We start from the raw sequence: 115,343 nt of genomic DNA, 5'->3' as shown, positions 1-115,343 counted from the left end.
TTTAGGTTTTACATCAGTTAAACGAGCTACAACATAAGCATCGCCCATGGTGTAGATTTCTGGTAATACATCACCTTTATCTGCGGCATAAGCATCCTGAATTAATTTACGAGGATTATCTAAGCCTGGTGCGAAACCTTGAGTAGCAGTAATTCTATCAGCTACAGCAATTTTCAATTTATCCTTTTCTGCGAGTTTTGCGAAATCATTACCTTTTACATTAGCTAAGAAGTTACTAGCCGCTTTATAAGCTGCAGCTTGAGTTTTGCTACTAGCTGCTAATGATTTCTCTACATAAGCTAATTTTGCAACTTTAGAAGAACCGATTTGTTTTTCGATTTTGATTAAGTGAACACCAAACTGAGATTTAACTACTTTTAAATCGCCTGTGCTACCATCAAAAGCTGCATTTTCAAATTCAGGAACCATTGTGCCACGAGCAAATGTACCTAAATCGCCACCTTTATCTTTAGAACCATCTACACTGTAGATTTTTGCTAAGTCAGACATACTCTTGCCACCAGCAATTAAACTTTTTAATGAATCTGCAAGTTTAACCGCTTTATCTTCACCTCCAACTTTAGCCGGGTCGATTAAAATATGACTTGCTTTAACTGAATCTGGAGAGAAACGAGTTGCAACAACTTTAATCACTTTGTAAGAATTACCTGATAATGCTGGTCCGTAATAACTTCCGGCAGGTAAAGAGAATACAGCCGAATCTACAGCCGGGTCTAATTTGCCTTTAGTTAAATAAGTAAACGGAACTTTAACGTCAGAATTAATCGCTGCGTAAAGTGAATCGTTTTTAGCTGTTCTAAAATCAGCAGCGATTTTATCAATCTGTGCTTTTACAGCAGCAGAATCTGCTTTTGTAGGTTTAATGCTAAAAGTAACGTAATCAAAAGAACGCAACTCTTGAGCATTATTGAAACGAGCTTTATTGGCATCGTAATATTCTGAATAATCTGCGTCAGTTAATTTTACAGAAGCATCTGGAATAGAAGCATAATCAAGGCTTACGTATTTAAAGTTAGCCAGTTTATTGCGATTAGTATACTCATCTGTTGCCTCTAAAGATGTAACATAAACCGAATTACGAACTAAGTTTGAATACTTTTGTTGTAAAGCCTGGTTTTTGATTTCAGTTTGCAATAAAAGAGATTGGCTTTGTGCTTGTGGCTCTTTAGATTTTAAAAAGCTGTTTAAAGACATTCTATCTAATTGCCCAGTTTGAGGATTAGTAAAATATTGTTTGATTAAAGGGCTTGGATTTTGACCAACCAATAAATCAAGCAACTCGTCTTCAGATACAGTTAAACCCAAACGATCGTATTCTTTTGTTAATAATACGCTCGCTAATTCTGCATTCCAAACCTGGTCAACAGCCATTGATTGCATTTGAGCATTTGAACCGCCACCATATTGTTGTTTAAACTGATTTACACTCTGCTCTACTTTTGGACCGAATTCATCAATACTGATGTCTTTCCCGTCAACCGAACCAACAGTTTTTTGGTTGGCTGCCCAAAAAGGCTTACCCACGTTAATTGCATCACCTACTAAAAATGCAACAATTGCAAAACCAATCATGAATACAAGAATGTATCCGGCACGGTTACGCAAAAATGTCATTAATCCCATATTGTACTTTAAATTATTTAGTTTTTTTTAAGAGGGCGCAAGATACAAATTTGCCTCAAAAAAGAAAACACTAAATTTTATTTATCAAGTGTTTAATTTTTAAGCAAATAAGAACCTCAAAAAAGGCTGTTTAAGGCGCAATTGCATCTTTCATAACCGCCTGCCCGGTTGCAGAATTAAATGTGTAGGTGCTAAAGTCTTGTGGAGCTTCAAAATCTACACCATCTAAAATATTACCATCGATTGTTTTAACGGTTACCTTTTGCTTTGAATAGAATATTTTCTTCGCTTCATCCCAAATTAGCTCTTCAGAAGAAAAGGTATCGCCTTTAATATTCTTAACGATAACATTTTTTCTGAAAATGGTTTTTTGTTCCTGAGAACGACGAATGGCGTAATCGCTAATCAAGGTACCGTCAATTTCTCCGGTTTGAGCGTTAAAAAAATCTATCTTAACGCCTTTAATCATCTCCTGATATTCGCCACCCGTTGAAGGGGTAACTTTATCCATTATCGGAGCATTACCTTTTGCTTTTACCCTTGCCGAATCACTATATATGATTTCTACACCTAAAGTTCTATCGCGATTAAGAATTAGCTTTTGATTTTTAACAGCATTTGCTTTTTTAAGGTCATCATCTCCACAAGAAACCAACAACAATGGTAACACAAGCATCAAACCATATAAAAATGCTTTGCTGTTCATTAATCTACTCTATACTTACGGAACCAGGTATCGTTTAGTGTAAAGCCTAAATGGAAGTTAATAAAACGCTCTCTAACAAGATTATTTGTCATCGTTCCACGCTGACCAACCTCTGTTGTGAAGTTAATTTTGTAGAAAGTTGAACCTACATTAGCAGATGCCAATGGGAATCCAAAACCTAATGAAGCACCAATCTGTTTTATATCCTGGTTGCCAATTTTGATATAAGTTTTATCGTAATTAACACCTAAACGGTAATCGATACGTTTAAAATAGTTGTTGTATGAAGTGATATCCGGTGTAAATTGTCCACCCAATGAAGCGCCATAGCTATCTTGTAAACCTTGGTTAACATTATTCAACGTTACGTTGGCCCACTTATTCATTCTAAAATCTGCACCGATTAACCATTTATCTGTTTGCTGAATGGCAATACCAAAGTTATGAGACACCGGCAACTTTAAGTTTGATTTAGCACTAACTACAGAGTTTAATGTATCAAGCGCAGTATTTTCGTTTCCATTCTGATCTCTCTGATAAATTGTAGCAAAATAAGACTGGCTAGAATTAACTTTACCAGAGCTGCTTCCAGAATAACCTAAAGTAACGAGCGTTTTAGGGGCAATATTGAAATTATATTGGATACCATAAGAATAATTTAACCCGCCAACACTGTTTTTATTTTGCAGCTTAGAGTTTAAAGCACCAACTTCAGCATATTCAGTTGCTCTGGTAGAAATTAGATTACCGAAAATATATTCTACGTTACCACCAATGCTTAAGTGATCGCCAAAACGATAACCGTAACCAAAGTACGCTTTTGATAAACCACCTTCACCTTCATAAAGCTGATCTACGCTCATTGTATCAACTTTAACCGTGTTCTTGTAACTGTAACCTAAATCTGTATAAGGCATTACTCCAAAACTAATTGCTGAGCGTCTGCTTACCGGAACTGCGAATGCAATATGACTAAATGTAGAATTGAAGCTGGTTTCGCTTAGATTATTTCTAGAAAGATTATTTAATCCGGCACTCATGCCGATATCGATTGTAGTTAAGGTTACGCCTGAATATGACGCAGGGTTTTGCATATTGATGTAATTGAAACCATTAACCTTATTTACAGCAGTTGAAATTCCTCCCATAGCACGAAGCTGGGGTAACAATGAACCTTTGTAATTTCCAAATCCGTATCTTGAATAGGGCGATGATGTGGTAACCTGTGCCTGAACACCTAAACCACAAACTAAAACGAGTATGGCTGCAATATAATTTATTCTTTTGTACATTTTAATCTGCAATAGCTTCATTTAATCCTTTTAATACCAAATAGGAATCTTTAATTATTAGAGGCGCAAAGATGCTGTTTTGTAATTGGTTAACCAAAAAATCAGCATCACCCCCTGTTATAATTACCTTTAAGGCACTTTCTTGTATCTTATTTAAGGAAATAAATCCTTCAATTTCATTTATTATTCCCTGCAAAATGCCATTTTTTATAGCAGTTTGCGTATCCGTTCCTGCCGGAATTGATTCTTTATTGTTCCAACTTACCAAAGGTAAGCGTCCGGTAAAATGGTGAACAGCTTTAAACCTCATATTAATTCCCGGACTGATACTTCCCCCAAAATATTCGAGGTTTTTATTAAGTAAATCGTAAGTGATGCATGTTCCGGCATCAATTACCAGGCAAGCCTGTATTCCAAAAATTCCCTTTGCACCTAAAACAGCTGCCCATCTATCTAAGCCCAAGGTTTCAGGTGTTTTGTATTTATTCTGCACTCCATTACTCAACATAGCTGAAAAACGGATGTATTGAGTTTTATTACTTAAAAATTCTTCCAGTTGGATAATATCTTCATCAACGGTACTAATTATCGATTTTTGGATATTAAACTGATTGATTATTTGCAATAAATCATCTGTTTTTAGCACATCAAATCTCTGATAATGAATAATCTCCTTGCCAGAGAAAACGGCAATCTTTGTAGAAGTATTGCCAATATCGATACTTAAATTGTGCATTTACCTTTAAAGGAATCAATTTTCAATATTAAAAAACTAATATAGAAAAGCTCAAAACTCTTCAATCAGCCACAAAGCTATTAATCTTTAACAAGTTTCGAGGTATCATTTTGTTAAAAAAGGTTAAACAAAAAGAAAGTACTGTACGGAAAGTACAAATAGCAGAAACAATGTTTCGTAAAACCATCTTTTTTTAGCGTTGCTGAAATAATAAGCCAAAAGCACTGCACCAGGCGGAACGCAAAGCAGAAAATGTGAAACTCTAAAATCGGGCTTTAAGTAAAAACTTGCTCCAGCTATCAAAAACATAAAAAACAACATCTGAAATCCTTTACGAGTACTTATAAAGCTCCTGAAAAAGTTTTCTCGAAGTTGCAGAGAAGCTAAAACGATAATTACCATTACCGGAATTAACACCAGATAATCGTTATAATTAATTTTAAAAACAGCAGGGAACTTATTAGCTAAAGGTTTCCAGATTTGATAAAATGAACTAATATTATCTTTCCAATAATAAAAAACTGCCAGGAAGAAAAAAATTGTCAGAAACCCCACTAAACCTGCAATCCAATCACGCCAATTAAATGCTCTAAAAAGCAATAACGAAAGAAAAATCATGAGCAGCATTGATATAAAAGGGAAATAAATCAATGTTCCTAAACCGATTATCATACCGATATCGAAAACTGCAGTTACTGAATTATTGCTTTTATTTAGCTTCAGGAATTTATCTATTATCCAAATTACCAGAAAATTACAAATCAAAGCCGGAGTTAAAACCATAAACGGCAGAAACAAGCTTGCGCCTGTTATGTACATTAATGCTGGTAAAAAGCTAGGCTTAAGCAACAAATTGTGAGTGTTGATTACCCGGTTAAATATTAATGCCTGCGTGAATACAAGAGCCGCAGCGAAAAAAATATTCGCTGTAGGTGAAAACATGTTTGTTGGGTCGTAATCTATCAACAGGCGAGCGAAGGGTTCCAGAAAATCAAAATTAATTTTATCAGGCACTTCATAAAAAAGAACTATTCGCATAAAAAAAGTATATGCGAGCAGTAATATGAGGTTAACTGGGTTTAATTTTCTAAACTGATTAATCATGCCTTTTGTAGAGAAGGGCAAAGTAAAGATAAAAAGCGCAAAGATGAAAGAGTAAGGAGTAAAGAGTAAGGATCAAGGATGAAGGATTAAGGAGCGAAGAAAGAAGGATTGCTAAACTCTTGCATACCTTTTTACCATGTCATCAATTATTTTTGCCGTTTCATCTGGAAAATTAAACTGATGCTTCTGAGGGTTTTCTACCCAGTTTTTAATTATCGGGAGCCAGTTTTTAGTACTTCCCCAAATAACAGGCAAGCCAAATTCTTTTAACGCATAAGCATTACACTGTTGCTCAAACTGAAATCGCATTGGTGCAACCAATAATTTTTTACCCAAATACAGTGCTTCTGATGGGCCTTCGAAACCGCCGCCGGTAAAAAGTCCTTCGCAACTGGCCAAACTTTTATTAAAGTTTTGGTTGTTAACCGGCTCAACAGAAACATTTTCAAATTGATAAGCCTCTTTATTGTGTTTAGAAAATACCTGCCATTTTACAGAAGGGATTTGGCTTAACAATTTAACCAATCGTTTATCATCAATAGCGGGAAGGTAAACCGTATAATGTCCAAGGTTTGTTGGCTCCAATTGCCTTATTTCTGAACGAATTACTGGTGTGTAAATAAAACTATCGTATCTATCAAAATGAAAACCGATATGATATTTTGTTGGCGCATAGTGGCTAAGTATAACTTTTCCCCAGTCTATCGTTCTTGGTCTTGGTACTTTCTTTGACTTAAACGCAGCCTGGTGACTTAATGAAACGCATTCAATTCCTTGCAGTTTACACGCCCATGCGCTAACTGGCTCAAAGTCGTTCACAATTAAATTATAGTCTTTTAGCGGCAACTGCTTCATGTCTTTTCTAAAACGGAAAAGATTCATGCTAAGCCAGGTTTTAAAATGATCTACACCACCTTTTTTACCAAAAATAAAGCTAAAACCGTGTAGCTGGTATTTTACCGGTTGACTTAATTTAACATCAGCCTGCGTTCCGCTAACCAAAATATCCAATTCACCGTATTTTTGTAACAGTGGAATAATTTCCCTTGCCCGGCTAATGTGGCCATTTCCTGTGCCTTGAATTGCGTAAAGTATTTTCATTTGAATGCCCGAATATCAAAAATTATCAGGCAATTTCATACTTTATATTTTTCAACAGTAAATTAATATCCAATTTACTTTTCAAATCTTCCGCATCAGATAAGATTCCCTCATCTGTTTCATCCTTAATAAAATCTTTATGGTCGTACTTAAATATCTCCCAAGCTTTATCTTTATATTCTAATGCTGTTAAACTTTCTACCCAATCGCCACTATTCAAATAAGTAACAGCACCATTTTCACCTAAAATCTCTCTTTTTTCTGGTTGATGTATGTGTCCGCAAACGACGTAATTGTAGCCTTTTTCGATGGCCAGTTCTGCTGCAACCTGTTCAAAACTGTTTATAAATTTAACCGCATCTTTAAATTTAGCTTTTATTTTCTTCGAGAAACTCATCTTTTCTCTCCCCAAAATATTTAGAAACCAGTTTACAAAACTGTTGATTAAAATCAGCGTATCGTAGCCAATAGCGCCCATTTTTGCTAGCCATTTAGAGTGCTGCATGGTTACATCGAAAACATCGCCATGAAAAAACCATGCTTTTTTACCATCCAACTCCATAACCAGTTTATTGCTCAAGTGAAAGCTTCCCATTTCCATTCCGTCAAACTTACGTAGCATTTCATCGTGGTTTCCGGTTAAGTAATGAACCTCAACCCCTTCAGAAACGAACTTCATAAGTTTACGAATAACTTTCATGTGCGATTCTGGCCAATAGCTTTTACTAAATTGCCAGATATCGATAATATCTCCATTAAGAATTAACTTTTTTGGTTTAATGCTTTTAAGATATTTTAAAAGTTCTTTTGCATGGCATCCATATGTACCAAGATGCACATCCGATATCACAACGATATCTACATTTCTTTTATCCATAAACAAGAAATTTTTGGGGGAGGAATTTTATTACCGCTTTATTTAAGCAGTTTAAGTTTTTAGAAAGGATGTTACCACTCGTCTTCCTCATCGAGCTTTACCTCAAAAGGACTAAAAAAATAGATAACAATAATTAGCAGGCATATCGCAAAAAATAATTCTAGCATAATATCTGATTTGCAAACAAAGATAAGACGCTGTCTATCAAACAAATGTTACGCGATTGTTAAATCTTGTTACACATTTATTAAAATTTGTTAAAATTATAAAGCATTAAAAAAAAGGCTATATCATAAATTCGAAATGTCATCCTGAGCTTGTCGAAGGACTTGTTAATTTGCCTAAAAGGCGTTTCGACAAGCTCAACGTGACAATATCAAGAGGATAATTGATTTATAATATAGCCTCTATAAATTTTTTAACTAAAGCCTAACGACTGTAGTAAATATTAAGCTTTCGCTTTCTTCTTATTCTCTGAGTAAAAACCGAAGCCTAAACCTAGCACCAATAAAATTGAGCCTGCTAGTGAAATGTTTTCGCCAACATAATATGATGTTGGATGAAAAATAAACTCTAGCTTATGATTTCCAGCTTCTAATTGTGCTGCACGAAGTACATAATCAGCTCTGAAATATGGCTTCTCAACACCGTCGATATACATTTTCCAACCTTTGTTATAATAAATTTCTGAGAAAACAGCAACCACATCTTTCGAGGTTGAGTATTCATACGTAAGATGATCTGGCGTATAAGTGGTTAGTTTGATAAAACCTTCCTGCCCTGTTCCTAAAATCTTACTGTTTAACAGGTTTTTATAGCTTTCATCAACAATTGCTTCTTTTTTAGCATCGAAGCTGTTGATGGCTTTCATTTCCTCATCAGAATTTTTAACGTACTGAACACTCTGTACAAACCATGCATTACCGCAAGCTGTTTGGTTACGTTGCATTTTGTAAGAACCATTTTGCTGATCTTGAGTGATGATGTATCTCGTGTTCAACATATCTAAAACATCCTGATTAATGCTTTTTGTTAATTGATGATCTACCAATTCCTGAAAACGCTTTAATCTTGCTGAATGGAAACCACCAACTGTTTTATGAAAGAATGATGTTTCAGCACTTTTAAATGGATCACCTAACGTCAAATCAAAAACCCTGAAGTTTGGATCTTTATCAGCAGAAATGAAATTATCTACATCTCTGGCTTTATAGTGGTCAGTTAATTCAGATTTATTTACAAAGTTTTGATTGCTCAAATATCTTCTATCTACTTGCCATAAATCGATAAGTATTGCTAATGCCAATAAACCAAAAGCAACTTGCATATTTAGTTTTTTGGTTATTAACGCCCATATTAAACCAAAACCAATCGCAATAAATAAAAGTGTACGCAATGCATCTGCTCTTGCTAAAGAAACTCTATCTGCTACAATTGCATCAGTAATTCTAGCGGTTAGTGTAGCATTATTTTGAGTAATTTGGTTAAGCCATGTTGTAATTTCTACTTGATTAGCTCCTCTGAAACTGAAAAACACAGTTGGCATTAGTACAATTAACAATGCAAAACCTCCGGTTATTGCTGCAGACCAGGTTAATCTCTTAACCAGATATCTCTGATCATAAATACCATCCTGTGCTTCTTTTATTGCCAACACAGCCAATAATGGCACTAATAAGCCAACAACTGCTAAAATAGATTCAACGGCTCTGAACTTGTTATATCCAGGCAAATAATTGAAGAAGATATCAGATACCAAAGGAAAATTAGAACCGAAAGAAAGCAACAGTAGTAAAATACTAGTACCTAAAATCCACCATTTCCATCGGTGTTTTACAATAAATAATCCAAAAACAAAAAGGAAGCAAATAATAGAGCCGAAGTAATATGGCCCAGATGTGCCTGGCTTATCGCCCCAATATTGCGAACCTGCATTTTGTGCAATCGCGTTAATTGCTTGTCCGGTATTTTCACCGTAAAGTGGACCAAGTACATTTGCAACTGTTCCATCTTGCAGAATCTTAACAAATTCTCCCTTAGGGTCAAGTTGTCCGCCACTTGCGCCACCGTATAAGTTAGGCACTAAAAAGGTGAAACTTTCGCCTACACCCTGGCTCCATTGATAAGCGTAAGCTTTATCTAAACCAGTTGCCGGTTCAGCTTTATCAATTGTTAAGTTAGATTTACCACGAATGGTTTCTTTTCCATATTCGTAGGTTGTCCATAAAGTTCCGGCATTAACTAAAATTGCAAGAAAAACACCTCCAAAAATATAAGCCAAGGTTTTACCGAATGCTTGTAATTGCTTTGCCTTTACAGCGTGATAAAGCTCAATGCATCCTAAAATAAACAATGCAATGAACAAATAATAAGTCATTTGAATATGGTTAGATCGAATTTCCAACGCCATAAACAACGCCAGTAAACTCCCACCAAGCAAATACCTTCCTCTAAGAATTAAAATAATTGAGGCTAGAATTGGTGCAAAAAAACCAATTGCCAGTGCCTTATTACTGTGCCCTGCTGCAATTATAATGAAGTTATAAGATGTAAATGCAAAAGCTACCGCACCTGCCGCAGCCAGCCAAGGATTAACTTTTAATACACAAAACAATAAGTATGCGCCTAAAAGATAAAGCAAGACAGTTCCTACCGGATCAGGGAAAACTCCTTTAATAACATCTATACCGTAAGTTGTAATATTTAATGGATATTGAACCCAGATTTGATAAGCCGGCATCCCTCCAAACATCTGATTGGTCCATAACGGGCCTTTACCAGTTTGTTCTTTAACATCCATAATTTCTTTTTGCATAGCCTTAGCTTGCAAAACATCGCCTTGCATTGGAGCTTTCCCCTGTAAAACAGGACTGAAATAAGCAAAACAAATGACTACAAAAATTGCAATAATGGCTAAGTGTGTGCCATTGTTTTTAAACCAGTTATTCATTAAGGTTTGTTTAAGTTTAAACGAACGTCAAAAATAAAAATTTGAACCGTATATTAAAGGAATAAATTAACTGTACTGATAATTAATAATTTCATCAATTGGAATAGTTATTGATTTATACAAAAATCGAAGTTTAAACTTTGCAAACACATAGAAACATATTTTCAATAATTTTCGAAAGTTTAATAATTTTAATTAAATTTGAGTATGGATTTAGCAGCAGGAAAATTAAAGTTTATTGAGGCTTGGGGGAAGTTAGGTTCTGAATGGGGCATAAATCGTACAATGGCGCAAGTTCACGCCCTACTTCTAATCTCACCAAATGCATTAACCACCGAAGAAATAATGAAAACGTTAAGCATCTCCAGAGGCAATGCTAACATGACGCTACGCGATTTAATTGGTTGGGGGCTTGTAGAAAAACAACATAAAGCAGGTGAACGTAAAGAATACTTTTTTGCCGATAAAGATGTTTGGAACATTTCAAGGCAAGTTGCCAAAGAACGTAAAAAACGCGAGTTGGAACCTGTTTTAAAAGTATTGTCTGAACTTTCGTCTGTTACTGGAGATGAAAAAGATCCTGAATATGCTACATTTAAAAAATCAGTTACAGATATAAATAAATTGGCAAATAATGCAGATAAAACCATTGAGACCATGCTAAAAGCTGAAGAAAGTTGGTTTTGGAGTTCAATTTTAAAAGTTTTCAAATAGAAAAGCTGATCAATAATCGAATTTGCATTATTTCTTCATTATTTGAAAAAAGCTTTACAAATAAAAAGTCCTGATTCTCATCAGGACTTTTCTTATTTAACTTCTTCGTAATCTACAAAATCTCCGAGTTTATCGGTTTTATTTTGATCTGGCTTTGGCGGCATGTAATCAATTGAAATTGAACCTTCTGGTTTCTTTTTCGGTTGTTGATATTGTTGGCCGGTAGCTTGCTGCTGCATTTTACTAGCCATATTATTAAACAACATTGGTAATATTAAACGAATTAACATTCGGATAATCCAAAGCACTAATATTGTTATAAAAATGAATTTTACTAATCCCATTCTGATTTAACTATTATACAAATATAGACGTAGTGTTAAATAATTTGTTACTTTTTTAAAGATTAATTGCATTTTCATTACAATTCTTAATCTTCAACAATTTCGCAAACTCTACCCACCTGACCATCATCCAGCCTTACCTTTATCCCTCTGGAATGAAATGCTGAAGAGGTTAATAAATCTTTAACCACACCATAAGTAACATTTCCATTTCGCTGGTCTTTCTTCAAAATTATCCCAACTTCCAATCCAGGATATATATCTTTTCTGTTTTGTCCATCCATACTATTTACCGAATTTCTCGTTGAACATTTTTTCTAATGCAAACATTTCATCACGCAGTTTCGCTGCTTGTAAAAAGTCCATTTCTTTAGCTGCCTTCTGCATGTCTTTTCTCGTATTATCAATGGCTTTCTGTAATTCAGCCTTGCCCATGTATTGCACAATCGGATCTGCAGCAATGCTGATTTCTGCATTTTCGATATAAGCTCTCGCTTTATTATCGCTTGCTTTTTGAGAGAAATCTAAAACTGAAGTCTGTTCTAAAATTGCTTCACGAGATTTACCTACAGTTAGTGGCGTAATGCCGTGTTCTAAATTATAAGCAATTTGTATATCACGGCGTCGATTGGTTTCAGAAATTGTTTTCTCCATACTTTCTGTAATGCCATCGGCATACATAATTACTCTACCTTTATCATTCCTAGCCGCTCTTCCAATAGTTTGAATCAGAGATTTTTCAGAACGTAAGAAACCTTCTTTATCAGCATCTAAAATTGCAACTAACGTTACCTCAGGCAAATCTAAACCTTCCCTCAATAAGTTAATCCCGACTAAAACATCAAATTCTCCTAAACGTAAACCTCTTAATATTTCAACACGCTCAAGTGTTTTAATTTCAGAATGTATGTATCTCGTTTTAATATTTAACCTATCCAAATATTTGGTTAGCTCTTCGGCCATCCTTTTAGTTAATGTGGTAACTAAAATTCTGCCGCCTTGCTTAATTGTTAAATCAATTTCATCAAGCAAGTCATCAACCTGATTAATAGCCGGCCTAATTTCAATAACCGGATCAAGTAAACCAGTCGGGCGAATAACTTGCTCTACAACTACACCTTCCGATTTTTGCAATTCATATTCGGCCGGGGTTGCGCTAACATAAATTGTTTGAGGTGCAAGCGCTTCAAACTCTGTAAAATTCAAAGGTCTGTTATCTAAAGCCGCAGGTAAACGGAAACCATATTCAACCAATGATAATTTACGTGAGCGGTCGCCGCCATACATTGCCCTAATTTGAGGCACAGTAACATGACTTTCATCAATCACCATTAAATAGTCCTCAGGGAAATAATCTAGCAAGCAGAACGGACGCATACCGGGCGAACGACCATCAAAAAACCTTGAGTAGTTTTCAATCCCCGAACAATAACCTAATTCTTTCATCATTTCGATATCGAAGTTAGTACGCTCTTCTAATCGCTTTGCTTCTAATAAATGTTTATCGCCTATTAATTGATTTTTTCGAATCTCAAGTTCTTCCTGAATGCCCCAGATAGATTGATTAAACTTATCTTTCGGCGTAACAAAAAGATTTGCGGGATAAATCGCCATATCTTCCAACTTCTCGATTGTTTTACCCGAAACCGGATCAATAGCAGAAAGTTCTTCAATATCATCACCAAAAAAAGAAACACGGTAAGCGTGGTCAAGGTAAGCCGGATAAATATCAACAGTATCTCCTTTTACCCTAAAAGTTCCGCGTTTAAATTCGGTAGTTGTTCTGGCATATAAAATCTCTACCAAACTATGTAAAAATGCATTTCTCGAAATTCTTAAACCTACACCAAAACGAAAAACCATTCGCGAAAAATCTTCCGGGTTTCCCATACCATAAATGCATGAAATAGAAGAAACCACAATAATATCACGGCGACCACTCATTAACGATGAGGTTGTCCGCAGTCTTAATTTTTCAATTTCTTCGTTAATACTTAAATCCTTTTCTATGTAAGTATTGCTGGATGCGATAAAAGCCTCTGGCTGGTAATAATCGTAATATGAAACGAAGTAGTTTACCGAGTTTTCTGGAAAAAAATTTTTAAACTCCCCATAAAGCTGTGCCGCTAAGGTTTTGTTATGACTTAAAATTAATGTAGGCTTTTGCGTTTGCTCAATCACATTTGCAACGGTAAAAGTTTTACCGGAGCCCGTAACACCAAGCAAAGTTTGATAGTTTTCATTTGCATTTACACCGTCAACCAATTGTTTTATGGCGCTAGGCTGGTCGCCGGTTGGCTTATATGCTGAAGTAATTTTAAATTTCATAAACAATCAAATATACGATTTAGAGTATTAAGATTTAAACAATCCAAAGGCAGGAAAGTTAGCATTGCTGATACTAAAAAATAGAAAATGAAATTAAAAGCATTAGATTGTTATTTTAGCTTAATATGTAAATCAAAAATAAATGCTATGCAAATTCAAAATAAAATCTATGTAAATTAAAAATAAAAGTTAAATTTGAAATAAAAATATGTTTGTTAAGAGGCAAATTTCGAATATAATTAAGGCACAGCAAAGCAAATTTCCAATACTTGCTGTTACTGGTCCGAGGCAATCCGGAAAAACAACAATGCTGAAGGAGTTATTTGAAGAATACAGATATGTTTCTCTAGAAAATCCTGATATGCGATTTTTTGCCAGTGAGGATCCAAATGGTTTTCTAAATGAGTATTCAGAAAAAGTAATTTTAGATGAAATACAAACTGTTCCTCAATTGTTCTCCTATCTTCAAACTAAGGTTGATGAAAATAAAAAGATGGGGCAATACATTTTATCAGGGTCGCAAAATTTCAGTTTAATAAATAAGATTACCCAAACACTTGCAGGAAGAGTGGCGCTATTTAAACTATTGCCTTTGGATTTTGAGGAGCTTAAAACAGAAAATTTATTGGCAGAAAGTTATCAAGAAACTATATTCAAAGGATTTTATCCTGCAATTTTTGATAGAGAAATAGATCCAAATATATTTTATGCTAACTATTTGCAAACTTATGTAGAAAAGGATGTAACCGAAATATTAAACGTAAGAGACTTAACGACTTTCCGAACATTTTTAGGCTTATGCGCAGCCCGAGCCGGACAATTACTAAATATAAGTGGATTGGCTAATGATTGTAATATCTCTCAACCAACAGCAAAGGCTTGGCTATCTATATTAGAAAGCAGCTACATCATCTTTAAATTACATCCGTTTCACGAAAACTTTAATAAACGCCTTGTAAAAAGCCCAAAATTATACTTTAATGATACCGGACTATTATCTCATTTATTAGGAATACGAGCTGCCTCAGAAATAAATACAAATCGACTTAAAGGGAATTTGTTTGAAAATCTTATACTAGCAGAATTACAAAAGAAAAATTACCATCAATATTTACATTCAAACTATTATTTCTGGCAAGATAGCAATGCGAATGAAGTGGATATTTTAACTAAAAACAATGAAGATTTTAAAATCTCAGAAATAAAAGCAACGGAAACAATTACTGCTACACTGTTTAAACAATTAGACCGTTTTGAAGAAATTGCAAAGCCTGCCAAGGTAAAGAAAACATTAATATATGGCGGTCTGAATAGTCAGAAAAGGAGCAGATACGAAATAGTCTCATGGAAAGACATTTCTTTATAAGAGTAATTATCTAAATGCTAATAACATCTAAGAGACAAAGTTAAGCCCTGCAGATTTTCAACAGGGCTCAACTAAATTATCTTCGCTAAATAGCGGAGCGTTATTTACCCGCAGCTTTTTGCATTGGGTTCATTCCAACTGATTGACCTCTAACTGCAGTTGCCGTTTTCGCTTTAAAAACCCTGAATTTGCTTTCTTTAGCTTTACCGCCCCAACCGTTATTGCTGGTATCAATATCAGCGGTTTCGCGTAGCGGATCAATTAATATCGATTGAACTTCTTTATCCTTCACATAAAACTTAGAAGTTTTAAGTTCATTATGTCTCCATATTTGAGCCGGAATGCGATCGATTTCTTTGGTACCATCAGCATAAGTAAATTCTACAATAATTGGCATAACCAAACCACCTTTATTGCTAAAAACGAGTTCGTAAAAAAACTTATTTTCGTATTTGGTTTGCTCTGATGCAGGAAGTGGCTCTACCAAAGCAGCCGTTTCTACTTTAATTGCAGTGGCTGTATCAACACTAACCTGTCCTCTATCATATTTATAATAAAAATCTTGCGCAGCAGGTGTTTTATCGGTGTAGAAACTTATCTTTTTATCTTCTCGGTTTCTTATTTTCGAAATATCTTGAAAAGCATTTACAGCAGGTTTATCTATTTTGACCATTCTTGATTTCGCTTCAGGTACCGAAGTTGGAAAATCTGCCTTGGCAAACTTTACGCTATCTAAAGAAATATCGCAAGGCTCAGTTCCGTAAAACCAGCCTCTCCAAAACCAATCCAAATCTTCGCCGCTTGCATCTTCCATCGTACGGAATAAATCTGCCGGTTGAGGATGTTTAAAAGCCCATCTTCTTGAATATTCTTTAAAAGCATAATCAAATAACTCTCTGCCCATAATGGTTTCACGCAAAATATTTAAACCAGTTGCAGGTTTAGAATATGCATTCGGACCGAAACGTGTGATGTTTTCAGAGTTGGTCATTATCGGTTCAAGCTCATCTTTTGGCAGTTTCATGTAATCAACAATGGTATAAGCCGGGCCTTTTTTACTTGGAAAGGTATTATCCCAAAGTTCTTCTGTTAAATACTCTACGAAAGAGTTTAAACCTTCATCCATCCAGGTCCATTGGCGTTCATCACTGTTTACAATCATCGGGAAAAAGTTATGCCCAACTTCATGGATAATTACGCCAAGCATTCCGTTTTTCGTGCTCTCGCTATAGGTTCCATCAGCATCGGTACGACCATAATTAAAGCAAATCATTGGATATTCCATTCCGTTTGCAGCCTCGATACTTTGCGCAACCGGATACGGATAAGGAATGGTAAAATCAGAATACGTTTTAATGGTATGTGCTACTGCACGAGTTGAAAATTTGCTGTATAAATTATAGGCTTCCTTACCGTAGAAACTCATACACATTACTGTATTGTTGTTGGCTTCTATTTTTTGAGGCATTGCATCCCAAATAAATTTACGAGATGAAGTCCAGGCGAAATCGCGAACATTATTAGCCTGGAAAACCCAGGTTTTTGTTGCTGTTGATTTTCTTGTCTCTGCCAATTTTGCTTCGGCAAGCGTTTGAATTTCAACTGGAGCAGTTGCAGTTTTAGCAGCATTATATCTGCTTAATTGAGCTGGATTTAAAACTGCACTGTAATTTAAGCAGGCACCAGTTGAACCCACAAGATGATCTGCAGGAACTGTCATTTGCACTTTAAAATCACCAAAGGTTAAAGCAAATTCTCCTCTACCAGTAAATTGGTGGTTTTGCCAACCCTGAAAATCGCTGTAAACACACAAACGTGGATACCATTGTGCCATTGTAAACAAATAGTTCCCATCGCCTGCAAAATATTCATAACCTCCACGACCGCCTTCGGCCATTCTATCCGTTATTTTATAATTCCAATCAATATTAAAAACCAGTTTTTGTCCGGTTTTTAATGGCGCAGGCAAATCAACCCTCATCATGGTTTTATTAACCGTATAACTTAGTTTTTTACCTAAAGCATCTGTTATTTTAGTAATGTTGATACCAAAACCATTATCACTTTTCGAACTTAGTGCATCAATACTTTTAGTTGTACCAGTATTTGGCATTTTGGTAGCATCCTGATAGTTGGCATTTTTACTGGTGCTGTGCTCGTTTTCATCAAGTTGCAACCAAATGTAAGTTAACGGGTCAGGAGAATTATTGGTGTAAGTAACCGTTTCACTTCCGGTTAGCAATAAATTTTTCTCATCTAATGTACATTTGATATTGTAATCAGCACGTTGTTGCCAATATTTAACACCAGGTGCACCACTTGCAGTTCTTTGCTCATTTGGCGTTGGCAAAATTGTACCCAACTGCTCAAATTTGTTTCCATGGTTACTTCCAGGATTATTCTGAATATTCTGGGCTATTGCCAAGCTTCCTGTAAAAAGCAATAAACCGGTTAACGTAAATAATTTATTCATAATGATATTTATAAAAAAGGAATTCTTTGTAATGACATTTGTAGAGCAAGGCTAAATACTGCTGCCGATATAAACAGCACCCATTCTCGGCGTTTAATTCTCGTGTAGTTGAAGATAAAAAATGTAACAGCTAAAATAATAATTACCATAAAAATCTGACCGGCCTCTAGCCCAACGTTAAATCCTAATAAGCCCCAACCTATACTTTCGCCTTTGGCAAGCATAATTCTTACCGAATTTGCAAAACCCATTCCGTGTATTAACCCAAACACCAAGGCTAGGTAATAGTTTATTTTAACAGACTTTAACGAGAAATCTTTTCTAAACAGGTTACTTATCGCTGTTAAAACAATAGTACATGGAATTAAAAACTCTACCCATTTACTTTCGAAGCGAAAAACATCTGTAACACTTAGGAATAAGGTTAATGAATGACCGATTGTAAAAGCGGTTACTAAAATCAAGACCTGCTTTAAATTTTTATAGCTGTATATGGCAACCAAAGCCAGAATAAAAAGCTGGTGATCTAAGGCATCGGCACTGATGATATGTTCCCAACCAAGTTTAAAATAAAATAAGAAATCTTGTAACGGCATTATAAATTAGCTTTGTGTAATAAGCTTTAGTATTTTTGAAAGCTTAAAATTAAAATTTTAATTGTAAAAAAATTAAAATCACACAAATGCTACTGTTAAACTCCAAATTTGTTACCTTATTTTTAATCTTTTCGCTTTTTAGTTTTAAAAAACCCGAAAAACACCCACTTCATATTAGTACAACTGAAGTAAATTTTAATGCAAAAGATAAAACTCTTGAAATAAGTTGCAGAATTTTTAGTGATGATTTCGAAAGCATACTAGCAAAATTATACAAACAAAAAACTGACCTGGTGAATCCGGCATTGAAAAACCAGATGGATGTTCTGGTGAAAAAATATCTAACCAGCCATTTACAAATTAAAGCGAACGGAAAGCTTGTTAATATGAGTTACATTGGCTTTGAAATCGACCACGAAGCCACAAATATTTATCTGGAGGTTGAAAAAATATCGAACGTAAAAAGCATTGATGTTAGCAGTTCTATTCTTTACGATTTGTTTGATGACCAGATGAGTATCGTTCATATTGTAAAAGGCAATACCAGAAAAAGTGGTAAAATTTTATATCCCGACAAAACCTTCAGTGCAAACTTTTAATTGTAATTTTTGTATTAGATATTAAATTAAGGTTAAAAAACCTTTAATTTTAGTAGATGCCCTAATCGTATGGTAATGTGAAAAGGCAATATTCGGCAGGATAAATTGTTTAAGAAATTAAGTTTATACCGCTCCCTATTGTTATTAAAATATGCACGTAATTGTCTTTTCGCCTATATTAACACCCAGGATAAAATATATCTTCAATTTTATTTTTAAAGATATATTAAAAACTGAGGTAGAATTTACCGGGAACAAAGAATACTTTTTGCAAAGTGAGCATGCGAAAATCAGCTATGCGGATAAACCTTTGGGCAATGAGCTTTTTTTCAAAAACTCAAGTTTGCTTTTATCCAACAAAGTTGAAATACTAAAGCTAAAATCTATTTCTTTTGATGATTACAAAGTTCCATTTCCAGTAGATGATTCGCCTTTTCCGTTCGATGTTTTTTCCGCTTCTTTTTTTATCCTTAGCAGATATGAAGAATATGTTCATAAAGAAGAAAGTAGCTTAAATTTCAAAGCCGAGAAAAGCTATCAGCATAAATGGAAACTTCTAAAAAGGCCAATAATTGATGAGTGGGCCTTGCTGATAAAGAATCTTGTTAGGAAGAAATATCCTTCCATAAAATTTTTGGAAAAGAAATTCAGCCATCAGCCAACCATAAACTTCACTTTAAAACCTGATGTTCCAGAAGGTTTCATACCTAAAACAAAGTTTATTTTCAGTTCGGTTTTTAACAAAGAACAGAAATATTTAAGTTCGGTTTTTGATGATATTACAGGGCTGAATGTAAATCCTGAAATCACAATAGAATCGCTAAAAAGCGTTCATTCAAATCAAAAACCCATTTACTTTGTAAATTTCCCATCAGATTCTAAAAACAGATTAAAGTTTGAAAAAAGCAGTTTGTTTTTGAGCGATAAATTAACAGGACTTTCTCGTCCTTGCACAAGCGATAAAGAAAAATCAGCTTCCTTAAAAATTGATTTGCTGAAATTATCGAAAATACAAAACAGTAGTATCAATTTATCTAGTCAGCAAACTGAAGATTTGAGATTGCCATCTTGCTACTTAAATCTACTTTCTGCCGGCATAAGTTGTGATTTTTCGATGGGTTATGAAGAAACTCCTGGATTTAGAGCCGGAACCTGTACGCCTTTTAACTGGTACGATCTACAATTGGAAAAAGTTACACCGATTATTGTAAATTCTTATGTGCTTTGCGATAACGCAATTCAATATTTAAATCTTAACGATGCCATTAAAATTGTTCATACCTTTATTGATGTTGTAAAAGTGGTGAATGGCCAATTTTACAGCTGTTGGCAATTAAAGAACTTGTCAGAAAACGTTAAATTTAAAAAAACCAGAGCTGTTTATATCGAAATGATAAAATACGCCGGAAACTAAAGTTATGACATTCGATCTTAGCAAAACTAAATCAATAGCAAATACTTTTATTGCAGAACTTCGCGATGAAACCGTACAAAAAGATTCAATGCGTTTTCGCAAAAACCTTGAACGTGTTGGTGAGTTTTTCGCTTATGAAATCAGCAAAACATTGAAGTTTAATCAGAAGGAAGTTACAACACCTTTAGGTACATCAACCTGCGATTTTTTAGAAACACAACCCGTTTTGGCTACAATTTTAAGGGCTGGCTTACCGCTACAACAAGGCTTGCTAAACATTTACGATAAGGCAGAATGTTGCTTTATATCGGCTTACCGCAAAACAGAAAAAAATGGAGACTTTGTAATTCAGATGGATTACATTTCTACACCCGATTTAGAAGGACGCGTTTTAATTATGGCCGACCCGATGTTGGCAACCGGACAAAGTATGGTAATGTGTTGTAAAGAATTAATTAATCGATATAAAATTGCCGAACTGCATATTGTTGCAGCAATAGCAAGCGTTGAAGGCGTTGCGCATGTAAGAGCGAATTTACCAAAAGCAAAGTTATGGCTTGGCGCAATTGATGAGGAAATGACCAGCAAATCTTACATTGTACCTGGTCTGGGCGATGCAGGAGATTTAGCTTATGGAGAGAAGGTATGAGCTTGGGTTTTAGAGCAGGATTTCTAGGATTTAAGGATTAACAGGATTCTGCAAGCCATTTAGAACATTTCAACATTAAATCATTCCAACATCACAACAAAAAAACATCTTGAAAAACAAAAAACATATATTCTTCGACCTTGACCATACCATTTGGGATTTTGATAGAAATGCGGAAGAAACCTTAAATGAACTTTATAATACTTATAAACTTGATGAACTAGGTTTAAAATCTTGCACTGATTTTATCGCAAAATATACAGAAAACAACCATCAGCTGTGGGCAGATTATCATCTAGGAAAAATCACAAAGGATTTTCTTCGGGCGGAACGATTTAATAAAACTTTCATTGAATTGGGCATCCATCCTGATGTTGTTCCACACCAATTTGAAGATGATTATGTGAGCATATCTCCAACAAAAACTAATCTTTTTGAAGGTGCAGAAAATGTGTTAAGTTATCTGCAACAGAAGTATACACTACACATCATTTCAAACGGATTTAAGGAAACCACCTTAACAAAAATGAATTTATCGGGCTTGAATCCCTATTTCTCAAATGTAATTATATCAGAAGATGTTGGCGTAAACAAACCTAACCCAATAATTTTTGAATATGCATTAGATAAAGCAAAGGCATTTAAGGAGGAAAGTATAATGATTGGCGATAGTTTGGAAGCTGATATTTATGGGGCTTTAAATTTTGGAATGGAAGCGATATTTTTCAATCCGTTAAAAAAGGAAAAACCAGAAGATGTAAAAGGCGAAATTGTGCATCTCAAAGAATTATTGCAATTATTTTAATTTAAATAAACCGTTTATAATGACTGCAGCCAAAATAAAAGTTTCAATTCATCAGATTGTTGATGCCTATAAAGCTAAACTTTCATCATATAAGGATGATGTTTTTGAAACGACACCGCCAATTAATGGCTGGAGTTATAGCGAAGTTTATAGCCATATTTTCGACTCGAGTTTACTTTCTCTTATTGCGCTTGAAAATGCTGCAAATGGAAAAGGTGAAAAGAAACCAACTCATTTTATCGTAAAACTGATTCTTTTGTTTGGTTCACTTCCACCAGCAAAAAAATATGAAGTACCAAAAAGATTGGCGAGCAGGGTTAAAAAGATCAGTAAAACTGAAGCGCTTGATTTTATTTTAGAGTTTGAAAAGGCTTTGGAAGATTCATGTCCTTTGATTGCTCAGGCATCTAAATCTATAAAAACGAAACACCCACGTTTAGGTTATCTAAATGCGAAGCAATGGCTGCGATTTATCGAAATTCATCTAAAGCACCATTTAAAACAATTAGTGAGGATTGAGGAAAGTTTCCAACGCAAAGCATAATGCTTATATTTAAAGAAAATGCGACAAAATGAGAAATTTATTTTATGCTCTTTTTCTAATTGCAATTTGTGCCTGCAACAATAAAAAACCTGCAACGCAGATTACAGCTACACCAACAGGGATGCAAGGTCTACAGAACAGTATGCCTGCTCAGCCGGTAAGTCAGCCAATAAAAAACAATTTAATCTTCAATCCTGCGCATGGGCAGCCTGGCCATAGATGCGATTTAGCTGTTGGTGCGCCATTAAACCAAACTCCATCAGCTGCACAACCTCAACAAACTGTTAGCCAACCTACTGAAACAAAAGTTGCGCCTGCAGTTGTTAAAACTTCGGCAAAAAATTTAAATCCGGCTCATGGTCAGCCAAATCATAGATGTGATATTGATGTTGGCGCTCCTTTAGATTCGAAGCCGATGTCAAAACAACCTACTGTAACCACGGTTGAGAACAAAACTAATGCAGCAACTACAGGCGTAAACCTAAATCCAAAACACGGAGAACCTGGCCATAGATGTGATATTGCAGTTGGCGCACCATTAACTTAAAAACCTACAGCATTTTTTCACATCTTTGCGTTAATGAAATTACCCAGTATAAAAGGCTTTGACGAGGAGGCACTAAAAAAGTATTTCAAAAATACAGGCATGCTTCTAATTGGCAAAGTTGGAAGCATGGGTATAAAAATGCTGAGCAGTATTGCCGTAGCAAATTACCTGTTATCTTATGGTAATGGAATATTAACCACATCAGTAGCTTATGTTTTCTTGTTTGCGGCTTTGGCTGGTCTTGGTTTAGATCAGTTTGTTGTTAAAGAGCTTCATCAATTTCCAGATAAAAGAGATCATATTTTAGGCACTGCCTTTTTTATGAAATCCTTCGCCGGAGTACTTTGTATCCCATTAATTTACATCGCCTGGTTAATTTATCCATTGGAAGGAATAGAATATGCGTACATATTCCTGCTCTCGTTTATGGGTATATTTCAGTCCTTTACGATTATAGATTCCTACTTTCAATCAGAAGTAAAATCAAAATACATCATGCAGGTTCAAATTATTGGTAATTTGGTATCTGCATTAATAAAAGTTGCTTTAATACTCACGCATTCATCCATTACGTTATTTTTTGTTGCTTATTTGTTGGATGTAATCTTACTATCAATCGGTTACATCATCACCTACAACAGAAAAGGAAGAAGTATTTTTACATGGAAGTATGAAGCCAAACTTACTAAAAAGCTCCTATCGCTGTCATGGCCGCTGATAATTTCCGGGATTATGGTTTCTATATATATGCGGATAGATCAAATTATGCTTAAACAATTATTAGGCGAACGTGGCATTTCCGAAGCAGGCGCTTACAATACAGTTGTAATGTTTGCTGAAGCATTAAACTTTGTTCCGGTCGCAATTGTTTCTTCACTTTTCCCCGCAATTTTAAATGCCCGTCGCGATGATAAAGAACGTTACCAAAAACGCCTTCAGAACCTTTATGATTTAATGGTATGGATGAGTTTGAGTTTTGCGATATTTATAACTTTTGCATCACCATTAATCTACAAATTATACAAACCAGAATTCCTTTCGGCTGCTCCGGTATTATCTGTACATGTTTGGGGCTGTGCATTTGTATTTTTAGGTGTGGCAAGCGGTCAGTATTTAATTGCCGAAAACCTTGGGCGGCTTTCTTTTATTAGAACCGGGTTGGGCGCCATTACAAATATTGTTTTAAACCTGATTTTAATCCCGAAATTAGGCATGATGGGTACAGCGATAGCAACTGTTGCAGCGTATTTTGTATCAACATTTATGGTTTTATTATTTAAAAGCACAAGAAAACAAGGATTTATGATGCTGAAATCCTTATTCCTAGTAACAGCATTTCAAAAACTAACCAAGAAAAACTAAAGTCGGTATATACAAGTTCGAAGTGTTTTCGCAAAGAAGCTATAGCCCTTTTCTTTAAGGAAATTATATATTGGAGAATTACTAAGCTCATCAACATTCACATTTTCTTCTACCAAAATAACATTAGGTTTATATTTATCCCAATTATTAGATAGTAATACCTGATAATCCAAACCTTCAACATCAATACTTAAAAAGTCTATTATAACGTTTTCAGAAAGATGTTTATCAAATACTTCACTTAAAGGTAGAACGTCAATATCAAGCTCTTTAACAATTTTATATTTTGCAGATTCCCTGTCAATTCTTTTTGAAACTTCTTCAGAAAAACTATTTAGGGCAGGCTCATTGAAACAATAAAACTTAAGTTTTCCTCTGTCGGTTCCAATGCCGATGTTTAAATTAATATCACGTTTTCTAAAAACATTAAAAGCACCAATTGCTGATGGTGTAGGTTCAATATTTATTCCCTTCCAACCGCGTTTGTAAAAGTAATTTGTATTCGAATATCTAACAGGGTGATGAGCTCCCACATCAACAAAAAAGCCTTTATATCCTTTTTTTTGCTCAAATAAAGCTTTCAAAATCATATCTTCTCCATCTTGAGAATATGATTTACTATATTCAAAATAATTTGTTGGCAGGTATTTTAATAAAATCTTTTTTACAGCTTTAATCATGGATAAAAATAGAAATATTAACCTTCCGAAAAAACATTTAATTTTCAATGTACATTTATAAAACATATACGTTGTTAATAGCCATTGAATTAGAATAGTTTATAAAATTATTTTATAATTTTATAAACTATTAATCATAACACTCCGCCCGCCTCACTAATCATCTAAATGCTAAATATAAATCGTATCCATTACAAAATATTTTTCTTAATACTGTTCTCGTTCAGCTTCCTTAATACCAATGCTCAGCAACAACCAATTCCGGATTGGGTTAAGGATATTGGAGGAATTGGTGAGAGTAAAGTAACCGGGGTTGCCGTAGATAAATTCGACAATATCTATATCGCTGGTAACTTTAGAAGTTCAATTGTTGTTGATCAATCTGGTGTTTCTACTCCTATCACTTTATATTCTACTGGTGATTATGATGTATTCGTTGCAAAATATACTCCTGATGGCAAACTAACTTGGGCAAAAAGCATTGGAGGACCCGGACTAGATCAGGTCAATAACCTCACTGTTGATGATGAATCGAATGTGATTTTTGGAGGACAATACAATTCTTCTTCCATGGATTGCGACCCTGGAGCCGGTACTTTCAACATCAACAATAATGGAGGTAATGATGCATTCATTGTTAAATTAGATGTTGATGGAAATTTTAAGTGGGCAAAAAATGTGGGGGGAAGTGGTACAGATTTCGGTCACGTGGTTGCAGCAGATAAGTTTGGAAATATAGTATTTGTTGGTTCTTATTATTCAAGTATCAATGTAGGCTCTATCAATCTTTTTAGTAAAGGCGGCTCAGATGGCTTTGCAATAAAATATGACAAAAATGGCAATGCAGTTTGGGCATATAGTTTTGGTGGCCCAGGTAATGATGAGATTAAGCATGTTGTAACTGACTCAAATAATGAAATTATAATTATGGGTTATTTCGGCAATAGCATCGACCTAAATCCAAAAGGCCCATCGAGTATGTTTACAGGAAATTCTTCAAATTATTTCATAGCAAAATATACAGAACAATGCCAATTAATCTGGGCCAACAAAGTTGATGGGCCATCAACAGTAATTTCTTCTTTGGCTATAAGCCCTGACGATAATATTTATTTAACGGGTGCTTACAGCGGATCAGTAATTTTTAATTCTCCCTTAAGTAATATTACCTTGACAGCTTCAAGCAGTAAAAATTTATTTATAGGCAAATATAATTCTACCGGTACAAGTTTATGGGCAAAGAATATCGAAGGAACCAGCACTACTCCATATAGTTATTATATTACCGCAGATAGTGATGACAATGTTTATATCGGAGGGTATTTTGATGGAACATTAGTCTTTGGCAACGCTCAATCTAGTAAAACATTAACTTATCATGGTAACCGCGATACCTTTTTTGCAAAATATACAGGAGCCGGTGATTATACCTGGGCATTTAATTTCGGCAGCCCATGCTCTGGAAATTTCGGTCATAAAATAGCTGTTGATTCAAAAAAAAATATTCTGTTGGGAGGTTCTTTCTGTAATACAGTTGACTTCAATCCCAGCACCTGTAACCTAAATATTTCTGCTAAAAATGCAATATCTGATGGTTATATATCAAAATATAATCAAGTAAAATTTACAGGAGATGCAAATATTGTATCATTTGAATTAGACGAACAAACTGCTCCAGCTATTATTGATGTTCAAAATAAAACTATAACTATCAAAGTTAAGTCAGGCACAAATCTAACTACACTAAAACCTACATTATCAACCGACATTGGTGTCCTTAATCCCCTATCAGGTGTTGTAACTAACTTTACACAACCGAAGGAATATATTATATCGTCCAATTGTATTGACTACTCCTGGTTAGTAACTGTAATGGTTGAAAATGCGAATGAAATAAGTATTTGTTCTGGTTCTACTCAAATATTAACAGGCAATTCAATCAATACAAAGCCTTCTGCCACTTACGAATGGCAGATTAAAGATTTAAATGGCAATTGGGTTGATGCTCCAAATTCTAACAAAAATGCTGATTATGAAATAAGAGAAATAACTAACTTTTCTGATAATGATATTACATTTTACTTTAGAAGAAAAGTAAGCGTGGAGAATAATAATATTTTTGAAGCAGAAAAAAAAATAACTATTCATCCAGCCACTAATAACAACATTATTAGCAGTAACCAAACACTGATATGCAATGGTTCCGCTGATATTACAATTACCGGAACTTTACCACAAGGCGCATCAAATACTACTAAACTTTTAAGGTGGCAGCAAAGCGATGATAGCATTAATTGGCTGGACATACCTAATCAGACAAACAAAGATCTCCTAATTTCTATTTCTAAGCGTAATTATTTTAGAAGAGTTACCCAAGCTGATAACTGTATAAGTTATAGCAATACTGTTTTTGTAGATTTCCAACCTGCAGTCAGTCAATCCATTGCAGGAAATGACATTTCTCTTTGCGATAAGAGTAATGTAAATTTAATTGCCAATAGTCCAGCAACAAATGAAACAGGTTCATGGTCAGTTGTTAGCCCGAACAACTATAATCCGTTTAACAGCACTAATGTAAATAATCCAAAAGCTATTATTAATGATATCCCTAAAGATGTTGACGTAATTCTTAAATGGACAATTACCCAAAATATTTGCCAAATCACTTCATCATCAACACTTAAAATACATAATTTTAGTCCTGTAACTTTAACTGTACCAGATATATTAAACGTAACTGAAGGTCAATCAACAATAATCTCAGCAACTATTACGCAACCATCAAATAACTATACTTACTTGTGGACACCTAATGGCGGGTTGGATAATCCTAATATATTATCACCAGTTGCCAAACCTAACCAGACAACAAAGTATCACCTCAAAGTTACATACGGTAATAATTGTGTTATTGAAAAGGATGTTCGAATCATTTTAGATAAAACCAATAAAGTAAATTCATGTTCTAGGGAATATGTTCAATTAACTGGCGATCCGATAATTGATAATGATCCAATTTTACAGTGGCAAGTTTTTAAACTTGGAGCTTGGTTAGATGTTCAGGGTGCAAACCAGAATAATTTTTCATTTAACAGCAATGAAAATATTTCGGAAAATGTAGATATACAGATGTACCGGAGGGTTGTCAAAGTTGACAATTTAACTTATTTTGATTCAAAATATGAATTGTCAATATATCCAACAATACAAAATAACATCATCCAAACTTCAACCTCTAATTTTTGTGCCGAAATTGTTGATTTATTACACATAGATGGAAATTTGCATACAAGTTCTGCTAATCTTAGATTATCTTACTTTTGGGAAAAAAGTATTGATGGTAATATCTGGACTAAAATTACTGGAGAAGTAAAAAAGGATATAGATGTTGAAAACCTAATTTCAACAACATATTTTAGGCGGTCAATAACTTTAGAGAATTGTACATACCTGAGTAATCCTCTAAAAATCACTATCAATCCAAAGCCAACTTTTGCATCTGCGGGTAAAGATATTTCATTATGCGGTTCTACTACATTTACTTTAACTGCTAATAAGCCTGGCAATAATGAATTAGGAAAATGGTCTGTTATTTCACAATCAAACTACAACCCTTTCACGCCTGCGAACATTAACGATCCAAATGCTGTAATTACTAATATTCCTAAGGATGAGAAATTGATTTTTCGATGGGAAATCCTAAATCAAAATTGTAATACTTCAACTTACGATGAAATTGAGTTAATTTCTTATAGAAATATATATCTCCAACCTACTAACACCAGCTATACAATCGACCTTGGCAAGCAAATTAAATTAGGCATCGACACGGATTTAGATTCAAAAGACGAATACACTGTAGAATGGACACCAAAAATTGGCCTAGATAATCCTTATATATTAAGTCCAAATGCCTCTCCAAATGAAAATACGACTTATACACTACGAGTAAATTATGGAACTGATTGTGTAAAGACAATTTCCATTCCGATTAAAGTCCTTAATGCGATTAATGTTCCAAGAAGTTTTTCACCTAATGGAGATGGCATCAATGACTTTTGGGAAATCAAAAATATTAGTAATTATCAAGGCTCAAAAGTTACTGTGTACAACAGATATGGTTCGGTAATTTATCAGTCGACAAACGATTATAAATCTTGGGATGGTAGTTATAATGGAAAAACACTACCTGTTGGTATTTATTATTACGTTATTTCCCTAGCAGACAAAAAAAGTACAGTATTAACCGGGAGCATTACTTTGATCCGTTAGGTTAGCAACTTTATGTTTCGAAAGAAAACTTTAATGTAAACAACCCTAACTTTAAAACACTAGCTCTACATTTTACTATTATTTCAAAACATCAATAATGAAAAAGCAGCAGAAATTCTTATGATTTTCTAAGATTTTTAGTGTTTTAAATAATATTGCAGATATGCTCTGCCTACTGTAGGATCTTTTCTCCAAATAACCAGTGAGTCAGAAGTTATTTTCACTATTTCAAAAGATCTTGCATTATATTTGGCCACATCGAGATCAATCATGCAGTAAGGTTGCCCTAATTTCCAAGTTCCATTTAAAGGCACTCCATCACTAACAACATTATAAGTCAAATCTGTATTCAATTTAAAATAACCTACTGGATAAACAAGATATGGGTTAATAAATGTATTAGTACTTGAATAATAGTCAAAATAATAAATTTTATTATTGTCCCACTGTTTTGTTAATTGAGCTACTGTCGAACAATCTGCAGTTTTGTAGTGCTCAGTATAAACCATGTTTCCATCAATTCTCTTAATAATCAGATTTCCTGTAGCAAGACTTAATATATCATATTGAACAATTATCGATTTAATAGATTTATCGCTCAGTGTAAGTTGACAGGTATTTTCATCTAATTTCCAACTCCCAACCTGAGCTATGTCGTTATTCACAATCTCGTATGTGCCACTTGGATCAACCTTAAGAAATCCAACAGTAGAAATTACTTTTGTACTAATTTTTTTTGCTCTTGTATTATCACTATAAGTTTCAAGTGTAGTATAAGTATTATACCATTTATAGGCAATATCTAATTTATAGTTGCAAGATTTTGTTGCTTCTTCTTCTTCATGTTTTCTACAAGAAATAACAGTTAATGTAACAAGAAACATTGCGATTGAGCTGATGAGCGTTATTTTTTTCATTTTCATTATTCCCCAATAATACCGCTAAAATTTAAATGATACAAGATACCTTCACTCATTAATCGTTTTTTAATATATTTTTGCTTGCTTACATTTATATTTGCCCCACAGCTATGATCGATCAGAATTTAAAAACAGCATACGATAATTTTTACATCAATAGCGATGTTGCATGGCGAATGCTTGGTGCAAAATACAAGGCTAAAAATATTGTTGATGTTTGCAGCGAAATAAAACCTCAAAAGGTTTTAGAAGTCGGTGCGGGCGACGGTAGTATTCTTCATTTTTTAAATGAATGGAATTTCGCTCCTGAACTTCATGCGTTAGAAATTGCTGAAAGCGGTGTTGATATTATTAAAAGTAGGAATCTATCGAGATTAAAGTCTGTTCAAACTTTTGATGGCTACAAAATTCCTTTTGAAGATAATGCCTTTGATTTAATAATTCTTGCCCATGTACTTGAACACGTTGAGCATGAAAGAATTTTATTACGAGAACTGAAAAGGGTTTCGAAATATATTGTGATAGAAGTTCCAAAAGATTACCGTTTCGGCGTTGATAGAAGAGTAAAGCATTTCCTAGATTATGGCCACATTAATATGTACACGCCAACATCATTAAGGTTTTTGTTGCAAAGTGAAGGACTTGAAATTTTAGAAGATAAGATTTCTATGACTGCCACAGAAACGGTTAAGTTCAATGAATTTATTAATAAAAAAGCGCCAAAAACTTTCAGTAAAAATCTAAAAATTGAACTGGAATATAGAATTAAAAAAACTTTGGGTAATCTGTTGGGAAGAAAAAAACAAGAGGAATTTGCAAATGCTTATACCGTTTTAACTCAGAAATCAGACTCAAACTTGCAGATATTTTAGAATGCAAAACCTTGCTCCTATAGCGCTTTTCGTTTATAATCGCCCACAACATACCGAGCGGACTTTAAAGTTTTTGCAACAAAATGAACTTGCTGCTGATAGCCGTTTGTATATTTTTTCTGATGGTGCTAAAACTGAAAACGACATTGATAAAGTTGAAGAGGTTAGAACCATAATTAATAAAATTGATGGTTTTAAATCTGTTAAAATTATCGAGAAGAAGGAAAATTCAGGGCTTGCAAATTCAGTTATTGCAGGTGTAAGTCAGCTTATAAAAGATTATGGTCGAGTTATCGTTTTTGAAGATGATTTAGTTTCATCGCCATACACATTAACCTATCTCAATGATGCATTAATCCGTTATCAAGATGAAGAAAAGGTTATGCATATAGGCGCATACATGTACCCGTTAAAATCTGAAAATTTACCACAATCTTTCTTCTTTAGGGCAGCAACAAGTTGGGGTTGGGCAACCTGGGCAAGGGCGTGGGAACATTTTGAACCTAACATTGATACTTTAATAAAACAGTTTGATGCGAAGAAAAGATCGGCATTTGCTATAGATAACACCATGAATTTTTGGAAACAGATCCAGGAATTTAAAAAAGGTAAGAATAACAGTTGGGCAATCAGATGGTATGCATCTATTTTTCTAAAAAACGGCTTAACTTTAAACCCTGCTCAATCTTTAGTAAATAATATTGGTCACGATGGTACTGGCGTTCATTCTGGAATTAATGATATTTATAATGTTGTCATTAATCCTAAGTCAATTACCAAATTCCCGGAGGTTATTGAGGAAGATAAGCTTGCTTACCAAACCATAAAACACTTTTTAGCAAATAGAAAAGGTAATATGGTAACGCGGATAAGGCGTTTTGTAAAAGAGAAACTTGCACAATATTTTTCAAAATAACGCATAACCAATTCTTAATAATTCTTTGTATTTTGGTTTTTCCAAACCATAATCATGAGAATCTTAACTGCTATTAGTTTATTAATTTCTATAAATGTTTTCGCTCAGCAAGCCCCAAAACCTTATGGAGCTGTTCCATCAAAAAGACAATTGGCATGGCATGATATAGAAGTTTATGGACTAATACATTTCACACCGACAACTTTCGAAAATAAAGAATGGGGATTTGGAGATGCCGATCCGAAATCTTTTAATCCTTCAGACTTTAATGCCGAACAAATTATAAAAGCTGCAAAAGATGGTGGCTTAAAGGGTATAATTCTAGTTGCAAAACACCATGATGGCTTTGCACTTTGGCCAACAAAAACTACAGATTATAACATCACAAAAAGTCCATTTAGAAACGGAAAAGGAGATTTAGTTAAAGAAGTTGAACAAGCGGTAAGAAAAAACGGATTGCAATTTGGCGTCTATTGCTCACCATGGGATAGAAACAATTCACTTTACGGCACAGATAAATACTTAGCCATCTATCAAGCGCAGCTTAAAGAATTGTATAGCAATTACGGACAGCTTTTTATGAGTTGGCATGATGGCGCAAACGGTGGCGATGGCTATTATGGTGGCGCTAAAGAAAAACGTTCTATCGATAATACAACTTATTATGATTGGACCAACACTTGGGGAATAACCCGAAAAATGCAACCAATGGCTAACATTTTCAGCGATATTGGTTTAGATGTTAGATGGGTTGGAAGCGAAGATGGTACCGCTGCTGAAACCAGTTGGGCTACGTTTACACCACTTCCTCCAGAAGGTAAAAACGTTGCAGTTCCGGGGCAGGCAAATTATCCTCAAAGCCCGATGGGCATTAGAAATGGCAAATTTTGGATGCCTGCAGAATGTGATGTTCCGCTAAGAAAAGGTTGGTTTTACCATGAAAATGAAAAGCCTAGATCATCAGAGGCTTTGTTCGATTTATACTTACAAAGTGTTGGTCATGGTGCTGGATTAGATTTAGGTTTAGCTCCTGATACTCGCGGCCAACTTCATGCTGATGATGTAGCCGCACTGAAAGGTTTTGGCGATATGGTGAATCATACCTTCGCCAATAATCTAGCTAAGAATGCAAAAATTGAAGCAAGCAATACACGAGGGAAAAACTTTGAAACTGCTAAACTTTTAGATAAGAATAAACAAAGTTATTGGGCAACTGCCGATAATGTTCATCAGGCTTCGCTGGAATTTGATTTAAACTCAAATCAAACCTTTGATATCATCAGTTTGCAGGAATACATCCCGTTAGGACAAAGAATTGAAGAATTTAATGTTGAAGTTTTTGAAAACAACGCATGGAAAAAGGTTTACGATGGAGAAAGTATTGGGGCTAAAAGATTGATAAAATTAGCAACTCCCGTAACTGCTTCAAAAATTAGGTTAAATATCACAAAATCGCCTGTGTGCATTACATTAAGCGAGTTTGGTGTTTATAAAAAGCAGATATAGCTACCTATCGAAATTATACAAGCTATCTCTTAATTTATAAGTCAGCATTAAAAGCGTCTCAATCTCTTTGGTTGTTTGTTTACTGTATTTTGTTAAGCTATCGGCATTAATGTCCCTTTTCATTAGTTTAGCAATGCGTAGGGATCTTTCTGCAATTTCAGATTTCATTTTTCTATCATATGCATCAATTGCTTTTAGATTCAAAGGCTGCATTTTTTTAGCAATCTCAACGTTCTTCTGCCCCTCTTTAATTCCAAACTCCTCAATCTGATTAATTTTTTCGTCTTTGGATGAAGCAATCTTCAAATACAAAATCTTATTAAAATTTATCAGGTTCTTACTAAATTCATACTTTAAATGCATGTATTTTTTAGTTTGATAATTTGGAGTTGTTAAGAGGATCGTTCCGGCGTATAATGAAATTAGAAATAAAGAGATTCCATATTTAAGTGCTGGTTTTTTAAAAGGTTCATGGCCAAAATCAGTTATTAAAATATAACACAGCATAAAGCCCGAAATAATTCCACTTATGTGAGCTGCGTTATCAGTCCGTTTTGAGATGGCACCATTAAATAAAATGATTGCTAGTACGATTGCTGTACTTATTAGCAAAGATTTGGTTGCATTCTTTTCGAAAGATTTATTAAGTAATAACGCTAAAAACGCCCCAAACAATCCCATTATAGCTCCAGATGCACCCATCATAACACTTTCTTCATGGAATAATAAACTGGTTAAGCCTCCGCAAATTCCACTAAAAATATAAATGAACAGGAATTTTTTCCAACCTAATTTATTCTCAATCATTAGCCCGATGTAAACCAACGAGTACATATTAAAAAACAAGTGCCAAAAAGAGTTGTGTACAAATTGATGGCTAATTAAGCGCCAATACTGTCCATCTAATACCAAATAGCGGTTGTTAACTCCAAAATTAAGCAGCAAATTATCCATCTTGTCGATAAAATCTGCACCAGAATTTGTTCTTAATGCTTGTTGGTACAGAATCCCGGAATAAACGACAGTAACTACCTTTTTAAAAAACCAATAAATAATATTGATAATTACCAGAATAGGCGTTACAAAATATCCCTTTTGAGGTAAGAATACATAAAGAATATTTTTGATTTTATTCTTCGTTGCCAATGGAGCTTTTTCAAAATATTCGGCGTCTTGCGTTTCGGCGAACTCATGAAATTTTAAAAGGCTTTCTTCCCAAACATCCTTTAAATGAAACTGAACATATTCAAACTCATGAAAAAACCGCTCCAAATTCTGACTGTTTTTTCCATAATCGTTAAACCACATCTGGATTCCAACACATTCACTTTTTACAATAGCGAAATTTCCATTTATCCGGATTGAAATTTCTTCGCTGTAAGATTGAAATGATATTGGTGTGTAAGCTATAACACCAGTTTCTGAAATGTGACTAAGATTCCAGCCAAGGTTTTCGATGGCTTGTCTTGCAATAATTAAATACTTATCCGCAGGAAAATCAGCCAACGGAATAAACTGTTCAACCTTGGGTGAGTAACCCCAACTTATAGACATAGAGCGCTAATTTTTTTTCGCCTCTAATATAATATATGGGGATAAACTTTTGCTTTCGAAAGGGATAATTTTTGTAAAAACTTTCCCACTTAACCAAACCGCTTTTTTGAATAACCTGACCGCAACAGATTTTTGATTTTCGTTCTCTAACCACACACTAAAGCGGCCAAAATAACCTGATTTTACTTCTTTCAATCCGGCTTTTTCGCAGATTGATTTGAGTAATTCAGGATTCATGCTATCGATGTTATGCTTATCGTAGTTTTCTTTATCAAAGTTTTTTTGGAACCAGCCATTTACAGCTTTAAAGTTTGGCAGCGTAATGAATAAAGTTCCGCCTGGTTTTACAAAAGCGATATGACGATTAATAATATCGGCTGTATCGTTAAAATGTTCGATTAAACCGCAGCTCAAAACCAAATCATATTGCTGCTCTGGTTGGTAATTAAATAAATCTGTTTCGATTATATTAATATCCTTTTCAGATAAATTGTTCTTTACTAAAAGTTCATTTACAACTGGTGGATGAACGAAATAATCTAAAAGCGTTACATCAATTTTGAAAAACTTCTTTAAAAAAACAGCATAGTAACCAGGGAAACCGCCCAGTTCTATCGCATTTTTAACATTTTCTTTTTTAATAACATCCGCAAGCTGCTTATGAAACAAGTAATTTTCTGGTAACTGAACTGCAAGTCCTTTTTTACTTTCCCAATAATCTACCCAAAAAGCTCTATCTGTTAATAAATTTGCCATGTTTTAAATTAATTCCAACACCAAAGAAACGGAAAATTTGGTTAACTGTAAAAATGGTTAATTGATTAACTGTTGAAATTGGTTAATTGGTTAATTGGTTAATTGAAAAAAACTTACGCCTAAAAATAAAAATTGGTTAATTGTGTAGGTTACACATCCACAATTAACCAATTCAAACAATTTACCAGTTAACCCCTACTTTAAGTCTTTCAAAATTTCAGCTACAGCTTTTTCCAATTGTGGATCTTTATCATTTAAACGATCTTCGAAAGTATTTTTAACATAGATATCTGGTGTTACACCATCTTTCTCGATGTTTTTCCCATCCATTGTATAACAACCCCAAGATGGTAAACGATAAGACGAACCATCTACCAAGCCTTTAGCCGAGGTAAAAATTATCCAGCGATAAGTTTCCGTTCCGATAATTTTACCCAATTTCAATTGCTTAAATCCTTGCGCAGTCATTTCTGCATCACTTAACGATTGTTCGTTTATTAACAATACAATTGGTTTAGCCGCCGGACCGAAATTACTTTGAGGCGCCATTTTACCGCCTCTGTACTTCCATTTTAAATATGGTTTCTGAGATAAGAATCTTAAAACTGCATCATGTACATTTCCGCCGGTATTGTAACGCAAATCTAAAATTATTGCATCCTTGTTTTCCTCTTGCTCAACCATATCTAACAGAAACCGCTCCAACTCGCCACTTCCCATATTTTTCATGTAAGAGTAAGCGATTCTGTTATTTCCCCATTTATCTACATTCGAACGGTTTTTAGCAATCCATTCATCGTAAAGATTATTTCTTAAACTTCCTGAGCTTTGCGGATGGATATTCACATTAACATCCTTTCCACTTCTGGAGAATGTTAAAGTCATTTCCTTATCAAGCGATGGCTTGCTGAAATAATAATCACGGTCGATTTTTTCATCCACTTCAATGCCGTTAACTTTCTTCAAAACATCGCCAGGTAAAACATTTACACTGCCGTAAGCTGCATTACTTTTAGCTGCAACGCGTTCTATTTTCAAAGGATTTTCGTTATTGAAAACAATACCGGTTTGATTTGTGATATAGTTTAAGTTTTTCTTTTCTTCAGCTCCGAAGCTATTGAAACCCATGTGCGATGAGTTTAATTCACCAAGCATATCGTTTAATAAAATTCTTAAATCGCTCCGATTATTTACGTAAGGCAAATACGCAGAATAACGATTTTTCATTTTTTCCCAATCCACACCATGAAAGTTTTCATCGTAAAAATTCTCGTCTAAGCCTACCCAGGTTTCGTAAAACATCTGGTTAAATTCAGCATTCAAATTTCTTGCGAATTTGTATGCATGATCTACTTTATCAAGCTTGTTGGTTTCCAGATTATATTTATTTATAGCACTACCAATTAATGCAAAAAACTTATCTCCGCTTTGAATAATTGTGTAATCTTCTCCATCGCCTACCTTTTCGGTTTTATTGGCTTCAAAAGGCTCTATTGTTGTTCTATATAAACCAAATTTTCCACCTTCGTGGTTAGAGCTGTAGAAAACATAAGTTTTATCGCCCTTGGCAAAAACATCTGTTCCAAACTGGCTACCAAATCCCGGACTTACAAGTTCAATCCTATCCAAAATATTCTGCGTATTAATTGTAATTACACTTGCAGGTTTTGGGGTTGGTTTAACATCGGTTTTTTTCTTTGCTGTATCTGTGGTTTTTTTAGTTTTTTTATCTTCTGATGGCGTAACTTCTTTCGGTGCAACCGGTGTTTCTTTAAACAAATCATCAAATTTATCGGCACGGAAAGGCGAATCATAATTATTCAAAGCCATGCGATAAATGTGAACATTTGCACTACCTGAAGGATAAAATGGATCGGTACGAGCGCTAGTAAAGAAAATATATTTACCATCTAGCGACCAAGCCGGAGCAGTTTCTGTAACACCTGTATTTGTTAAATTGATGGTTTTGTTGCCTTTAATATTGTGCACCAAAATATCTTGTTCAAAATTGCGATAAGCAGTAAAAAGCACATATTCATCATTCGGAGAAAAGCTTGGCGTAGAATTTTGAATTGCCCAGAACTCATCCGTAACCAATGTTTTGCTATCAAAAGTTTTTAAATCGATTAGCTTTAATTCATTTCTTCCGCTTAAATAAACGCCCAATGTTTTGGTTTTATTTAAAGTGATGTCTCTGTTATTTGCCTTATCTTTAGTAAGCTGTTTTATAGTTCCTTTTCCATCGCCGGTTATGGTAAACCAGTTTTGGTAACCATTCCAGGTTTGGCTAAATAGAATGGTTTTATTATCTGCCAACCATTTACATTGCAATGCTCTCTCGCCACTATTCGTAATCTTACGGATGAATTTCCCATCGGCATCACTAACAAAAATTTCTCCTCTTGAGATAAACACTGTTTTTTTACCATCTGTAGAAACATCAAAAGCCGAAATATTTCCACGCACATCATACTCCTGTTCTTTACTTAGAACCTGGTTTCTTGAAGTGCTGATGTTAATTTTTGTTGTTTTTTTAGAAGCCACATCATATGTAAATAGCTGATAATCTTTCTCAAAAACTACAGTCGTTCCATTTGCAGAAACGAAAGGACGTTTAATCGAACTATCAAAAGATGTTAAAGCTGTTTTTTTGCCATTTAGAAAAGTGTAGAGATTGTATTCCTCGTTGCCTTCATCAGAAACAAAGTAAATATTACCTTTTTGGTCAACGCTTGTCCAAAAATCTTTACCTAAATAGTTTGTATACTGCTTGTAAGCTTTTGTTTTCGGATTGTATGATTGAATATCGGGATTGTAAGCACCTTTATAATGTTTACGATTAGCAAAACGGTAGCTTTCCCAGGTATCATTAAAAAATAATTCGCCACTTGGTGCTTCAGCGATGTGATGTGTGGTGTTAAAATAATTATCGAAAAGGCGCACAGCTGTACCGCCATTTATACCAACCTTATAACTTGAAAACGAATTAAACCTTCCCGAAGTAAAATATATTGTTTTCGAATCCCAGCTCCAGTTATCTACTTCATCGGCTGCATCATTAAATGTAAGTTGCTTAATATCGCCACCAGCCAAAGGCATAACGTAAACATCATAATTGCCAAACTGATTAGACGAAAAAGCCATCCACTTTCCATCCGGAGATATTTTTGGATTGATTTCTTCACCCTGCATAGCCGTTATTCTCGAAGCAACACCTCCATTTGCCGGAACTTTCCAGATATCACCATCGTAAGCAAATACTACGGTTTGCGCATCTGGCGTTAAAGCAGGATAAGCTGCAAAATAAGTTTGACCTTGAGAAAATGAATTAAACGGCAACAAAAAAGCTATTGCTGCTAGCGATTTAAATAGTTTTTTAATCATGATTTTGTTCGTTTGGCTTTGGAAGGATGAAAATACGCAACAGTTTTTATAATCGTAAACAATAAAATGTATTTTTGAGTGATTTGAAAGTAGTACATCTAAATACCTATGACGGAAATGGCGGAGCAGGAAGAGCCTGTTTACGCTTAAGTGATGCCCTGAAAGCAAGTGGCATCGATTCGAAAGTATTGGTTTATTATAAGTTTGGGCAAAACCCTTCGATAGATACTTTTACCAAATCGCCATTTCAAAAAGCCAAAGCCGTTTACAATATTTTTTCTGAGCGATATTTCGCTAAATGGCTAAGCAAATCAGTTAAAACTCCTTTTAGTTTACAATGGTTTGGCCGCTCGGTTATAAACCATCCAGATGTTAAAAACGCAGATATTATTCATTTGCACTGGATAAATCATGGCTTTCTAAATCCTAAATTTTTAGCGCAGCTTGATGAACTTGAAAAACCAATCGTTTGGACTTTCCACGATAGCAACGCATTTACAGGTGGTTGCCATGTGCGTTATGGTTGCGAGCATTTTCATCAGCAATGCGGTAATTGTCCGATTTTAAAAATAAGCGGCCCGAATGATATTTCTCATAAAACCTGGTTGAGAAAGCAAAAAGCTTATACTGAATTAAACTTCCACATTGTAGCCCCAAGTAACTGGATGGCTGCTTCTGTAAAATTTAGCAGTTTGCTTGGTACACGGCAAACATCGGTAATTCCAAATACCATCGAAACCAAAATATTTAAGCCTTATGTTAAATCAGAAGCAAAGAAAATCCTTAAAATCAATCCTGATAAATTTGTGTTGATGAGTGGTTTTATGCCATCTAAAAATGATAAGCATAAAGGAACGCCTTATTTAGTTGAAGCTTTAGAAATTCTATCACGCAGAGCGGGAATAAATAAAGAAGATATAGAACTTGTTATTTTCGGAAATAAAGAAAATGCCGAAATGCCTGTATTCCCTTTCAAAACTACCTTTTTAGGAACCATTAATAAAGATGATCATTTAGCAAAATGCTATTCCGCTGCTGATGCATTTATAACACCTTCTCTGGAAGATAATTTACCGAATACGGTGATGGAAAGTCTGGCTTGTGCAACGCCTGTGATAGCATTTACCACCGGCGGAATTCCGGATATGGTTAAACACATGCAAAATGGTTATCTGGCAGAATACAAGAATGCAACTGATTTAGCAAATGGGATTGAATGGCTTTACCATCGCCCGAATAAAGAAGAATTAAATAAAGCTGCAAGACTAAGCATTTTAACTGATTTTTCGGAAGAGGTTATCGCAGCAGAGCACATTCATCTGTATGAATCGCTGATTAATTTACAGCCGAAATAATTTTTGTTTGCGAAATTTCATTTTCTGCAAGGCGGATAAATTATTATTCAATCTTTATTAAATTTACGGCAAAGCTAAACTTACACACTTGCCTAAACTAACCGTAATAACAATTGTTTACAATAACGTTCAAGATATTGAGCGAACGATAAAATCTGTTATTAACCAAACCCATAAAGACATTGAATATATTATTATCGATGGCGCATCTAACGATGGAACGCTCGAAGTAATCGAGAAATATCGTGAACATACCACCAAGATAGTTTCGGAAAAAGATAAAGGCATTTATGATGCGATGAACAAAGGACTCGCTTTGGCAACCGGAGATTATGTCTTGTTTATGAATTCTGGCGACGAGATTTACGATGAGCAAACCGTTGAAGATATTTTTGCTACAGCAAATGGTGCCGATATTTATTATGGCGAAACAGAAATGTATAACGATAATTGGGAAAGCCTAGGCAGAAGAAGACACGAAGCTCCCGAAAACTTTTCTTGGACAAGCTTTAAATTCGGAATGAGCATTAGCCACCAGGCGATTTACATTCGCAGAAGTATTCTCACCCCTTACGATTTGAAATATAAATACAGTTCAGATATCGACTGGATTATAAAGGCTGCAAAAAAATCATCTAATATTGTAAACGTTCATCGCTATGTAGCTAAATATTTGGTAGGCGGCATGAGCAAGAAGAAACATCGCGAAAGCCTTAAAGAACGTTTTCAGATTTTCACAAAATATTATGGTCTAATCCCTAATATTTTCAATCATGCTATTATTGCTTTTAATCTGGGTTTCTATTTTTTAAAGAATAGAAGAACGAATGATTAGCTTATGAATGAAGAAATTAATGAAGTTATTTCTTATTTCGAAAAAGAAAAAATTCGGCTTAAAGAACTAATGGAAGAATGCCTGTCTGACTCTGATTTCGAAAATGCTCACCAGTTTCAGCGGGGTCTTATTATTGTAAATCACCAGCTAGATATTCTTAAAAAGCTTAGCGATCCAAACTATTCCAAAAAGAAAGAATTAGAAAACAATATTGACTTCTTCAATAACATTATTACCAGAGAACCTCAAATTTCTGAATATTATACCAATAAAATTAATCAGGCTGTAGAAACGTTAAATAGCCTAAACAATCATAGCAATGAAGCTTTTTATGACGGTCAGGAATTTGATGACACAATTTTCGATTTGATTGAACAAAGAATTAATGGATTCATCTTTCATCTTAAAAAATCAGCAAATCTTTACTTGGATTTTTCCACCAAAAACAACTATTTAAGAATTCAATTAACACCATTTTTAGTACTAAAAGATAATTTTCGCATTAGTAAGTATGATATAAGGAAACTAAAAGTGGTTGGTTTTAGTAAAAATCGTTCAAAAAAATATCTTCGCTATAAGTATTCTTTAAATCAGTTTAAAGATGCGATTGAAATCAAAACAATTGTGAGCAGAGTTATCTACGAAGTCTTCTTTTTCCATGAATTGGATACAATGACAACACTGGAAATTAAAGCCTAATCTCAAATTCCTAAAAACAATATCTTATTTACTAATGTCTTAATTGTATCACCTATTAAAAAATTAAGATTATGGCACAATTAAGCAACCGAAATATTGCAATATTATCTGAAAGCGGATTTGAAGAAGTTGAATTAACCGAGCCTTTAAAACGGTTAAAAGAAGAAGGCGCAACGGTTCATGTTATTTCCTCAAAAAGCGGTAAAATAAAAGCATGGAATCACGATCATTGGTCGATTGAAGTTGATGTAGATAAAGCCATTAACGAGGCTAGTGCTGATGATTACGATGGTTTGGTTTTACCGGGCGGCGTTATCAATCCAGACCAATTAAGGGTTAATGAAGATGCAATTAAGTTTGTTAAAGCATTTTTTGAAGCAGGGAAACCAGTAGCTGCAATTTGCCACGGACCGCAAACATTAATTAATGCAGATGTTGTTAAAGGTAGAAAGTTAACATCTGTTAAAAACATTTCTCAGGATTTAATTAATGCTGGAGCCGATTGGAGCGATGAAGAAGTTGTTGTTGATCAAGGCTTGGTTACAAGTCGCACACCAGAAGATTTGCCTGCATTTAACGATAAAATTGTTGAAGAATTTGCCGAAGGCGTACATGATGGGCAACACGCCTAAAGAATTTGGACGCTCTTTCTAGATTACTCAAAACGGCTGACCTTGGTTGGCCGTTTTTATTTATCTTTTAGGATAAGAGAAAGGTAAACCTGCTAAGTATCTACTGATTTTACGATAAGGGTAATCGCCTGAACCACGATTCGCAAACTGAACAATAATAGTATTGGTTTTAGGGTCGATGTATAATCTTTGTCCACGCATGCCTTCAGCTCCGTAATCTCCATTTTCACCTTCTTGTGGAATCCACCATAAAAAATGATGAGCTGATTTTTGCCAGCCTTTTGCTGAAGCTGGTGTTTCAGTACCAATATTTATGGATTGACTAACCCAGCTTTCAGAAATTATTTGTTTTCCATTATAATTACCTCTATTTAAAAATAACCTGCCAATTTTTGCCAAATCAATCGCGGTAACTTGAAAACGACTTGCCGTGTTTGCCAATCCGTTTTTATGGTCTAAACCAAAACTTGCGTTATATTCGGTTCCTAGTTGTTTCCAAATATTCTCTTCAAAAAATTGAGATACTGATTTGCGTGTTGCTTTTTCTAAAACCCAGCCTAAAAGTATTGGATCAATGCTTTTATACTCCCAAAATGTACCCGGTTTATTTGTAAGTTTTACTTTTAGGAGTTCGGCTTTCATGTCATGCGTGTAGAAGTATTTCGCTTCGTCAGAAAAGAATGCTTTTGTAATTCCGCCTAAAGCATCCTGAAAATCTAATCCCGATTTCATATCAAGCAGGTTTTTTATTGTAATGTCTTGATAAGCCGAATTAGCTCTTAGTTCAGGAATGTAGTTTACAATTTTATCATCTAAACTTTTGATTTTTCCGCTTTCTAAAGCTTTGCCAATCATTATCGAAATAATACTTTTTGCGCCAGAAAATATGGTTGTAAGTGTGCTATCAGCATAGCCATTTTGATATCTTTCGTAAAGTACCGAATCATTTCTAATTACCAAAAACGCATTGATTTCTCCGTTTTTTATGTAATCTTTTAGGCTTACTAATTGATTCTTCCCATCAAATACATGAAGTGTATCTAAATCATTCCTTTGATTAGTAGCTCTGATAAAATGGAATGGGGAATCGCTTTTGTGAACAACAGCCTGAGGAAAAATTTTGTAGGTATTAGCATCGGGCGTTCGGTATTGTAAAACCCGAATTAGGTATGGATGCCAGGAAAATAATCCGACGAAGAATAAAATAAATAATAGCAGTAAAATTGACAAACTTCTTTTAACAAATCTCATTGGCAGTGGTTAACTACGCAAATATAAAAGATAGCTAAAAGAATTTATGCCAAACTATCTGAAAGATCTTGCTTCCTTTCTTCAAATTTTGGAAGCTTAGCTTCGGGTTTATATTTCCATCTTCTGTGGCTCCACAACCAATATGCTGGTTTTTCGTTTATCATTTCTTCTAAAAACCTGGTATGAAGTTCGGTAATTTCGAATTCTGCTGTTTCTTTAGGATGCAAGCAAATTGGAACACAATCTACTTCGTAATAACCGCGTTTTAAATAGTTTATTTTCAGATAAGAGACCGGACGATTTGTTTTCTTTGCAATCTTCTCAATACCTAATTGAACTGAAGTTTCCTGATGTAAAAAGTTTGTCCAATAGATTGATTCTTCTTTTGATGGAGCTTGGTCGCTACCAAATGTAAACATGCTTGCTGCATTTTTATTGGCTTGCACAGCTCTAAGCGTTTGGCGCATAGAAACCATTTTGTTTCCGAACTTGCTTCTCATATTAAAGAACCAGTTATCGAACAGTTCACTGCTTAATGGTTTATAAATTGGAAAATGCTGACCAGAAAAGTTTAAGCCAATTGCCATACAAACCCACTCGTAGTTGCCATAATGCGAAGAACAAAAAAGTACGCTTTCATTGTTTTGCAAATAGGCTTCAACCAAATCTTTATTTTTAAACTTAACGCGTTTATTAAGCTCATTTTTTGAGATACTTTTCATTTTAATTACCTCAACAAATAAAGAGGAAAGGAACTTGTAATATTCCTTTTCTATAGCATTAAGCTCTGCCGAGTTTTTATCTGGAAAAGCTTTATATAAATTCTCTTTTACCACTTTTCTACGATATTTAACAACGTAAAAAATTAATAAATAAAAAGCATCAGCTAATCTGTAAAGCAGAAAAAGTGGCAAAAGAGAAAGTGCGTTTAGCAAAACTATTCCCAAGCGGGATAAAATCTTGTTAATCATAATGTGCATGATTAGTTTACATAGGCAAATTTAAAGGCATGCTAAAAATCAATTGCCATAAAATTGTTAGAATTTTATTCCTGGTAGTTGTTTTGAAATTCCGCTGACGAAAATTCAATCGAGTGATTAATTTTTTATGGTTTTGGCAAGAAAAACTTTGTTCCTTGCACAAGCAAAATTTCTCTAAACCTTATTGCAGCAGTATACTTTTTCGGCTGTCATCCTGAGCTTGTCGAAGGACAGCCAAAAAGATATAGCGGAAAGAAGGACTAATATTAAAAAGAGTTGTGGGACCTGATTTTCAACAGTTTAACCACCTAACACTTAAGAAAAAACCTCTCCCTGTTAAAGTTACTGCTTTGGCAAACTAGTTGCAATCCCTCTCCTTGAAGATAGGGAAATGAAGTGAGGTAAAAACAAAAAAGCCCATCTCAATTAAGAAATGGGCTTAAATTATTTAAAGTCTCCTTTAGAAGATTTAAGTGTTATTAGTTTTTACTTCCGTTTGCTTTACGTAGTTGTTCTGTTAAGAAGATTTTACGTAAACGCATGCTTTGCGGTGTAACCTCGATGTACTCATCAGCTTGGATGTACTCCATAGATTCTTCTAAAGAGAATTTAATTGCTGGTGCAATACGGGTGTTATCATCAGTACCAGAAGCACGCATGTTTGTTAAAGCTTTTCCTTTAACGATGTTAATTACCAAATCGTTATCGCGAATGTGCTCGCCTAAAATTTGTCCTTCGTAAATATCAACTCCCGGGTCTACAAAGAAACGACCTCTATCTTGTAATTTATCAATCGAATAAGCAGTAGTTGTACCTTTATCCATAGAGATTAATACACCATTTAAACGACCAGGAATTGTACCTTTCCAAGGCTCGTAAGCTTTGAAACGGTGTGCCATAATCGCCTCACCAGCAGTAGCAGTTAATACGTTGTTACGTAAACCGATAATACCACGAGATGGGATTTCGAATTCTAAGTGTTGTAAATCGCCTTTTGGCTCCATAATTAACAACTCACCTTTACGTTGCGTTACCAATTCGATTACTTTACCAGAAACTTCTGCAGGTACATCAACAATTAAAGTTTCAACCGGCTCATGTTTTTTACCGTCAATTTCTTTAACAATAACCTGTGGCTGACCAACCTGTAATTCATAACCTTCACGACGCATCGTTTCGATTAATACAGATAAATGGAGAATACCACGACCGTAAACCAACCATGAATCTGCACCTTCAGTTTCAACAACTTTTAAGGCTAAGTTTTTCTCCATTTCCTTCATCAAACGATCTTTGATACGTTGAGAAGTAACTAATTTACCTTCTTTACCAAAGAAAGGTGAATTGTTAATGGTAAACAACATGTTCATTGTTGGCTCATCAATGCTAATTACTGGTAATTGCTCTGGCACTTCGAAATCAGCGATTGTATCACCAATATCAAAACCATCAATACCTACAACCGCACAAATATCGCCAGAACTTACTTCTTGAGTACGGATTTTTCCTAAACCTTCGAAAGTATAAAGTTCTTTTACTCTTGTTTTAACAATTTTGCCATCGCGTTTAATTAAAGTTACCGGTTGGTTTTCTTTAATTGTACCACGGTGAACACGACCGATTGCAATACGACCTACGAAAGACGAATAATCTAACGAAGTAATTTGCATCTGTAAAGTACCATCATTGATTGGTGCTGGTGGAATGTTAGCCACAACCGCATCTAACAATGCAAAAATATCAGTTGTTGGTTTTTGCCAGTCAGTACTCATCCATCCTTGTTTAGATGAACCGTAGATAACCGGGAAATCCAATTGCTCTTCAGTTGCTTCCAGGTTAAAGAACAATTCGAAAATTTGCTCGTAAACCTCTTCAGGGCGACAGTTTTCTTTATCAACTTTGTTTACAACCACAATTGGTTTTAAACCTAAAGCCAAAGCTTTTTGCGTTACGAAACGCGTTTGAGGCATTGCACCTTCAAAAGCATCGCAAAGTAAAAGTACACCATCGGCCATTTTCAATACACGCTCTACCTCACCGCCAAAATCCGCGTGACCAGGAGTATCGATAATGTTAATTTTTACATCCTTGTATTGAACTGAAACGTTTTTAGACACGATTGTGATGCCACGCTCACGCTCTAAATCGTTGTTATCCAATATCAACTCTCCTTTTTGTTCATTATCTCTAAAAACAGAACAAGAGTGTAAAATCTTATCAACCAACGTGGTTTTACCGTGGTCAACGTGTGCTATAATAGCTATATTTCTAATCTTTTGCATAAAATGCGCCTCAAATTTGGCGCAAAGATAATGTTTAGAAATGGATTTTCTACTATATAGCTTACTATTTAATGCTATGATAACACTGTAATTATCTCATTTTTAATTAGAAAAGCAAATGCAGTAATATTTAAGTTTGGTTCGGTCCCGTCGTACACTTTAGCCCTCATAATCCCGATATAAAATCGGGACGGGGCTGCCGTTGCCACCGGGTTTAATCAGAAATGCTTGTTCAAGAAACCTCCAAAATGCAGTGTTGTAAATCTATGGATTTGATGAAAATCAATTTTTCAGCTATCAAATAAAAAACAAAGTTTTATAATAAAAAATAAAATGTATCTTCATAAAACCTTAATCCTAAATTAATTATGAAAAAAACCATCATCTCTACAGCATTACTTTTAGTTGCCTTAAGTGTTACTTCATTACAAAGCTGCAACAGCGAAAAAAAAGAAGCGGCCGCAACCGATAGTCTATCCGCTACAACACCAGATACAACAATCGTGGATAGTACCGCAGCCAGAACTGCTCCATTAACAGATACTACCGATACAGGAGGCAGAGCCGGACAAGCACCACCAGCTGTAAAAAATTAAGCTTTAATCAATAGAGTTTTCAGCTGTTTCTGAATCTGCAGATTCATCTTTTTGTTGGCTCATTTGGCGTTTTAACAACTGTTGTTCTCGAAATTTAGTTAACTTATTAATTAACCAATGCTCTACTTTATGATGCGTAGGAGTTAATAACGAAGCAATAATTACAAAAACAACTATCTCAATAAGCGGCGAATGATGAGATTTCTCAGCTACAAACGGATGAATGAATAATGTTAAATATTCAAAAAGCATTAATAAAGAAACAACTCCTGAAAACTCTATTACCCTTTTTGGCACTTTCCTTTTACTTAAGAAAACGCTGATAAAGAAGAAAATCGGTATCATTATTCCAATGGCTAATAACTGAAGTTTTTGTCTTCGCTCCTCTGCTTCTTTTAGTTTTACTTCCTCTATTTCTTTTTGCCTAAATTCTTCGGCAATTGTAATACTTTGAACTTCTTTGGCTCTTTCTTTACTATCTATAGAATCAGAAAGGTTAACTGAAATTTCCTGGTATGCGTATGCACTATCTATTTTATTTTTCTCTTTGTAAAGTTTTGCCAAAAAAGAACCTGCATCTACAGCTCTGGCAAAAAACTCATTTTTAATGGCTAAATCGTAAACTTTCTTTGCGTAATAAATTGAAGAATCCATTTTTCCATCGGCTCTAAAAACCTTTGCAAGCCCTAAATTACATTCTGCCAAAGTGTTCAAATCGCTTACTTTTTCTAAAATTGGAGCGCTTTTTTTGTAATAACTGAGTGCACTTTTATAATCTTTCTGTTTTAGGTATATGTTACCTAAATTATTTAAAGAAGTTCCTTTTATCAGCTCATTTTTTTGAAGCACCGAAAGCTCGTAAGCACTGTGGGTGTAAATCATTGCAGAAGAAAGCTGATTCAATTTCTCGTAAATATCGCCAATGTTCAATTTGGAATAAAGTATTAAATCGGCGAAACTATTTTTCTTAGCGATATCTTCTGCTTTAAAAGCATAAGAAAGTGCTTTATCGTATTCTTTCTCACTGCTATACACAAGAGCCATACTGATATACGTGTTGGCCATATTTTTAGGCTTGCCTCTTTTTTCGTGAATTTTAAGTTCCTCAATAAAATATTCTATTGCCCGAGGATAATTATGCAAAGAGTGAAAAGCGTTAGCCAAGCCATTTAACGCCCAGGATTCTCCTTTCAAATATTTAATTTTCCTGGCTAGTTTGTATGCTCGTTGGGCAAGAATTAATGCGGAATCGGGCTTTGATTTATGGTACGAATAACTCAAATCGTATAACACACTAACCTTGCCGGTATCGGTTTTTTGCGACGCTAAGTCTTTATATAAACTATCTAAAACCTGCTTTTGAGAGAAAGTGTAAATCGAAGAAAATAAAAAAAGAGAAAACAGAGCTATTAATTTCATTTTTAGGGTATTATGCTTTAAATTTAATACATTAATTGTATTTTAACTACATAAATACCTTATAATTTCTTCCGATTTTCATTGTAAATGCTGCCATTGCGGTGATGAAAATGTAATCCCTTTAAATTAACCTTTCGCTGAAAATGAAAACATTCCTAATCATCTTTTTTTTGTCGCTATATGCAAGCATAAGTATCGCACAAAACAAGTATGCCATAATTATTGGCATTAACGAATATTACGAAAAACCTGGTGTTAAAAGTGCAAAGTATAGCTTAAAGGGCTGTGTAAATGATGCGGTAAGCATGAAATCGCTTTTAGTAAATCGCTTTGAATTCCCAGAAGAGAATATTAAAACACTTATAAATGCAGAAGCCACCAAAAAAACTTTTACCGAAGCAATGGAAGATGTACTGAATAAAACCAAAGCGGGAGATGTTGTTGTATTTTATTTTTGCGGTCATGGGGTTTACACCATCAATCCAGAAAACGAAGAAGATGCAGTTAAAAAAGGTTACAATCAGGCGATTTGCATGAGCGATTTATATTCTCCAAATTATGAATGTTTGGTTAAGGATAATATGCTAAAAAAAATGTTCAATCTTTTTGTTGGCAAAAGTGTAACACTAACGAGCATATTTGACTGCTGCTATAGTTCCAATCTTTCAATGACTCAAGAAGCAATCACATTCCACAATAATTATCAAAAAGTTAACATAGAAAGCAATAAAATTGCGCCAAAGGAAGTAATTGATTTAAGAGCGTTTAAGCTAAACGAAACGCTTAAAATTAGCGATAAATCAATTGTGAGTAGGCCATCAGAAACACCAAATTCTAAATTTGCCAATCTGGCCGCCTGTTCATGGCAAGAAAAAGCAGTTGAAGTATGGGATGAGTCTGGTCGTTCTCATGGTGCCTTTACGAAAACTTTAATCGATATTTTCGAGAAAAGCAAAACCGATTTACCGCTTAAAGAAATCATCTCCAGAATAAATAATGATATCGATATTGTACAAGGATTGCAACAAAGCCCTGGTTTTCGGTATGATACATTATCCCGAAGCAATTTAAATTTAATCGGGCTGCCTTTGCAAAAGATAATTCCAAAACTTCAATCAAAAGTAATAAATAACCAAAATGGTTTAATTACTTTGGATAAGGGCACGAATGATGAAATTATGGTTGGCAATATTTTTTCATCAGCAGATAAAAAAACCCGTTTTAGTATTTTTAAAGTATATCCTGATAGTGCTATTGGCAAAGTTGCGCCAACAAATCAAATTAAAAAAAATGACCTCTTTATAATATCAGACCGATACAGGGTTTCCAGTCCTATTATTAAAATTCATATTCCTGCATCCAGCCTCAGTTCTGCTGAATATATGGAAATGTTCAACAAGCAAATTTTACCGCTAACAAAAAGTAAAACTTATAACGATTATTTTAATTTCTCGTACAATGAAAATGCGCCAACATTTCTATTTACCAATCAAAAAAATTCGGGGCAAGAAATCTCTAAAATTGCCAACAATAGAGAATTTTATGTTTTGATGGCTATACCAACCGACATTTCTAGTTCCATCAAAGCAATGCTGCAAAAGGAACAAAGCATTCAGTTGGTTAGCTCGCCGTCACAGGCAAATTTTGTTCTCTATCTAAATTATGCGGTTGTTTCTGAGGATAATAAATCGCCAAGATTTGTTTTCAGTTTCCGTGAACCTTTACCTAACGATATAAAAACCACCAAAACCTCGAAAGTAATTTTTTGGGAGAGTAATGCAGATATCTCAACACTGGTATTAAGCCGCCCAGGACTGACAACTCTAAACAAACGAATAAGGCAAATCGCCTATAATGCAATACGAAGCACAGGAACTAGATGGATTAATACTTATCCGAGAAGATAATGACATAACAAAGCAAAAATATTATCGAAAAGAAGTAAAAAGCAATAATATTTATAAATTACTTGCAACCTTTTGACGCAAAAAAACATCTTAAAGGTTGAACACACAAGTATGAAAAAAGTATTACTATTAATTGCCTTGGCATTTTGTATCGCCAAAGAGAGTATAGCGCAAAACAATGAAATCGATAGTTTATCCTTTAGTACCGAAAAAGGATTACTAATTTTTGAAGGCTATTTAAATGATGTTAAAACTGATTTTGCTTTTGATACAGGCGCTGGAATGGGTGTACTAAACAGCAAAAATGTAAGTAATTCAGAAATTAAGAGAAAAGGCTCTACAAAAATAAATGACAGCCAGAGAAATTCAGCTAAACTTGATCTTGCGAAGATAAACAACTTAAAAATTGGTTCCTACAATTTTCCAGACATCACAAGTGTTGTTGCAGACATGCCATTTTTATACTGCAACACGGCATATTTACTTGGTGGCGATGTAATTAACAAGTTAAACTGGAAATTTGATTTTCAAAAAAACAGAGTTTACTTTTCTAAAACACCATTTACTCCTCAAAATAACATGAAAGAGATGCCGATTAAAATCATCGGCAACCGCCACTTTTCTACTTTAGCTGTTCAGGGCTCAACAATCGATAATGTTTTAATAGATTTTGGTTTTGCAGGTAGCTGTACAATGGATTTAAAATTCAGTAGCACTAAAGAAATCATGAACAAAATATTACCAGAAAATATTTATTCTAGTAAGAGTTCTTCAATGGGTTTAAATTCAATGTCGGTTGGCAAAACGACTAACTCATTTTTCCTTGATTCAGTAGTTTTTGGTGGCGTTGCGGTAAACAACTTTAAAGTAAACGCAATGAATGATACGCACCAAAAAATAGGATTATTATTTCTTAAAAAGAGTTTTAATCAAATAATACTCAATAACACTGACCTTAAATATTGGTTGCAACCAAGCAATATTGCGCATCAAAAACAAACCAGTTTTGATGCAGGTTTTCATTTTAACGACAAAAATAAAATCGAAGTTGTTTCACTAAACGGCTCTTCAAATCATACTGCTCAATCGCTAAACATCGGGCAAACAATAATGGAATTGAATGGCCGTAGTGCAGAAAGTTTCGCTGATAAATGTGAGTTTTTAAGCTGGTATTCAGAGCAAACTAAAAAAGAGGAATTTGTTGTAGTAACTGATAAAGGAGAGAAATTAACCATTAAGAAATCTGTTTTTTAATGGCTAATCTACAATTCTTTAAACCTCAAAAGCCCAATTTAAGAAAGCCGGCATAACGTTTTCCCAAGTTGGCACATCATGTTTTCCTCCAACTTTTTCGTAGTAGAAAACATTTTCAGGGCGTTTATACCCTTTTTTTAAGAGAGATTTTACAACATCAATTGTATCATCTATAGAATCTATAATGAAGTTTTTGTTACGATCTGCTTTCTCATCTTCAGTGCCTGTCATTAACCAGAACTTCATATCAGGTCTGGTTGATGTTGTATCAATAAGCTCGTGCATAATTCTATCAGCATCTGTATAACCATCAGCCAAATCTTTTTTACGCCACCAAAAAGCACCCGAAAAAACACCAATAGCATCAAAAACTGAAGGATTGTTCCACGCAATATCAAATGCCGACAATCCGCCTAAAGAAAATCCTGCAAAAGCCACTTTACCACTAATCGGCATTGCAATTTTTTTCTTCACAAATGGCAATAATTCTTTTATAACGAAATCAGAATATAAGTTTGCTTTTGCGCCACGCCCTTTAAAATCAGGTATGCCTGCAACTCCGTATTCCATTAATCGCTCTGCAGAAGCTTTAATGGCAACCACAATTAGTCTATGGTTTCTTTTGTTCTGATGAGCATCTTGCAAAATTTTCGCAAAATCCATTTTGGCAACATCCTGCCCATCGTTAAGTAGTAATAATTCTATTTTTTCATTCCCTAAAATACCTTCAGGGGCATATATATCTATTTCAACCTCGTGCTTTAAATAAGCCGAAGGAATTTTAAAATTACTGGTATTAACTTTTACTGATAAAATTGTTGTGTACATAATATTCAAATCCCCTAACACCTGGCAACCGCCTCAGAATTTTCGGCAAAGTTACAAATCTTGATAAACTATTAATTATCAGTTACCATTTTTTACATTAACCTTTTATTTAAACAAAAGCATTCATTTTTGTAGAATTTAATTTATATCTTAAAGCATTAAATTTTTTGTATGGTTAAAGAAGAACATAAAAAGTGGTACAGCCCGAATTTAAGTGCTGAAATCGACATGCTCATCTTTGGTCACGGTGGTATCCCTATTCTACTGTTCCCAACGAGTATGGGGCGATATTTCGAAAATAAAGACTTCAAACTAATAGACTCTGTAGAGGGTTTTATCAATGAAGGAAAAATTAAAATATATTGCCCGGATGGTATTGATAAATTAAGCTGGTACAACAAAAGCATACATCCCGCAGATAGAGTAAAAAATCACATTTGGTACGATAAGTATCTATTAGAAGAAGTAGCACCTTTAGCCCGACATGAAACCGGTCACAGTAAAATTATTACAGCCGGATGCAGTTTTGGAGGATATCATGCTGCAAACTTTGCTTTCCGCCATCCTTGGTTGGTTAGCCATATGTTTAGCATGAGTGGAGCCTTTGACATTACAGGACAATTGGATGGATTTTACAATGATGATGTCTATTTCAATAATCCTGTTGATAATTTAATGAATAATAGTAATCCGGAACTTCATTACATGAAAATTGTTCTGGGCACTACTGATAGAGACATGTGCAGGGGTGATAATGAGAATTTGTCGCGTATTCTATCTCAAAAAGGAATAAACCATTGGCTCGATATCAGGCAAAATGCCGACCACGACTGGCCGATATGGAGAGAAATGTTTCCGAATTATATTGCACAATTATAGTTGCTTAAAACAATTTCAAAATAAAATAATTAACTAGTTATACATATAACTAGTTGCACAATTAAACTAAAAGTACCAATGAAAAAAATAGGGATTTTATTTGGACAGGAACGCTCTTTTCCTGAAGCCGTAATCGAAAGAATTAATCAGAAAGCAGAAAAAGGCATTACAGCCGAAGCTGTTAAAATCGAAAAAATATTACAAAATCAGCCTTTAGGCTATTCTGTAATAATTGATAGAATATCTCAAGATGTGCCATTTTATCGTGCATCACTAAAAAACGCAGCCATTACCGGCACTGCAGTAATTAATAACCCATTTTGGTGGAGTGCAGATGAAAAGTTCTTTAACAACTCACTTGCAGAACAAATTGGTGTTCCTGTACCTAAAACAGCATTAATTCCTTCAAGACAACATCCAACAGGAACTACTGGTGAATCTTTCTCTAATCTTGCAATGCCATTAGACTGGGATGCAATTTTTGAATACACAGGTTTCCCGGCTTACATGAAACCTTATGATGGTGGAGGTTGGAGAGATGTTTACAAACTTCATGATAAAGAAGATTTCTTCGATAAACACAGCGGAACCGAGCAATTGGTAATGTTGTTGCAGGAAGAAATAATTTTTGATGAATATTTTAGAGTGTATTGTATTGGAGGAAAACATGTTCGTATTATGCAATACGATCCACGTAACCCACACCATTTACGTTATGCTGTTGACTCAAAACCATCGAGCGAAAAATTACTAAAAACGGTAGAAGAATATACTTTAAGACTTTGCCAATATTTAGGTTACGATTTTAATACCGTAGAATTTGCTGTTCGCGATGGTGTGCCTATTGCAATCGATTTCTGTAATCCGGCTCCAGATGCTGATATTAAAAGTGTTGGACAAGAAAACTTTGACTGGGTAGTAGAAACTACTGCCAATTATGCAATCGAAAGAGCCAAGGCTCAAAAAGATGGTCAGGATAATTTAACATGGGGACAATACATAAAAGCTTCTGTTGCTGGCAAACCTCTTTTTGAAAAAGCAGCTCCAAAAACTGCCGCAAAACCAGCTGATAAAAAAGTACAGGAAAAAGCAACTACTGAAAAAGCACCAGCAAAACCTAAAAAAGCAGCTACAAAAAAATAAAGGGATTTAGAATTTAATAACCATCAGGATGAACGAATTTACGCTTGGTATAGAGGAAGAATACATGGTAATTGATCCCGTTACCAGGGAACTTACCTCGCACGACCAAAAAATTGTTGAAGCAGCACAAAAAATACATAAAGACCAGGTAAAGGCAGAAATGCACCAGGCTGTTGTAGAAGTTGGAACTGGAATATGTAAAACAACCTCCGAAGCCCGAAAGGAGATTTCGCAACTGCGGTACACCGTTTCGCAACTTGCAGGAGAGCAAGGCTTACGTATTGGCGCTGCCGGAACACACCCATTTTCGCATTGGGAAAAACAATTGATAACTGAACATCCCCGTTATAATGAAATTGTTAACGAACTGCAGGAAGCTGCACGTTCAAATTTAATTTTTGGCTTACACGTTCACGTTGGTTTTCAATCGCGTGAGCTGGCCATACATATTGCAAATCAGGTAAGATATTTTCTGCCGCATGTTTTTGCCTTATCTACCAATTCTCCTTTCTGGGAATCGAGAAATACAGGCTATAAATCTTTCAGAACGAAGATATTTGATAAATTTCCACGTACCGGAATTCCTGATATTTTTAACAGTATAGAAGATTATGACAACTACGTAAAGCTCCTTATCAAAACAAATTGCATGGATAATGCAAAAAAAATCTGGTGGGATATACGCGTACATCCTTTTTTCGACACTGTAGAATTCAGAATTTGCGATTGCCCGATGTTAATTGATGAAACGATGGCGTTCACCGCTTTGTTTCAGGCGCTTTGTGCTAAGTTGTATAAACTTCGCTTACAAAACATGACTTTCATAAACTATTCTCGTGCTTTAATTAACGAGAATAAATGGCGTGCCGCAAGGTATGGTATTGATGGAAACCTAATCGATTTTGGTAAAGAGATGGAAGTAAACTGTCGAAATTTGGTATTAGAACTTTTAGATTTTGTTGATGATGTGGTTGATGAATTAGGTTGCAGAGAAGATCTGAACTACGTACATAAAATCTTAGAACATGGAACTGGTGCAGACAGGCAGTTGGCAGTTTACGAACAAACAGGTAACTTTGAAGCCGTGGTAGATTACATTACCACTCAAACACTTATAGGTGCAATGTAAAAATTATTATGGATAAAAGGAGCTTAAGGGTAGCCGTTATTGATATGAATAACGGCGCTCCAAATCAGGGCATGCGGGGAATACAGGAGATTTTATCCCGTTACAAAAACGAAAATAATATCGATTTAACCTTCGATATTTTTGATTTAAGGCAAAAAGGGCAAATTCCGGGCATTGATTACGATGCATACATTTCAAGCGGTGGTCCGGGAAGTCCGATAGAAAGTAAAGGCGAAAAATGGGAGAATGATTTTTTTAATCTTCTCGATCAGATTGAAAACTTTAATGCTGCAAATGAAGAAAAGAAATATGCTTTTTTAATTTGCCATTCTTTTCAATTAGCATGTAGAAAATATAATTTAGGTAATGTAACCGAAAGACGTTCTAATGCTTTCGGTATATTCCCGATTACACTAACTGAAGAGGGAGAGCAAGACGAAATTTTTGAAGGAATTACAAACCCCTTCTTCTCGGTAGATAGTAGAGATTGGCAAGTAATAGAGCCAAATCTCGAAGCTTTTAATTCAAAAGGCGCAAAGTTGCTGGCCATTGAAAAAGAGCGTAAACATGTTGATTTGGAACGTTGCATGATGTCAATTCGTTTTACTAACGAGATTATTGGTACGCAGTTTCATCCGGAAGCAGACCCTGTTGGTATGAAAATGTATCTTTTACAAGATGAAAAGAAGAAGGTTATCATTGATACACATGGTGAAGCAAAGTATTTCGACATGCTTAACAGCTTAGATGATCCAGATAGAATTGTACTTACTCAAAGTGTTATTCTTCCAAATTTTTTAAACAAAGCGATAGGGAATTTACAGGAGGCGTAAAACAAATTCTATTTACCTCTACTGAATACTTTTTCCAAGCATTCGTCATTGCGAGGCACGAAGCAATCTTAAAACATTAGCTATTTAAGCAACAACAAAATTGGTTCGTGCCTTTTGATAATCTTCCTTTAACCAAATACTAAATTATGATACCTGCTCAACGTCAAAAATTTAATCATCAGTTTACTGAAGGAAAATATTTAGATTTTTTAACCGATCTACAAGAAGGTTATCCTGAAATTCCGTTTCGGGTTGCAGAAACACCAATATTTATCCCATTAGCGTTAAAAGAAAAGTTGATTGCCGCAGGCGAAGAAATTATTAAATTAATTAAGCAGCCAAACTTTAAAGAGTTAACAAAAAATTCTATTCCGGCAGATTGGAATGTGCCTAATGAGAATGAGCAGCCGCATTTCTTAACTTTCGATTTCGGAATCTGCAAAAATGAGGCGGGAGAATTAACACCGATGTTAATTGAAATGCAGGGTTTTCCATCCTTATATGGATTTCAAAATCACCTGGCTAATATCTTTAAAAAGAAATACGAAATAGATAGTTCTTTAACCCATTTTTTAAATGGCTTTGATGAGGAAAAATACATCAAACTTTTAAAGGAAGTTATAATCGGGCAACACCAACCACATGAAGTTGCATTGATGGATGTTGATGCGCCAAACCAAAAAACAGCTATTGATTTTTTTGTTACTGAAAAACTACTTGGCATTAAAATTTTGCCTTTAGAAGGTATCAAGAAAATCAACAATCAGCTTTTTTATGAGGAAAATGGAAAGCAAATTCAACTTAAAAGAATCTATAACAGATTGATATTTGATGAAGTTGCTAACAATACAGAAATTTTTGAAAATAGCTTTGATCCGAGAGATGAACTTGATGTAGAATGGGTTACACATCCAAATTGGTTTTACAGAATTAGTAAATACACTATGCCATTTCTAAAAAGCGAGTTCGTTCCGGAAACCAGGTTTTTAAATGAAATCGGTTCAATTCCAAATGATTTAGAAAACTACGTTCTAAAACCATTATTTTCTTTTGCTGGAATGGGTGTAATTATAGATGTTTCAGAAGAAGATATTAAAAATATCGCCGATCCTCAAAATTGGATTTTGCAGAGAAAGGTAACTTACGAACCTGTAGTTCAATCGCCTAGTGGCGGCGTAAAAGCAGAAATTAGAATAATGTATTTATGGCCAGATGGCGGTGAACCGCAATTATGCCTTAATTTAGCAAGATTAAGTCGAGGTAAAATGATTGGTGTTCGGTATAATGCAGATTTTGACTGGGTTGGCGGAACGGTTGGTTTTATGGAGGAATAAATAGCTGTCATTCTAAGCTTGTCGAAGAATTAGGGGATATTCTTCGACAAGCTCAGAATGACAAATTATGTAAGCCTTTTTACATTAAACTGAACTCTTAAAGTCAAAAGCAACTTATATTAGTGATATGAATACTCAAACGATTTTAGTCTTTTTACTTTTTGCGGTTGCATTAGTATATGTAAGCCTTTTTACATTAAACTGAACTCTTAAAGCCAAAAGCAACTTATATTTGTGATATGAATACTCAAACGATTTTAGTCTTTTTACTTTTTGCGGTTGCATTAGTATATGTTGGCCGTTTGGTTTATAGATCTTTACAGGTTAAAAAAGATGGCTGCGGTGGTAATTGCAAATGTGGTGTAGATTTTTCGGATATTAAGCCTGCAAAAAAGTAATTCATATTCTTTATGATTGATCAGTTTAGAAATTATCTAAAAGAGAAAATACAAATCACAGATGATCAATTCGATAGCATTTCTGGAGATTTAAAAATAAAGAAATTCGACAAAAACGAAATCATTCAGTATACAGGCGACATTACAAAACATGGTTTTTTCGTTTGCAAAGGCTTGCTAAGAGCTTATTCTATTGATTCAAAAGGTAAGGAACATATCCTTCAATTTGCGCCTGAAAACTGGCTAATGTCTGATAGAAACAGTATGAACAATGAACAATCTGTATTTTTTATAGATGCGATTGAACAAACTGAAGTTGTAATTATGCCAAATGATTTCATGGAGCAAGCCGGCATGAAAGTACCTTGCTTACAACCCATGCAAACCAAGTTGCTAAATAATTCAATTCGTTTTATGCAGAAGCGAATTAATATGCTATTAAGCGCTACCGCAGAAGAAAGATACCTCGATTTTATTAAATTATACCCTAATTTAACTTTACGAGTTCCACAATGGATGATTGCCTCTTATTTGGGTATTACACCGGAATCTTTGAGCAGAGTAAGAAAAGAACTTGCAAATAAGCATTTCAGAGCGAACTAAATACTTATAATGATTGAATTTTGGATGAGAGAATGGTAGCAAATCATCAACATTCAACTAACAATATTTCTATCATTCCCTCCTTCTATCATTAATTAGTTACCATACATCAATCTCAGATAAAACCCCTTGCTTTACTTTTGTGTTGTAAATATTAAAAATCAAAACCAAAAGATATGGCAACTACAAAATGGACATTAGATCCAACCCACAGCGAATTACAATTTAAAGTGAAACACTTAATGATTACTACAGTAACTGGTAATCTGAAATCTTTTTCTGCAGAATTAACCTCAGAAGGTGATGAATTTGAACAAGCAGAAATATCTTTTACCGGAGATATTAATTCTTTAGATACAGGAAATACTGATCGCGATAATCACTTAAAAAGTGGTGATTTCTTCGATGCAGAGAAATTTTCTTCTATTGAATTCAAATCTTCATCAATGGAAAAAGATGGCGACGACTACATTTTGAAAGGCGATTTAACAATTAAAGGCGAAACTAAACCTGTTAAATTAACTGCAGAATTTGGTGGTATCGCTACAGACCCATGGGGAAATACTAAAGCTGGCTTTACTTTAAGCGGAAAAATAAACCGTACAGATTTCGGATTAACCTGGAATGCAGCTTTAGAAACAGGTGGCGTAATGGTAAGCGAAGAAGTTAGAATTTTAGGCGAATTACAATTCGTAAAACAAGCTTAGTTAATAAGTAATTCGGTAAAACGAATTTTAAATATTTCCTGTTATGGAAAAAAGAGAAGTTGCAGAAGTATTAAAAGCGCCTGCACCACACATGGTTGGCGATGGTTTTAGAGTTCATAATTTTTTCCCAAGTGGATATGAAATTGATATGAACCCGTTTTTCTTAATGGATTATGGCTCTAAAATAGAATTCTCTGCCCGAAAAAATCCCCGCGGTGTTGGCGTTCATCCACACCGCGGATTTGAAACTGTAACCATTGCTTATCATGGTGCCGTTGCGCATCACGATAGTGCTGGAAATAGCGGAGTTATTTATCCTGGCGATGTGCAATGGATGACCGCTGCAAGCGGCGTTTTACACAAAGAATACCACGAGGCAGAATATAGTCTCAAAGGTGGTCCGTTTCAAATGGTTCAACTTTGGGTAAATCTTCCTGCTAAAGACAAAATGAGTAAACCCAAATATCAGGGCATTAAACAAACTGATATGCCGGTTTTCAATTTACCTGATGATGGAGGTAAAATCGAAGTAATTGCCGGGAATTATAAAACGATTAGTGGAGCCGCGAATACCTTCACACCAATTGATGTTTATAATGCCAGATTAAGAAAAGATGGTAAGGCTGAGTTTATTTTCCCGAAGGAAAATAATACAGGTTTTATGATAATTGAAGGTTCGGTTATTGTAAATGGGCAGGAAAATGCAAAAGCAGATTCATTCATTTATTTTAAAAACGAAGGCGATTTAATAACGATAGAAGCAGAAGAAGATAGCGTAATATTAGTTTTAAGTGCATTGCCAATCGATGAACCTATTCATCAATACGGACCATTTTTAATGAACACAGAAGCTGAAATCCATCAGGCCATTGCAGATTACAACCAGGGAAAATTTGGTTATTTAGAAGAATAAAATAGGTTTAATAATTTTTGTTTTAAGAGCCAGCTAATTTATTAGTTGGCTTTTTTATTCAATTACAATCGTTCAATTAAACATACTGCATATGCAACCACTCCCTCTTCTCTCCCAACAAAACCCATTAATTCGTTAGTTGTTGCCTTTATCGAAATATCTTCTGTCGAAATACCTATCGCCTCTGCTATATTTTGCTGCATTGCCGGTATGTGTGGGTTTATTTTCGGGGCTTCCAAACAAAGCATAGCATCGATATTACCAACTTGCCAGTTTTTTTCCGCTAATAATTTGATAGTTTCTTTTAGCAAAATAATACTGCTAATACCTTTCCATCTATCATCTGTATTTTTAAAATGAAAACCAATGTCTCTTAAATTTGCGGCCCCCAATAAAGCATCACAAATTGCATGGAGCAATACATCTGCATCAGAATGACCATAAGCTCCTTTATGATGTTCTAGCGTTACTCCACCAACAACAAAAGGATGTTGTTCTTTTAATTGATGAACATCAAATCCGAAACCTACTCTAATTTTCATAATGAATTAATAATTATGGCACGAAATTGCCAAAATATTTCGAAACGAAACTATCTAAATACTTTTTTATCGCCGAAATTAAAAAGAAGACTGAAGCGCAAAGTATTTGCCAATGGACTGGTTTGTGCATTTGCAATTAGATATGCAAAATCGATATTAAATACATTGTATTTTAAACCTGCACCCAAAGTAAAGTACCTGCTATCGCCCTTTTGCGGACTTTGGTAATTATATCCTCCGCGTATTGCAAATTGTTGATTATACCAATATTCAAAACCTGTAGAAATTCCAACCTCTTTTAGTTCTTCGCTAAAACCTCCAGGTGCATCGCTAAATGAACCAAAAATCCCTGCCGGAACAGAGCGGTTCGGGTCTTTCCCTTTTACAATATTGTTGTTAGAATCGTAAATTGGTTGCGTTGGAACTAGGAGTTTATTAAAATCTAAAGCAAAAGTGAAAGTATTAAAATCATCAATTTCTATTGTTGATGCGCCACCAAGTTTAAAATTTGTTGGCAAGAAATAGTTCTCTCCACCATCAGAGTAACTCATTTTAGTACCTATATTCGAAATGTTCGCTCCTGCAGAAACAATTGCGTTTTTGCCAAACATAGTAGTTGGCGTTTTATACAATCCGGCAATATCAATGCCTAATGCGCTACCTGCTCTAACCTGTCCTGTAGAAGAAAACTGTCCCGAAGCAAGATTTGAATAAATATACCTCAGGGAAGTTCCCAAAGAAAATTCTTTACCGAAATTACGGGCAAAAGTTACATCAAATGCAAGTTCATTCGGATTTGCAATACCTAAATCTTGCTGATTAATATCCGTTAGTTGAATTTGACCTAAAGAGAAATATCTTAATGATGCACCAATTGTGTTTCTATCATCCAACTTGTAGAAACCGCCAACATATGCCAAATTAATATCAGGCACCAGATTTTTTAACCACGGGCTATAGGAAAGAGAAAAACCATAAGGCTTCTCTAAAAAAGCAAGCTTAGCAGGATTTATACTAGCAGAATTTGCATCACCTAGAATGGCGACACCTGCATCACCCATTGCACCTGCTCTTGCATCGGGAGTAATTAATAAAAATGGAACAGCAGTAATGATGTTATTTGATTCACTACCGTTTGTTTGTGTATTACCAATTGTTACCTGTGCATTCGCCTTGCCAAATACCAAAACTGCCGATAACGCAGAAAATGCAAGTTTACAAATGTACTTGAAATTCATCCTTAGGGTATGTATTTAAGATTTCAGGTAAGTTAATACTTTTAAAGAATATAATCATCAAACGTAAAAGCTCAATTTATATTTTACAGTAAACTTACCATTTTACAAGTTTCTACTAACTAAAACTACGAAATTTTATAAAAACTGAAAATCTTATTTTACACTATTTATTTCTCACTTTTTGCAGCTCGGTTCGGTATTAATTATTATTCTTTTTCTTGAAAAGATTATTGAGTTTATCAGCGATAGCATCTTTAACTTTTTCGGTAGCTTTTGCTTTTACGGTATCAATTTTAGCCTGGGCTTTGGTTTGTAATTCTGCTTTCTTTTCTGCTATAACTGAGTTAACAGCTTCTTTAGCTGAAGCTTTTGCATCAGCAATTCCATATTTTAAATTTATTGTAGGTTTTAAAAAAGTACCGCCCAAAACTGCATTAACCTTAACATTGTCACTCATGCTAACATTTGTTCCGGCTTTACTGTTTAATTTACCAAGCATTGTGTTCACCGTTTCGTTCGCTTTTGCACCAAGCATTGCTCGTGGAACATTCATAGCAAGATCGTAATCCATAGTTTGATCCAAACCGTTAGAGCCTTGAACGTTCATAACAATTCCATCCTTCTTAATATCAAAAGGAGCAACATTCAATCTTCCATCTTTTATTTTAAACTTCGTAATTACATTATTAAGCTCTAGTTTTTTTAATTTATCAGAACTTAAAGAAGATGCCAACTTGTTTAAAGGCTCAAAACCATCAATCATTGCCTGAATAATGTTTGTTAATCCTTCAGCATTTATGCTAGAATAAACAGGCATCATATTTTCATCTAAATCCGAATTATATTTTAAATCAGTTGAGAAAGAACCTTTTGCATATTTTGCTACTGGCGCCAATAATTTTATTGTATTAAATGCCTGAAAGGCCTTTTGAATGTTCATTTTATCAATTCCAAAATCAACATCAATTCTTGGTTTTTTAGGATTTAAAGTGGCATAAGTTCCATTCATTCTTAATCTGCCATCCAACATATTCATGCCTAAATCTTTAAAAGTTATTGTTTTATCTTTAACTAAAAGGATACCATTGGCGTTCGAGATATCGTAATTATCATAAATTACTTTGTTGGCTTTTGCAGCAATGCTAAAATTTATTTTATCGGGCACTTCAAATACTGAAAGCTTTGAATTTACGGTTTTAGCCGATGCTGCTTCTGTAGCTTTTGGTCCCATTAATTCATTAACGTTAATGAGAGTTGAAGACATATTAAAATTGCCCTGAAGCGATTGGTTTTTATTGAAAAAGTAACTCAAATAGTTATTTAATGAACCATTTGCAGCAAAATCGCTACTTCCAACTTTGGCAGAAAGGTTACTTAAGGTAATGTTTTTCGGACTGAATGTTAATTTTGCGGAAGGAACACTTATCGGCATTGGTACGTTTTTACCAGCATAATTAAAATTGTTTGCAATGATTTGTCCTGATGCCTTAAATGCCTCGTATTGTTGTTTATCAATAGATGATTTCCGACCTGCAGCCTTAACATCTGCATCTAAAATACCGCTTAAAACCATATACTTCATTGGGAAAATGGCTGTTAACTGTTTCAAATCTAATTTCCCTTTTAAAGCCATATCTACAAATGGATCGGAAACCGGATTTTTAACCAACAACTTGCCATCAACAGGCACTTGCCCAAATTCTAAATGAAACGCCGGAACATTGATAACCGTGTTATCAATCACACCATCAGGATTGCTTATCTGAGATTTAATCTGAATATTATTTATCGCCGACGGCAATGATGGATATTTAATCTTTCCATTTTGTACCAATAAATTAGCGTTAAAAGCTGGTAGCGATTTTTCATTATAAGTACCCTTAGCAACACCATTCATAGAAAATTTACCGGTTGCTTCTAAATCCTTAAAATTAGCTGCGTAAATTGATGGGATTAAAGAAAGAAAATTTTTCAATTCAGATTCCTTTGCATCAAACTTAAAATCCATTACCATATCTGTTTTATTTGGCATGGCTAAATATCCAACCGCAGATAAAAGGAGTTCGTTTAGTTTAATTTTATTATCTGCGAAAGTAAATTTCATGTTTTTCATGTCTACTTCAATAGGAAGCTCTGCATTCAACTTTACACCATTCAGATAAGAGATTCCGCCGTATTTAACAGTTAGTTTTTCAATATCCGATTCTGTATCAAGCGTAAATAAATCTTGTGTAAAATCTCCCTTTCCCGTATGATTCAAGCTATCCAGTTTCATGTAAAAACCTAATGAGGCATCGTCATAAATAACAGTTCCCTGCTCTATAGAATATTTTTGTAATGCAGCTTTAAAAGTAGTTGGTTTCGATTCCGCCGTAGTTTGAGCAGAATCAGGTTTCATGATGTCCCAATTTGCCTTTCCGCTTTTCAATACTTTAGCAAAAATGTTTGGTTCTTCGAGGTTAACAGAATTAATTTGATAGGTTTCGCCTTTTAAAACACTTAATAAATTAACATTTAATTGCAGTTGTTTAACATTTGCAAGCGTATCTTTATCAAAACTATCAATACCAATAACAGATAAATTGTTGATTTTTATGCCCACGTTGGGGAAAGATGAAATTAGCGACAAATCGAGCGCTTTAAAATCGACCTTTGCATTAACATTTGCATTTATGGAAGATTTTATTTTCGCATCGATTTCCTTTTTAAAAAACATTGGAACTGCTGCTGCAGCTGCTAATAAAAGTACAAATAGCGATACAACTATAATTATTATTTTCTTAAACATAACCTTAACCTTTTAAACTAATTAATTTGGAAATATTGTACGACAATAAGCACACCAATTTACTTTCAATACATCAACTAATTTTACTTTTTCAAATATTTTTAATAAAACACAATACATTGATTATTAATACGTTTTGCTTAAAAAAATATATTCAAAACATTTATTAACACAAATTTTACTAAATCATTTAAATTTCCGTAAATTTATCGGTTGAATAAGCCCTAATCCGTGATATTGCATCATATGAAAAAACAATTACTATATTCTTTAACCTGTCTTGCCGTTGCTACGCTTTTATCTTCTTGTGGAGGAAACAAAGGTGGTGTATCAAGTAAAACTGGTATCCCCTATGCTGATAAGAACAACAAAACTTATGGCAGTTTTGCTGTTGCTACAAAGTATAAACGTGCACCCGGGCCAGGTTTAATCCCTATTGAAGGTGGTGTTTTGGTTGTCGGTGGTAGTGCTATTGAAGTAGCCGGTGTTGAACCTAATATTTACAACTACAAAAGACAAGTTACAGTTCCATCTTTTTATATGGATGAAACAGAAGTTTCTAATACAGATTGGTTAGAATATTTACACTGGATTAGAACAAGTTATCCTGAAGATAGAGAATTCTACTATAATGAATTACCTGATACTTTAGTTTGGCGTCGTGCATTATCATATAACGAGCCTTACGTAGATAACTATTTAAGACATCCTGCTTATAGAGATTATCCTGTTGTTGGTGTGAGCTGGGAGCAAGTTTCTCGTTTTTGCGAGTGGAGAACTTCTCAGGCAAATGAGTACATCCTTCGCCAAAAAGGTATATTAACCGATTACAAAACACTGGCGCAAGGCAATAGTCCGGCAAGAAGTAATACAACTACAGCTGCTGCAACTACAAGACCCGACAAACCTTTTAATACTGATGCTTACTTAAATGGCCAGTATGATGATAAAGGTAAAAATGCCCCTAAAGATTACAATGCTAAAGCTGGTGCATCTGTTGGTGCTGCCGGTGGAAGAGGTGGTAATGCAATACCAACAAGAAATGCTACTTTAGAAGATGGTGTGATTATGCAACCATACCGCTTACCTACTGAAGCTGAATGGGAATATGCCGCATTAGGTTTAATCGGAAATACGGAGTATGAAAACATAAACCAGAATAAAATTTATCCATGGAATGGCTTAGGTGTTAGTTCTGCAAGTAAAAAAACAAGAGGCTTGGTACAAGCCAACTTTAAAAGAGGAGCTGGTGACTACATGGGTGTTGGTGGTTCATTAAATGATAAAGCAGATTTAACTGCCCCTGTTCTTTCTTACAATCCAAACGATTTTGGCTTGTATAATATGGCCGGAAACGTTAACGAATGGGTAAATGACGTTTATCGTACTGGTACTTTTACTGATGCTGAAGCATTTAACCCTTATCGTGGTAACCAATTCCAGGACAAACAATTAGCAGATGCTGCTAACGGTAAAATTGCCTTAGATAAATACGGCAAACCAATTAAAGCTAACGCTTACTCAGGTAAAAAATTAACCTGGGCAGAGAAACAAGCTTTAGCGAAAAGAGCCGATTCAATTGCTAAATCTCCAGACCCAACTGCAATGGTAACTTCTTATCAGGCAGATGAAAGAGGATATCGCGACAGACAAAACAAATTGCTTAACGATGAAGGCATTTCATTAGTGAATGACAAATCGAGAGTTTATAAAGGCGGTTCGTGGAACGATATGGCTTACTGGTTAAATCCTGCAACTCGTCGTTTCTTACAACAAGACGATTCTTCTGCTGAAGTTGGATTCCGTTGCGCAATGACTATGCTTGGAGCACCGGAAATCAGCACTGCTGGTAAACGAAACTTTAAGCAAGCTAAACCAAAAGCTTTCAATCCTAAAAGATAATTAAAAAGAAAGGCTCCAAAATCGGAGCCTTTCTTTTTAAAATATATTTCTATTTGAATTGGAGTAAAACCTGATTCTTTTCTACTTTATCTCCTTTTGTAACAGCTATCTTTTTTACAATACCATCTGCTGGCGATTTAATAATATTCTCCATTTTCATCGCTTCTAGTATCAAAAGATTATCTCCTTTTTTAACTTCAGTTCCCTCTTCTACAATAACATCTAAAACTAAACCAGGCATTGGCGCCTTAATTTCAGCAATTTTAGCAGAAGCTATATTATCTAAACCGAGTTGTTTTAATAACTGATCAAATCTATCCTCAACTTTTAGCGTGTAATTATTTCCATTAACTCTGATAGTGCATGTCTTATCAACTTTGTTAAGTTCAACAATTTCAGTGTTAAATGATTTATTGTTGTAGATGATGCTACTTGAATTAGATGAAGTCGAACTTAAATCGACATTTAATTTTGAGCCATTCACATAAAATTCATTTGATTTTTCTTCAACATCAAATTGAAAATCATCATTAACCTTTATTTTATACATAACTATTGAGTTAAAGCATATTGAACTAAGTTAGCGCCCATTTTAAGCGCTCGTGAGCGTGTTTCCTGAGTATCTTCAGGATATGTTCCAAAATCTTCCCACCCATTACCTAAATCGCATTCAAATGTGTAATAACAAACCACTCTGCCTTTGTAAATTAAGGCAAAACCTTGTGGTCTTTTGTTATCATGTTCGTGGATTTTTGGCAATCCATTCGGGAATTTAAATTTTTGATTATAGATGGAGTGATTAGCAGGTAATTCAACAAAACTCAATTCTGGAAAAACCTTCTTCATTTGCGGACGAATAAACTTATCTAAGCCATAATTATCATCGATATGAAGAAAACCACCTCCAGTTAAATATTGTCTTAGATTTTTGACTTCCTGATCGCTAAAAACCACATTACCATGCCCTGTCATATAAATGAAAGGGAAATTAAACAATTCTTTACTACCAACTTCTACGATGCTTTCTTCAGCGTAAAAATTTGTTCTCAAATTCGAATTACAAAAAGCAATTAAATTAGGAAGTGCAGTTCTATCCGCATACCAATCTCCGCCACCGTTATATTTTAACTTAGCCATTCGATATGATGGAGGAAAGGAAAAAGAACAAAGGATTAAGCTAAAAGCTAAAAGGCCAGAGCAGCATGCAAGCAACCTTGCTATTTTTGAAAATTGTAAATTGGTTATTGAAAATTTCAAACTGACAATCGGTTTAGGTAGTTGATTTCGAAACAGGCTGCAAGTGCTGCAGTTTCTGTTCTTAATCTGTTATTACCTAAAGTTAGTGGTTTAAAGTCTTTATTCAAAGCCTGTTCCACTTCATTGGGTGTAAAATCACCTTCAGGACCAATTAGTATTAAATATTTTTGAAACGGAGTTACCAAATCAGAGATATATTTTTTCCCTTCATTATCAATGCAATGCGCAATTAATTTATCTCCATCAAATGGTTGTTTTAAGAAAGAATCAAATGAAATTGCATCGTTCATTTTAGGATGATAAGCTTTTATTGATTGCTTAACGGCCGATGTAATTACTTTATTTAATCTATCTTCTTTAACAACTCTTCGCTCAGACCTATCTGTGATAATTGGTGTTATTTCATCTATTCCAAGCTCGGTAGCTTTCTCTAAAAACCACTCTAACCTATCGATATTCTTGGTTGGTGCAACGGCTATGTGCAGATAATGATTTCTCTTGGCATACTCAGTTTCAACGTTGAGAATTTTAAGGGTAACTTTTTTAGGGCTATCAGATGTAATTTCAGCGGTGTAGAACCCTCCAACTCCATCAACAAGGTAAATTATTGCACCAACAGATAATCTTAAAACCCTAACACAATGCTTACTTTCTTCTTCATTTAGGATGTATGAAGAACCTGATATATCTGGAGTGTAAAAAATATTCATAGTTGAAATTAGTGATTATCAACCATATCTTCTTTATTGAGTACCAACTCTAGTTTAACCGTTTCGATATTTTGCTCTGTTTTTTTAAGAATGGTAAACAGATAACCATAAGATTCGTTGCTTTCTCCTACCTCTGGAATTCTTTCAAAAACATGAGAAACTAAGCCGCCCATCGTGTCAAAATCTTCGTCCTCCGGTAAATCGTGGGGCAAATGTTCGTTCACATCGTAAACAGTTGCAAATGCATTTACAATAAATTCATTATCTGAAATTTTCTCCACCAATGGCTTTTCTTCATCATACTCATCCTGAATTTCACCGACAAGTTCTTCAACGATATCTTCGAGTGTTACCATTCCAGCTGTACCACCAAATTCATCCAAAACAATAGCAATTTGTATGCGGTTGCTTTGAAGCTCGCTCATTAAATCGTTAATCTTTTTTGTTTCTGTAACGAAATAAGGTTTACGGATGATGTCGTTTAATGTCCAGTGTTGATTTCCAGATGCAACAAGTGGCAAAATATCTTTGGCATGAATAATACCAACAATTTTATCCATTATTTCATCATATACAGGTAAACGAGAATATCCTTCTTTGATGATTTTATCAATTACATCTTCTTTAGTAGAAGATAATTCGATACCAGAAATTTTGGTTCTAGGAACCATAATATTTTTTACAACACGCTCATTAAAGTCAAAAACGTTTTTTATTAATTCGTGCTCATTGTTATCTAATGCACCGCTTTCTTTACCTTGATCTAGTAAATACTGTAGCTCTTCGGTACTGTGTAAAGATTCATGACCGGCAGATGTATCAATACCAAATGGTTTTAAAATTATCGCCGCTAAGCTATTTAAAGTCCAGATAAATGGTTTGAATACTACATAGAAAATTTGAAGCGGAACCGATACAAAAAGCGTCGTTGCAACAGGTCTTTGAATGGCAAATGATTTTGGAGCCAACTCACCAAATACAATATGCATAATGGTGATTAGAGAGAAAGCCACAATTGTTGATGCTGTATGAATTGTTGCATCACTAAATCCCCATTGCAAACTATCGAAAAGGTTTTTAAAAATAGTATGCATAACGCCTTCACCAACCCAACCTAAACCAAGTGATGCAAGCGTTATACCTAATTGTGTTGCGGCTAAATATCCATCCAAATTATGAATGATTGTTTTAGCCATTTTACCAACACTACTGCCAGATTTTGCTTTTATCTCGATTTGCGATGCCCGAACTTTAACAATTGCAAACTCTGCTGCAACGAAAAATCCGTTTAATAGTACCAAAAATAGAGCAAAAAATAACCGCCATCCAACTGATGTTGTATCAGCTTCCTCTAAGGCAACCATCGCCAGGTTTGTTGATGGTAGGATTGCGCTTATCTTTAAATTTAAAAACAAACAGACCGTGGGTAAATCCATTAAGCTAATTCTCTAAATGTTGTGTTATAAAGTTCTATGCTTTCTTTAATTACTTTGTGTGCATAGCGAACACCAAGTAAATGTTCGATAGTTACATTTTTTTCTTCTAATGCTTTATAATCCTGAAAGAAACGAACAATTTCTTTCATTTGATGTGGAGGTAATTCATCCAAATCATTAATGTAGTTTACAGACATATCATGTGCAGCAACTGCAATAATTTTATCGTCTTGTTCACCATTATCAACCATATGCATAACCCCAACTACTTTTGCTTCAATTAATGTCATTGGATAAACATCTACCGAACAAAGCACTAAAATATCTAAAGGATCTTTATCATCGCAATAAGTTTGCGGAATAAAGCCATAGTTAGCAGGATACATTACTGATGAAAAAAGAACCCTGTCTAGTTTTATTAAACCAGATTCTTTATCTATTTCGTATTTGGCTTTTGAGCCTTTTGGAATTTCAATGATTGCGTTTACAACTTCTGGAACGTTTTTTCCAGGGGATACGCTATGCCAAGCGTGAGTTTCGTCTTTTGCCATTTTAATTTAAATCTGTCTTATCCTCTTCAGGATCTTTCACTGTTACTTTATTTTTTACAAAGGTAATTAATAATGGTATAGTTGTGATAAGGATAAAGCCAATAATAATATATAATAAGTAATCGTTAATTTCTTTTTCAAATCTTCTGCCCAAAAAGTAGCCCAATAAGGTTAATGAACAAATCCAAAGTAATGCTCCAACTATATTGTAGAAAGCAAACTTTTTAAAATCTAGCTTTACAACGCCAGCAAAAATCGGGGCAAAAGTTCTAACTATTGGAACAAATCTTCCCATAATTAATGCAAAAGCACCCTGTTTGTTATAATAATCTTCGGCTGCTTTTAAATATCTCTTTTTAAAGAAAAAACTATCCTTTCTGGTATACAACAACGGCCCGGTTCTTCTTCCAAACCAGTAGCCTGTAAAGTTGCCTGAGATAGCCGCAACGCATAATCCGGCAAGCAGAACTGCAATGTTAACATCCAGTTTGCCAGTAGCCACAAACATGCCTGCAAGAAATAGTAAATAATCGCCTGGCAGAAAAAAACCAAAAAACAAGCCTGTTTCTGCATATATGACAAACACAACCAGATAGAAACCGCCTTCCCTCAATAATTTTTCGGGAGAAATTAAATGCTGAAGGTTAGTCCAAAAATCGTGCATATTCAATTATTCGTAAAACTACAAATAATTATTAAACAAGTGCATACCTATATTAGGTTTAAAATAATTGCAGGATAAATACCCAAAATAAGAGTAATCGCGACTGAAACAGCCAAAACCACTTTATATTGAACTGGAGTTGAAAGCTCAACTTCTGCACCATCTTTAAACCAAACTGCAACGATAACCTTGAAATAATAATAAAAGCCAACTAATGCATTTAAGATGGCGAATGCAACCAAAAGCATTTTGTATTCGCCCATTACGTTCAGGAACATCAGGTATTTACCAATGAAACCTGCTGTTAGTGGAATACCCGCCAAAGAAAGCATTGCCACTGTAAGCGCTAAAGCAACTAACGGGTTTTTCTTTCCTAAGCCATTGAAGCTTTCAAAGCTATCACTTCCTGTTTTTTGTTTTACAAGAATTAAAACTGCAAATGCGATGATTGACGCGAATGTATAAGCAGCAGCATAAACTAAAACGTTGTTTTCTGATTGTGCGCTTAACACAACCAATGAGAACAATAAGTAGCCTGCGTGAGAAATACTCGAATAAGCGAGCATACGTTTAAAGTTCTTCTGGAACAATGCCGTAACGTTACCAATAAATAAGGTTATACAAACGATAACAATCAAAGGTGCAACCCAAAAATCGTGAAGTGGGGCAAATGCATCTGAAAACAGTCTTAAAAATGCTGCAAAACCAGCCGTTTTAACAACTGTACTCATGAAAGTCGTAATCAATGTTGGAGAACCTTCGTAAACATCTGGAGTCCAGAAATGGAAGGGTGCAGCACCAACTTTAAAGCATAATCCAATCATCATCAGAATTACACCCGGATAAAAGATTGGTGAAATCGCTTTACTGTTATCTACTAAGTAAGCCTGGATTTTATCCAAATCGAATGAACCCGATGCCCCGTAAATTAAAGTGATACCAAATAATAAGAATCCGGTAGAAAATGCGCCCATTAAGAAATACTTCAACGAAGCCTCGTTCGAGGCGAAGTCTTTTTTACGAATACCTGCTAGGATATATAAACTTACCGACATGATTTCCAGACCAACAAACAGCATCGCCATGTTTTTGTACGACACCATCATAATCATCCCCGCAAGGGCAAAAAGAATTAAAGTGTAATATTCGGCTATGTTATCGCTCTTAGCGTGGAAATAATTTTGTGTTAATAAGAAAATCAAAAGCGTTCCAATAATACAAACACCAGAAAATGCCAAAGCGAAATTATCAGTTTGCATCATGCCGAAATGAACGGCATTACCATTCCATGCGAAGAATGTAAAGCCTAAGGCAGTAAGTAAGCCAACAACAGTAAGCGGTAATAATGCTTTATTTGCTTTAAACAAACCTGCATAAAGTACAATAAAAGCGGTTATACTAATGGTTATGATAATATTCATTGCTTATTTTACTGATGTTAATTTTTGATTTACCTGCTCTAATAAATGCTGCACAGATGCCTCTGTTAAGTGCAATAATGGTTTTGGATAAACACCCAAAATGATAATTAATGCACAGATAATATAAAGAACCAATTTCTCAGTTCCCTGAATATCGGTGAATGTAATCGTTAATTCGTTGGTTTTGCCAAGCATTACATTTTGGTACATCCGCAACATGTAAACTGCTCCGAAAATAATGGTCAAACCTGCAATTGCAGCTGCCCAAATTTCGTAATTGTAAACACCCATTAATAATAAGAACTCGCCAATAAAACCGTTGGTTCCTGGTAAAGCTACAGTTCCTAAAACAATGATTAAGAATACAATTGCCAGTTGTGGTGCCGATTTAGCAATGCCGCCCAATTCTTCAATTTTGTTAGTTTTGGTACGAGAAAAGATAATATCTAAAACGAAGAACAAACCAACTACGTTAATACCGTGACTTAACATCTGTACCATTGCACCTTGTATCCCTTGTACACCAAGATTTCCAAGATTAAAGGATGCGAATATACCTGCCGAGATTAGTCCAACGTGAGCAATTGAAGAATAAGCAACCAAACGTTTAGCATCTTTCTGTGTAAATGCGATTAGTGAAGCGTAAACGATGCCGATAATTGAAAGTACCATTGCCAGACAAGACCAATCCTGAACACCTGCCGGAACGATTGGCAACAACCATCTGATTACGCCGTAAATACCCATTTTCAACATAATACCTGATAACAACATCGTACCCTGAGTTGGCGCTGCTGTATAGGTATCTGGTTGCCAGGTATGGAATGGGAAAATCGGCATCTTAATCGCGAAAGCAATAAAGAAAGCCCAGAAAATCCAGCCTTGCTGTGCGCTATCTAAATTTAAAGCATAAAAAGCTTGAATATCGAAATTGTGAGCAGGGTTTTGTAAGTACAAATAAATAATCCCCATCAACATAAACAGTGAACCTGCAATCGTGTAAACGAAGAACTTCATGTTAATACGGATTCTATCTTTTCCGCCCCAGAATGCGCAGATGAAATAAATTGGAATCAATGCGGCTTCCCATCCGATGTAGAAAAGAAAAGCATCCATTGCCGTAAACACCAATAATAAACCGGTTTGCATGAATAAAATCAATGCATAAAAAGCAGATGGATTTTTATAATCGTGTTTGTAGCTTGATAAAATGATAATCGGAATTAGCAAATTCGTCAGTAACACCACAAGCATACTGATTCCATCGATACCTGCGTGAAAACGAATGCCCAAATCAGCAATCCATGGTAAGTTCGCTTCGAACTGTGTACTTGCATTTGGAATGAAGTTACAGGCGATAAACAACGCCAAGCCTAAGGAAGCAACCGAAATTACGGTTGAAACGATTTTAGCCGACTTACCTGCAAATGCTGTAATGATAGCACCCACAAGCGGAAGAAATATAAGTAGTAAAAGTTGTTCCATTATTTATTTTTGAACCCTTTTTAGATGTAATAAAATGTATAAGCAAGCAATGCGATGATACCAACTACCATCATAAAAATATAGAAACCTACATTTCCACTTTGTAATAAACGAACACCTTTACTGGCCTCGCTTGTACGCCAACCCAATCCATTCACAATTCCATCAATGAATTTGGTATCGATAATTCTGTAGAAAAATCTTGAAAAAGCATCTAGTGGTTTTGTAATGATGAAATCGTAAATCTCATCTAAATAAAATTTATGATAAGATAATTTTGCTAACGCAGAACGCGGTGCTTCATCAGCAACAGGAACACGGGCGCCTTTTACATATCTCGTATAAGCATAAAGCAAAGCGATAATTGCAGCTACAACTGAAGTACCCATTAAAGCATATTCCGTTGAATGACTTAAATCTAATTCGTGTTGCGCAACACCAGCTCCAGTTAACCAATGTGCCAACCATTCATTTCCACCGAAAACGTGAGGAATGTTAATCGCTCCACCGATTGCAGCTAAAACAGCTAAAATGATTAGCGGAGTAGTCATTGCTGCTGGCGATTCATGAACATGACTTTCTTCGTGATGTGTGCCTCTGTATTTTCCTGAGAAAGTAAGGAACATCATTCTGAACATATAAAAAGCGGTTAAGAATGCGGTTAGTACACCCACTCCCCAAAGGATAGGACTCGCCTGGAAAGCATGCGCTAAAATTTCATCTTTTGAAAAGAAACCAGAGAATGGCGGTAAACCTGCAATAGCGATTGTACCAATCATCATCGTTAAGAAAGTAATTGGAAGTTTCTTTCTCAATCCGCCCATGTGGCGCATATCTTGTTCGTGATGCATGGCATGAATTACCGAACCTGCACCTAAGAATAATAATGCTTTAAAGAATGCGTGAGTTAATACATGAAAGAATGAACCCGTATAAGCGCCAACGCCTAAGCCTAAAAACATATATCCTAATTGAGATACCGTTGAATAAGCCAATACTTTTTTAATATCTGTTTGGGTTAAAGCAATAATCGCGGCTACTAATGCCGTTGCTGCGCCAACAATTGCAATAATGTTTTGTGTAAACGGCGCAAGGTCGAATAATACACTCGAACGGGCAATCATATAAATACCAGCCGTTACCATCGTTGCCGCGTGAATTAACGCAGAAACAGGTGTTGGTCCAGCCATTGCATCTGGTAACCAGGTAAACAATGGCAATTGTGCCGATTTACCGCAGGCACCGATAAATAATAAAATGGTGATTAAAATCAAGGTATTGTTACCTGGCAACATATTCGCTGCCAGAGGAAAGATTTTCGAGAACTCAACACTTCCGAATAAGTTGAATATTAAGAACACACCCAATAAAAAGCCTAAATCTCCAATACGGTTCATTACGAAAGCTTTTTTTGCTGCCGATGCATAAGCACTGTTGGTATACCAGAAACCGATTAAAAGGTATGAGCATAAACCTACGCCTTCCCAACCAATAAACATAACGATATAGTTTGAGCCCAATACCAACAAGAGCATGAAGAACACAAACAGATTCAGATAAGAGAAGAATTTACCGAATCCTTCATCATCATGCATGTAGCTGGTAGAATATAAATGGATTAAGAAACCTATTCCGGTAATAATCAAAAGCATGATTGAACTCAATGGGTCAACCAGAAATGATAAAGGAATGTGCAGTGTGCCTGCGCTAATCCAGTCAAATAAAAATACTTCGTGAGATTTTTGTGTATCGCCTTGTAAACTAAAGAAAATAACTACGCTGATGATAAAAGAAGCTAGAATTACGCCACTTCCGATGATACCAACAAGTCCTTTAGATAAAGATTTTCTGCCCAGTCCGTTAATTACAAACCCTAAAAAAGGAAGTAACGGAACTAACCAAATCAATTGTTCTATTGTCATTCTTATAATATATTTACCACTTAAGGCGATTTAAAACATTAATATCTATCGATTTCGTATTTCTGTAAACCATTACGATAATCGCCAAACCAACTGCAACCTCTGCAGCAGCAAGCGCCATAATAAAGAATACGAAAACCTGTCCAGATGGGTCGTTGCTATGTACTGAAAAAGCTGTTAAAAGCAAGTTCACAGCATTCAACATCAACTCAACCGACATAAAAATTACGATTGCATTTCTACGCGTTAACACACCAATTACACCAATTGTGAAAATAATTGCACATAAATAGATGTAGTGATTTAGCGGAACGCCTGCCATTTGTGTAGTTAAATTTTCCATTATGCTTCTACCTCATCTCTTTTAGATAATAAAACGGCTCCAACCATTGCTGCCAACAGTAATAGAGATGATAATTCGAATGGTAATAAGAATGGCCCAAAAAGCTCTTTACCTAAGTTTTCTACCAAACCTAATCCCTGATTTTTCAAAATTAAAGGACTGTTAATGCTTGCCGCTTTGAAAGAACCAACTAAGGTTACAACCAGGCAACAGCCTGCAATTACACCTACAATTTTAATCAATGGCGATTTTACCGGCTCGGTTTCCTTATTTAGGTTGAGGAGCATCAGTACAAATAGGAATAATACCATGATGGCACCCATGTAAACAATGAAATTTACAACAGCCAAAAACTGTGCATTCAACAATACGTAATGTACCGTGAATGTGAAAAAAGTAAGGATTAAGTACAATACACTGTGGATTGGATTTTTTGCAAAAATCACCATCAGCGAAAAGATGATACTTAATGTGGCTACGAAATAGAATACTTGTGTACTCATTAATTTGTTATTTGTTAGTACACCTCGTCATTGCGAGGCACGAAGCAATCTCATTTTTATTGTCATCGCTTTAGGATTGCTTCGTTCCTCGCAATGACGCACTGGTAATATGTTTAGTCCTTCGACAAGCTCAGGATGACAACAGTTTATTTTTTACTATCTGCCATGGTTCGTGTCCTCACGAACCATAATACTATTTTTTCATCTCCAATGGAGCCTCAACCAACTTATCTTTTCCGTAAATGAAATCTTTACGTAAATAATCAGCTGGTACAATTGGTCCGTCTAGGTAAATGGCCTCTTTCGGACAAGCCTCTTCACATAATCCGCAGAAAATACAACGCAACATATTAATTTCATAAGTTGCTGCATATTTTTCTTCGCGGTATAAATGCTTCTCATCATTTTTACGCTCAGCGGCAATCATGGTAATTGCTTCAGCCGGACAAGATAATGCACATAAACCGCAAGCCGTACAACGCTCTTTTCCGTTTTCATCGCGTTTAAGCGAGTGCATCCCTCTAAAGTTAGCCGAAAATTCACGTTCTACTTCTGGATATCTTACTGTAGCCTCTTTTTTGAATAAGTGACTAATGGTAATGCCCATACCTTTTGCAATTGCAGGCAGGTACATGCGTTCCATAAAGCTCAAAGGCTTTTGTTCCAGTACTTTTTTCTTATTACTTAATGATTCCATAATTAAAACTTCTCAATAATCGCAATCACAATTCCAGTTATTATAATGTTGGCAATGGCTAAAGGTATTAAGCCTTTCCAACCTAAATTCATCAATTGGTCATAACGGAAACGAGGGATTGTCCAACGTACCCACATGAAGAAAAAGATGAAAAACACAATTTTCACGAAGAATATTCCAACACCAAACAATGGTGCCCAGGTTGGGCCTAAAAGCGTAGCCATGTAATCCATACCTGGATAATTGTATCCTCCGAAATATAAAGTTGCCATTACTGCTGATGATACAAACATGTTGATGTATTCAGCAAATAAATAGAAACCTAATTTCATTGAAGAATACTCCGTATGGTAACCACCGATTAATTCAGTTTCACATTCAGGTAAATCGAAAGGTGCACGGTTGGTTTCAGCAAATGAACAAACCATGAAAATTAAAAATCCTAATGGTTGATACAATACATTCCATCTCCAGCCATGTTGCTGGTCAACAATTTCTTTTAAGCTTAAGGTGTTTGTCATCAAAAGCAAAGCGATGATTGATAAACCCATTGCAATTTCATAACTGATATTTTGCGATGCAGCACGAATAGCACTTAATAGCGAATATTTATTATTAGATGCCCAACCGCCAATCATAACGCCATAAACACCTAAAGAAACTACACCAAAAATGTATAATACACCAACGTTAATATCAGCAACTTGTAGTGGAACGATTTTTCCGCCAATTTCCATCGGACTACCCCATGGAATAACAGCTGTACCAATACAAGCACAAAGTAAAGCCAAACCTGGCCCCACAATAAATAACCATTTGTTGGATGAAGCCGGAATAATTTCCTCTTTCATAAACATCTTAACACCATCGGCCAATGGCTGCAAAATACCAAATGGACCTGCTCTGTCCGGACCTAAACGGTCTTGAAGATAAGCTGCAACCTTACGTTCAGCATAAGTAGAATACATGGCAATAACTAAACTGATACCGAAAATTACCGCTACCAGAATAAATTTTTCTATAACAAAACTTATTTCCATTAGTATTTTACTGTTTTATGTAATTCAATTTCGTTCGCTGCCTGTAAAGCTGCATTCGGCTTAATTACAGGAAGTGGTTTTAATGTTTCGTAATGGTTTGATGCAATTACTGAAGTATCATCAATATGAGTTGGATGCTCAATTGTCCAATCAGAAGTTGCTTTTTTATCGAAACGACAAGTGTTACAGATAAATTCTTCTACTTCACCAAACTGGTCTTTACGAGCCGTAACACGTAAAACATCTTCGCCTTTATACCAAAGTGTTACTTTACCATTGCACTTTTCATGGTCGCAATTGCGATGTGCATCAACTGGTTTGGTAAACCAAACGCGGTTTTTGAAACGGAAAGTTTTATCTGTTAAAGCACCAACAGGGCAAACATCAATTACGTTTCCTGAGAAATCATTATCAACAGCTTGTTGGATGTAAGTAGAAATTTCTGAATGGTCGCCACGGTTTAAAATACCATGAACGCGTTTATTTGTAATCTGGTCGGCAGTGAAAACACAACGATAACACAGAATACAACGATTCATGTGTAGTTGAATTTTATCACCAATATCAATACGGTCGAAAGTACGACGCTCAAACTCATAACGAGTTTTTTGCAAGCCATGCTCATAACCTAAGTTTTGCAAATCACATTCACCAGCCTGGTCGCAAACCGGGCAATCTAAAGGGTGGTTAATTAATAAAATTTCTACCACACCTGCACGTGCTTCTAAAACCTCTGGAGAAGTAATATTCAACACTTCCATACCATCCATTACAGTTGTACGGCAAGATGCAACCAATTTTGGCATCGGGCGTGGGTCTTTCTCCGAACCTTTTGTTACCTTAACAATACAGGTACGGCACTTACCACCACTGCCTTCTAACTTAGAATAATAGCACATCGCTGGCGGAACAATGTCACCTCCAATTTGCCTTGCAGCATTTAGGATAGTGGTTCCATTATCAACCTCTACTGTTATCCCGTCTATCGTAACCTTAACTTTTTCACTCATGGTTAATGATAATCTTTTATTTTTTATGCTCATGCCGTCATTGCGAGGCACGAAGCAATCTCTTTTTCAATATGTCATCGCTTTAGGATTGCTTCGGTCCTCGCAATGACGTGGTGTTTAAACTCTTGCTTTCACGTCCTGGTTCGTGTCTCCACGAACCAATTTTATGTTTTCGTTTCGTGAGGACACGAACCGAGGCAAATGCACCGAGGGGAAAATTATTTCTCCTCCGTTACCGGAGCCTTTTCTATCGGCACAGCATAATTAGCAATACCATAATTTTGTTGCTGACTTTTAACCGGCTCTTTAATGTGCCATTCAAATTCATCTCTAAAATGACGGATTGCACTCGCCACTGGCCATGCTGCTGCATCACCTAATGGACAAATGGTATTACCTTCTATTTTACGTTGAATATCCCAAAGCAAATCCACATCACTCATCGTTCCATGACCATGCTCGATTTTATGCAACACTTTTTCCATCCATCCTGTACCTTCACGGCAAGGTGAACATTGTCCGCAACTTTCGTGATGATAAAAACGAGAGAAATTCCAGGTATTACGAACCATACACTGATCTTCATCAAAAGCAATAAAACCACCCGAACCCATCATGGTTCCCGTAGCAAATCCACCTTCTGATAACGATTCATAACTCATTAAACGAGGTTCGCCATTAGCATACTTTAAAGTTAAATTAGCTGGTAAAACCGGAACAGATGAGCCACCTGCAACCGTTGCTTTTAGGCGTTTACCATTTGCAATACCACCACAGTATTCATCAGAATAGATAAATTCTTCCACTGGTAAACCCAATTCAATTTCATAAACACCTGGCTTTACTAAATTACCTGATGCTGATATTAATTTTGTACCCGTACTTCTACCGATACCTATTTTTGCATATTCATCGCCACCATCGTTAATAATGGGTACCACTGCAGCAATCGACTCTACGTTATTTACTACCGTTGGGCAACCATATAAACCTGCGATTGCAGGGAATGGTGGTTTAATTCTTGGATTACCTCTTTTACCTTCAAGCGATTCTAACAAAGCAGTTTCTTCACCGCAAATGTAAGCACCACCACCCGGTTGAACATATAATTCTAAATCGTAACCTGTTCCTAAAATGTTTTTACCTAACCATCCTGCAGCTTTTGCTTCAGCAATTGCTCTTTCCAGGATACGGATTTGAGGCATCATCTCTCCACGAACGTAGATGTATGAAACCTTTGCACCCAAAGCAAAACTGGCAACAATCATTCCCTCAATTAAAGCATGAGGAATGTAAGTCATTAGGTAACGGTCTTTGAAAGTTCCTGGCTCAGACTCATCAGCATTACAAACCAAATAGCGTGCAACTCCTTCTGGTTTAGCCAAAAAGCTCCATTTCATCCCTGTAGGGAAACCCGCACCACCACGACCGCGTAAGCCTGATTTCTTAACTTCTTCAACAATCTCTTCAGGTGTTAAAGTTTTAAGGGCTTTTTCCACGGCACGGTACCCGCCTTTTTGGCGATAGACTTCAAGTGTATTGATGCCTGGTACGTTTATATGCTCAAGTAGCAGTTTTCGAGACATTTTAATTAGTCTATAGTCTGTAGTCTATAGTCTATAGTCCAAGAATCATAAAGACTCCCGACTTCAGACTTTTAACTTAGGACTTAATTTTCAAATCTTCAATCAATTTATCTACACTATCGGTAGTTAGGTTTTCGTAAAAAGTATATTCCGGGCTAATTTGCAACACCGGTCCGAAACCACAAGCAGCCAAACATTCAACGCCTCTAAAGCTGAATAAACCATCTGCTGTAACTTCACCCTCTTTAACACCTAACTTAGCTTCTAAGTGGTCTAATATTTTTTCTGCACCAACCAGGCAGCAAGGACCAGTACGGCAAACCTCTAAAGCATATTTACCTTGTGGTTTTAAGAAGTACATGGTATAAAAAGTTGCTACTTCATAAACTTCAATCGGCTGAATGTTTAAATATTCGGCCACTTGGTCCATTGCTGATGTAGGTACCCAAAGAAATTCTGCCTGTACCAAATGCAATAATGGTAGCAAAGCTGATTTTTCTTTCCCTTCAGGGTAACGACTTTTAACATCGTCAAATTTGGCAAGCAATTCTGACGAAAATTGTACAGGTGTTTGTTCTTCTACTTTAAGCATCTAATTCTCCTGCAATAATATTCATACTACTCATGTTGATAATGGCATCAGACAATAGCATGCCTTCGCTCATTGGTGCAAACATTTGGTAATTTATAAAACTTGGTCTGCGGAAGTGTAAACGATAAGGCGTACGGCCACCATCATTAATCAGATAGAAACCCAACTCGCCATTCCCGCCTTCTACAGCATGATAAACTTCTGCCTTTGGAGCGTCAATTTCACCCATCACAATTTTAAAGTGATAGATTAATGCTTCCATATTGTTGTAAACTTCTTGTTTTGGAGGAAGATAAAACTCAGGAACATCAGCATGGAAAATGCCTTTTTCTTCTGTTTTCAACTTCACTAGCGCTTGTTCGATAATGCGCAAACTTTGCCACATTTCTTCGTTACGCACCAAATATCTGTCGTAAATATCGCCACTTGTACCTACCGGGATCTCGAAATCAAAATCTTGGTATGACGAATATGGGTCAGCTACGCGAACATCATAATCTACACCAGCAGCACGAAGTAATGGACCAGTCCAGCTATATTCTAAAGCTGCTTCCTTAGTTACCTCAGCAACACCAGCGGTTCTGTCGATGAAAATACGGTTACGGGTTAAAAGATTTTCAAACTCCTTTAAAGCAACAGGAAACTCTTTTAAAAATTTATTGATTTTCGCAAAGGCGATATCGTTGAAATCTCTTTCAAAACCGCCTATACGACCAATATTTGTTGTTAAACGGGCACCACAAACCTCTTCAAAGATTTCGTAAATGTGTTCACGGAATTGGAAAAGGTAAAGGAAAGTTGTTGTTGCTCCTGTATCCTGACCAATAATTGTATTACAAATAATATGGTCGGCGATACGAGAAAGCTCCATGATAATCACGCGAAGATAATCTACACGTTTTGGCATCTGGATATTTAACAATTTCTCAACCGTCATGTGCCACCCCATATTATTAATAGGCGATGAACAGTAATTTAAACGGTCGGTTAATGGTGTAATTTGATAAAACGGGCGGTGCTCGGCAATCTTTTCGAAAGCACGGTGAATGTACCCAATTGTAGAAACGCCGCTCACAATACGTTCGCCATCTAACTGCAAAACATTTTGAAAAACGCCGTGTGTTGCAGGGTGCGTTGGACCTAAGTTTAAGGTTACCAGCTCACTTTGCGGGTCGTTATCTGTATATACCGGATGGTTATGATTCATATAAATTACCTTCCAAAAAATTCGTCCTTTTTATCAACTCTATTTGGGTCTTCCAATGGATATTGTTTTAACATCGGGTGAACACCTAAATCATCCATATTTAAAATGCGGCGTAAATCAGGGTGACCTTCAAATTTAACTCCAAACAAATCATACGTTTCACGCTCCATCCAGTTTGCACCTTTCCAAACTGTTGTTGCCGTTGGGATGGTTGGATTTTGCTCTGAAATAAAAACCTTTACTCTAATCCTAACACGTTCTACCATATTATTTAAATGGTAAACTACAGCAATACCGTGGTCTTTACCTGGGTAGTGAACTGCAGTAATATCAGTTAAGAAGTTAAATTTTAATTCTTCTTTAAGATGCGAAAGCACATTGATGATAACATCTTTATAAGTTACAAAAGTTAACAAACCATAAGGCTCAGAAACAGCAGTAACTTTTTCACCGAACTTTTCAGTCAGCTTAACGTGGATGTCGTTATTTAGTGTCGTTTCTTCCATTATTTAATGCCGTATTGACCTAAAAGTTCTTTGTAATAATCAGAGTTTCTTCTTCTGCCAGATTCGTTTTTAACCAAATCCTGAATACGCTGGAAGCCGTCTAAAATAGCTTCTGGTCTTGGTGGGCAGCCTGGAACATAAACATCCACAGGAATAACTTCATCAATACCTTGTAATACAGAATAAGTATCGAAAATACCACCACTACTTGCACAAGCACCAACAGCCATTACCCAACGTGGCTCTGCCATTTGGATATAAACCTGCTTAAGTACCGGAGCCATCTTTTTAGCGATAGTTCCCATAACCATTAAAACATCAGCCTGACGTGGAGAAAAACTCAAACGCTCTGCACCAAAACGACCTAAATCGTAATGAGAACCCATGGTTGCCATAAACTCGATTCCACAACAAGACGTTGCAAACGGCAGAGGCCATAATGAATTTGAACGAGCCAAACCAATCACTTTATCTAAAGAAGTGGCAAAATAGCCAGGTCCTTCGGTTCCTGGAGGCGCATCAACTATATTAATTTCACTCATGTTTATAAACAAAAAATGCTCACCCTTTTACAGAATGAGCAACAAATTTACAATATTTAAAAGGCAATTAAACTAGCTTAGCTTGATTTAGAACCTTTCTAAATTAGTCAAAAACTTCCTTAGTAAGTGTAATTGATACACGCCTAATTCCAGTCTAAAACTTTTTTCTTGATTACATAAATAAATCCTAACAATAATGTTCCCATAAAGATGAACATTTCAATCATTCCGTCCATTTTAAGTTCGCGAAAATTTACTGCCCATGGATACATGAAGATAACTTCGATATCGAACAATACAAAAAGGATGGCTACAACAAAATATTTAATGGAAAACGGCTGACGAGCATTACCAATACTTTTAACACCTGCCTCAAAAACTTCAAGTTTATCGCTTGTTTTACGTTTCGGACCTAAAAAGTGTGTAGCAACCAATGTGGTTACAACAAAACCTAAAGCAACAATTACTTGAAATATAATTGGTAAAAAATCTATTGAGGTACTTTGCGCTTGCATAATTATTATTTTCTGATGCAAAAGTAAAAGAAAAAGGCAGAGTAACCAAACTCTGCCTTTTCTAAATTATTTAACTGTTGTAATTATTTACCTTTTCCTTTTGGAGCCGGAGCAGCTAGTTCTTTTAATTTAGCCGCAGCAAAAGTTCCAGTTGGATAAACCGCTACACTTTTATCGAAATATTCTTTAGCTTTTGCTTTATCCGAATTGAAATAATAGCCACCTAAGTTATCATATGCTTCAGATAACTTCTTAGCATTTGGTGTTACCAACTCTGGTTTTTCAGTAACTTTTTTAACGAATGTTTCGAAAAACGGTACCGCTAAACCTTTAGGAGCTTTCTCGTCATCTAACAAGTTATTAATTCTTGCCCGATAAAGATATGCATCAGTTGTTTCTGGAGCTAATTGAGCCACTTTAGCAATAGATGAGTCAGCTTTTACTAATAAGTCTTTCGATGGATTTTTCTTAGCCGAATATTGAGTTGCGTACTCAAAGTAGTATGCTAAACCATTGTAAAAATAGCTATACAAAACGCCTTTTCCGTTGGGACTAGCAGCAATTACTTTATCATAAATCTGAGCTGATTTCGCATATTTTTTAGCATCAAAGAAAGTTTTTGCAACTTCAGCTAAAGCATCCGTATTACTAGAATCTTTCTCAACTGCTTTAGTAATATTGATTAAAGCTAAACTGTCCTGTCCACCTTTTAATTGCGCTTTTCCTAAATAAAGATAATCAAAGCCTAATAGTTTCGATGTATCTTTTTGCTTAGCAAAATACTCAGTCATGTTAGTTAAAGCCTGAGGATAGTTTTTATTCTCATAAGCAGACCAACCTTTCAATCTTGAAACGATAACACCTTTTGGATCGTTAGCAGGAACTTGAATTGCTGATGCAACTTGCTCTAATGCCTGGAAATCTTTAGCATAGAATAAAAATTGCATATAACGTAACTGAGACTCTAAAGATTTATCAGTTAAGTCCATATACTTTTTATAAAGTTCTACACCTTTAGCTGCTTTTTCTTTATCTGCACCAAAGCTACTCCACTGTAAGTATAACTCACCTAATTCGCGGTAAGCCGGACCATAGTTTGCATCAGCAGCAATTACTTTATTTAATTCTGCCTCTCCTTCTGGAAACGAACGTGCTTCTTTGTACATTTTACCAACCTGAGTTCCAGCTCTTCTGTTTGTTGGATCGATATCAGCTACACGGAAATATGGGCCAATGGCTTCAGAATTTTTCTTCTGCAATGCATAAGCATCACCTAAACTAATAAATACTTCAGCATCTTTATCTTTAGCATCTAATTCATCAGCTTTAGTTAAATTAGTTATCGCATTTGCGAAATCTGGTTTCGAAACATCTTCACTAGGTTTATCCTGTGCTAAATATGCTTTACCAATAGCTAAATATGTTTTGTAATCCTTAGGCGCAACTGAAACTGCTTTATCAAAATTTGTTTTTGCAGACGCAGCATTGTTGGATAATATGTCTGCCTGACCTAAACCTGCAAAATTAGAAGCATTTTTCGGATCAGCAGTTGTTCCTTTAGTAAATACAGCTCTTGCCGAATCAATGTATCCGGTTCTTAAATATACCAAGCCTAGGTTATAAAAATTATCACCATTAGACGCTTGAGAGTTTACTAATGTTTTAAGCATTGATGTTGCCTTTTGGTATTGTTCGGCATCGATCGCTTTTTTCGCGTCGTTTAAACTTTGAGCAAAAACTGCAGAACCCATCAACACCAAACCTACATTTAAGGTTATTGCTTTCTTTAAAATTTTCATAGTTCTTTTTTTGTTTTTTTAATGGTTGTAAAGTTTACATAAACTAATGCAAAGCTTCATCTGATATTCTTTTTTATTTGATTGCTTGTAGCAATCGTGGTTCAATTTATTATTTTTTTGTTATGTTGAGCTCTCTCGGCATTAATTTATGTGGCGCCAGTTCAGATTTCAGTACAATTAACTGTCCTCTTTGACTCCTTAACCATGTTGCAAATCCTGTGCCTAAACCACCCCTACCTTCACAATCTATAATATTAATATTCCTCAAAAGCGGATAAACACCATCAATTAAATTTAATTGAGTGGGTTTATAATATTTATCATCACCCGGACTTCCTTTTAAATTCTTAACCCCAAGTGTTTTAATTTTACTACCATTCTTAAGCATAATGGGATTCTTTTCTGAAAGCCAGTTAACGCCTAAAATACCAATAAAACTTTTATCTTCAGCTATAAGGTTAATTACCTCAGTGCTTGAATTTTTAGAATACACACCTTTTTGGGGAAACTGACTGATATTAGCCAGTTGTTTAAAGTACTTAAAAGTACTGGAATAAGCGTTATCAAATACCAATTTCTTACCCGAATCCTTGCCCTGCAATATATCAATAATTTCTTTAACGTTAATTACACTATCAATATTGTCTGCATTAGTAATTAATGCAATTCCATCAACTGCAAAACGCGAAGTATTGATTTTAATCTTACGCTGATTATAATATTTCTCCTCCTGCTTAGTCAGCATTCTAGGTAAAACAATAACCCTTACACTATCATTTAAAAAGGCTGGCAATAATTTTTCTTCAGGTTTTACTGTAGTTATAAAAGTCGCCTGCGGATAATCCATTCTAAAAATATCAATCTCTTCCTGAACAATTGGTCCGACAGTTTCATCAACTAATATTTTTAAAGTTCCGCTTGTCCTGGTTTCTTTAACTTCATGTTCATTTTTATTGCGATTACACGAAGAAAAAGTAAATAAAGCCAGTAATAATATTAAGATATTTCTCATTGATTTTAATCTCGTCTTCCTAAGCTTAATAATCTGATAAATGCATAAACAATAAGAAATATTCCAATTGCAACTTTGTATGGGTACGAAATATTTAAAGGCAAACCTTTCCAAAAGATACATGCTAAACCTATAACTAGATAAAACACGAACATGATAAGGCCTAAAATGAGCAAAAACCGCTGTTTAGGCGATTTTTGCTTAAAAATATCAAAATTTAACATTTTAATTGCTAAGTGTAAAGTTTACTTGGATATTGTACTTTACCCTAACCGGTTTACCATTCTGAATACCTGGAACCCAACGCTTACTTGCTTTAAGTACACGCACAGCTTCCTCGTTAGTACCACTACCTGGACCGCGAATAACTTGAATATCAGTTAATGAACCATCTCTCTCTACTACGAAAGATAATGAAACTTTACCCTGAACGTTATTTTCCTGTGCCATTGGCGGGTATTTGATTGCGCCTCCTAAGTATTTGTAGAATGCAGCCATACCACCTGGATATTCAGGAACCTTTTCGATACTAACGAAGTCATAAACTTTATTATCATCAACTGCTACCGCAGCTTCTCTTTTTGGTCCTTCACCTACAGGTTCTGCGATAACGATATCAGCAGTTGGGTCACCTTTAATATCTTTCTGTCCTGGGTCAGCTTCCTTCAGTTTTTCAACAGTAGGTGGTTCATCCTGAACTTCAATATCCGGTTTTACAATCGGAGGTGGCATTTTTACCTGATCCACTTTTGGTGGTGGTGGCTCTACCGGTGGCGGTGGAGGTGTTTCCGGATTAACCGGAGGTGGCGGCGTAAGTACTACTTCTTGTGCAAGTTCTTCTTTTTCTTCTGGCAATGAACCTTTAATAAGGCTGTAAAGCTTTGGAGAGAAAAATAACACCAGAAATACTACAGAGCCATAAATTAGTGCCTTTGTGGTATTAGCCGGAGAGCTCTTACGTAATTCGTAAGCACCATAGTTTTTGTTTTTACCCTCAAAAACTACTTCCAGCCATTCCTTTCTAAATATATCTAATTTCGACATGATTACTGGTTTTAATAATTATAAAATACCTTGTTCTTTCATGAATTGTTTTTCATTATCAAGGATATTGTCATCGTCAATCTGACGAGCTCTAACCTTTAAAATTTCCAATTCATCCATCATATCAACAAAGTTCTGAAAAGTAGAGCCTGTAGTTGGTTTAACCAACACAACAAAAGGATCTTTTTCCGTTTCATTTGAACCTTTTTTATTCTTGATGATTGATGCTTCAATCGCTTGCAATGATTCAATTGTTGGAGCGCTTTCTCCAGCCTCACCCATATACCATGCAACTTTATTGTTCTTACCTAACAAAATTGTCATGGTTTTAGAAGCTTTAAGCGCCAATCTGTTCTCTGGCAAATTTTCTTCTTTATCCGGCTTAGTGATATCCATCGCTTGTGGTGTAGATATACTAGTTGTTAAGATAAAGAAAGTTACCAAAAGAAACATTAAATCCACCATCGGAGTCATATCAACCCTAGGTGTGGCTTTCTTCCCGCCTGTGTTTAATTCTGCCATTTCTTATTTTCTTGGTGCTTCGGAGTTTGTAACTAACAAAAATTTATTAACCTTTTGTTTTTGCAAAACATCGATAACTTTTTTAACTACCGGATATTCTTCTTTCGCATCGCCTTTAATACTTACACGCATTGCTGCGCCATTAAGTTCTTGTGTAGCTTTACGAGCATTTAATACCCATGAATTTAATTGATTATCTGTCGAATCTGTAGGGATACCTGGTTGTGCACCTGGTTTCATACGATCTGCTCCAGACATACCGATAAATTGTTTAAGATTTGAAACAGGAACGCCGAATGAGCCAACTACAGAAAATCTGGTAATCTCATCAGGAGTGAAAGTAACTTTATACTGTTCTCCCATTAATTGCAACGTTCTTGCCCTTACTTTTTGTCCTGCTACTTCAAAGAAAACCTTGCCTTGCCCGATTGTTAAAATCGCGTTGTTTTCGGCAGGCACCTTAAATACATAAGTAGATGAAGGTGTTGATACCGCTAAAGGTTCAGGTTGCTTAGCCGTAGCAGTTAATATGAAGAACGTAAGTAACAGTGCAGCTACGTCGCACATGGCGGTCATATCTGTTACCGTACTGGTTCTTTTAACTTTAATTCTAGGCATAATATTTAATACTTTTTAATAATGATGATCTTTTTTCCGGTTTTCCATAAAGCCGGTAAAAATTATTTTCATTTTTTTTTATTTATGCGTAGAAGCATAAGTTTGAACGATGCTGAAACCAGCCTCATCAATAGCATAAGTTAACTTGTCAATTTTTGAAGTTAAGATGTTATACATGATGATCGCTAAAGTAGAAACAGAGATACCTGTCATTGTGTTGATAAGTGCCTCAGAGATACCTACCGCTAATGCAGCCTGATCTGGAGCACCTGAGTTAGCTAAACCAGCGAATGCACGAATCATACCTGTTACTGTACCTAATAAACCGATTAACGTACCGATTGATACTAAAGTAGCAATGATGGTTAAGTTTTGCTCTAACATTGGCATTTCTAAAGCAGTAGCTTCTTCAACTTCTTTTTGGATAGCAACGATTGATTGCTCAACATCCATATTAGTATCAGCTTCTACTTCGCTATATTTTTTCAAACCTGATTTAATTACTGCTGCAACTGAACCTTGTTGTTTGTCGCACTCAGCTTTAGCAGCTTCGATGTTACCTGAATTTAATAAACCTTTTACTTTGATGATGAAAGTATCTAAGCTTGTTTTTCCGCTTGCTTTACCAATTACGATTAAACGCTCGATAGAGAAAACGATTGTAGTTAATAATAAACCGATTAATACTGCAACGATAGGTCCACCTTTGTAAGCTGTACCTGGATAGTTATTAGGTAATGGCAGGTTTTCATTGTTATTATCGATAAAGTTTGATGGATCTCCTAATACAAATTTCCAGATAACAAATCCAATAACGATACAAATTGGAATAACTAATGTTGCAAATACATTTGAAGCACTTGAAGAGCTCTCTTTTTTAACAGTTGTTGGTTTTGGTGCGTTTGCCATTTTTTTGATTTTTAGTTTTAGTTCTTGTTTTTAATTTTTTTAGCTGTTTTTTCTTTTACTATTACCACAACGTAGGCCTAGCCGATTTTGTTGCGAAAACAAATTTATAAATTGATTTTAAATTACAAATTAATAAATCAATAAACAATTAAATCGTTACTTAAATTTTTAGTTCACGGCTTAATCCTATATGGCATATAACAAAAAAATTGCCTCAGCCGGAGGCAATTCTTTCACAATAAAAACTAAAAAAAAATCGAATTGCAAATTTTTTAGGGAAAAAATGCATTTAAACCCACATTTAACACATTTTTAAGGGTTCTTCTTCCCTTTTTTGAACTTTTGCCTCCTCAAACTGCTCAAAATTTCTCTTAAACGCTTCTGACAGTTCGTAAGCTTTTAAAAAATATTCTTCCTGATTACTCCATGTTTTAGATGGGTCTAAAACATCGTCTGGAACGTTAACGCAATGTAAAGGCATTGTTAAATTAAAAACATGGTGGGTTTTATAGTTATTATGATCTAAATCTCCGTTTATTGCTGCCTTAATCATCGCTCTTGTATAAGCCAGTTTCATCCGCCTACCTACGCCGTAAGGTCCGCCAGTCCAGCCCGTGTTTACCAACCATACATTAACTTTTTCCTGCTGCATTTTCTTTCCAAGCAAATCAGCATATCTTGATGGGTGTAATGGTAAAAATGCTTTTCCAAAACATGCAGAGAAAGTAAGTTGAGGTTCTGTTATTCCGGCTTCGGTTCCGGCAACTTTTGCTGTATAGCCACTCATAAAATGAAACATAGCCTGCTCTACATTTAATCTCGATATTGGCGGCAAAACCCCGAAAGCATCAGCTGTTAAGAAAAAGATATTCTTTGGTGTTGAAGCAACCGACGGTAAAATCGCATTATTAATAAAGTTTATTGGGTAAGCAACTCTAGTATTTTCGGTTTTTTCGATGTTAGAAAAATCAACGTCGTTTGTGCCAGGAAAATAATTAATGTTCTCTAGTAATGAACCATGTTTAATCGCATTATAAATCTGTGGTTCCTTTTCCAGCGTTAAATCGACACATTTTGCATAGCAACCGCCTTCAAAATTGAAAATAGAATTTTCGCTCCATCCATGTTCATCATCTCCAATTAGTGCTCTTTCGGGATCTGCAGACAATGTAGTTTTGCCTGTACCTGATAAACCAAAAAAGATTGCAGTATCGCCACCCATACCAACATTTGCAGAGCAATGCATAGAAAGCGTATTCTTATAAACCGGAAGAATAAAGTTTAGAACTGAAAAAATCCCTTTTTTAATTTCGCCAGTGTAACCTGTTCCTCCAATAATAATCATCTTTTTAGTGAAGTTAATTATAGAGAAGTTTTCTTGTCTGGTACCATCCAATTCAGGTACAGCCAGAAAGCCAGGTGCGGCAATGATTGTCCACTCGGGTGTTAAACCTAAATCTTCATGCGCTGGGCGAATAAATAAGTTATTGGCAAAGAGATTTTGGTACGCTGTTTCTGTTATAACACGAATAGAAATACTATAATCGGAACTTGCGCATGCGGCACAATCCCTAACGTAAAAATCTTTTTGATTTAAGTAGGAGGTTAGTTTTTCAAATAAATTATCAAAGTTTTCGGGCTTGAATTTAATGTTAATATCGCCCCACCAAACTTCGTTTTCTGTAATATCATCGCAAACTATAAATCTATCTTTAGGAGAACGACCAGTAAATTTCCCGGTATCAACGGCAAGTGCGCCCGAAGAGGCGAGCGTTCCTTCTCCATTTTTTAAAGATTCTTCAATGAGTTCAGCCGCAGACAATTGATATTTAACATCCAAACCGGCTTTCAGATTTAAATAGCTTAAATCTGGCGTTTGCAATCCTTTTTTGCTCATAACAATAAGTTAGTTAGTGCAACAAAGGTATGCAGATAAAATGCAAAAAAACCAATTTTACTTAGTCTTTTTTTACATATTGTAGTCTATACACTATGATTCAATAATCTGAAAATCAATAATTTAAATCGATTTATCAAAGCATAAATTTTTAACAAAAAATACACTAAGTCATTGTTTAACCGCCTGCTTTTTTCGCTTTATATCCATCCTTTTGTAAAATACCCATCACCTTATCCCTTACATCTCCCTGAATTAGGATTTCACCATCCTTTACTGAACCTCCAACACCACATTTATTTTTGAGTAATTTGCCCAAAGCTTCCAGGTCTTCATTTTTCCCTTTAAAACCAGTTATTAGGGTTACGGCTTTACCGCCTCTGTTTTTTTTATCGAGCATTATCCTTAAATCCTGCTGCTGATTTGGTGCAGTTACGGTATCATCCAATTCTTGCTCAAATTCAAAATCAGGGTTTGTAGAAAACATAATTCCACCCAAATCGCTTAAACTATTTTTTTTCGATTTCATATTACAAACTGAAATAAACTAAGGAACAATAACTTTTAAGGATAATGGTTTTACTAAAACCTCAATTTCCTTTCCCATACGTAAAGGCTCTCCGTCTACATGAACCGGACCATCATTTTCACGAACGATTTTGATATTTTTACCTTTAATAATCTCGATTAAATCTGAGGTTTCTGCCTTACCCTTAAATAAAACATAACTCAAAGCAGGCAATTTTAGTATAGAGAAAGGCTTAATGATGCAAACATCCAGCAAACCATCTTTTACTGATGCATTTGGAGAAATGTAAACATTGTTACCATATTGAGACGAATTAGCCACACTAACCGCAAAGGCCTTTCTTTGATATTCAACGCCATCAATATTTAGGTGATAGGTTTCTGTTTTATAACTCAAAACCTCTTTTAACGCCAACTTCATGTAGCCAGCCAAGCCACGTTTTTTATCATGAGAAAATGCAGCACTCAAATGTGCATCAAAACCTATACCTGCAATGTTAAAAAAACATTTATTGTTAAAACTTGCGGTGTCAATTTCGTCCGTTTTTAATTGATTTAAAAGCAAAATTGCATCTTTTAAATTTTGCGGAATGTTTAGAAACCTAGCCAAACCATTTCCTGAACCTAAAGGAAGTACACCTAAAATTTTATTGTGTTGCATAACTTTTGATGCAACTTCATTTATGGTTCCATCACCACCGGCTGCGACAATAACCTCAAAATTTTTAGCAATTGCTTCCTCAACAATTTCGGTAGCATGACCAACATATTCTGTTAAACGAAAATTAGCGTTGAATTTCTCCTTATCCAAATATTTATCAATAAGTGCCGGAATACGCGTTTTAGCCTTACCCCCGGAAATTGGATTGATGACGAATAAAATGTTAGTTTTGAGTTGCAAAGCTTGAGAATGAGGACACAAAAATAATCTATAATTTCTTGAAATAAAGAAAATATGCTAATTTTGCAACATTAAAAGTGGATTGATTTGCGATGTTCTGAAAAATGAACGGGATTGCAACCACTCAAAAAAAAGTGCTAATACCTTCCTAAATTCAAATGAACCTGTTTTCAGGGAATTTTAGCACTTATTAAATTGTTTATTTTCATCTTTAAATTTTTTAATAAATGTCATATTTATTTACATCAGAATCTGTATCTGAAGGTCATCCGGATAAAATTGCCGATCAAATTTCGGATGCATTAATTGATAACTTTTTAGCTTTCGATGCTGAATCGAAGGTTGCATGTGAAACCTTAGTAACTACAGGACAGGTTATTTTGGCTGGAGAGGTTAAATCTAAAACCTATTTAGATGTTCAGCAAATTGCCCGTGATGTAATCAAAAAAATTGGCTACACTAAAAGCGAATATATGTTCGAGGCAAATTCTTGCGGTATTTTATCTGCAATCCACGAGCAATCTCAGGATATTAACCAAGGTGTAGATAGAGCCAGTAAAGAAGAGCAAGGCGCAGGCGACCAAGGTATGATGTTTGGTTATGCAACTAACGAAACAGAAAACTATATGCCATTGGCACTAGATTTATCTCATGCACTTTTAATAGAATTGGCTAATTTAAGGAGAGAAAATAATGAGATTACTTATTTGCGCCCTGATGCTAAATCTCAGGTAACATTAGAATATTCTGACGATAATAAACCTCAAAGAATTGATGCTATTGTAATTTCTACACAGCATGATGATTTTGTTAAGCCTGCTTCAGCTTCAAAAGAAGATAAGGATAGTGCAAACGAGGAAATGTTAACTAAAATTAAAAGCGATTTAGTTTCAATCTTAATTCCAAGAATTAAAGCTAAATATCCTCAATACGCACATTTGTTTAACGATGAGATTACCTACCACATTAACCCAACTGGTGTTTTTGTTATCGGTGGTCCGCATGGCGATACCGGATTAACAGGTAGAAAAATTATTGTTGATACTTATGGTGGAAAGGGCGCTCACGGCGGTGGTGCTTTCTCTGGTAAAGATCCGAGTAAAGTAGATAGAAGTGCTGCTTATGCAACTCGTCACATCGCTAAAAATTTAGTTGCTGCAGGTTTAGCTGATGAAGTTTTAGTTCAGGTAAGTTATGCAATTGGTGTAGCAAAGCCTACATCTATAAACGTTGTTACTTATGGTACTTCTAAAGTTGATTTAACGGATGGTGAAATCAGCAAAAAAGTAGAATCTATTTTTGATATGCGCCCATATTTTATCGAACAACGTTTAAAATTGAGAAACCCAATTTATAGTGAAACAGCTGCTTACGGCCACATGGGTAGAAAACCTGAAACTGTAAATAAAACTTTTAGAACACCAAACGGCGAAGAAAAAAGTGTAACTGTAGAATTATTTACCTGGGAAAAATTAGATTTCGTAGATAAAGTTAAAGCTGCATTTGGCATTTAATTCAAATACATAAAATTGAAAAGCCCGAAATTAATTTCGGGCTTTTTTTATGCGTACGCCTACTACATTGGGTGCTATAATCTTTGTACCATCATATCTTTTTCGACCTATTAACCGCCGATTTTAGTCGCACTTTGTTCGGGCTGAATTGTCACAAGTCCGAATCAACTCCGAACCAAATGCGACTTAAGGCCGACTTAGTAGTTATGATTGTATCAAGAGTTGTCCTTTGTTTGTTTATCAATTCTTAAAGGCATTTTGTTTGCAGAAAGTCTATTTCGTTTTCTCGTCATTCTCGCGAAGGCGGGAATCTTAAAGCACTAAATAAATCGCTTTAGGATTCTCAATTAAATTGGGAATGACGGCAGTTCAAGATAGAACTTACCAATAAAGCAAAACAAATGTACTTGATACAGCCTCTTTTATATTTTTATAATCCTTTACTCTCAAAAAAGCTTTCTTCTTTTTTAGAAATTTGTTCATCATCAATCGAATAAGATTTTACGCCTAAAATCTTCATTTCATCAATTACATCAATCAAATCTTTATAACTTGATGTTTTGGTAGGTTTGATAATCACAATCATAAATTTATTAGCATTGTTATGATGATATTTTGCAATTTCCCTTCTAGTAGATGTAATAACATTTCCTATTTCCCTTACCGATTTAAGCTTTATCGTTGCCTTTTCGGTTTCGCCTAAGTAATATGCAGCCATATTATTTTTACCAAGCAAAACCGTCATGGTTCTGGAGGCCGGATAAGGCTCGTTAACATCTGTAGGAATTGGTTTTGCTATATCAGCGGCTTTTATCTCTGATAGTGATGTGGTAAGCATGAAAAAGGTAGTGAGCAGGAACATCAAATCGACCATTGCTGTTAAATCTACTCTCGGAGCTACTTTTTTAGTTCTTCTTCCGGCAGCCTTGCCGCCATTAGAAATTTCGAGTGTTGCCATAGTTTTAGGTTTTTCTATTAGGATGACAACAAAAGCATAATTGCATAAAAAAAGGCGATAAAAAATCGCCTTTTAAATTTTTGGAGTAATTTTATTTGGATAATTCGATAACGCCACAACCCACTCTTGGACCTGAATTCCCGGTTGGTTGCGTAACATAATCATCAGTTCCACCGTGAACAATGATACCACGACCAATAATATTTTTAATATCGCCATCTTTAATGTTCCATCTATCTGTTGTTACCGATACAGAACCATGCCCCTTATCATCTAAAACAATATTTCCAATATCCCCAGAATGATAAGCAGAAGAACCCCATTTGCCATGGTTTTCCTTTGTCGGATTCCAATGTCCGTGGGTATTTTCACCCATATTACCACAATCTCCATGCTCATGGAAATGTACGGCTACGTTACTATCAGCTCTGCTGGCAAAATTAATTTCCAAATCCATTTTGATTTGCCCATCACTCAGTTCGTAAAATTTTGCTGTACCAATTGTTTTAGAATTATCCGCAGTTTCAGATAATGTTGCACTTGCAATCTGTTTTTCCGTTTTAGTACATGCGCTTAATAAAGCTAAGCCAGCAATTGATAGTGTTAGGATATATTTTTTCATTGTATCTAATAATTTAATTCTTACAAATAACAACCTGACTATCATTTGGTTTTACAATTGAATCATTTAGATAAAACCATTTCTTAGCCTACTTGTTTAAGTATTAACAAAAACTAAAAACTATGGAACAGCCAGATGCAATGAACACTTTGAGTCAAATTTTGGAGAAATTGAGGCTGAAAGGAAGAGATAACGAATTAAAAATGACCGACCATGGCAAAATGCAAAGCCAAAAAGGTAAAATCTATAAACCGGAAAATTTAACAATTGTTAAAACGTACCGATTTGAAGGTGATTCTGACCCAGGCGATAATTCGGTTCTTTACATTACTGAGGATTCGGACAAAGAGCTTGGATACATCTTAGATGCTTATGGTATTTACTCTGATAACATAGGATCTAGCTTTGATGATTTCTTAAAGAAAATACCTACGGCAGACAGAGATGAACAGGAGCTCTTTTGCTAGCAAGATACACTAACTATAACAACAAGAACTGGGCACGAGCAATCGTGCCTTTTTCTATTACAGGAAATTTTTATCTTTAAGCATTTATATTTCCTATAGCTAATCATCTACATTTTGAAAATTTTTAATATTATTTTCTGCCTGATTTTCATTCTCTCTGCAGCACTACAATACAACGACCCTGATCCTTACATATGGGTTCCTATCTATCTTTATGGCGCATGGTTTTGTTTTCAAGCTTTTAGGGGTAAATATTACCCAAAAGCCTATTTAGCTGGCATTTTAATTTACACTATTTATGCCCTTTATCTTTGGTTTGATAAAAGTGGTGTAATGAGTTGGTATAGCGAGCACAATGCAGAAAATATTGTTCAAAGCATGAAAGCTACTAAACCCTGGATTGAAGAAACCAGAGAATTTGGTGGACTTTTACTATTAATTATTGCATTGGGAATAAACTATTTCGTTTACAGAAAACCTTCTGCTACCCGGTTTTAGATAAAAGTGTGTGTTCAATTTTTTCTACCCAAGAAGCTTTTTTATCTAAAAGACTGACTGCGTAAGTAAGTAATACAAACGCAAAAATTGCAACTAAAAACGTTGCCATGATTTTATTGTTCGCCTCAATCTGGCGGTTTGTTCTTCCTTGTTCCATAAAATAGAGTTTTTTTTTAGAGTTAAGGAAGATTTTTTGAAAGCGTCAACCAGCCTTTACTCGATTTTATTAAACTCTAATTTCAACACTTTGTTTTGAAAAAAAGTATAAATCAAGTGAAAGTCGATGAGTGGTAGATTTAAGTAGATAACCTTAAGTTTAAACAGGCTTAATATTAAAGTGACATTTAAAATCAGTCATAAAGACTTTCATCCTAGAATCTCATTCTTCAAAACTTTTCAGTTTTAAAAAGGTTATCAGTTACAACTAAAAATGTACTAATTGGAAAATAAGAATGTTGCCATTTTAGGTGGTGGACCAAGTGGATTATTTATGTTCAAAAGATTAATTGAAGCGGAAAACACAGGCTTTATAATCGACATTTTTGAAAAAAACACACAACTCGGTGCTGGTATGCCGTATAGCACTTTAGGCGCTAACCAAGAACATATCACAAATGTATCTGGTAACGAAATACCAGATTTGGTAACGCCCGTAGCCGATTGGATACAAACTTTACCGAAAGAAATTCTTAAGAGATTCAGGATAGACCCCGAAAAATATAACGATTTCAAAGTGATGCCCCGCTTGCTTTTTGGCTTGTATTTGCAAAATCAGTTTGAACTTTTATTAGATATTGCCAAGCAGAAAGGTACTGAAGTAAATGTATTTTTAAACACTGAAGTAATAGACGTAATTGATATTCCTGAAATTAAAAAGACTGCTATAAAAACGGCTAACAATTTACAGATTGAATATAATTACGTTATAATTTGTACAGGTCACACCTGGCCAAAAAAACTTGAAGGTAAAGTTGCGGGCTACTTTGATTCACCATATCCTCCATCCAAACTTGAATTTAAGGCAAATCATCAAATCGCTATCAAGGGTTCTTCGCTAACCGCAATTGATGCCATAAGAACTTTGGCAAGAAGTAACGGAGATTTTAGCACAGACAATACCGGAAAAGCTTCTTTCAAATTAGATTCTGGTAGTCCGGATTTTAAAATGATTATGCATTCACGAAATGGGATGTTACCGGCAGTAAGGTTTCATTTAGAAGACCCACATTTACTAAAAGATGCTGTTTTGAGCAAAGCTGAGGTAGAAGCTAATATGCTTTTAAATGATGGGTTCTTATCTCTTGATTATGTTTTCGATAAAAATTTCAAACAACTTTTTAAAGATAAAGAGCCGGAGTTCTACGAAAAAATTAAAGACATTAATCTGGAAGAATTTGTAGATATGGCTATGAGTGTCAGGGAAAAAGTTGATCCATTTGTGCTTTTAAGAGCAGAATATCAGGAAGCGCAGAAATCTATAAAAAGACACGAATCGGTTTACTGGAAAGAGTTATTGGCTGTGTTGAGTTTTGCGATGAACTACCCAGCAAAGCATTTCTCTGCAGAGGATATGCTCAGGCTTAAAAGAAATTTGATGCCTTTAATTTCTATTGTTATTGCTTTTGTACCTCAAAGCTCGGTAGAGGAAATGCTTGCTTTGCATGAAGCTGGCGTACTAGATATTGTTTCTGTAGATGCAAACAGCAAAGAAGAGCCAACCAAAGAAGGTGGAGTTAATTATAATTATATTGATGAAAACGGAATTAATCAAAGCACCTATTTTAAAACTTTTGTAAATTGTGTTGGTCAACCACATTTATCATATACTGATTTTCCTTACCAAAGTTTATTAGAAGAAAAGATTGTTAGTCCGGCGAAACTAAAGTTTAGAAGTAAAAACGCCGCATTAGCCGAAATGGAAAATAGCGAGGAAAAGGTGAATCAACTTTCAGGCAATTATTATTTAAGTGTGCCGGGCTTGAGTATTAATGATAACTTTCAATTACTGGATAGTTATGGCGCATTGAATGAAAGAATTTACATTATGGCTGTTCCTTATATTGCTGGTTTTAACCCTGATTATTCGGGTTTAGATTTTGGAGAGAAAGCATCTTCAATTATTATAAAAAGTATTAATAAAAACTGAATTTGAATTGGCTTGTTAAACTGGCTGTAAAGTTAAATTGATAGTATATGACTGAATTATCCAACCCAAAACTTTTTATGCTCCTGTTAGGCTCAAAAGCCCCTAAAAGAAATGTAGAACAGCATGATTACTTTTTTGGTATTGCAAACACAATTAAAGAACTTGTTCCTCAAATTAAAGCATTTTGGCCAGAAGCAGGTTCAAGCATCCATATTGATGGATGGCGGGAAGTAAACGCTGTTGATGGTTATGAGGTTAAAGTTGTTCCACGGGGTGAAATCGCTGAAGTTTCTGAGCATAAATTATTTTTCATTAATCTCGGAGGCTATCAATCCAATAAACTAGAAGAGCAGCACTATGCAGTTTTAACGGTTCAAAATGATAGAGCACAAGCGGTTCAGGATGCGAAGAAAACAGTATTCTTTAAACAGAACACAATCAAAGGGGCAACATCGCACATTGATGATAAATATGGTATTGATGTGGATGATATTCATCGGGTTGATGACATTTTAGAAGCCAGCCAAAAAGAAAACTATCGCATACAAATTACGCCTTCAGCTAATCAACTTCCTGAAGATGAAATATATTTAGGGTATTTTAAGTTGGATAAGTTGTAGGCACAATACTACTGACGCTTTCTCATTTTATAAATTAGGTGGTAATAAACAATGGAAGAGCTTGAGAAAAAGCCAAAAATAAAGTAGAAGAGCTTTTCTAAAACTGAAGATAAAACAATCATTTTTAGCTGCTCTGTTAATTGAGCTGCATACAAGACAAAAACGCCTACAATTGCCGAAACAAAAAACATGTAGAAAAATATTTTTATTGCATTCATTCTATTACTTCTTGGCTTTATATTGACAGTAAATAATGGCAATAATACAATAAAGTACTACAGCATCCCAAACCAACATTGGTTTTGTGTGGAGCTGAGGATATTTAAAAATAAATCTTCCAATAATCAGAATCGCAAGAATTACGAGATGAATATTAAATCTCTTAATCCATTTATGGTAATTTTCCATTTGTTATGATAATTGTAAAATACTTTGGAAACAAAAAAGCCTCAACTTTTTCAAGTTAAGGCTTTTGTTGCGGAATGGACGGGACTCGAACCCGCGACCTCCTGCGTGACAGGCAGGCATTCTAACCAGCTGAACTACCACTCCTTTTTGTTTACTTTTTAAAAGTTTAAACCTCTTTCCCCTTTCGAGGTTGCAAATATAGGCACAAAATCTATACTTGCAAATTTTTTTTTAAAATAATTATAACGTCTTAATTCACAGCACCTTCTTGCATCTTCTCTGCATTCTCTGCAAATTGCAAAGCATCAATAACCTCTTGAATTGCTCCATCCATGATGGTTGGAAGGTTATAAAGCGTCAATCCGATGCGATGCTCGGTTACTCTACCTTGCGGATAATTGTATGTTCTAATCTTCGCCGAACGGTCTCCGGTTGATACCATTGTTTTACGTCTTGCCGCAATATCTCCGTTTTTCTTCTGAACTTCTATATCATAAAGTTTGCTACGAAGCATTTCCATAGCTATAACTCTGTTACCAAGCTGAGAACGCTCTTGCTGGCAAACTACCACAATTCCCGAAGGCTTATGCGTTAACTGCACTTTAGTTTCAACCTTGTTCACGTTCTGTCCACCTGCACCTCCTGAACGTGAAGTTTGTAGTTCAATATCGGCCGGGTTAATGTATAAATCAATTTCTTCAGCTTCTGGTAAAACGGCTACAGATGCGGCTGATGTATGTACCCTACCCTGCGTTTCTGTATCTGGAACACGTTGCACACGATGTACGCCACTTTCATACTTAAGTTGACCGTAAACATCATCGCCTGTAACTTTAAGTATAACCTCTTTATAACCACCTGCTGTTCCTTCAGTAACATCAACCGTTTCTACTTTCCAACCTTTGGTTTCAAAAAAGCGAGTGTACATACGGTATAAATCTCCAGCGAAAAGTGCCGCTTCATCGCCACCAGTACCACCTCTAATCTCAAAAACTGCATTTTTAGCATCTTCAGGGTCTTTCGGAATTAACATTAAACGAATGTTACTCTCCATCGATTCTTGTTGCTCTAACAATAAATCAAGCTCTTCTTTGGCCATTTCACGCATTTCTGCATCTTTCTCTACCGCCAAAATTTCTTTATTTGCATCAATATTGCTCATCACATTTTTGTAGATTTTATATTCATCTACAATCTTGCCCAAGTCTTTATATTCTTTATTTAAAGCTGCAAAACGTTTCATATCCTGAATTACATCCGGATTACTCAATTGCTCCTCTACATCTTCCCAACGCAGCTTTATTGCCTCTAATTTATCTAACATATTATTCTTCAATTTATAAAGAAATGCAAAAATAAGTAAAAAAAGCCGAATGACTAAGCAGATTAATAAAGGCTTAAAAAATGGATTTGAAAATGAATGTAAATTTCGTTTTGGCGGCCGGAAGTCCTGCTATTGCCAATAGTCCTCGTTCGTTCCTCACTCCGGGCTATTTGGCGCTATCAGGTTTAGAAACTATGGTTTGTGCAACCTCAAAACCCACCGCTTTAAACATATAGTTAAACTTACGAAGTCTTTACCTAGCGTTTTGCAAGACTTCGTAAGTTTAATGGTCTGAAAGAAAAAACTAGGCCTTGAAGTATTTAAGCTCTAAATCAACGCCATTAAACACAACATAAGACTTATGTTTAATCCACTCGCCTGAATTTACATAGCGGCTGTTGTTACCCAAATCTAAATCCATAGGCAAATGCCTGTGGCCATATATAAAGTAATCGAAATGTTCCTTTTGCAAAATTTCGCGAGAGTAAACCGCAAGCCATTCATATTTATCACCAAAAAATACATCTTCGGTTTCAACTCGTTTTTTACTATTTCCGCTCCAGGCGTTGGCAATACTAATGCCCAAATTAGGGTGCAAGCGAGCAAAAAGCCATTGACAAAGTGGACTTCTGAAAATTTTACGAAGAAATTTATACTTCTTATCATAAGGACCTAAACCGTCTCCGTGATGTAAGTAAAACTTCTTGCCGTTTCTTTCCATTATCATTTCATCGCTGATAATTTCCATGCCTATTTCTTCGGTAAAATAATTTCTAACCCACATATCGTGGTTACCTTTAAAGAAGTAGATTTTTATACCTGCATCGGCCATTGCAGCCAGTTTACCTTGGAACCTAACAAAGCCTTTAGGAATTACTTTTTCGTATTCGAACCAGAAATCGAAAATATCGCCCATTAAAAATAACTCGCTACATGTTGGCTCGATAAAATTTAACCAGGCAACAATACGATCTTCGCGTTTGCGGCTTTCGGCATAATTTGGAGAACCTAAATGGAAATCGGAAGCGAAATAAATATTTTTAGTCATGAGCAGGCCAAAGGTAAGGGAAAAACCGGAAAGCGGAAAGATGAAAGCTTTGGACAGAAGGTAAATAAATCTATATTTCGCAACATAAACATAAATTCAAACCATACACTACAAATTCCATAGAATAATTATAATTTGTTTTAAAGATTAAAATAACGTTAAGTTTTGCTTTATATTCGCACTAAACATATAAAATACTGAATACGTTTAGCTTACAGAATTATCTGGAATATTTCTAAATAAGAAAAAAGATTATGGTTTATTTTGTAACTTTGCGTCAAATTTTTTCGAATGATCTCTACTGATATAGCCGTAATTGGCGCTGGTCCGGTTGGTTTATTTGCCATTTTCGAAGCCGGTTTATTAAAAATGCGTTGTCATTTAATCGATTACCTTCCACAGGTTGGTGGTCAGCTTTCTGAAATTTACCCAAAAAAACCGATTTACGATATTCCAGGTTATCCATCGGTATTGGCTCAGGAACTTATTGATAATTTGATGGAGCAGGCGAAACCTTTCCATCCAACTTTTACTTTGGGCGAGCGTATTGAAGGTTTAGAAAAACGTGGTGAAGCAGATTTCGTTTTAACAACGAATATGGGCACCGTTATCGAAGCCAAAGTTGTGGTTATTGCAGGCGGTTTAGGTTGTTTCGAACCACGTAAACCTGCTGTAGAAAATCTTGAAAACTTTGAGAATGGCAAGGGTGTAAATTATATGATTTTAGACCCAGAGAAATATCGTGACCAAAGAATGGTTATTGCTGGCGGTGGCGATTCGGCTTTAGACTGGACTATTTATTTAGCTGAAGTTTGTTCTGAATTAACATTGGTTCATAGAAGCGAGAGTTTCCGTGGTGCACCAGATTCGGTTGCAAAAGTTATGGCATTAGCCGAAAGCGGAAAAATTAACCTGATTTTAAATAGCAATTTACAAGCCGTACACGGAACTGATAAATTAGAGCAGGTTGAAATTGTACAAAACCGTACAATGGAAAAAACTGTAGTAGATGCCGATCATTTAATTCCTTTGTTTGGCTTAAGTCCTAAATTAGGCCCGATTGAAGAATGGAACTTAAACATTAGCAAAAGTGCAATTGAAGTAAATGTTGATGATTATTCTACAAACATTCCTGGCATTTATGCAATTGGCGATATCAATACTTACACAAATAAGTTAAAATTGATTCTTTGTGGTTTCCACGAAGCAGCTTTAATGAGCCACAGTGCATATTCTTACATGAATCCGGGTGTTAAATACACCATGAAATATACAACTGTAAACGGGGTTTCTGAATTTTAAGCAATTATTTATATTTGCCAATAATATAAGTAACCAGCGAAGAAATGGACAACAACATTACGATATATATGCAAGAACCGGATGGTTCTGTTACTCCTCACGAAGCGCCAACAGATATGGGGCTAAGTTTGATGGAGTTTTTAAAAGCATCTGAATATGATATTTTGGCAACATGTGGCGGAATGGCCTTATGTGCAACTTGTTGTGTTGATGTTTTGGAAGGTGAAGAAAAACTTAACGAAATGACGGATGATGAATATGCGATGTTAGATACATTGCCGGATTTGTTACCAAATTCTCGCTTAGCCTGCCAGTTACAGTTAAATAATAACATGGATGGTTTAAAAGTCAAACTTCACGGAGTGAGTTAATTTAAGTTTCGATATAACACAAAGGGCGATGCAAATGCATCGCCCTTTGTGTTTGTAAACCTCTTTACAAATATTATCTAATTTCAATTCTTTTCGAATCCACGTTCCAGCCGTAAACTTCAATTGCATTTTTTTCATCTCCAGAAAATTCAACTGTAACTATTTTATTTTCTCCAGGCAAAATGCTTAGGTAATTATCTGAATAGAACGCAGGCAAAATCCGCTTACCTGTTGTGCTGTTAATTAATGCTACACGATTGAAGAATGCTATCGGATTACCTTTATCATTACTTAAAGTTACTTCAATCTTTCCTTTTGATTTTTGAGTAGCAGTAACGTTTAATGGTGATGCTTTCATTTTCTGCAAACCTGTATATTCTCCATCTTTACCTGCAAGCCAATAAAGATTATCGCTTAGCACTTTTTTATCATCATTTAAAATTTGAAGCGAAACAAACACACCTTCCTTTTTATCAAGCTTTGCTAGAAAAGAATTTAGCGGGAAGAATTTTCTAACAGATGATGGACCGATTGTATTGAAAACCTGCGAATAAAAATACTCTTTACCCTCCATATCAAAAGCGCTTGCTTTAATCATCAGGTTATCGAGGTTTTTGAAACCATTATTTACAACCGTTACCATGCTATCCACAGGATTCATCATCACGTGAAGTGGTTCGCTTCCTTTGCGTAATCCATACAAGCAAGCATTTGGATCTAGGTAATAATCATACATCTGACCACGAAGTGCTGTCCATGGGTTTTGTGTTTTCCAGATAATCGATCCGGTGTACCAATCCCACATTTTGTTCGAGAAACCTTCCATTAAAGCACGATACTGGTCGTAATTGACCAACTGCGCTTTCATTGCAAAATCTTTTGCATCCTTAGCTTTTCCATAAGGATTTATATATTGATCATAACCAATATATTTGTGATAATCCCAAACAGAATCGGGCTTGCTTTTAAATTGAGGCGCAATCATATTTTCCTTCGGAATAAATCTTTCTAGTGAAACATAATCGCCCACACCAACAGAGCCAACCTCTGAGTTGTAGGGAAAAGTTTGATTCGCCCAAAAGGTTTTGGTATCCTGAATACCATATGGCCCGTCGCCATTACCGCCTAAAGCATTGAACGACATTTCATCACTGTTAGAGAAATCGAACAAAATTCTAGTTCCATCCAGGCGAGGTAAAATATCATTTTTTAGAGGTTGCAAGATATCTTCTGGTGGTGTAATTTCATTTCCACCACACCAAAATGCTAATGAAGCATGGTTTCTCACCATCTTAATCTGATCTTCCATTGCAGTAAGTACAAGATTGTGATTATCAGGATATTTCCTTCTTGTCCACTGGTCTTCTTTTTTCATTGGATCAACCCAACGACCGTTACAATCGCCACTAAACCAAAAATCCTGAAATACAAGTAAACCATATTTATCGCAAGCGTTGTAAAACTCTGGTCGTTCTATTAAAGCCCCACCCCAAATTCTAATTAAATTCAGGTTCATATCTTTGTGGTAGCGTACTTCTGCATCGTATCTGGCATCGCTGAAACGCAACATCGCATCAGAAATTATCCAGTTTCCGCCTTTGATAAAAATCTTTTGTCCGTTAACATAAGCGCCCATACTTTTGGTATGCTCGTTCCAGATATTATCAATCTGGCGAACACCAACATTAAGATTTTCCTGATCTAGAACTTTCCCAGAAGCTAAAAATTTAACTTGCATATTGTACAGGTTTTGTTCTCCATATCCGCTTGGCCACCAAAGTTTAGGATTCTCTAACTTTAAATCTGGTAATGCGATTTCACTTTGCTTATTTGCGGCAATAACTACTTGTTTAGAAACAGTTTTTCCATCGATAACATATTGCAACATACCGCTAATTGGTTTTTCAGTTGGGTTTTCAACCTCGACCGTTACCTTAATTGTTGCAGGCTGCTGTTTTCCCTCAGGTAATCTTTTACCCGGTACAATTGTAACCACGTGAGGATTTGAAATGTTAACCGATTTTGTTTTTTCGATGGTAACTTTATCCCAAATACCAGTATTACGGTCACGAATTGGTTGAATCCAATCCCAACCAGCTGTGTATTGTGTGGTTAAGCCTTTAGCAATTGTGCCATCGCCACCCTGACCGCCATTTGCATTACCTGGATTATCCGGAGGATAAACAATTACAGCTAATCTATTTTTCCCACTGGTAGCGAGTAATTTTGTTATGTTAAATTGCTGACGAAGGTGCATCCCTTCATAAACTTTTGAATTTACTTTTTTACCGTTCAGATAAATTTCTGCCCTGTAATTTATGCCTCGAAACTGAAGCCAAACCTGTTCGTTACCGATGGCTTTCTCATTAAAATCTTTTACAAACCAGTAGGTATAATGCTCGTTTCCTGTTTTATAGATGTCCTGAATTTTCTCATTATTCATTCCATAAAATGGGTCGGGTACTTTATTGTTATTTAACAAAGTGGTAAGCACCGTACCCGGAACGGTTGCAGGCATCCAATCAGCGGTTTTAAAATCTCCTTTAGAAATTTCTATTCCCGAAGATTTGATTTCTTTAATATTCGCACAAAACCAACCCGAATTTAACTCATAGCGTTGTTGTGATTTTACTATGAAAACCGATAGTAGAATAACAACAATTAAACAGATTCTTTTCATTTAGTGAGGTTATATTTTTTTAGAGACATAATTGTTTGGAAGGCAATTATCCATATTGACTAAAGCCCAGAATCAATATTGATAAAACGTTTTACTAGTCGAGATTCATTTAGATTTTTGCGCCTAAGTTATATATTTATTCAGAAATTTCTAAAACGACAACATTATCAATCTCATCATTAGAAAAGCCCGTAATAAGTTCTACAATATCATTTTTACTAGTAAATTTTACAGGTTTTTTATCTTTAAGCAAATAAGCTTTAGTGATTCTTTTAAACGGAACTTGATTTAACGTTATAGATGAGTTCTTCGCATCTAGTACATGAACATAGATTTTTTTATCGCTTTGGGTAATACTTCCCCATGGTTGAGGTTTTATAAAGCCTGCTTTTGTACCATAAATACTTTCTCCATAAATTTTTAACCAATCTCCAATTGCACTTAGCCTATCCTGAAATTCTGGTTGTACTTTTCCACTTGGCATTGGCCCAATGTTAAGCAAAAGATTTGCACCTAAACTCGATGCCTTAATCAACATATGAACGAGCTGTTTTTTGCTTTTATAACTTGTATCGCTCAGATTGTAACCCCAAGAATTTGAGATGGTTTCGCAGGTTTCTAATGGTAATTTATCTGAAGCTTTTTGAAAACTTAAACCAGAGCTATTTTCTCCCGGTAAATCTCTTTCGAACATTTGGAAATCTTCTCCTGCAAATGGCGTCAAATGGTGGTTATTACCGATCATACATTGCGGTTGCAGTTTATGAATCAGTCCGTAAATTTCATCATATTTCCAATCAATTCTTGAAGATCTGTCGGCCGCACCTTCGGGTTGCGTTTGATCCCAATGGCCATCAAACCAAATTCCACCGATTTCACCATAATTAGTTAGCAATTCGGTTAACTGGTTTTTCATAAAGGTAAGGTAACTTTGGTAGTCGCTTTTTGCTTTTCTTCCAGAGTTTCTGCCAGTTCTTCCTGTTTCGTAAGGATAATCATCTCTTCGCCAATCGAGCAATGAATAATATAAATACAATTGGATGCCTTGTTTGTGGCATTCATCTGCAACCATTTTTACAATATCTTTTTTATAAGGCGTATTCATGATGTTGAAATCTGAATATTTAGTATCCCACATACTAAAACCATCATGATGCCTTGTAATTAAAGTAATGTATTTCATCCCGGCATTTTTTGCCATACGTACATACGCAGCAGCGTCAAAGTCAATCGGGTTAAAAAAATCTTTTAAATTGGTGTAGTTGTGAACGGTAAGTTTTCTATCATTCATAACCCATTCGCCGCTACCCGGAATACTAAATGGCCCCCAATGGATGAACAAACCGAATCGGGCATCGGCAAACCAAGCTCTTTGTTTTAAATTTGCAGAAGATGGAACATATTCTTGCGCAGATAAACAAAATACGCAAAGCATAATAATTGCCGACAATAAAGTTTTCTTCATTGTTATTAGTTTAGATTTATAAATAGAGTATGTTTTTAATCTATACTACTGGTTTCTTTAACCGGCTTGCCTATAACTTTATAATTCCCATCTCCTTTTAAAATGGCAAGCATTTGTGTTTGGTTATTGAAAACAGATTTAGCCGCAGCCAATTCTTTATCGTACTGAAAACTTTGTTCAATTCTGCCCTTCTCGTAAAAATAACGACTTACGATTTGTGTTTCCAATACGCGTTTAATTTCCGATTTATGGTTAGCTAAATCAGCTTTTTTAGCAGAAGTTAGTTTGCTTTTAAGGTTATCCAAATCAGCCTTTACTTCAGCAGTTTTATTTTCTTTATCTGCTTCGTAGCGTAATTCTGTTAATAATCTTTCTGTTCTGCTTTGGTAGGTTAAATCCTTTTCGGCCAGACTTGCAGAAAAAGCAGTATAATCTGCATCGCTTATTTGAAATGTTTTGGCAGACTGAACAGCTGGTTTATCTTTTCTAAATTGATTAGCATAGTTAAAGAATAAACTTTTGTTTAGCATTGCGATGGTTATCGGGCTTAACTTATCTGCACTCACTGGAATATCGGGATAAACACCGTTGCCGCTGTAAACATTTCTGCCTCCACGGGTTTGGTACATTGTTATTGTAGAATCTGCAAATCTATCAACCGAACCATCAGCATTTCTATGAGCATAATCTAGTTTTTGAATGCATCTGCCCGATGGCGTGTAATATTTGGCAACCGTAACTTTAACTAGGCTATTGTAAGGTAAGTTGAAAGTTTGTTGCACTAATCCTTTACCATAACTACGCTGGCCGATAACAATTGCTCTATCTAAATCTTGCAGAGAACCCGCAACAATTTCAGATGCAGAAGCGGAGCTATTATTTACCAAAACAACCAAAGGCACTGTTGGTGAAATTGGTACATTCATAGTTTTGTAGGCGATTGTTTTCTCTGCATTCTTACCTTTTTGAGTAACCACAAGTAAGTCTTTATCAACAAAAAGATTTACAATTTTAACCGCTTCCTGTAAAATACCGCCACCGTTGTTTCGTAAATCGAGCACAATTCCTTTTGGGTTTTCTTTATTGATACTGACAAGCGCATCTTTAACTTCCTGCCCGGAGTTTTCTAAAAATTTATCAAGTTTGATGTAACCAATACCATCGCCAACCATTCCAGAATACGTAACATTTGGTTGTTTTATTTCTTCACGAATAAGCTTTTTTGAAATTTCTTTTCCATCACGAAGAAGCACAAGATCTACTGCTGTACCTTTAGGCCCGCGAAGAAGCTGACTGATTTGCGCTCTATCCTTTCCTTTGGTTTCGATATTGTTAATCTTAATAACCTGGTCACCAGCTTTAATATCTTGTTTGTTAGCAGGATAACCTTCACTTACTTCATTTACAAATAATTTTCCATCAATAAATAAGGTTCCGGCGCCAATGCCACCATACTGTGTGCTTACGTATTTAAGTTTGTAATCTTCTATTTCAGATTCCGGAACGTATTCTGTGTAGGGATCGAGGCTTTCGAGCATAGCATCTATACCAGTTTTCATTAAACCGGGTGCATTGGTTTCATCAACATAGTTGATGTTAATTTCCTTATATAAAGAGGCGAAAATATCCAGGTTTTTAGATACCAGAAATAAATCTTCCTTAAAAGAAAAGGATAAAATTGCGATGCCAGATACAGCTGCAAAGATTAGATATTTGATTTTTTTCATCCCTTTATGTTTGATGCTTTGAGGCAGGAGCATATTCAGCCTACCTTAAAGATTATTGAATTGTACAGATGTAAATGTACAAAAAGGGATAAAGATTAAAAACAGCTTAGAAAGGCCTAAACGTAATTTAATCGTTATTTTAGCTGAGAATTGATGTTAAGAATTAAAGTCTGTTGCCTTTTGTATCGGCTAGTGCTTTTTGAATGGTAAACTCTACATAAGTACGGTCACGTTTTACAAGCTGCATAATGTCTTGTACCAACTTATCTTCATTGCCAGGCGTAAAATCTAAAGGCGCATTAACAAGATCGCGGTATTTTCTAAAAAACTTAATTTTTACTTTCTCTGCGTTATCTTTTGTAAGTTGAAAATTTGCCATCTCTAATTTTATTTGATGCAAAAGTAAAAAATATTTGTGCTGGATTTTTTGTTTTATCACATAAAGTATAAAAAAACTTATGCCTTAAAGTTTTCTTGCATGATAATTGTGTTAAAAGTGCGTTATAGTTCAAAAAACCCAAAATATCGAAAAATTTAAACACAATTAAAATGAAAAAACTAATCTTCTCTATTGTTTTCCTAACCGTGGGTTGGGCAACATCACACGCTCAAACATTCAATTTAGGTATAAAGGCAGGTGTTAACCTTGCCAAAATGAATGCTGATTTTGCCAGCGAAGAAAACCGCTTAGGTTACCAAGTTGGTGCATGGGCAAGAATTGGTGGTGCAAGTTTTTATGTACAGCCAGAAGCATACATTGGTAGCAAAGGCAATAAATTTATCAGCTTTACTAACAATAGCAATACAGAAGTGGCAGCAGAAGGGAAGGTTAAATTTACCACTTTAGATATCCCGGTTTTATTAGGTACAAAATTCGGTGCTAAAAACTTAAACTTCAGATTAATGGCTGGTCCGGTTTTATCATTAATTCTTGATGATAGCTCTACTTTTAACTCAGCTTACCAACAAGCAACAGATTTTAATAACTACAAAAACCAAGCTTTTGGTTTACAAGCCGGTGCTGGTGTAGATGTTGGAGCAATCTCAGTTGATTTACGTTACGAAGCTGGTTTAACCAACATTAGCAAAAGTGAAAAATATAAGCAAAACCCTAACTTGTTTCAATTAAGTTTAGGTTTCAAAATTTTGTAAACGGAATTTGAAATTAACAACAAAGGCGACCAGTGGTCGCCTTTGTTGTATAAAAAGATTTTTAGAGTTTATCTATTAGGCGTATTATCAATAAATGGCCTGTTAGCGGCTGTTGTTGAAACAACTGTTATATCGCCTCGAATACTAAAAGTGTACGTATTTGATTTGATTACTGAAACTGTAGATGTTCCATTACGTGAAATAATATTTGCAGGATTATTCGGATAACGACAGTACAATTCATAAATCCCAAAAGGAACTTTAACAAAGTTTGATGCAGACTTGTACGCAATATTTGTAGCGATAACAGTTTCTACTCCTGTAGTTGTGTTTTTAATTACAAAATCAAATGGATTTGCATTTGAAATTGCGTGTACAAAACGTACATAACCGCCCGATGTATCTACTGGAGGAAGAACATCTTCAACAATAAAAGATTCTACAGTTTTAGCTGTTGTATTATATATTCCTGATAAATACAAGGAATAATTTTTACCATCTTGAACCGCAGTGTTTAGTGTTGATATTGCTAAAAGAGGATCGGCAGTAGCTGTTGAAGGCCTTTGACCTTTAAAATTATATGTTCCTGCTGGAATTACTGAATATGAATTTATCGCTGGAAAAACTGCGCCATACGCTGTACCAGCAGTACTGCTTTCTGCTCCCGTAGCAGATAATGCCGCAGACACTTTTGTATCGTTAGCATAAAAGTTAACAACTGGTGCATTTACACCAAAGTTAAAATACTTAAGTTGCGCACCACTAACAGGAACATCTATAATTTGAACAGCAGTTTTATCGCAAGAATACAAGAATATAGATAGTATTAGTGCTAAAGCTGGAAATAAAATATACTTATTTTTCATGTTAATTCATTTTTAAGGTAAAGTAATCCAGGTCTCTTTAGTATGATAATCTACAGCTAAACCGCCTATTTTATCAAGTTCTGCTCTATTCCAAACATATTCTGAGTTATATCGGGGTCTGATTCTGTAAACCAATTTAGTTGCATTATCTGGATAAATATTAACTGGTGTAATAAAGCCCACGAAAACTTGATTTCCAGTAACAGGATCTTTATCTGTATAGTGATATCTTCTTAAATCCATCCATTGTTCTAAATGACCCCAACCCCATTGCGCAATGTAATTTTGACACATAATTTGTGAAAGTGTTAATGCATTTGCATTTGTTGGAATTACAGCAGGTGAAGCCATATACGTTGCTTTCTCTGCTGAACTAATCTGCGTTGGAGATTGACCATCATCCGTATTACGAGAATTAACAAAATCAAAGTGCGCAGAGATTCCTTTTGTGTAAGCATCTAAAGCTGTAACCTTATCCCCTTTTTTATATGCCGCTTCTGCTTTAATAAACTGAAGTTGTGCATAAGTAAAGGCTGGCATTTTAGTTTTGCGAGCGAAAACGTATCTCGATGGCGTAGAAATACTAGCATTAGCCAGTGCTAGAGTTGTGTAACCCCAAAAGTTATTTGGCTGTTGAGCTGCAGTTAATGCGCCAATACCAAAAGTTGGCTCCAAACCGCGATAAGCACCATCTGGTGAAGGCGATAACATTCTTGACATCCTTGGGTCTATTACTCCTCCGGTAATTGTTCCATCCAGTAAGCTCAGAATGAAACGGGTTTGTCTGTAACTTGTTAAGTTATCACGTGCTGCAGCATAAAAGTTAATATCATCATTAGCTGTACCTGTATATGATAATAGTGGGTCATCTGCATTGCTTGATAAACCTGCATCTACAAGTGCGATAACATCATCTGGTTTATAGCTGGCTTTATTCGAATAATGATTTAAAATCATTGCTTTTAATGAATTTGCAAATTTTATCCATTTGGTAACATCACCTTTATAAATGATATCCGTTTTACCTAATACAGCTGCATTAACACCACCATCTGTACGTTTTAAATTAGCAATTGCAGCATCTAACAATCTTATAGATTCTTCATAAGCATATTGTTGAGTATCATAGGCGAAAGTTGTTTGATTCGCATTAATAGCTTCTTTAACTATAATTTCTCCGTGTAAATCGGTAGCAGTAATCCAGCCCCAAGCCTTTAAAATTTGTCCAACACCCAATAAATCCCATCTTTGTTCATCTTGCGCTCTTTTATTCATATCTACTAAATTCTGACCGAAATCAAAATAGGTCATTCTAAAAATCTGACCGCCATTATCAGAACTAGGATCGTAACCCATTCTATCCCAAGTACTACTTACAGATGTTAATGTCCAGTTTTGAGTGTAGCGCCCTACAAATCGAGCATCAAAAGTTGGTGCAGTAATCATCCAGTGCAGCATTGGAGATAGATACAAATTTGCTTCAACCTTTTCAGGATTATT

General features: G+C 35.2%; 105 protein-coding genes and 1 tRNA gene (2 of these 106 running past the window's edge). 39 read left to right on the top strand and 67 right to left on the bottom strand.

The window, feature by feature from the left end; genetic code table 11:
- The 8 genes from ACO05K_RS18240 to ACO05K_RS18205 all read right to left on the bottom strand — a co-directional run.
- Positions 1 to 1,644, bottom strand: the 5' portion of a protein-coding gene (locus tag ACO05K_RS18240; protein ID WP_421945839.1) for a SurA N-terminal domain-containing protein. The gene continues 441 nt to the left of window position 1, outside the view; 1,644 of the gene's 2,085 nt are visible here — the first part of the coding sequence; its start codon is at positions 1,642 to 1,644; its stop codon lies off the left edge, out of view.
- Between the two features lie 130 nt (positions 1,645 to 1,774).
- Complete coding sequence (locus ACO05K_RS18235; protein ID WP_421945838.1) at positions 1,775 to 2,350, bottom strand: hypothetical protein; 576 nt, start codon at positions 2,348 to 2,350, stop codon at positions 1,775 to 1,777.
- Positions 2,350 to 3,663 carry a hypothetical protein gene (locus ACO05K_RS18230; protein ID WP_421945837.1) on the bottom strand — a complete coding sequence of 438 codons (1,314 nt, stop codon included), beginning with the start codon at positions 3,661 to 3,663 and terminating at the stop codon, positions 2,350 to 2,352. Before ACO05K_RS18230 ends, ACO05K_RS18235 begins: the two co-directional genes overlap by 1 nt.
- The gene (locus ACO05K_RS18225) at positions 3,644 to 4,378 is read right to left on the bottom strand and encodes a type III pantothenate kinase (RefSeq protein WP_421945836.1); all 735 of its coding nucleotides are present in this window, start codon (positions 4,376 to 4,378) and stop codon (positions 3,644 to 3,646) included. Before ACO05K_RS18225 ends, ACO05K_RS18230 begins: the two co-directional genes overlap by 20 nt.
- Positions 4,379 to 4,501: 123 nt before the next feature.
- A complete protein-coding gene (locus tag ACO05K_RS18220; protein ID WP_421945835.1) occupies positions 4,502 to 5,416 on the bottom strand; it encodes a DUF6427 family protein in 915 nt (304 codons plus the stop codon).
- A 177-nt stretch (positions 5,417 to 5,593) separates the two neighbouring features.
- Positions 5,594 to 6,583 (bottom strand): glycosyltransferase family protein, encoded by a 990-nt coding sequence (locus ACO05K_RS18215; protein ID WP_421945834.1) that lies wholly within the window; start codon positions 6,581 to 6,583, stop codon positions 5,594 to 5,596.
- Positions 6,584 to 6,608: 25 nt separating this feature from the next.
- Positions 6,609 to 7,460 carry a UDP-2,3-diacylglucosamine diphosphatase gene (locus ACO05K_RS18210; protein ID WP_421945833.1) on the bottom strand — a complete coding sequence of 284 codons (852 nt, stop codon included), beginning with the start codon at positions 7,458 to 7,460 and terminating at the stop codon, positions 6,609 to 6,611.
- Positions 7,461 to 7,908: 448 nt separating this feature from the next.
- Complete coding sequence (locus tag ACO05K_RS18205) at positions 7,909 to 10,410, bottom strand: YfhO family protein (RefSeq protein WP_421945832.1); 2,502 nt, start codon at positions 10,408 to 10,410, stop codon at positions 7,909 to 7,911.
- 207 nt (positions 10,411 to 10,617) lie between these two features.
- Between ACO05K_RS18205 and ACO05K_RS18200 the strand changes: the two genes are divergently transcribed.
- A complete protein-coding gene (locus ACO05K_RS18200) occupies positions 10,618 to 11,124 on the top strand; it encodes a GbsR/MarR family transcriptional regulator (RefSeq protein ID WP_421945831.1) in 507 nt (168 codons plus the stop codon).
- 92 nt (positions 11,125 to 11,216) lie between these two features.
- Here the strand turns inward: ACO05K_RS18200 and ACO05K_RS18195 are convergent, their stop codons facing one another.
- The 3 genes from ACO05K_RS18195 to uvrB all read right to left on the bottom strand — a co-directional run bounded on the left by ACO05K_RS18195 (position 11,217) and on the right by uvrB (position 13,796).
- On the bottom strand, positions 11,217 to 11,468 hold the full coding sequence (locus tag ACO05K_RS18195; RefSeq protein ID WP_421945830.1) for a DUF4834 family protein: 252 nt from the start codon (positions 11,466 to 11,468) through the stop codon (positions 11,217 to 11,219).
- Positions 11,469 to 11,554: 86 nt separating this feature from the next.
- Positions 11,555 to 11,752, bottom strand: a complete 198-nt coding sequence (locus tag ACO05K_RS18190) for a YwbE family protein (RefSeq protein WP_421945829.1) — start codon at positions 11,750 to 11,752, stop codon at positions 11,555 to 11,557.
- Between the two features lies 1 nt (position 11,753).
- On the bottom strand, positions 11,754 to 13,796 hold the full coding sequence (uvrB, locus tag ACO05K_RS18185; protein ID WP_421945828.1) for an excinuclease ABC subunit UvrB: 2,043 nt from the start codon (positions 13,794 to 13,796) through the stop codon (positions 11,754 to 11,756).
- Positions 13,797 to 14,004: 208 nt separating this feature from the next.
- Here uvrB and ACO05K_RS18180 point away from each other — a divergent pair, with 208 nt between their 5' ends.
- The gene (locus tag ACO05K_RS18180) at positions 14,005 to 15,162 is read left to right on the top strand and encodes an ATP-binding protein (protein ID WP_421945827.1); all 1,158 of its coding nucleotides are present in this window, start codon (positions 14,005 to 14,007) and stop codon (positions 15,160 to 15,162) included.
- Positions 15,163 to 15,262: 100 nt separating this feature from the next.
- Here ACO05K_RS18180 and ACO05K_RS18175 read toward each other — a convergent pair whose 3' ends face one another.
- Positions 15,263 to 17,635 carry a M1 family metallopeptidase gene (locus ACO05K_RS18175; protein WP_421945826.1) on the bottom strand — a complete coding sequence of 791 codons (2,373 nt, stop codon included), beginning with the start codon at positions 17,633 to 17,635 and terminating at the stop codon, positions 15,263 to 15,265.
- Positions 17,636 to 17,643: 8 nt separating this feature from the next.
- Positions 17,644 to 18,231, bottom strand: coding sequence for a HupE/UreJ family protein (locus ACO05K_RS18170; protein WP_421945825.1), 588 nt, complete (start codon positions 18,229 to 18,231; stop codon positions 17,644 to 17,646).
- Positions 18,232 to 18,317: 86 nt separating this feature from the next.
- Between ACO05K_RS18170 and ACO05K_RS18165 the strand changes: the two genes are divergently transcribed.
- The 7 genes from ACO05K_RS18165 to ACO05K_RS18135 all read left to right on the top strand — a co-directional run bounded on the left by ACO05K_RS18165 (position 18,318) and on the right by ACO05K_RS18135 (position 24,151).
- Complete coding sequence (locus ACO05K_RS18165; protein ID WP_421945824.1) at positions 18,318 to 18,830, top strand: DUF6702 family protein; 513 nt, start codon at positions 18,318 to 18,320, stop codon at positions 18,828 to 18,830.
- Positions 18,831 to 18,981: 151 nt separating this feature from the next.
- Positions 18,982 to 20,244, top strand: a complete 1,263-nt coding sequence (locus tag ACO05K_RS18160; RefSeq protein WP_421945823.1) for a DUF7033 domain-containing protein — start codon at positions 18,982 to 18,984, stop codon at positions 20,242 to 20,244.
- A 4-nt stretch (positions 20,245 to 20,248) separates the two neighbouring features.
- The gene (upp, locus tag ACO05K_RS18155) at positions 20,249 to 20,893 is read left to right on the top strand and encodes a uracil phosphoribosyltransferase (RefSeq protein ID WP_421945822.1); all 645 of its coding nucleotides are present in this window, start codon (positions 20,249 to 20,251) and stop codon (positions 20,891 to 20,893) included.
- A 109-nt stretch (positions 20,894 to 21,002) separates the two neighbouring features.
- Positions 21,003 to 21,698 carry a YjjG family noncanonical pyrimidine nucleotidase gene (locus tag ACO05K_RS18150; RefSeq protein ID WP_421945821.1) on the top strand — a complete coding sequence of 232 codons (696 nt, stop codon included), beginning with the start codon at positions 21,003 to 21,005 and terminating at the stop codon, positions 21,696 to 21,698.
- Positions 21,699 to 21,717: 19 nt separating this feature from the next.
- The gene (locus ACO05K_RS18145; protein WP_421945820.1) at positions 21,718 to 22,242 is read left to right on the top strand and encodes a DUF1569 domain-containing protein; all 525 of its coding nucleotides are present in this window, start codon (positions 21,718 to 21,720) and stop codon (positions 22,240 to 22,242) included.
- Positions 22,243 to 22,270: 28 nt separating this feature from the next.
- Positions 22,271 to 22,789 (top strand): hypothetical protein, encoded by a 519-nt coding sequence (locus tag ACO05K_RS18140; protein ID WP_421945819.1) that lies wholly within the window; start codon positions 22,271 to 22,273, stop codon positions 22,787 to 22,789.
- A 33-nt stretch (positions 22,790 to 22,822) separates the two neighbouring features.
- Entirely contained in the window at positions 22,823 to 24,151 is a 1,329-nt protein-coding gene (locus ACO05K_RS18135) for a flippase (RefSeq protein ID WP_421945818.1), read from the top strand.
- Here the strand turns inward: ACO05K_RS18135 and ACO05K_RS18130 are convergent.
- Positions 24,148 to 24,831 carry an FkbM family methyltransferase gene (locus ACO05K_RS18130; protein ID WP_421945817.1) on the bottom strand — a complete coding sequence of 228 codons (684 nt, stop codon included), beginning with the start codon at positions 24,829 to 24,831 and terminating at the stop codon, positions 24,148 to 24,150. The two genes, ACO05K_RS18135 and ACO05K_RS18130, sit on opposite strands and share 4 nt — an antisense overlap.
- Positions 24,832 to 24,999: 168 nt before the next feature.
- Between ACO05K_RS18130 and ACO05K_RS18125 the strand changes: the two genes are divergently transcribed.
- On the top strand, positions 25,000 to 29,103 hold the full coding sequence (locus tag ACO05K_RS18125; RefSeq protein WP_421945816.1) for a T9SS type B sorting domain-containing protein: 4,104 nt from the start codon (positions 25,000 to 25,002) through the stop codon (positions 29,101 to 29,103).
- A 137-nt stretch (positions 29,104 to 29,240) separates the two neighbouring features.
- Here the strand turns inward: ACO05K_RS18125 and ACO05K_RS18120 are convergent, their stop codons facing one another.
- On the bottom strand, positions 29,241 to 30,020 hold the full coding sequence (locus tag ACO05K_RS18120) for a hypothetical protein (RefSeq protein WP_421945815.1): 780 nt from the start codon (positions 30,018 to 30,020) through the stop codon (positions 29,241 to 29,243).
- A 113-nt stretch (positions 30,021 to 30,133) separates the two neighbouring features.
- Between ACO05K_RS18120 and ACO05K_RS18115 the strand changes: the two genes are divergently transcribed.
- The 3 genes from ACO05K_RS18115 to ACO05K_RS18105 are packed head-to-tail and all read left to right on the top strand — an operon-like array spanning position 30,134 to position 33,317.
- Entirely contained in the window at positions 30,134 to 30,895 is a 762-nt protein-coding gene (locus ACO05K_RS18115; RefSeq protein ID WP_421945814.1) for a class I SAM-dependent methyltransferase, read from the top strand.
- A gap of 1 nt (position 30,896) precedes the next feature.
- Positions 30,897 to 31,811, top strand: coding sequence for a glycosyltransferase (locus tag ACO05K_RS18110; RefSeq protein ID WP_421945813.1), 915 nt, complete (start codon positions 30,897 to 30,899; stop codon positions 31,809 to 31,811).
- Between the two features lie 54 nt (positions 31,812 to 31,865).
- Positions 31,866 to 33,317 (top strand): alpha-L-fucosidase, encoded by a 1,452-nt coding sequence (locus tag ACO05K_RS18105; RefSeq protein WP_421945812.1) that lies wholly within the window; start codon positions 31,866 to 31,868, stop codon positions 33,315 to 33,317.
- Here the strand turns inward: ACO05K_RS18105 and ACO05K_RS18100 are convergent, their stop codons facing one another.
- The 3 genes from ACO05K_RS18100 to ACO05K_RS18090 form a co-directional block, all read right to left on the bottom strand.
- Positions 33,318 to 34,871, bottom strand: coding sequence for a rhomboid family intramembrane serine protease (locus tag ACO05K_RS18100; protein ID WP_421945811.1), 1,554 nt, complete (start codon positions 34,869 to 34,871; stop codon positions 33,318 to 33,320).
- Between the two features lie 6 nt (positions 34,872 to 34,877).
- On the bottom strand, positions 34,878 to 35,627 hold the full coding sequence (locus ACO05K_RS18095; RefSeq protein WP_421945810.1) for a class I SAM-dependent methyltransferase: 750 nt from the start codon (positions 35,625 to 35,627) through the stop codon (positions 34,878 to 34,880).
- 195 nt (positions 35,628 to 35,822) lie between these two features.
- Positions 35,823 to 39,011 (bottom strand): S41 family peptidase, encoded by a 3,189-nt coding sequence (locus tag ACO05K_RS18090; protein ID WP_421945809.1) that lies wholly within the window; start codon positions 39,009 to 39,011, stop codon positions 35,823 to 35,825.
- A gap of 74 nt (positions 39,012 to 39,085) precedes the next feature.
- Between ACO05K_RS18090 and ACO05K_RS18085 the strand changes: the two genes are divergently transcribed.
- The 4 genes from ACO05K_RS18085 to ACO05K_RS18070 all read left to right on the top strand — a co-directional run bounded on the left by ACO05K_RS18085 (position 39,086) and on the right by ACO05K_RS18070 (position 42,532).
- Entirely contained in the window at positions 39,086 to 40,366 is a 1,281-nt protein-coding gene (locus ACO05K_RS18085) for a glycosyltransferase family 4 protein (RefSeq protein WP_421945808.1), read from the top strand.
- Positions 40,367 to 40,454: 88 nt separating this feature from the next.
- Complete coding sequence (locus ACO05K_RS18080) at positions 40,455 to 41,201, top strand: glycosyltransferase family 2 protein (RefSeq protein WP_421945807.1); 747 nt, start codon at positions 40,455 to 40,457, stop codon at positions 41,199 to 41,201.
- A gap of 3 nt (positions 41,202 to 41,204) precedes the next feature.
- Positions 41,205 to 41,900, top strand: a complete 696-nt coding sequence (locus tag ACO05K_RS18075; RefSeq protein ID WP_421945806.1) for a hypothetical protein — start codon at positions 41,205 to 41,207, stop codon at positions 41,898 to 41,900.
- Between the two features lie 71 nt (positions 41,901 to 41,971).
- Entirely contained in the window at positions 41,972 to 42,532 is a 561-nt protein-coding gene (locus ACO05K_RS18070; protein ID WP_421945805.1) for a type 1 glutamine amidotransferase domain-containing protein, read from the top strand.
- Between the two features lie 60 nt (positions 42,533 to 42,592).
- Here the strand turns inward: ACO05K_RS18070 and ACO05K_RS18065 are convergent, their stop codons facing one another.
- The 3 genes from ACO05K_RS18065 to typA form a co-directional block, all read right to left on the bottom strand.
- A complete protein-coding gene (locus ACO05K_RS18065) occupies positions 42,593 to 43,783 on the bottom strand; it encodes a serine hydrolase domain-containing protein (RefSeq protein WP_421945804.1) in 1,191 nt (396 codons plus the stop codon).
- A 44-nt stretch (positions 43,784 to 43,827) separates the two neighbouring features.
- The gene (locus tag ACO05K_RS18060) at positions 43,828 to 44,754 is read right to left on the bottom strand and encodes a lysophospholipid acyltransferase family protein (protein WP_421945803.1); all 927 of its coding nucleotides are present in this window, start codon (positions 44,752 to 44,754) and stop codon (positions 43,828 to 43,830) included.
- 488 nt (positions 44,755 to 45,242) lie between these two features.
- Positions 45,243 to 47,045 carry a translational GTPase TypA gene (typA, locus tag ACO05K_RS18055; RefSeq protein WP_421945802.1) on the bottom strand — a complete coding sequence of 601 codons (1,803 nt, stop codon included), beginning with the start codon at positions 47,043 to 47,045 and terminating at the stop codon, positions 45,243 to 45,245.
- Between the two features lie 368 nt (positions 47,046 to 47,413).
- Here typA and ACO05K_RS18050 point away from each other — a divergent pair, with 368 nt between their 5' ends.
- Positions 47,414 to 47,641: a hypothetical protein gene (locus tag ACO05K_RS18050; protein WP_421945801.1), complete on the top strand. Its 228-nt coding sequence runs from the start codon at positions 47,414 to 47,416 to the stop codon at positions 47,639 to 47,641.
- Positions 47,642 to 47,644: 3 nt separating this feature from the next.
- Here the strand turns inward: ACO05K_RS18050 and ACO05K_RS18045 are convergent, their stop codons facing one another.
- Positions 47,645 to 49,060 (bottom strand): tetratricopeptide repeat protein, encoded by a 1,416-nt coding sequence (locus tag ACO05K_RS18045; protein ID WP_421945800.1) that lies wholly within the window; start codon positions 49,058 to 49,060, stop codon positions 47,645 to 47,647.
- A 143-nt stretch (positions 49,061 to 49,203) separates the two neighbouring features.
- Here ACO05K_RS18045 and ACO05K_RS18040 point away from each other — a divergent pair, with 143 nt between their 5' ends.
- Both ACO05K_RS18040 and ACO05K_RS18035 read left to right on the top strand, forming a co-directional pair.
- The gene (locus ACO05K_RS18040) at positions 49,204 to 50,967 is read left to right on the top strand and encodes a caspase family protein (protein ID WP_421945799.1); all 1,764 of its coding nucleotides are present in this window, start codon (positions 49,204 to 49,206) and stop codon (positions 50,965 to 50,967) included.
- A 111-nt stretch (positions 50,968 to 51,078) separates the two neighbouring features.
- Positions 51,079 to 52,221: an aspartyl protease family protein gene (locus ACO05K_RS18035; RefSeq protein ID WP_421945798.1), complete on the top strand. Its 1,143-nt coding sequence runs from the start codon at positions 51,079 to 51,081 to the stop codon at positions 52,219 to 52,221.
- 18 nt (positions 52,222 to 52,239) lie between these two features.
- Here ACO05K_RS18035 and ACO05K_RS18030 read toward each other — a convergent pair whose 3' ends face one another.
- On the bottom strand, positions 52,240 to 53,049 hold the full coding sequence (locus ACO05K_RS18030; RefSeq protein ID WP_421945797.1) for an alpha/beta hydrolase: 810 nt from the start codon (positions 53,047 to 53,049) through the stop codon (positions 52,240 to 52,242).
- A gap of 171 nt (positions 53,050 to 53,220) precedes the next feature.
- On the opposite strand from ACO05K_RS18030, the gene ACO05K_RS18025 reads away from it, so the two are divergent.
- The 9 genes from ACO05K_RS18025 (at position 53,221) to ACO05K_RS17985 (ending at position 60,988) form a co-directional block, all read left to right on the top strand.
- Positions 53,221 to 53,928 carry an esterase family protein gene (locus ACO05K_RS18025; RefSeq protein ID WP_290242274.1) on the top strand — a complete coding sequence of 236 codons (708 nt, stop codon included), beginning with the start codon at positions 53,221 to 53,223 and terminating at the stop codon, positions 53,926 to 53,928.
- A gap of 78 nt (positions 53,929 to 54,006) precedes the next feature.
- A complete protein-coding gene (locus ACO05K_RS18020) occupies positions 54,007 to 55,071 on the top strand; it encodes an ATP-grasp domain-containing protein (protein WP_421945796.1) in 1,065 nt (354 codons plus the stop codon).
- A gap of 28 nt (positions 55,072 to 55,099) precedes the next feature.
- Positions 55,100 to 56,200: a carboxylate-amine ligase gene (locus tag ACO05K_RS18015; RefSeq protein WP_421945795.1), complete on the top strand. Its 1,101-nt coding sequence runs from the start codon at positions 55,100 to 55,102 to the stop codon at positions 56,198 to 56,200.
- Between the two features lie 8 nt (positions 56,201 to 56,208).
- Positions 56,209 to 57,033 carry a type 1 glutamine amidotransferase gene (locus ACO05K_RS18010; RefSeq protein ID WP_421945794.1) on the top strand — a complete coding sequence of 275 codons (825 nt, stop codon included), beginning with the start codon at positions 56,209 to 56,211 and terminating at the stop codon, positions 57,031 to 57,033.
- A 146-nt stretch (positions 57,034 to 57,179) separates the two neighbouring features.
- On the top strand, positions 57,180 to 58,367 hold the full coding sequence (locus tag ACO05K_RS18005) for a hypothetical protein (protein ID WP_421945793.1): 1,188 nt from the start codon (positions 57,180 to 57,182) through the stop codon (positions 58,365 to 58,367).
- Between the two features lie 239 nt (positions 58,368 to 58,606).
- Positions 58,607 to 58,765, top strand: a complete 159-nt coding sequence (locus ACO05K_RS18000) for a FeoB-associated Cys-rich membrane protein (RefSeq protein WP_421945792.1) — start codon at positions 58,607 to 58,609, stop codon at positions 58,763 to 58,765.
- 12 nt (positions 58,766 to 58,777) lie between these two features.
- Positions 58,778 to 59,368, top strand: coding sequence for a Crp/Fnr family transcriptional regulator (locus tag ACO05K_RS17995; protein ID WP_421945791.1), 591 nt, complete (start codon positions 58,778 to 58,780; stop codon positions 59,366 to 59,368).
- Between the two features lie 176 nt (positions 59,369 to 59,544).
- Positions 59,545 to 60,075, top strand: a complete 531-nt coding sequence (locus tag ACO05K_RS17990; protein WP_421945790.1) for a YceI family protein — start codon at positions 59,545 to 59,547, stop codon at positions 60,073 to 60,075.
- Positions 60,076 to 60,118: 43 nt separating this feature from the next.
- A complete protein-coding gene (locus ACO05K_RS17985; RefSeq protein WP_421945789.1) occupies positions 60,119 to 60,988 on the top strand; it encodes a pirin family protein in 870 nt (289 codons plus the stop codon).
- Positions 60,989 to 61,050: 62 nt separating this feature from the next.
- On the opposite strand, the gene ispF is transcribed toward ACO05K_RS17985, so the two are convergent.
- The 3 genes from ispF to ACO05K_RS17970 form a co-directional block, all read right to left on the bottom strand.
- Positions 61,051 to 61,530, bottom strand: a complete 480-nt coding sequence (gene ispF, locus ACO05K_RS17980) for a 2-C-methyl-D-erythritol 2,4-cyclodiphosphate synthase (RefSeq protein WP_421945788.1) — start codon at positions 61,528 to 61,530, stop codon at positions 61,051 to 61,053.
- Between the two features lie 50 nt (positions 61,531 to 61,580).
- Positions 61,581 to 62,768, bottom strand: coding sequence for a type IX secretion system outer membrane channel protein PorV (gene porV, locus ACO05K_RS17975; protein ID WP_421945787.1), 1,188 nt, complete (start codon positions 62,766 to 62,768; stop codon positions 61,581 to 61,583).
- A gap of 199 nt (positions 62,769 to 62,967) precedes the next feature.
- The gene (locus ACO05K_RS17970; RefSeq protein ID WP_421945786.1) at positions 62,968 to 65,556 is read right to left on the bottom strand and encodes an AsmA-like C-terminal region-containing protein; all 2,589 of its coding nucleotides are present in this window, start codon (positions 65,554 to 65,556) and stop codon (positions 62,968 to 62,970) included.
- A 246-nt stretch (positions 65,557 to 65,802) separates the two neighbouring features.
- On the opposite strand from ACO05K_RS17970, the gene ACO05K_RS17965 reads away from it, so the two are divergent.
- A complete protein-coding gene (locus tag ACO05K_RS17965) occupies positions 65,803 to 67,458 on the top strand; it encodes an SUMF1/EgtB/PvdO family nonheme iron enzyme (RefSeq protein WP_421945785.1) in 1,656 nt (551 codons plus the stop codon).
- Positions 67,459 to 67,507: 49 nt separating this feature from the next.
- Here the strand turns inward: ACO05K_RS17965 and ACO05K_RS17960 are convergent, their stop codons facing one another.
- From ACO05K_RS17960 to ACO05K_RS17820, 29 genes are all read right to left on the bottom strand, one after another.
- Positions 67,508 to 68,008 carry an acetyl-CoA carboxylase biotin carboxyl carrier protein subunit gene (locus tag ACO05K_RS17960; protein WP_421945784.1) on the bottom strand — a complete coding sequence of 167 codons (501 nt, stop codon included), beginning with the start codon at positions 68,006 to 68,008 and terminating at the stop codon, positions 67,508 to 67,510.
- A 2-nt stretch (positions 68,009 to 68,010) separates the two neighbouring features.
- Positions 68,011 to 68,595: a DUF4159 domain-containing protein gene (locus ACO05K_RS17955; protein WP_421945783.1), complete on the bottom strand. Its 585-nt coding sequence runs from the start codon at positions 68,593 to 68,595 to the stop codon at positions 68,011 to 68,013.
- 116 nt (positions 68,596 to 68,711) lie between these two features.
- Positions 68,712 to 69,425, bottom strand: a complete 714-nt coding sequence (locus ACO05K_RS17950; RefSeq protein WP_421945782.1) for a 16S rRNA (uracil(1498)-N(3))-methyltransferase — start codon at positions 69,423 to 69,425, stop codon at positions 68,712 to 68,714.
- A gap of 8 nt (positions 69,426 to 69,433) precedes the next feature.
- On the bottom strand, positions 69,434 to 70,861 hold the full coding sequence (locus ACO05K_RS17945; protein WP_421945781.1) for a hemolysin family protein: 1,428 nt from the start codon (positions 70,859 to 70,861) through the stop codon (positions 69,434 to 69,436).
- Positions 70,861 to 71,412: an inorganic diphosphatase gene (locus ACO05K_RS17940; RefSeq protein ID WP_316764380.1), complete on the bottom strand. Its 552-nt coding sequence runs from the start codon at positions 71,410 to 71,412 to the stop codon at positions 70,861 to 70,863. Before ACO05K_RS17940 ends, ACO05K_RS17945 begins: the two co-directional genes overlap by 1 nt.
- Position 71,413: 1 nt before the next feature.
- Positions 71,414 to 72,076, bottom strand: a complete 663-nt coding sequence (locus ACO05K_RS17935; RefSeq protein WP_421945780.1) for a DedA family protein — start codon at positions 72,074 to 72,076, stop codon at positions 71,414 to 71,416.
- A gap of 47 nt (positions 72,077 to 72,123) precedes the next feature.
- Entirely contained in the window at positions 72,124 to 73,497 is a 1,374-nt protein-coding gene (locus ACO05K_RS17930; protein ID WP_421945779.1) for an NADH-quinone oxidoreductase subunit N, read from the bottom strand.
- 3 nt (positions 73,498 to 73,500) lie between these two features.
- Entirely contained in the window at positions 73,501 to 74,982 is a 1,482-nt protein-coding gene (locus ACO05K_RS17925; protein ID WP_421945778.1) for a complex I subunit 4 family protein, read from the bottom strand.
- Positions 74,983 to 75,002: 20 nt separating this feature from the next.
- On the bottom strand, positions 75,003 to 76,904 hold the full coding sequence (nuoL, locus tag ACO05K_RS17920; protein WP_421945777.1) for an NADH-quinone oxidoreductase subunit L: 1,902 nt from the start codon (positions 76,902 to 76,904) through the stop codon (positions 75,003 to 75,005).
- Between the two features lie 13 nt (positions 76,905 to 76,917).
- The gene (nuoK, locus tag ACO05K_RS17915; RefSeq protein ID WP_010601897.1) at positions 76,918 to 77,247 is read right to left on the bottom strand and encodes an NADH-quinone oxidoreductase subunit NuoK; all 330 of its coding nucleotides are present in this window, start codon (positions 77,245 to 77,247) and stop codon (positions 76,918 to 76,920) included.
- A complete protein-coding gene (locus ACO05K_RS17910; protein ID WP_316735423.1) occupies positions 77,247 to 77,750 on the bottom strand; it encodes an NADH-quinone oxidoreductase subunit J in 504 nt (167 codons plus the stop codon). Before ACO05K_RS17910 ends, nuoK begins: the two co-directional genes overlap by 1 nt.
- 193 nt (positions 77,751 to 77,943) lie before the next feature.
- Positions 77,944 to 78,447, bottom strand: a complete 504-nt coding sequence (locus tag ACO05K_RS17905; protein WP_154279595.1) for a NuoI/complex I 23 kDa subunit family protein — start codon at positions 78,445 to 78,447, stop codon at positions 77,944 to 77,946.
- A gap of 2 nt (positions 78,448 to 78,449) precedes the next feature.
- Positions 78,450 to 79,487 carry an NADH-quinone oxidoreductase subunit NuoH gene (gene nuoH, locus ACO05K_RS17900; protein ID WP_421945776.1) on the bottom strand — a complete coding sequence of 346 codons (1,038 nt, stop codon included), beginning with the start codon at positions 79,485 to 79,487 and terminating at the stop codon, positions 78,450 to 78,452.
- A complete protein-coding gene (locus ACO05K_RS17895; RefSeq protein WP_421945775.1) occupies positions 79,487 to 80,497 on the bottom strand; it encodes a 2Fe-2S iron-sulfur cluster-binding protein in 1,011 nt (336 codons plus the stop codon). The genes nuoH and ACO05K_RS17895 overlap by 1 nt, the downstream gene beginning before the upstream one ends.
- Positions 80,498 to 80,715: 218 nt before the next feature.
- Positions 80,716 to 82,083 (bottom strand): NADH-quinone oxidoreductase subunit NuoF, encoded by a 1,368-nt coding sequence (gene nuoF, locus ACO05K_RS17890; protein ID WP_421945774.1) that lies wholly within the window; start codon positions 82,081 to 82,083, stop codon positions 80,716 to 80,718.
- A gap of 76 nt (positions 82,084 to 82,159) precedes the next feature.
- Complete coding sequence (gene nuoE / locus ACO05K_RS17885; protein WP_421945773.1) at positions 82,160 to 82,675, bottom strand: NADH-quinone oxidoreductase subunit NuoE; 516 nt, start codon at positions 82,673 to 82,675, stop codon at positions 82,160 to 82,162.
- A complete protein-coding gene (locus ACO05K_RS17880) occupies positions 82,668 to 83,882 on the bottom strand; it encodes an NADH-quinone oxidoreductase subunit D (RefSeq protein WP_421945772.1) in 1,215 nt (404 codons plus the stop codon). The genes nuoE and ACO05K_RS17880 overlap by 8 nt, the downstream gene beginning before the upstream one ends.
- 5 nt (positions 83,883 to 83,887) lie before the next feature.
- Positions 83,888 to 84,388: an NADH-quinone oxidoreductase subunit C gene (locus tag ACO05K_RS17875; protein WP_421945771.1), complete on the bottom strand. Its 501-nt coding sequence runs from the start codon at positions 84,386 to 84,388 to the stop codon at positions 83,888 to 83,890.
- On the bottom strand, positions 84,388 to 84,930 hold the full coding sequence (locus ACO05K_RS17870; RefSeq protein WP_039472971.1) for an NADH-quinone oxidoreductase subunit B: 543 nt from the start codon (positions 84,928 to 84,930) through the stop codon (positions 84,388 to 84,390). Before ACO05K_RS17870 ends, ACO05K_RS17875 begins: the two co-directional genes overlap by 1 nt.
- 143 nt (positions 84,931 to 85,073) lie before the next feature.
- Complete coding sequence (locus ACO05K_RS17865) at positions 85,074 to 85,445, bottom strand: NADH-quinone oxidoreductase subunit A (RefSeq protein WP_421945770.1); 372 nt, start codon at positions 85,443 to 85,445, stop codon at positions 85,074 to 85,076.
- Between the two features lie 83 nt (positions 85,446 to 85,528).
- Entirely contained in the window at positions 85,529 to 87,244 is a 1,716-nt protein-coding gene (locus tag ACO05K_RS17860; protein WP_421945769.1) for a hypothetical protein, read from the bottom strand.
- A 109-nt stretch (positions 87,245 to 87,353) separates the two neighbouring features.
- Positions 87,354 to 88,256, bottom strand: coding sequence for a PstS family phosphate ABC transporter substrate-binding protein (locus tag ACO05K_RS17855; protein WP_421945768.1), 903 nt, complete (start codon positions 88,254 to 88,256; stop codon positions 87,354 to 87,356).
- 225 nt (positions 88,257 to 88,481) lie between these two features.
- Positions 88,482 to 89,300: an energy transducer TonB gene (locus tag ACO05K_RS17850; RefSeq protein WP_421945767.1), complete on the bottom strand. Its 819-nt coding sequence runs from the start codon at positions 89,298 to 89,300 to the stop codon at positions 88,482 to 88,484.
- Between the two features lie 18 nt (positions 89,301 to 89,318).
- Positions 89,319 to 89,822 (bottom strand): ExbD/TolR family protein, encoded by a 504-nt coding sequence (locus ACO05K_RS17845; protein ID WP_421945766.1) that lies wholly within the window; start codon positions 89,820 to 89,822, stop codon positions 89,319 to 89,321.
- Between the two features lie 3 nt (positions 89,823 to 89,825).
- On the bottom strand, positions 89,826 to 90,440 hold the full coding sequence (locus ACO05K_RS17840; protein ID WP_316735435.1) for a biopolymer transporter ExbD: 615 nt from the start codon (positions 90,438 to 90,440) through the stop codon (positions 89,826 to 89,828).
- Between the two features lie 78 nt (positions 90,441 to 90,518).
- Entirely contained in the window at positions 90,519 to 91,349 is an 831-nt protein-coding gene (locus ACO05K_RS17835; RefSeq protein WP_231458743.1) for a MotA/TolQ/ExbB proton channel family protein, read from the bottom strand.
- Positions 91,350 to 91,650: 301 nt separating this feature from the next.
- Entirely contained in the window at positions 91,651 to 93,246 is a 1,596-nt protein-coding gene (pckA, locus tag ACO05K_RS17830; RefSeq protein WP_421945765.1) for a phosphoenolpyruvate carboxykinase (ATP), read from the bottom strand.
- Positions 93,247 to 93,424: 178 nt separating this feature from the next.
- Positions 93,425 to 93,775, bottom strand: coding sequence for a translation initiation factor (locus ACO05K_RS17825; RefSeq protein ID WP_421945764.1), 351 nt, complete (start codon positions 93,773 to 93,775; stop codon positions 93,425 to 93,427).
- Positions 93,776 to 93,793: 18 nt separating this feature from the next.
- Positions 93,794 to 94,675 carry a diacylglycerol/lipid kinase family protein gene (locus ACO05K_RS17820; protein WP_421945763.1) on the bottom strand — a complete coding sequence of 294 codons (882 nt, stop codon included), beginning with the start codon at positions 94,673 to 94,675 and terminating at the stop codon, positions 93,794 to 93,796.
- A gap of 227 nt (positions 94,676 to 94,902) precedes the next feature.
- On the opposite strand from ACO05K_RS17820, the gene metK reads away from it, so the two are divergent.
- Positions 94,903 to 96,189, top strand: a complete 1,287-nt coding sequence (gene metK / locus ACO05K_RS17815; RefSeq protein ID WP_421945762.1) for a methionine adenosyltransferase — start codon at positions 94,903 to 94,905, stop codon at positions 96,187 to 96,189.
- Between the two features lie 430 nt (positions 96,190 to 96,619).
- Here metK and ACO05K_RS17810 read toward each other — a convergent pair whose 3' ends face one another.
- The gene (locus tag ACO05K_RS17810) at positions 96,620 to 97,147 is read right to left on the bottom strand and encodes an ExbD/TolR family protein (RefSeq protein WP_421945761.1); all 528 of its coding nucleotides are present in this window, start codon (positions 97,145 to 97,147) and stop codon (positions 96,620 to 96,622) included.
- Between the two features lie 91 nt (positions 97,148 to 97,238).
- Positions 97,239 to 97,769 carry a superoxide dismutase family protein gene (locus ACO05K_RS17805; protein WP_421945760.1) on the bottom strand — a complete coding sequence of 177 codons (531 nt, stop codon included), beginning with the start codon at positions 97,767 to 97,769 and terminating at the stop codon, positions 97,239 to 97,241.
- A 122-nt stretch (positions 97,770 to 97,891) separates the two neighbouring features.
- On the opposite strand from ACO05K_RS17805, the gene ACO05K_RS17800 reads away from it, so the two are divergent.
- Together ACO05K_RS17800 and ACO05K_RS17795 are read left to right on the top strand one after the other, a co-directional pair.
- Positions 97,892 to 98,236 (top strand): hypothetical protein, encoded by a 345-nt coding sequence (locus ACO05K_RS17800; protein ID WP_421945759.1) that lies wholly within the window; start codon positions 97,892 to 97,894, stop codon positions 98,234 to 98,236.
- A gap of 114 nt (positions 98,237 to 98,350) precedes the next feature.
- Positions 98,351 to 98,734: a transmembrane 220 family protein gene (locus tag ACO05K_RS17795; RefSeq protein ID WP_421945758.1), complete on the top strand. Its 384-nt coding sequence runs from the start codon at positions 98,351 to 98,353 to the stop codon at positions 98,732 to 98,734.
- Here ACO05K_RS17795 and ACO05K_RS17790 read toward each other — a convergent pair.
- Positions 98,721 to 98,891 carry a hypothetical protein gene (locus ACO05K_RS17790; RefSeq protein ID WP_421945757.1) on the bottom strand — a complete coding sequence of 57 codons (171 nt, stop codon included), beginning with the start codon at positions 98,889 to 98,891 and terminating at the stop codon, positions 98,721 to 98,723. The two genes, ACO05K_RS17795 and ACO05K_RS17790, sit on opposite strands and share 14 nt — an antisense overlap.
- A gap of 282 nt (positions 98,892 to 99,173) precedes the next feature.
- On the opposite strand from ACO05K_RS17790, the gene ACO05K_RS17785 reads away from it, so the two are divergent.
- Positions 99,174 to 100,880: an FAD/NAD(P)-binding protein gene (locus ACO05K_RS17785; RefSeq protein WP_421945756.1), complete on the top strand. Its 1,707-nt coding sequence runs from the start codon at positions 99,174 to 99,176 to the stop codon at positions 100,878 to 100,880.
- A 47-nt stretch (positions 100,881 to 100,927) separates the two neighbouring features.
- Positions 100,928 to 101,500 carry a DUF1543 domain-containing protein gene (locus tag ACO05K_RS17780; protein WP_421945755.1) on the top strand — a complete coding sequence of 191 codons (573 nt, stop codon included), beginning with the start codon at positions 100,928 to 100,930 and terminating at the stop codon, positions 101,498 to 101,500.
- Positions 101,501 to 101,978: 478 nt separating this feature from the next.
- On the opposite strand, the gene ACO05K_RS17775 is transcribed toward ACO05K_RS17780, so the two are convergent.
- Positions 101,979 to 102,052, bottom strand: a tRNA-Asp gene (locus ACO05K_RS17775).
- Positions 102,053 to 102,158: 106 nt separating this feature from the next.
- Positions 102,159 to 103,232, bottom strand: a complete 1,074-nt coding sequence (gene prfA, locus ACO05K_RS17770; RefSeq protein ID WP_421945754.1) for a peptide chain release factor 1 — start codon at positions 103,230 to 103,232, stop codon at positions 102,159 to 102,161.
- 80 nt (positions 103,233 to 103,312) lie between these two features.
- On the opposite strand from prfA, the gene ACO05K_RS17765 reads away from it, so the two are divergent.
- A complete protein-coding gene (locus ACO05K_RS17765) occupies positions 103,313 to 103,468 on the top strand; it encodes a hypothetical protein (protein WP_421945753.1) in 156 nt (51 codons plus the stop codon).
- 68 nt (positions 103,469 to 103,536) lie between these two features.
- Here the strand turns inward: ACO05K_RS17765 and ACO05K_RS17760 are convergent, their stop codons facing one another.
- Complete coding sequence (locus ACO05K_RS17760) at positions 103,537 to 104,280, bottom strand: UDP-2,3-diacylglucosamine diphosphatase (RefSeq protein ID WP_421945752.1); 744 nt, start codon at positions 104,278 to 104,280, stop codon at positions 103,537 to 103,539.
- A 291-nt stretch (positions 104,281 to 104,571) separates the two neighbouring features.
- On the opposite strand from ACO05K_RS17760, the gene ACO05K_RS17755 reads away from it, so the two are divergent.
- Positions 104,572 to 105,582 (top strand): NAD(P)/FAD-dependent oxidoreductase, encoded by a 1,011-nt coding sequence (locus tag ACO05K_RS17755; RefSeq protein WP_421945751.1) that lies wholly within the window; start codon positions 104,572 to 104,574, stop codon positions 105,580 to 105,582.
- 44 nt (positions 105,583 to 105,626) lie between these two features.
- Positions 105,627 to 105,953 carry a 2Fe-2S iron-sulfur cluster-binding protein gene (locus tag ACO05K_RS17750; protein ID WP_421945750.1) on the top strand — a complete coding sequence of 109 codons (327 nt, stop codon included), beginning with the start codon at positions 105,627 to 105,629 and terminating at the stop codon, positions 105,951 to 105,953.
- Between the two features lie 73 nt (positions 105,954 to 106,026).
- Here the strand turns inward: ACO05K_RS17750 and ACO05K_RS17745 are convergent, their stop codons facing one another.
- From ACO05K_RS17745 to ACO05K_RS17730, 4 genes are all read right to left on the bottom strand, one after another.
- Positions 106,027 to 108,633 (bottom strand): glycoside hydrolase family 2 protein, encoded by a 2,607-nt coding sequence (locus ACO05K_RS17745; RefSeq protein ID WP_421945749.1) that lies wholly within the window; start codon positions 108,631 to 108,633, stop codon positions 106,027 to 106,029.
- A 136-nt stretch (positions 108,634 to 108,769) separates the two neighbouring features.
- A complete protein-coding gene (locus tag ACO05K_RS17740) occupies positions 108,770 to 110,098 on the bottom strand; it encodes an alpha-L-fucosidase (protein ID WP_421945748.1) in 1,329 nt (442 codons plus the stop codon).
- Positions 110,099 to 110,133: 35 nt separating this feature from the next.
- Positions 110,134 to 111,825, bottom strand: a complete 1,692-nt coding sequence (locus ACO05K_RS17735) for a S41 family peptidase (RefSeq protein ID WP_421945747.1) — start codon at positions 111,823 to 111,825, stop codon at positions 110,134 to 110,136.
- A 163-nt stretch (positions 111,826 to 111,988) separates the two neighbouring features.
- Positions 111,989 to 112,204 (bottom strand): hypothetical protein, encoded by a 216-nt coding sequence (locus ACO05K_RS17730; protein ID WP_290240432.1) that lies wholly within the window; start codon positions 112,202 to 112,204, stop codon positions 111,989 to 111,991.
- Between the two features lie 170 nt (positions 112,205 to 112,374).
- On the opposite strand from ACO05K_RS17730, the gene ACO05K_RS17725 reads away from it, so the two are divergent.
- Positions 112,375 to 112,977, top strand: a complete 603-nt coding sequence (locus ACO05K_RS17725; RefSeq protein WP_421945746.1) for a porin family protein — start codon at positions 112,375 to 112,377, stop codon at positions 112,975 to 112,977.
- A gap of 68 nt (positions 112,978 to 113,045) precedes the next feature.
- On the opposite strand, the gene ACO05K_RS17720 is transcribed toward ACO05K_RS17725, so the two are convergent.
- Positions 113,046 to 113,843 (bottom strand): hypothetical protein, encoded by a 798-nt coding sequence (locus ACO05K_RS17720; protein WP_421945745.1) that lies wholly within the window; start codon positions 113,841 to 113,843, stop codon positions 113,046 to 113,048.
- A 12-nt stretch (positions 113,844 to 113,855) separates the two neighbouring features.
- Positions 113,856 to 115,343, bottom strand: the 3' portion of a protein-coding gene (locus ACO05K_RS17715) for a SusD/RagB family nutrient-binding outer membrane lipoprotein (protein WP_421945744.1). It continues 87 nt past the right edge of the window; 1,488 of the gene's 1,575 nt are visible here — the last part of the coding sequence; its start codon lies off the right edge, out of view; its stop codon occupies positions 113,856 to 113,858.

Source organism: Pedobacter sp., from assembly GCF_965227205.1.
In the GTDB taxonomy this organism is placed as follows: Bacteria; Bacteroidota; Bacteroidia; order Sphingobacteriales; family Sphingobacteriaceae; genus Pedobacter.
Note: the sequence above shows the minus strand (reverse complement) of the source record. Positions and strands in the feature narration are given on the sequence as shown.

Excerpts from the sequence above, each read along its gene's own strand:
- ACO05K_RS17925 (WP_421945778.1), bottom strand. The coding sequence starts at position 74,982 with ATGGAACAACTTTTACTACTTATATTTCTTCCGCTTGTGGGTGCTATC.
- ACO05K_RS17985 (WP_421945789.1), top strand. The coding sequence starts at position 60,119 with ATGGAAAAAAGAGAAGTTGCAGAAGTATTAAAAGCGCCTGCACCACAC.
- ACO05K_RS17840 (WP_316735435.1), bottom strand. The coding sequence starts at position 90,440 with ATGCCTAGAATTAAAGTTAAAAGAACCAGTACGGTAACAGATATGACC.
- ACO05K_RS17805 (WP_421945760.1), bottom strand. The coding sequence starts at position 97,769 with ATGAAAAAATATATCCTAACACTATCAATTGCTGGCTTAGCTTTATTA.
- nuoL (WP_421945777.1), bottom strand. The coding sequence starts at position 76,904 with ATGACAATAGAACAATTGATTTGGTTAGTTCCGTTACTTCCTTTTTTA.
- nuoK (WP_010601897.1), bottom strand. The coding sequence starts at position 77,247 with ATGGAAAATTTAACTACACAAATGGCAGGCGTTCCGCTAAATCACTAC.
- ACO05K_RS17880 (WP_421945772.1), bottom strand. The coding sequence starts at position 83,882 with ATGAATCATAACCATCCGGTATATACAGATAACGACCCGCAAAGTGAG.
- ACO05K_RS17960 (WP_421945784.1), bottom strand. The coding sequence starts at position 68,008 with ATGTATAAAATAAAGGTTAATGATGATTTTCAATTTGATGTTGAAGAA.
- ACO05K_RS17865 (WP_421945770.1), bottom strand. The coding sequence starts at position 85,445 with ATGCAAGCGCAAAGTACCTCAATAGATTTTTTACCAATTATATTTCAA.
- ACO05K_RS18045 (WP_421945800.1), bottom strand. The coding sequence starts at position 49,060 with ATGAAATTAATAGCTCTGTTTTCTCTTTTTTTATTTTCTTCGATTTAC.
- ACO05K_RS17760 (WP_421945752.1), bottom strand. The coding sequence starts at position 104,280 with ATGACTAAAAATATTTATTTCGCTTCCGATTTCCATTTAGGTTCTCCA.
- ACO05K_RS18110 (WP_421945813.1), top strand. The coding sequence starts at position 30,897 with ATGCAAAACCTTGCTCCTATAGCGCTTTTCGTTTATAATCGCCCACAA.
- ACO05K_RS18010 (WP_421945794.1), top strand. The coding sequence starts at position 56,209 with ATGGATAAAAGGAGCTTAAGGGTAGCCGTTATTGATATGAATAACGGC.
- ACO05K_RS18165 (WP_421945824.1), top strand. The coding sequence starts at position 18,318 with ATGCTACTGTTAAACTCCAAATTTGTTACCTTATTTTTAATCTTTTCG.
- ACO05K_RS17910 (WP_316735423.1), bottom strand. The coding sequence starts at position 77,750 with ATGAGTACACAAGTATTCTATTTCGTAGCCACATTAAGTATCATCTTT.
- ACO05K_RS18125 (WP_421945816.1), top strand. The coding sequence starts at position 25,000 with ATGCTAAATATAAATCGTATCCATTACAAAATATTTTTCTTAATACTG.
- ispF (WP_421945788.1), bottom strand. The coding sequence starts at position 61,530 with ATGAAAATTAGAGTAGGTTTCGGATTTGATGTTCATCAATTAAAAGAA.
- ACO05K_RS18000 (WP_421945792.1), top strand. The coding sequence starts at position 58,607 with ATGAATACTCAAACGATTTTAGTCTTTTTACTTTTTGCGGTTGCATTA.
- ACO05K_RS18225 (WP_421945836.1), bottom strand. The coding sequence starts at position 4,378 with ATGCACAATTTAAGTATCGATATTGGCAATACTTCTACAAAGATTGCC.
- ACO05K_RS18200 (WP_421945831.1), top strand. The coding sequence starts at position 10,618 with ATGGATTTAGCAGCAGGAAAATTAAAGTTTATTGAGGCTTGGGGGAAG.
- ACO05K_RS18060 (WP_421945803.1), bottom strand. The coding sequence starts at position 44,754 with ATGATTAACAAGATTTTATCCCGCTTGGGAATAGTTTTGCTAAACGCA.
- ACO05K_RS17955 (WP_421945783.1), bottom strand. The coding sequence starts at position 68,595 with ATGGCTAAGTTAAAATATAACGGTGGCGGAGATTGGTATGCGGATAGA.
- ACO05K_RS17905 (WP_154279595.1), bottom strand. The coding sequence starts at position 78,447 with ATGGAATCATTAAGTAATAAGAAAAAAGTACTGGAACAAAAGCCTTTG.
- ACO05K_RS17825 (WP_421945764.1), bottom strand. The coding sequence starts at position 93,775 with ATGAAATCGAAAAAAAATAGTTTAAGCGATTTGGGTGGAATTATGTTT.
- ACO05K_RS18135 (WP_421945818.1), top strand. The coding sequence starts at position 22,823 with ATGAAATTACCCAGTATAAAAGGCTTTGACGAGGAGGCACTAAAAAAG.
- ACO05K_RS17835 (WP_231458743.1), bottom strand. The coding sequence starts at position 91,349 with ATGGCAAACGCACCAAAACCAACAACTGTTAAAAAAGAGAGCTCTTCA.
- ACO05K_RS17765 (WP_421945753.1), top strand. The coding sequence starts at position 103,313 with ATGGATTTGAAAATGAATGTAAATTTCGTTTTGGCGGCCGGAAGTCCT.
- typA (WP_421945802.1), bottom strand. The coding sequence starts at position 47,045 with ATGCAAAAGATTAGAAATATAGCTATTATAGCACACGTTGACCACGGT.
- ACO05K_RS17720 (WP_421945745.1), bottom strand. The coding sequence starts at position 113,843 with ATGAAAAATAAGTATATTTTATTTCCAGCTTTAGCACTAATACTATCT.
- ACO05K_RS17855 (WP_421945768.1), bottom strand. The coding sequence starts at position 88,256 with ATGAGAAATATCTTAATATTATTACTGGCTTTATTTACTTTTTCTTCG.
- ACO05K_RS17930 (WP_421945779.1), bottom strand. The coding sequence starts at position 73,497 with ATGAATATTATCATAACCATTAGTATAACCGCTTTTATTGTACTTTAT.
- ACO05K_RS18070 (WP_421945805.1), top strand. The coding sequence starts at position 41,972 with ATGGCACAATTAAGCAACCGAAATATTGCAATATTATCTGAAAGCGGA.
- ACO05K_RS18005 (WP_421945793.1), top strand. The coding sequence starts at position 57,180 with ATGATACCTGCTCAACGTCAAAAATTTAATCATCAGTTTACTGAAGGA.
- ACO05K_RS18105 (WP_421945812.1), top strand. The coding sequence starts at position 31,866 with ATGAGAATCTTAACTGCTATTAGTTTATTAATTTCTATAAATGTTTTC.
- ACO05K_RS17810 (WP_421945761.1), bottom strand. The coding sequence starts at position 97,147 with ATGGCAACACTCGAAATTTCTAATGGCGGCAAGGCTGCCGGAAGAAGA.
- ACO05K_RS18210 (WP_421945833.1), bottom strand. The coding sequence starts at position 7,460 with ATGGATAAAAGAAATGTAGATATCGTTGTGATATCGGATGTGCATCTT.
- ACO05K_RS17935 (WP_421945780.1), bottom strand. The coding sequence starts at position 72,076 with ATGCACGATTTTTGGACTAACCTTCAGCATTTAATTTCTCCCGAAAAA.
- ACO05K_RS17755 (WP_421945751.1), top strand. The coding sequence starts at position 104,572 with ATGATCTCTACTGATATAGCCGTAATTGGCGCTGGTCCGGTTGGTTTA.
- ACO05K_RS18040 (WP_421945799.1), top strand. The coding sequence starts at position 49,204 with ATGAAAACATTCCTAATCATCTTTTTTTTGTCGCTATATGCAAGCATA.
- ACO05K_RS17875 (WP_421945771.1), bottom strand. The coding sequence starts at position 84,388 with ATGGAAGAAACGACACTAAATAACGACATCCACGTTAAGCTGACTGAA.
- ACO05K_RS17860 (WP_421945769.1), bottom strand. The coding sequence starts at position 87,244 with ATGAAAATTTTAAAGAAAGCAATAACCTTAAATGTAGGTTTGGTGTTG.
- prfA (WP_421945754.1), bottom strand. The coding sequence starts at position 103,232 with ATGTTAGATAAATTAGAGGCAATAAAGCTGCGTTGGGAAGATGTAGAG.
- ACO05K_RS17850 (WP_421945767.1), bottom strand. The coding sequence starts at position 89,300 with ATGTCGAAATTAGATATATTTAGAAAGGAATGGCTGGAAGTAGTTTTT.
- ACO05K_RS18230 (WP_421945837.1), bottom strand. The coding sequence starts at position 3,663 with ATGAAGCTATTGCAGATTAAAATGTACAAAAGAATAAATTATATTGCA.
- ACO05K_RS17780 (WP_421945755.1), top strand. The coding sequence starts at position 100,928 with ATGACTGAATTATCCAACCCAAAACTTTTTATGCTCCTGTTAGGCTCA.
- ACO05K_RS18100 (WP_421945811.1), bottom strand. The coding sequence starts at position 34,871 with ATGTCTATAAGTTGGGGTTACTCACCCAAGGTTGAACAGTTTATTCCG.
- ACO05K_RS18190 (WP_421945829.1), bottom strand. The coding sequence starts at position 11,752 with ATGGATGGACAAAACAGAAAAGATATATATCCTGGATTGGAAGTTGGG.
- ACO05K_RS18065 (WP_421945804.1), bottom strand. The coding sequence starts at position 43,783 with ATGAGATTTGTTAAAAGAAGTTTGTCAATTTTACTGCTATTATTTATT.
- ACO05K_RS18175 (WP_421945826.1), bottom strand. The coding sequence starts at position 17,635 with ATGAATAAATTATTTACGTTAACCGGTTTATTGCTTTTTACAGGAAGC.
- pckA (WP_421945765.1), bottom strand. The coding sequence starts at position 93,246 with ATGAGCAAAAAAGGATTGCAAACGCCAGATTTAAGCTATTTAAATCTG.
- ACO05K_RS18160 (WP_421945823.1), top strand. The coding sequence starts at position 18,982 with ATGCACGTAATTGTCTTTTCGCCTATATTAACACCCAGGATAAAATAT.
- ACO05K_RS18195 (WP_421945830.1), bottom strand. The coding sequence starts at position 11,468 with ATGGGATTAGTAAAATTCATTTTTATAACAATATTAGTGCTTTGGATT.
- ACO05K_RS18030 (WP_421945797.1), bottom strand. The coding sequence starts at position 53,049 with ATGTACACAACAATTTTATCAGTAAAAGTTAATACCAGTAATTTTAAA.
- ACO05K_RS18090 (WP_421945809.1), bottom strand. The coding sequence starts at position 39,011 with ATGATTAAAAAACTATTTAAATCGCTAGCAGCAATAGCTTTTTTGTTG.
- ACO05K_RS18025 (WP_290242274.1), top strand. The coding sequence starts at position 53,221 with ATGGTTAAAGAAGAACATAAAAAGTGGTACAGCCCGAATTTAAGTGCT.
- ACO05K_RS18140 (WP_421945819.1), top strand. The coding sequence starts at position 22,271 with ATGAGAAATTTATTTTATGCTCTTTTTCTAATTGCAATTTGTGCCTGC.
- ACO05K_RS18220 (WP_421945835.1), bottom strand. The coding sequence starts at position 5,416 with ATGCGAATAGTTCTTTTTTATGAAGTGCCTGATAAAATTAATTTTGAT.
- ACO05K_RS17940 (WP_316764380.1), bottom strand. The coding sequence starts at position 71,412 with ATGGCAAAAGACGAAACTCACGCTTGGCATAGCGTATCCCCTGGAAAA.
- ACO05K_RS18035 (WP_421945798.1), top strand. The coding sequence starts at position 51,079 with ATGAAAAAAGTATTACTATTAATTGCCTTGGCATTTTGTATCGCCAAA.
- upp (WP_421945822.1), top strand. The coding sequence starts at position 20,249 with ATGACATTCGATCTTAGCAAAACTAAATCAATAGCAAATACTTTTATT.
- ACO05K_RS17970 (WP_421945786.1), bottom strand. The coding sequence starts at position 65,556 with ATGTTTAAGAAAATAATAATTATAGTTGTATCGCTATTTGTACTTTTA.
- ACO05K_RS18015 (WP_421945795.1), top strand. The coding sequence starts at position 55,100 with ATGAACGAATTTACGCTTGGTATAGAGGAAGAATACATGGTAATTGAT.
- porV (WP_421945787.1), bottom strand. The coding sequence starts at position 62,768 with ATGAATTTCAAGTACATTTGTAAACTTGCATTTTCTGCGTTATCGGCA.
- ACO05K_RS17990 (WP_421945790.1), top strand. The coding sequence starts at position 59,545 with ATGGCAACTACAAAATGGACATTAGATCCAACCCACAGCGAATTACAA.
- ACO05K_RS17790 (WP_421945757.1), bottom strand. The coding sequence starts at position 98,891 with ATGGAACAAGGAAGAACAAACCGCCAGATTGAGGCGAACAATAAAATC.
- ACO05K_RS17950 (WP_421945782.1), bottom strand. The coding sequence starts at position 69,425 with ATGAATATTTTTTACACTCCAGATATATCAGGTTCTTCATACATCCTA.
- ACO05K_RS18095 (WP_421945810.1), bottom strand. The coding sequence starts at position 35,627 with ATGGCAAATTTATTAACAGATAGAGCTTTTTGGGTAGATTATTGGGAA.
- ACO05K_RS17740 (WP_421945748.1), bottom strand. The coding sequence starts at position 110,098 with ATGAAGAAAACTTTATTGTCGGCAATTATTATGCTTTGCGTATTTTGT.
- ACO05K_RS17800 (WP_421945759.1), top strand. The coding sequence starts at position 97,892 with ATGGAACAGCCAGATGCAATGAACACTTTGAGTCAAATTTTGGAGAAA.
- ACO05K_RS17965 (WP_421945785.1), top strand. The coding sequence starts at position 65,803 with ATGAAAAAACAATTACTATATTCTTTAACCTGTCTTGCCGTTGCTACG.
- ACO05K_RS17870 (WP_039472971.1), bottom strand. The coding sequence starts at position 84,930 with ATGAGTGAAATTAATATAGTTGATGCGCCTCCAGGAACCGAAGGACCT.
- ACO05K_RS18205 (WP_421945832.1), bottom strand. The coding sequence starts at position 10,410 with ATGAATAACTGGTTTAAAAACAATGGCACACACTTAGCCATTATTGCA.
- ACO05K_RS18235 (WP_421945838.1), bottom strand. The coding sequence starts at position 2,350 with ATGAACAGCAAAGCATTTTTATATGGTTTGATGCTTGTGTTACCATTG.
- ACO05K_RS17845 (WP_421945766.1), bottom strand. The coding sequence starts at position 89,822 with ATGGCAGAATTAAACACAGGCGGGAAGAAAGCCACACCTAGGGTTGAT.
- uvrB (WP_421945828.1), bottom strand. The coding sequence starts at position 13,796 with ATGAAATTTAAAATTACTTCAGCATATAAGCCAACCGGCGACCAGCCT.
- ACO05K_RS18180 (WP_421945827.1), top strand. The coding sequence starts at position 14,005 with ATGTTTGTTAAGAGGCAAATTTCGAATATAATTAAGGCACAGCAAAGC.
- ACO05K_RS18050 (WP_421945801.1), top strand. The coding sequence starts at position 47,414 with ATGAAAAAAACCATCATCTCTACAGCATTACTTTTAGTTGCCTTAAGT.
- nuoE (WP_421945773.1), bottom strand. The coding sequence starts at position 82,675 with ATGCTTAAAGTAGAAGAACAAACACCTGTACAATTTTCGTCAGAATTG.
- ACO05K_RS17730 (WP_290240432.1), bottom strand. The coding sequence starts at position 112,204 with ATGGCAAATTTTCAACTTACAAAAGATAACGCAGAGAAAGTAAAAATT.
- ACO05K_RS18145 (WP_421945820.1), top strand. The coding sequence starts at position 21,718 with ATGACTGCAGCCAAAATAAAAGTTTCAATTCATCAGATTGTTGATGCC.
- ACO05K_RS17750 (WP_421945750.1), top strand. The coding sequence starts at position 105,627 with ATGGACAACAACATTACGATATATATGCAAGAACCGGATGGTTCTGTT.
- nuoH (WP_421945776.1), bottom strand. The coding sequence starts at position 79,487 with ATGGAAATAAGTTTTGTTATAGAAAAATTTATTCTGGTAGCGGTAATT.
- ACO05K_RS17725 (WP_421945746.1), top strand. The coding sequence starts at position 112,375 with ATGAAAAAACTAATCTTCTCTATTGTTTTCCTAACCGTGGGTTGGGCA.
- ACO05K_RS17735 (WP_421945747.1), bottom strand. The coding sequence starts at position 111,825 with ATGAAAAAAATCAAATATCTAATCTTTGCAGCTGTATCTGGCATCGCA.
- ACO05K_RS18215 (WP_421945834.1), bottom strand. The coding sequence starts at position 6,583 with ATGAAAATACTTTACGCAATTCAAGGCACAGGAAATGGCCACATTAGC.
- ACO05K_RS17945 (WP_421945781.1), bottom strand. The coding sequence starts at position 70,861 with ATGGATTTACCCACGGTCTGTTTGTTTTTAAATTTAAAGATAAGCGCA.
- ACO05K_RS18170 (WP_421945825.1), bottom strand. The coding sequence starts at position 18,231 with ATGCCGTTACAAGATTTCTTATTTTATTTTAAACTTGGTTGGGAACAT.
- ACO05K_RS17745 (WP_421945749.1), bottom strand. The coding sequence starts at position 108,633 with ATGAAAAGAATCTGTTTAATTGTTGTTATTCTACTATCGGTTTTCATA.
- ACO05K_RS17995 (WP_421945791.1), top strand. The coding sequence starts at position 58,778 with ATGATTGATCAGTTTAGAAATTATCTAAAAGAGAAAATACAAATCACA.
- ACO05K_RS18130 (WP_421945817.1), bottom strand. The coding sequence starts at position 24,831 with ATGATTAAAGCTGTAAAAAAGATTTTATTAAAATACCTGCCAACAAAT.
- ACO05K_RS18115 (WP_421945814.1), top strand. The coding sequence starts at position 30,134 with ATGATCGATCAGAATTTAAAAACAGCATACGATAATTTTTACATCAAT.
- ACO05K_RS18120 (WP_421945815.1), bottom strand. The coding sequence starts at position 30,020 with ATGAAAAAAATAACGCTCATCAGCTCAATCGCAATGTTTCTTGTTACA.
- ACO05K_RS17895 (WP_421945775.1), bottom strand. The coding sequence starts at position 80,497 with ATGAGTGAAAAAGTTAAGGTTACGATAGACGGGATAACAGTAGAGGTT.
- nuoF (WP_421945774.1), bottom strand. The coding sequence starts at position 82,083 with ATGTCTCGAAAACTGCTACTTGAGCATATAAACGTACCAGGCATCAAT.
- ACO05K_RS18075 (WP_421945806.1), top strand. The coding sequence starts at position 41,205 with ATGAATGAAGAAATTAATGAAGTTATTTCTTATTTCGAAAAAGAAAAA.
- ACO05K_RS18020 (WP_421945796.1), top strand. The coding sequence starts at position 54,007 with ATGAAAAAAATAGGGATTTTATTTGGACAGGAACGCTCTTTTCCTGAA.
- metK (WP_421945762.1), top strand. The coding sequence starts at position 94,903 with ATGTCATATTTATTTACATCAGAATCTGTATCTGAAGGTCATCCGGAT.